General features: G+C 62.4%; 105 protein-coding genes (2 of these 105 running past the window's edge). 55 read left to right on the top strand and 50 right to left on the bottom strand.

Features of this window, described 5'->3' with window-relative positions:
• The 5 genes in view from HD883_RS15200 to HD883_RS15180 are tightly spaced (at most 41 nt apart) and all read right to left on the bottom strand, a layout consistent with a single transcriptional unit that may run on beyond the window.
• A protein-coding gene (locus HD883_RS15200) for an ABC transporter ATP-binding protein (RefSeq protein ID WP_179583972.1) crosses the window boundary here: on the bottom strand, positions 1–616 show its 5' portion. It extends 95 nt beyond the left edge of the window; 616 of the gene's 711 nt are visible here — the first part of the coding sequence; the start codon lies at positions 614–616; the stop codon falls past the left edge of the window.
• On the bottom strand, positions 613–1374 hold the full coding sequence (locus tag HD883_RS15195; protein WP_179583974.1) for an ABC transporter ATP-binding protein: 762 nt from the start codon (positions 1372–1374) through the stop codon (positions 613–615). The genes HD883_RS15200 and HD883_RS15195 overlap by 4 nt, the downstream gene beginning before the upstream one ends.
• Positions 1371–2378: a branched-chain amino acid ABC transporter permease gene (locus HD883_RS15190; protein ID WP_179583976.1), complete on the bottom strand. Its 1008-nt coding sequence runs from the start codon at positions 2376–2378 to the stop codon at positions 1371–1373. Before HD883_RS15190 ends, HD883_RS15195 begins: the two co-directional genes overlap by 4 nt.
• A 41-nt stretch (positions 2379–2419) precedes the next feature.
• On the bottom strand, positions 2420–3334 hold the full coding sequence (locus HD883_RS15185; RefSeq protein ID WP_179583978.1) for a branched-chain amino acid ABC transporter permease: 915 nt from the start codon (positions 3332–3334) through the stop codon (positions 2420–2422).
• Entirely contained in the window at positions 3331–4527 is a 1197-nt protein-coding gene (locus tag HD883_RS15180; RefSeq protein ID WP_179583980.1) for an ABC transporter substrate-binding protein, read from the bottom strand. Before HD883_RS15180 ends, HD883_RS15185 begins: the two co-directional genes overlap by 4 nt.
• A gap of 260 nt (positions 4528–4787) precedes the next feature.
• Between HD883_RS15180 and HD883_RS15175 the strand changes: the two genes are divergently transcribed.
• From HD883_RS15175 to HD883_RS15155, 5 genes are read left to right on the top strand one after another with little or no spacing between them, the layout of a single operon-like run.
• Positions 4788–5747: a PDR/VanB family oxidoreductase gene (locus HD883_RS15175; protein ID WP_373563373.1), complete on the top strand. Its 960-nt coding sequence runs from the start codon at positions 4788–4790 to the stop codon at positions 5745–5747.
• 14 nt (positions 5748–5761) lie between these two features.
• Positions 5762–7072, top strand: coding sequence for an aromatic ring-hydroxylating dioxygenase subunit alpha (locus tag HD883_RS15170; RefSeq protein ID WP_179583990.1), 1311 nt, complete (start codon positions 5762–5764; stop codon positions 7070–7072).
• A gap of 28 nt (positions 7073–7100) precedes the next feature.
• Complete coding sequence (locus tag HD883_RS15165; RefSeq protein ID WP_373563372.1) at positions 7101–7634, top strand: aromatic-ring-hydroxylating dioxygenase subunit beta; 534 nt, start codon at positions 7101–7103, stop codon at positions 7632–7634.
• A gap of 11 nt (positions 7635–7645) precedes the next feature.
• On the top strand, positions 7646–8251 hold the full coding sequence (locus HD883_RS15160; RefSeq protein ID WP_373563371.1) for a cysteine hydrolase family protein: 606 nt from the start codon (positions 7646–7648) through the stop codon (positions 8249–8251).
• A 17-nt stretch (positions 8252–8268) separates the two neighbouring features.
• A complete protein-coding gene (locus HD883_RS15155) occupies positions 8269–9075 on the top strand; it encodes an SDR family oxidoreductase (protein WP_179588543.1) in 807 nt (268 codons plus the stop codon).
• A 67-nt stretch (positions 9076–9142) separates the two neighbouring features.
• On the opposite strand, the gene HD883_RS15150 is transcribed toward HD883_RS15155, so the two are convergent.
• From HD883_RS15150 to HD883_RS15125, 6 genes are all read right to left on the bottom strand, one after another.
• The gene (locus HD883_RS15150; RefSeq protein WP_179583996.1) at positions 9143–11326 is read right to left on the bottom strand and encodes a xanthine dehydrogenase family protein molybdopterin-binding subunit; all 2184 of its coding nucleotides are present in this window, start codon (positions 11324–11326) and stop codon (positions 9143–9145) included.
• A complete protein-coding gene (locus HD883_RS15145; protein ID WP_179583998.1) occupies positions 11316–11795 on the bottom strand; it encodes a (2Fe-2S)-binding protein in 480 nt (159 codons plus the stop codon). The genes HD883_RS15150 and HD883_RS15145 overlap by 11 nt, the downstream gene beginning before the upstream one ends.
• Before the next feature lie 48 nt (positions 11796–11843).
• Positions 11844–12917: an ABC transporter substrate-binding protein gene (locus HD883_RS15140; RefSeq protein ID WP_179584000.1), complete on the bottom strand. Its 1074-nt coding sequence runs from the start codon at positions 12915–12917 to the stop codon at positions 11844–11846.
• Between the two features lie 72 nt (positions 12918–12989).
• A complete protein-coding gene (locus tag HD883_RS15135; protein WP_179584002.1) occupies positions 12990–13769 on the bottom strand; it encodes a cyclase family protein in 780 nt (259 codons plus the stop codon).
• Between the two features lie 35 nt (positions 13770–13804).
• Entirely contained in the window at positions 13805–15400 is a 1596-nt protein-coding gene (locus HD883_RS15130) for a phytoene desaturase family protein (protein WP_179584004.1), read from the bottom strand.
• A 75-nt stretch (positions 15401–15475) separates the two neighbouring features.
• Positions 15476–16501: an AraC family transcriptional regulator gene (locus HD883_RS15125; protein WP_218863133.1), complete on the bottom strand. Its 1026-nt coding sequence runs from the start codon at positions 16499–16501 to the stop codon at positions 15476–15478.
• A gap of 366 nt (positions 16502–16867) precedes the next feature.
• Between HD883_RS15125 and HD883_RS15120 the strand changes: the two genes are divergently transcribed.
• The 7 genes from HD883_RS15120 (at position 16868) to HD883_RS15090 (ending at position 26588) form a co-directional block, all read left to right on the top strand.
• Positions 16868–19054, top strand: a complete 2187-nt coding sequence (locus HD883_RS15120) for a thiamine pyrophosphate-dependent enzyme (RefSeq protein WP_179584006.1) — start codon at positions 16868–16870, stop codon at positions 19052–19054.
• Between the two features lie 78 nt (positions 19055–19132).
• A complete protein-coding gene (locus HD883_RS15115) occupies positions 19133–20596 on the top strand; it encodes an indolepyruvate oxidoreductase subunit beta family protein (RefSeq protein WP_179588545.1) in 1464 nt (487 codons plus the stop codon).
• 42 nt (positions 20597–20638) lie between these two features.
• Positions 20639–21052, top strand: coding sequence for an acyl-CoA thioesterase (locus tag HD883_RS15110; protein ID WP_179584008.1), 414 nt, complete (start codon positions 20639–20641; stop codon positions 21050–21052).
• 37 nt (positions 21053–21089) lie between these two features.
• A complete protein-coding gene (locus HD883_RS15105; protein ID WP_179584010.1) occupies positions 21090–23417 on the top strand; it encodes a bifunctional salicylyl-CoA 5-hydroxylase/oxidoreductase in 2328 nt (775 codons plus the stop codon).
• A gap of 47 nt (positions 23418–23464) precedes the next feature.
• Complete coding sequence (locus tag HD883_RS15100; protein ID WP_179584012.1) at positions 23465–24592, top strand: cupin domain-containing protein; 1128 nt, start codon at positions 23465–23467, stop codon at positions 24590–24592.
• Positions 24593–24653: 61 nt separating this feature from the next.
• The gene (locus HD883_RS15095) at positions 24654–25562 is read left to right on the top strand and encodes a fumarylacetoacetate hydrolase family protein (RefSeq protein ID WP_179584014.1); all 909 of its coding nucleotides are present in this window, start codon (positions 24654–24656) and stop codon (positions 25560–25562) included.
• A gap of 15 nt (positions 25563–25577) precedes the next feature.
• The gene (locus tag HD883_RS15090) at positions 25578–26588 is read left to right on the top strand and encodes a carbon-nitrogen hydrolase family protein (protein ID WP_179584016.1); all 1011 of its coding nucleotides are present in this window, start codon (positions 25578–25580) and stop codon (positions 26586–26588) included.
• Positions 26589–26638: 50 nt separating this feature from the next.
• On the opposite strand, the gene HD883_RS15085 is transcribed toward HD883_RS15090, so the two are convergent.
• The 3 genes from HD883_RS15085 to HD883_RS15075 form a co-directional block, all read right to left on the bottom strand.
• On the bottom strand, positions 26639–27172 hold the full coding sequence (locus HD883_RS15085; protein WP_373563433.1) for a cupin domain-containing protein: 534 nt from the start codon (positions 27170–27172) through the stop codon (positions 26639–26641).
• Positions 27173–27177: 5 nt separating this feature from the next.
• Complete coding sequence (locus HD883_RS15080) at positions 27178–28146, bottom strand: Bug family tripartite tricarboxylate transporter substrate binding protein (RefSeq protein WP_179584020.1); 969 nt, start codon at positions 28144–28146, stop codon at positions 27178–27180.
• 71 nt (positions 28147–28217) lie between these two features.
• Positions 28218–29303 carry an ornithine cyclodeaminase family protein gene (locus HD883_RS15075; RefSeq protein ID WP_179584022.1) on the bottom strand — a complete coding sequence of 362 codons (1086 nt, stop codon included), beginning with the start codon at positions 29301–29303 and terminating at the stop codon, positions 28218–28220.
• 314 nt (positions 29304–29617) lie between these two features.
• Here HD883_RS15075 and HD883_RS15070 point away from each other — a divergent pair, with 314 nt between their 5' ends.
• The 3 genes from HD883_RS15070 to HD883_RS15060 are packed head-to-tail and all read left to right on the top strand — an operon-like array spanning position 29618 to position 32116.
• On the top strand, positions 29618–30793 hold the full coding sequence (locus HD883_RS15070) for an FAD-dependent oxidoreductase (RefSeq protein WP_179584024.1): 1176 nt from the start codon (positions 29618–29620) through the stop codon (positions 30791–30793).
• Between the two features lie 30 nt (positions 30794–30823).
• On the top strand, positions 30824–31129 hold the full coding sequence (locus HD883_RS15065) for a monooxygenase (protein ID WP_179584026.1): 306 nt from the start codon (positions 30824–30826) through the stop codon (positions 31127–31129).
• A 21-nt stretch (positions 31130–31150) separates the two neighbouring features.
• Positions 31151–32116: a Bug family tripartite tricarboxylate transporter substrate binding protein gene (locus HD883_RS15060; RefSeq protein WP_179584028.1), complete on the top strand. Its 966-nt coding sequence runs from the start codon at positions 31151–31153 to the stop codon at positions 32114–32116.
• A gap of 14 nt (positions 32117–32130) precedes the next feature.
• Here HD883_RS15060 and HD883_RS15055 read toward each other — a convergent pair whose 3' ends face one another.
• On the bottom strand, positions 32131–33132 hold the full coding sequence (locus HD883_RS15055) for a LysR family transcriptional regulator (RefSeq protein WP_179584030.1): 1002 nt from the start codon (positions 33130–33132) through the stop codon (positions 32131–32133).
• Between the two features lie 64 nt (positions 33133–33196).
• Here HD883_RS15055 and HD883_RS15050 point away from each other — a divergent pair, with 64 nt between their 5' ends.
• The 3 genes from HD883_RS15050 (at position 33197) to HD883_RS15040 (ending at position 36578) form a co-directional block, all read left to right on the top strand.
• A complete protein-coding gene (locus HD883_RS15050; RefSeq protein WP_179584032.1) occupies positions 33197–33697 on the top strand; it encodes a flavin reductase family protein in 501 nt (166 codons plus the stop codon).
• A gap of 90 nt (positions 33698–33787) precedes the next feature.
• Positions 33788–35155, top strand: coding sequence for an LLM class flavin-dependent oxidoreductase (locus tag HD883_RS15045; protein ID WP_179584034.1), 1368 nt, complete (start codon positions 33788–33790; stop codon positions 35153–35155).
• 79 nt (positions 35156–35234) lie between these two features.
• Positions 35235–36578: an MFS transporter gene (locus HD883_RS15040; RefSeq protein ID WP_257022221.1), complete on the top strand. Its 1344-nt coding sequence runs from the start codon at positions 35235–35237 to the stop codon at positions 36576–36578.
• Between the two features lie 6 nt (positions 36579–36584).
• Here HD883_RS15040 and HD883_RS15035 read toward each other — a convergent pair whose 3' ends face one another.
• Positions 36585–37466 carry a LysR family transcriptional regulator gene (locus tag HD883_RS15035; protein WP_179584036.1) on the bottom strand — a complete coding sequence of 294 codons (882 nt, stop codon included), beginning with the start codon at positions 37464–37466 and terminating at the stop codon, positions 36585–36587.
• Between the two features lie 133 nt (positions 37467–37599).
• On the opposite strand from HD883_RS15035, the gene HD883_RS15030 reads away from it, so the two are divergent.
• Positions 37600–38808 (top strand): MFS transporter, encoded by a 1209-nt coding sequence (locus HD883_RS15030; protein WP_179584037.1) that lies wholly within the window; start codon positions 37600–37602, stop codon positions 38806–38808.
• Positions 38809–38834: 26 nt separating this feature from the next.
• On the opposite strand, the gene HD883_RS15025 is transcribed toward HD883_RS15030, so the two are convergent.
• Positions 38835–39797, bottom strand: coding sequence for a GlxA family transcriptional regulator (locus HD883_RS15025; protein ID WP_179584039.1), 963 nt, complete (start codon positions 39795–39797; stop codon positions 38835–38837).
• 129 nt (positions 39798–39926) lie between these two features.
• Between HD883_RS15025 and HD883_RS15020 the strand changes: the two genes are divergently transcribed.
• Positions 39927–40826 carry an MBL fold metallo-hydrolase gene (locus HD883_RS15020; protein ID WP_179584041.1) on the top strand — a complete coding sequence of 300 codons (900 nt, stop codon included), beginning with the start codon at positions 39927–39929 and terminating at the stop codon, positions 40824–40826.
• Here HD883_RS15020 and HD883_RS15015 read toward each other — a convergent pair.
• Positions 40756–41814, bottom strand: a complete 1059-nt coding sequence (locus HD883_RS15015) for a GlxA family transcriptional regulator (RefSeq protein ID WP_179584043.1) — start codon at positions 41812–41814, stop codon at positions 40756–40758. The genes HD883_RS15020 and HD883_RS15015 overlap by 71 nt on opposite strands.
• A gap of 141 nt (positions 41815–41955) precedes the next feature.
• On the opposite strand from HD883_RS15015, the gene HD883_RS15010 reads away from it, so the two are divergent.
• Positions 41956–42363: a DUF3817 domain-containing protein gene (locus tag HD883_RS15010; RefSeq protein ID WP_179584045.1), complete on the top strand. Its 408-nt coding sequence runs from the start codon at positions 41956–41958 to the stop codon at positions 42361–42363.
• Positions 42360–42776 (top strand): CopD family protein, encoded by a 417-nt coding sequence (locus HD883_RS15005; protein WP_179584047.1) that lies wholly within the window; start codon positions 42360–42362, stop codon positions 42774–42776. The genes HD883_RS15010 and HD883_RS15005 overlap by 4 nt, the downstream gene beginning before the upstream one ends.
• 11 nt (positions 42777–42787) lie before the next feature.
• Here HD883_RS15005 and HD883_RS15000 read toward each other — a convergent pair whose 3' ends face one another.
• Positions 42788–43933 (bottom strand): YbfB/YjiJ family MFS transporter, encoded by a 1146-nt coding sequence (locus HD883_RS15000; protein WP_179584049.1) that lies wholly within the window; start codon positions 43931–43933, stop codon positions 42788–42790.
• A 301-nt stretch (positions 43934–44234) separates the two neighbouring features.
• On the opposite strand from HD883_RS15000, the gene HD883_RS14995 reads away from it, so the two are divergent.
• Positions 44235–45071, top strand: coding sequence for a Bug family tripartite tricarboxylate transporter substrate binding protein (locus HD883_RS14995; protein WP_373563432.1), 837 nt, complete (start codon positions 44235–44237; stop codon positions 45069–45071).
• A 55-nt stretch (positions 45072–45126) separates the two neighbouring features.
• A complete protein-coding gene (locus HD883_RS27715; RefSeq protein WP_257022219.1) occupies positions 45127–45348 on the top strand; it encodes a tripartite tricarboxylate transporter substrate-binding protein in 222 nt (73 codons plus the stop codon).
• A gap of 199 nt (positions 45349–45547) precedes the next feature.
• Here HD883_RS27715 and cydX read toward each other — a convergent pair whose 3' ends face one another.
• The 7 genes from cydX to HD883_RS14955 form a co-directional block, all read right to left on the bottom strand.
• Entirely contained in the window at positions 45548–45646 is a 99-nt protein-coding gene (gene cydX, locus HD883_RS14985; RefSeq protein ID WP_179584055.1) for a cytochrome bd-I oxidase subunit CydX, read from the bottom strand.
• 24 nt (positions 45647–45670) lie between these two features.
• Positions 45671–46825, bottom strand: coding sequence for a cytochrome d ubiquinol oxidase subunit II (gene cydB / locus HD883_RS14980; protein WP_179584058.1), 1155 nt, complete (start codon positions 46823–46825; stop codon positions 45671–45673).
• A gap of 4 nt (positions 46826–46829) precedes the next feature.
• Positions 46830–48440, bottom strand: a complete 1611-nt coding sequence (locus HD883_RS14975) for a cytochrome ubiquinol oxidase subunit I (RefSeq protein ID WP_179584060.1) — start codon at positions 48438–48440, stop codon at positions 46830–46832.
• Positions 48441–48469: 29 nt separating this feature from the next.
• Positions 48470–50161 carry an amino acid ABC transporter ATP-binding/permease protein gene (locus tag HD883_RS14970; RefSeq protein ID WP_179584068.1) on the bottom strand — a complete coding sequence of 564 codons (1692 nt, stop codon included), beginning with the start codon at positions 50159–50161 and terminating at the stop codon, positions 48470–48472.
• Positions 50158–51828 (bottom strand): thiol reductant ABC exporter subunit CydD, encoded by a 1671-nt coding sequence (gene cydD, locus HD883_RS14965; RefSeq protein WP_179584070.1) that lies wholly within the window; start codon positions 51826–51828, stop codon positions 50158–50160. The genes HD883_RS14970 and cydD overlap by 4 nt, the downstream gene beginning before the upstream one ends.
• Positions 51829–51909: 81 nt before the next feature.
• Entirely contained in the window at positions 51910–52464 is a 555-nt protein-coding gene (locus HD883_RS14960) for a GbsR/MarR family transcriptional regulator (RefSeq protein WP_179584072.1), read from the bottom strand.
• Positions 52465–52539: 75 nt separating this feature from the next.
• On the bottom strand, positions 52540–53670 hold the full coding sequence (locus HD883_RS14955; RefSeq protein WP_179584075.1) for a hypothetical protein: 1131 nt from the start codon (positions 53668–53670) through the stop codon (positions 52540–52542).
• 218 nt (positions 53671–53888) lie between these two features.
• Between HD883_RS14955 and HD883_RS14950 the strand changes: the two genes are divergently transcribed.
• Complete coding sequence (locus HD883_RS14950; RefSeq protein ID WP_179584077.1) at positions 53889–54170, top strand: DUF3297 family protein; 282 nt, start codon at positions 53889–53891, stop codon at positions 54168–54170.
• Here HD883_RS14950 and HD883_RS14945 read toward each other — a convergent pair.
• Positions 54167–55090 (bottom strand): LysR family transcriptional regulator, encoded by a 924-nt coding sequence (locus HD883_RS14945; RefSeq protein WP_179584079.1) that lies wholly within the window; start codon positions 55088–55090, stop codon positions 54167–54169. The two genes, HD883_RS14950 and HD883_RS14945, sit on opposite strands and share 4 nt — an antisense overlap.
• Positions 55091–55304: 214 nt before the next feature.
• Between HD883_RS14945 and HD883_RS14940 the strand changes: the two genes are divergently transcribed.
• The 6 genes from HD883_RS14940 (at position 55305) to HD883_RS14915 (ending at position 61684) form a co-directional block, all read left to right on the top strand.
• Complete coding sequence (locus HD883_RS14940) at positions 55305–56330, top strand: TauD/TfdA family dioxygenase (RefSeq protein WP_179584081.1); 1026 nt, start codon at positions 55305–55307, stop codon at positions 56328–56330.
• Between the two features lie 114 nt (positions 56331–56444).
• On the top strand, positions 56445–57419 hold the full coding sequence (locus tag HD883_RS14935) for a Bug family tripartite tricarboxylate transporter substrate binding protein (RefSeq protein ID WP_179584083.1): 975 nt from the start codon (positions 56445–56447) through the stop codon (positions 57417–57419).
• A 167-nt stretch (positions 57420–57586) separates the two neighbouring features.
• The gene (locus HD883_RS14930) at positions 57587–58594 is read left to right on the top strand and encodes a LysR family transcriptional regulator (RefSeq protein ID WP_179584085.1); all 1008 of its coding nucleotides are present in this window, start codon (positions 57587–57589) and stop codon (positions 58592–58594) included.
• A 102-nt stretch (positions 58595–58696) separates the two neighbouring features.
• Positions 58697–60094, top strand: coding sequence for an aromatic ring-hydroxylating oxygenase subunit alpha (locus HD883_RS14925; RefSeq protein WP_179584096.1), 1398 nt, complete (start codon positions 58697–58699; stop codon positions 60092–60094).
• Positions 60091–60591: an aromatic-ring-hydroxylating dioxygenase subunit beta gene (locus HD883_RS14920; RefSeq protein WP_179584098.1), complete on the top strand. Its 501-nt coding sequence runs from the start codon at positions 60091–60093 to the stop codon at positions 60589–60591. Before HD883_RS14925 ends, HD883_RS14920 begins: the two co-directional genes overlap by 4 nt.
• Positions 60592–60703: 112 nt before the next feature.
• Entirely contained in the window at positions 60704–61684 is a 981-nt protein-coding gene (locus tag HD883_RS14915) for a Bug family tripartite tricarboxylate transporter substrate binding protein (RefSeq protein WP_179584100.1), read from the top strand.
• Positions 61685–61731: 47 nt separating this feature from the next.
• On the opposite strand, the gene HD883_RS14910 is transcribed toward HD883_RS14915, so the two are convergent.
• From HD883_RS14910 to HD883_RS14860, 11 genes are all read right to left on the bottom strand, one after another.
• On the bottom strand, positions 61732–62730 hold the full coding sequence (locus tag HD883_RS14910) for a Bug family tripartite tricarboxylate transporter substrate binding protein (RefSeq protein ID WP_179584102.1): 999 nt from the start codon (positions 62728–62730) through the stop codon (positions 61732–61734).
• 322 nt (positions 62731–63052) lie between these two features.
• The gene (locus tag HD883_RS14905) at positions 63053–63772 is read right to left on the bottom strand and encodes a class II aldolase/adducin family protein (protein ID WP_179584104.1); all 720 of its coding nucleotides are present in this window, start codon (positions 63770–63772) and stop codon (positions 63053–63055) included.
• Positions 63773–63774: 2 nt separating this feature from the next.
• Positions 63775–64689: a helix-turn-helix domain-containing protein gene (locus HD883_RS14900; RefSeq protein WP_179584106.1), complete on the bottom strand. Its 915-nt coding sequence runs from the start codon at positions 64687–64689 to the stop codon at positions 63775–63777.
• Positions 64690–64761: 72 nt separating this feature from the next.
• On the bottom strand, positions 64762–65766 hold the full coding sequence (locus tag HD883_RS14895; protein ID WP_179584108.1) for an NADPH:quinone oxidoreductase family protein: 1005 nt from the start codon (positions 65764–65766) through the stop codon (positions 64762–64764).
• 4 nt (positions 65767–65770) lie between these two features.
• Positions 65771–66295 (bottom strand): PaaI family thioesterase, encoded by a 525-nt coding sequence (locus HD883_RS14890; protein ID WP_179584110.1) that lies wholly within the window; start codon positions 66293–66295, stop codon positions 65771–65773.
• Positions 66292–67953 (bottom strand): class I adenylate-forming enzyme family protein, encoded by a 1662-nt coding sequence (locus tag HD883_RS14885; RefSeq protein ID WP_257022218.1) that lies wholly within the window; start codon positions 67951–67953, stop codon positions 66292–66294. The genes HD883_RS14890 and HD883_RS14885 overlap by 4 nt, the downstream gene beginning before the upstream one ends.
• A 40-nt stretch (positions 67954–67993) precedes the next feature.
• On the bottom strand, positions 67994–68626 hold the full coding sequence (locus HD883_RS14880) for an SRPBCC family protein (RefSeq protein ID WP_179584112.1): 633 nt from the start codon (positions 68624–68626) through the stop codon (positions 67994–67996).
• A gap of 36 nt (positions 68627–68662) precedes the next feature.
• Positions 68663–69973 carry an amidase gene (locus HD883_RS14875; protein ID WP_179584114.1) on the bottom strand — a complete coding sequence of 437 codons (1311 nt, stop codon included), beginning with the start codon at positions 69971–69973 and terminating at the stop codon, positions 68663–68665.
• 20 nt (positions 69974–69993) lie between these two features.
• Positions 69994–72345 carry a xanthine dehydrogenase family protein molybdopterin-binding subunit gene (locus HD883_RS14870; RefSeq protein ID WP_179584116.1) on the bottom strand — a complete coding sequence of 784 codons (2352 nt, stop codon included), beginning with the start codon at positions 72343–72345 and terminating at the stop codon, positions 69994–69996.
• Positions 72342–72827 (bottom strand): (2Fe-2S)-binding protein, encoded by a 486-nt coding sequence (locus tag HD883_RS14865; protein WP_179584118.1) that lies wholly within the window; start codon positions 72825–72827, stop codon positions 72342–72344. The genes HD883_RS14870 and HD883_RS14865 overlap by 4 nt, the downstream gene beginning before the upstream one ends.
• Positions 72828–72843: 16 nt before the next feature.
• Positions 72844–73710, bottom strand: coding sequence for an FAD binding domain-containing protein (locus HD883_RS14860; RefSeq protein WP_179584120.1), 867 nt, complete (start codon positions 73708–73710; stop codon positions 72844–72846).
• A 129-nt stretch (positions 73711–73839) separates the two neighbouring features.
• Here HD883_RS14860 and HD883_RS14855 point away from each other — a divergent pair, with 129 nt between their 5' ends.
• The 6 genes from HD883_RS14855 (at position 73840) to HD883_RS14830 (ending at position 83073) form a co-directional block, all read left to right on the top strand.
• Positions 73840–74751 carry a polysaccharide deacetylase family protein gene (locus HD883_RS14855; protein ID WP_179584122.1) on the top strand — a complete coding sequence of 304 codons (912 nt, stop codon included), beginning with the start codon at positions 73840–73842 and terminating at the stop codon, positions 74749–74751.
• A 22-nt stretch (positions 74752–74773) separates the two neighbouring features.
• Complete coding sequence (locus HD883_RS14850) at positions 74774–77080, top strand: xanthine dehydrogenase family protein molybdopterin-binding subunit (protein ID WP_179584124.1); 2307 nt, start codon at positions 74774–74776, stop codon at positions 77078–77080.
• Positions 77081–77090: 10 nt separating this feature from the next.
• Positions 77091–77576 carry a (2Fe-2S)-binding protein gene (locus HD883_RS14845; RefSeq protein WP_179584126.1) on the top strand — a complete coding sequence of 162 codons (486 nt, stop codon included), beginning with the start codon at positions 77091–77093 and terminating at the stop codon, positions 77574–77576.
• 65 nt (positions 77577–77641) lie between these two features.
• Positions 77642–80584, top strand: coding sequence for a cytochrome c (locus tag HD883_RS14840; RefSeq protein WP_179584128.1), 2943 nt, complete (start codon positions 77642–77644; stop codon positions 80582–80584).
• A 66-nt stretch (positions 80585–80650) separates the two neighbouring features.
• Complete coding sequence (locus HD883_RS14835; RefSeq protein WP_179584130.1) at positions 80651–81619, top strand: Bug family tripartite tricarboxylate transporter substrate binding protein; 969 nt, start codon at positions 80651–80653, stop codon at positions 81617–81619.
• Positions 81620–81624: 5 nt separating this feature from the next.
• On the top strand, positions 81625–83073 hold the full coding sequence (locus HD883_RS14830; protein WP_179584132.1) for a lyase family protein: 1449 nt from the start codon (positions 81625–81627) through the stop codon (positions 83071–83073).
• Positions 83074–83088: 15 nt separating this feature from the next.
• Here the strand turns inward: HD883_RS14830 and HD883_RS14825 are convergent, their stop codons facing one another.
• Positions 83089–84243 (bottom strand): iron-containing alcohol dehydrogenase, encoded by a 1155-nt coding sequence (locus tag HD883_RS14825; RefSeq protein WP_179584134.1) that lies wholly within the window; start codon positions 84241–84243, stop codon positions 83089–83091.
• A 171-nt stretch (positions 84244–84414) separates the two neighbouring features.
• The gene (locus tag HD883_RS14820) at positions 84415–84744 is read right to left on the bottom strand and encodes a nuclear transport factor 2 family protein (protein WP_179584136.1); all 330 of its coding nucleotides are present in this window, start codon (positions 84742–84744) and stop codon (positions 84415–84417) included.
• Between the two features lie 99 nt (positions 84745–84843).
• On the opposite strand from HD883_RS14820, the gene HD883_RS14815 reads away from it, so the two are divergent.
• The 4 genes from HD883_RS14815 to HD883_RS14800 all read left to right on the top strand — a co-directional run bounded on the left by HD883_RS14815 (position 84844) and on the right by HD883_RS14800 (position 89246).
• The gene (locus HD883_RS14815) at positions 84844–85770 is read left to right on the top strand and encodes a LysR family transcriptional regulator (RefSeq protein ID WP_179584138.1); all 927 of its coding nucleotides are present in this window, start codon (positions 84844–84846) and stop codon (positions 85768–85770) included.
• Between the two features lie 960 nt (positions 85771–86730).
• Positions 86731–87342 carry a glutathione S-transferase family protein gene (locus HD883_RS14810; RefSeq protein WP_179584140.1) on the top strand — a complete coding sequence of 204 codons (612 nt, stop codon included), beginning with the start codon at positions 86731–86733 and terminating at the stop codon, positions 87340–87342.
• A 128-nt stretch (positions 87343–87470) separates the two neighbouring features.
• Entirely contained in the window at positions 87471–88316 is an 846-nt protein-coding gene (locus tag HD883_RS14805) for a pyridoxamine 5'-phosphate oxidase family protein (RefSeq protein WP_373563370.1), read from the top strand.
• Positions 88317–88367: 51 nt separating this feature from the next.
• Complete coding sequence (locus HD883_RS14800; RefSeq protein WP_179584144.1) at positions 88368–89246, top strand: LysR family transcriptional regulator; 879 nt, start codon at positions 88368–88370, stop codon at positions 89244–89246.
• Here the strand turns inward: HD883_RS14800 and HD883_RS14795 are convergent.
• Positions 89200–90207, bottom strand: a complete 1008-nt coding sequence (locus tag HD883_RS14795) for a LysR family transcriptional regulator (RefSeq protein WP_218863135.1) — start codon at positions 90205–90207, stop codon at positions 89200–89202. The genes HD883_RS14800 and HD883_RS14795 overlap by 47 nt on opposite strands.
• Positions 90208–90323: 116 nt before the next feature.
• Between HD883_RS14795 and HD883_RS14790 the strand changes: the two genes are divergently transcribed.
• Entirely contained in the window at positions 90324–91241 is a 918-nt protein-coding gene (locus HD883_RS14790; RefSeq protein ID WP_179584146.1) for an alpha/beta fold hydrolase, read from the top strand.
• A gap of 25 nt (positions 91242–91266) precedes the next feature.
• On the opposite strand, the gene HD883_RS14785 is transcribed toward HD883_RS14790, so the two are convergent.
• Positions 91267–93048, bottom strand: a complete 1782-nt coding sequence (locus HD883_RS14785; protein ID WP_179584148.1) for a DUF4153 domain-containing protein — start codon at positions 93046–93048, stop codon at positions 91267–91269.
• Positions 93049–93272: 224 nt separating this feature from the next.
• On the opposite strand from HD883_RS14785, the gene HD883_RS14780 reads away from it, so the two are divergent.
• The 5 genes from HD883_RS14780 to paoC all read left to right on the top strand — a co-directional run bounded on the left by HD883_RS14780 (position 93273) and on the right by paoC (position 98315).
• Positions 93273–94403, top strand: coding sequence for a Kelch repeat-containing protein (locus HD883_RS14780; protein WP_179584150.1), 1131 nt, complete (start codon positions 93273–93275; stop codon positions 94401–94403).
• Between the two features lie 41 nt (positions 94404–94444).
• Positions 94445–95212 carry a substrate-binding domain-containing protein gene (locus HD883_RS14775; protein WP_179584152.1) on the top strand — a complete coding sequence of 256 codons (768 nt, stop codon included), beginning with the start codon at positions 94445–94447 and terminating at the stop codon, positions 95210–95212.
• A gap of 111 nt (positions 95213–95323) precedes the next feature.
• The gene (locus tag HD883_RS14770) at positions 95324–95599 is read left to right on the top strand and encodes a YlcI/YnfO family protein (protein ID WP_179584155.1); all 276 of its coding nucleotides are present in this window, start codon (positions 95324–95326) and stop codon (positions 95597–95599) included.
• Positions 95596–95907 carry a type II toxin-antitoxin system RelE/ParE family toxin gene (locus HD883_RS14765; RefSeq protein WP_179584157.1) on the top strand — a complete coding sequence of 104 codons (312 nt, stop codon included), beginning with the start codon at positions 95596–95598 and terminating at the stop codon, positions 95905–95907. Before HD883_RS14770 ends, HD883_RS14765 begins: the two co-directional genes overlap by 4 nt.
• Before the next feature lie 200 nt (positions 95908–96107).
• Positions 96108–98315 (top strand): aldehyde oxidoreductase molybdenum-binding subunit PaoC, encoded by a 2208-nt coding sequence (gene paoC, locus HD883_RS14760; RefSeq protein ID WP_179584159.1) that lies wholly within the window; start codon positions 96108–96110, stop codon positions 98313–98315.
• Between the two features lie 55 nt (positions 98316–98370).
• Here the strand turns inward: paoC and HD883_RS14755 are convergent, their stop codons facing one another.
• From HD883_RS14755 to HD883_RS14735, 5 genes are all read right to left on the bottom strand, one after another.
• On the bottom strand, positions 98371–100005 hold the full coding sequence (locus HD883_RS14755; RefSeq protein ID WP_179584161.1) for a tannase/feruloyl esterase family alpha/beta hydrolase: 1635 nt from the start codon (positions 100003–100005) through the stop codon (positions 98371–98373).
• A gap of 26 nt (positions 100006–100031) precedes the next feature.
• A complete protein-coding gene (locus tag HD883_RS14750) occupies positions 100032–101084 on the bottom strand; it encodes a porin (RefSeq protein WP_179584163.1) in 1053 nt (350 codons plus the stop codon).
• A 261-nt stretch (positions 101085–101345) separates the two neighbouring features.
• Entirely contained in the window at positions 101346–102254 is a 909-nt protein-coding gene (locus HD883_RS14745; RefSeq protein ID WP_179584165.1) for a hypothetical protein, read from the bottom strand.
• 123 nt (positions 102255–102377) lie between these two features.
• Positions 102378–102848 carry a DUF6644 family protein gene (locus HD883_RS14740; RefSeq protein WP_179584167.1) on the bottom strand — a complete coding sequence of 157 codons (471 nt, stop codon included), beginning with the start codon at positions 102846–102848 and terminating at the stop codon, positions 102378–102380.
• Entirely contained in the window at positions 102845–103723 is an 879-nt protein-coding gene (locus HD883_RS14735; protein ID WP_179584169.1) for a LysR substrate-binding domain-containing protein, read from the bottom strand. The genes HD883_RS14740 and HD883_RS14735 overlap by 4 nt, the downstream gene beginning before the upstream one ends.
• 132 nt (positions 103724–103855) lie before the next feature.
• Between HD883_RS14735 and phnA the strand changes: the two genes are divergently transcribed.
• From phnA to nikE, 6 genes are all read left to right on the top strand, one after another.
• Positions 103856–105118, top strand: a complete 1263-nt coding sequence (phnA, locus tag HD883_RS14730) for a phosphonoacetate hydrolase (RefSeq protein WP_179584171.1) — start codon at positions 103856–103858, stop codon at positions 105116–105118.
• A 69-nt stretch (positions 105119–105187) separates the two neighbouring features.
• Positions 105188–106618, top strand: coding sequence for an alkaline phosphatase family protein (locus tag HD883_RS14725; RefSeq protein ID WP_257022215.1), 1431 nt, complete (start codon positions 105188–105190; stop codon positions 106616–106618).
• Between the two features lie 24 nt (positions 106619–106642).
• Positions 106643–108172 carry an ABC transporter substrate-binding protein gene (locus HD883_RS14720; protein ID WP_257022213.1) on the top strand — a complete coding sequence of 510 codons (1530 nt, stop codon included), beginning with the start codon at positions 106643–106645 and terminating at the stop codon, positions 108170–108172.
• Positions 108157–109050 (top strand): ABC transporter permease, encoded by an 894-nt coding sequence (locus HD883_RS14715; protein ID WP_257022212.1) that lies wholly within the window; start codon positions 108157–108159, stop codon positions 109048–109050. Before HD883_RS14720 ends, HD883_RS14715 begins: the two co-directional genes overlap by 16 nt.
• Positions 109051–109066: 16 nt before the next feature.
• Entirely contained in the window at positions 109067–109981 is a 915-nt protein-coding gene (locus HD883_RS14710) for an ABC transporter permease (RefSeq protein WP_179588551.1), read from the top strand.
• A 4-nt stretch (positions 109982–109985) separates the two neighbouring features.
• The gene (gene nikE / locus HD883_RS14705; RefSeq protein WP_179584175.1) at positions 109986–111575 is read left to right on the top strand and encodes a nickel ABC transporter ATP-binding protein NikE; all 1590 of its coding nucleotides are present in this window, start codon (positions 109986–109988) and stop codon (positions 111573–111575) included.
• Positions 111576–111577: 2 nt separating this feature from the next.
• Here the strand turns inward: nikE and HD883_RS14700 are convergent, their stop codons facing one another.
• Positions 111578–111988 (bottom strand): DUF6152 family protein, encoded by a 411-nt coding sequence (locus HD883_RS14700; RefSeq protein WP_257022210.1) that lies wholly within the window; start codon positions 111986–111988, stop codon positions 111578–111580.
• Positions 111989–112048: 60 nt separating this feature from the next.
• On the bottom strand, positions 112049–112870 hold the full coding sequence (locus HD883_RS14695) for a metal-dependent hydrolase (RefSeq protein WP_179584177.1): 822 nt from the start codon (positions 112868–112870) through the stop codon (positions 112049–112051).
• Positions 112871–112989: 119 nt separating this feature from the next.
• Here HD883_RS14695 and HD883_RS14690 point away from each other — a divergent pair, with 119 nt between their 5' ends.
• Both HD883_RS14690 and HD883_RS14685 read left to right on the top strand, forming a co-directional pair.
• Entirely contained in the window at positions 112990–113613 is a 624-nt protein-coding gene (locus HD883_RS14690) for a TetR/AcrR family transcriptional regulator (RefSeq protein WP_179584179.1), read from the top strand.
• A gap of 75 nt (positions 113614–113688) precedes the next feature.
• Entirely contained in the window at positions 113689–114126 is a 438-nt protein-coding gene (locus tag HD883_RS14685) for a cupin domain-containing protein (protein ID WP_179584181.1), read from the top strand.
• A gap of 21 nt (positions 114127–114147) precedes the next feature.
• Here the strand turns inward: HD883_RS14685 and mqo are convergent, their stop codons facing one another.
• Positions 114148–115343, bottom strand: partial view of a malate dehydrogenase (quinone) gene (gene mqo / locus HD883_RS14680; protein WP_179584183.1) — the 3' portion only. It continues 451 nt past the right edge of the window; 1196 of the gene's 1647 nt are visible here — the last part of the coding sequence; its start codon lies off the right edge, out of view; the stop codon is at positions 114148–114150.

Genomic DNA, 115343 nt, shown 5'->3' with positions numbered 1-115343 from the left:
GGCAATCGGCTATGGTGACGAGCCGGTCCACGTATTTGTCTACCACCAGAATGGTCTGGCCTTGTGCGCGCAACTTGCTAAGACACGCCCAGATTTCCTCTCGGATAAGGGGAGCGAGTCCTTCTGTTGCCTCGTCCAGAATCAGCAAGTAGGGATTCGTCATCAGTGCGCGACCGATCGCCAGCATTTGCTGTTCGCCTCCCGATAGCTGATTGCCCATGTTTCTTCGACGCTGCTTCAGGCGTGGAAACAGGTCGTAGATGCCGTCGAGTGTCCAGGGTTCCCGTGTGCTGTTCCGGTTCGCACTGAAGGCAACAAGATTCTCTTCGACCGACAGATTGGCAAAGATGCGTCGTCCTTCGGGCACCACTGCCATGCCCATACGAGCGATCTTATCTGCCGATAGTCGCTCGATGGCATGGCCGCGAAACCGGATCGAGCCAGACTGAGCCTGGGTCAGGCCCAGCACTGATCGAATCGTGGTGGTCTTGCCCATGCCGTTTCTGCCAAGCAATGTCGCGACCTGACCTTCAGCAATGGTCAGGCCGACGTCAGCAAGAATCTTGCTGCTTCCATACGACGTGTGGACGCCTGCCACGTCAAGCAATGCACTCATGCCGCCACCTCTTCAAATTCGTCGCCCAGGTAAGCCTTGCGCACTTCGGGATGGCGTCGGATCTCGTCCGGCGTACCCGTGGCGATGACCCGACCGAACACCAGGGTCGAGATACGATCCGCCACCTTAAACACCGCGTCCATGTCGTGTTCGACAAGCAGGATCGTCACGGAGCGCTTAAGTCCCAAAAGCAATTCGACAAGTTGCCCGGATTCTTCATGACCCATTCCCGCCATCGGCTCGTCAAGCAGAAGCATTTTTGGACGCATTGCCAAGGCAAGCCCGACTTCAAGTTGACGTTGCTCTCCGTGCGACAGCATGGCAGCCGACTGCCCCAGCTTGCTTCCAAGCCCGACGCGGATGGCCAATTGTTCCGCCTCTTCGAGACGAGTCTGAACGTACGATGCGCGTCGCCACATTCCTAGCGTTTCGCGCGTGCGACCCTGGATCGCAATCGTCAGGTTTTGATGGACAGAGAAAGGCTTGAAAATGCTGGTGATCTGATAGGACCGAACCAGGCCTTGCCTCGCCCGCTTGTCGATCGACGAGCCGGTCACGTTTTCGCCCTGGAAGAAAATGTGGCCGCTGGTGGGTACCAAGGCGCCGGACAACTGGTGGATCAGGGTCGTCTTGCCTGCACCGTTCGGTCCGATCAGCGCATGAATGTCGCCTTCCGATACGTCCAGGCAGGCCTTGTCTGTTGCCAGCACGCCGCCGAAGCGCTTGACCAGATTGTCGATGCGTAAGACCGTGCTCATTTGGGCGTCCTCTTCAGAATCAACCGCGATATTCCCTGGGGGGCTACCAGCACGGCCACGAGCAAAACGACGCCCAGGGCCAACTGCCAATGTTCGGTGTACCCAGACAGGCTTTCTTCCAGCACACCATAGATGATTGCGCCGATGATGCCCCCGTAAAGGTGGCCGGCACCCCCCAGAATGACCATGACCATCAGAACGCCCGATTGCGTCCAATGCATGAGTGAAGGGCTGACGAAGCCTGATTGATGAGCGAGCAGGGCGCCGCTTACCCCCGCCAGTGCGCCGGCAACCATGAACGCAATGAGCTTATGCCTGAACGTGTTCACGCCAAGGGATGCGACCCGCGTTTCGTTGATGCGTATTGCTTCCAGAACGTGTCCGAAGTTGGCGTTGACCAATCGCTGGATGAAGACCACGACGCTGGCGAGCATCAGCACCGCAACGTAGTACAGGGCGGTGTCGTCAAGGGGTTCCAGAACCGGCCACATTGATCCTCTGGCGCTCAATGACAGTCCGTCCTCGCCACCGAGAAACTTCAGCGAGATCGCCACGTAGTACAGCATCTGAGCAAAGGCCAACGTGATCATGATGAAGTACACGCCGTGCGCACGCAGGCTGATGAGCCCGATGACTGCCGAGACGACAGCGCCCAGTCCCATGGCAACCGGAAGCGCAATCCACAGCGAGGTGACCTGGTTCATCATCAGCGCCGCTGCAGCGTAGGCGCCTACGCCCATGAATGCGGCATGGCCAAAGCTGACCATGCCGCCAAAACCCAGGATCAAATTCAAACTGGATGCGGCCACGGCGTAGATAAGCACGCGTGTGACAGGTGACAGGAAATACTCCTGCCCATAGAAATGCGCCGCAATGGGAAGTAACAGAAGGCCCAGGAGTATGGGCAGGGTGACGGCAGCACTCAACGAGTGGGACGTCGCCCCCGACACCGAACGCAAGGGCGTCGCCGTCGGTGTCGCGGCTAAGATTGAAGCTGCTTGCATGGTGATGTTCTCGGTAATGTCACAACGTCGGGTCACAACGTCTAGGCCCCGACGGGGAAGAGACCCTTGGGTTTCCAGAACAGGATCGCTGCCATTAGCAGATAGATAAGAATGGCTGCCAGAGCGGGCGCAACGCTGGATGCAACCTCGGGGCCAAAACCACTGAACAGCGAAGGAATGACTGCGCGGCCCAACGTGTCGATCATGCCGACCAGAAGCGATCCGACGAAAGCGCCGCGCACCGAGCCGATCCCACCAATGACAACGACCACGAAGGCCAGGATCAGGATGCTTTCGCCCATACCGACCTGCACCGCGAGCAGGGGTCCAAGCATGCCGCCCGCCAGCGCGCATAGCGCCGCGCCGCAGGCGAACAGTCCGCTGAACATCCAGGAAACCTTGGCGCCCATGGCCTCAGCCATTTCGCGGTCTGCCGCGCCGGCACGGACCTTCATGCCAATGCGGGTCTTGGAGATCAGCACATACAACGCTGCGGCCACCAGGGCGCCTACCGCCATGATGGCAAGGCGGTAGGCGGGATATTCGAACCCAGGAAAAAGTTCAACCGGACCGGCAAGCGACGCAGGCGGGTTGAAGGTAAGGGGCTGCGGTCCCCACAAAATGCGCACCGACTCGTTCGCAATCAGGATGATGGCGAACGTGCCAAGCACTTGCGAGAGATGATCCCGCTTGTACAGTTGCCGCAGGATTGTCATCTCCAGCAGTACGCCTACACAAGCCGTCACACCGATACCCAACAGCATGCCGAGCCAGAAGGAATCGAGCGCCTGTGTGAACGTGGCAATCAGGTAGGCCCCGATCATGTAAAGCGATCCATGAGAAAGGTTGACGAGGTCCATGATGCCAAAGACTAGCGTAAGGCCAGCAGCAAGCAGAAACAGCATCAATCCGAACTGAATGCCGTTCAGCGTCTGCTCAAGAATGACTGTGTTCATTTCATCTTGCATTCGGCTGCGAACGCATCCTTGTGATTGGCGAGCGCGGTGCCGATCAACCGGTTGCCTAGCTTGCCGTCTGGAAGCGCCTGGACCTGGCGCATGTAGATGTTCTGAATCGGGAACTGGTTGGTGTTGAATGCGAACTGACCGCGTACCGAGGCAAAGTCGGCGCTTTTCAGTGCGACCCGGAACGCTTCCTTGTCGGTGACCTTGCCGCCTGTCTTCTTTGCAGCGCTATCGATGAGGCGGGCCACATCGTACGCTTGCGAGGCATACAGCGTCGGCATGCGCCCGTATGTCGTGTTGAAGTCTTTCACGAACCGTTTGTTGGCCTCGTTATCAAGGTCGGATGCCCATTGCGAAGCATTGAACAGTCCGGTCATCGGCGCACCTACCGATTTGATGACATCCTCATCAGCGGAAAATCCTGTTGTCAATATGGCCATCTGCTTGTCGAGCCCGGCTGCATTCAACTGTTTGATGAAGTTGACGCCCAGGCCGCCTGGCAGGAAATAGAACACGGCGTCCGGCTTGACGGACCTCAGTCTGGCAAGCTCTGCCGAGTAATCGAGCTGGTCCAGCTTGGTATAGATTTCGTCGGTGACGGTGCCCGTGTACAGACTCTTGAATCCATTGAGCGACTCGCGGCCGCCGGGATATGCAGGCGCAACGATGGCTACCTTCTTGTAGCCCTTTTCGTTGGCAAATTTGCCCATTGCAGCAGGCAAGTCCTCGGTCTGCCAAGCGGCGGCAAAGAACCTCGGGTCACATTTCTCGCCCGCGTAATCCTGAGGTCCGGTATTGGGAGAAATGTAGATCGTGCCGCTCTGCAGTATCTGCGGAAGCACCGGCAACAGTACGTTCGAGAACGCCATGCCTGTGATCAGGTCGACCTTGTCTCGCTTGATGAGGCGGTCCACCGTTTTGCGCGCCGCTTGCGGATCCTGGTGATCGTCAACGATGGTCATGTCGACATCCATGCCGCCCAGTTTTCCGCCGGAGTGCTTGAGGCCCAGATTGAAGCCGTCTCGAATCTCATTACCGATCACGCTACCGGGGCCGGACAGCGTGGTGAGAAACCCGATCTTGAGGGTGTCGGCGTTAGCCGCAAACGATGCACCGCAAAGCACACCTGCAGTCAGAAGGGCGGCCGGCAAGCAAGTCAGGCGGCGGAAAGGCGTTGATGTCATGTCAGTGTTCCGAAGATGCGGGTTGATCCTTGCGACCTATTTGAAGGACGGCCCATTCTGGCGAAGGTGTTGCTGCAGGGCTATCCGGATCTTGCAAATTGAGGTGGCGACCTATCCGCCATGTGCCGACCAAACGAATCAACGGCCATGCGAGGACAAATGCCAGCGATCATCGGATATTGCGTCCCGAGGGGCAGCGGGATAATTCATCACCGCCTGGCGCTGAGCGCTGCAGGCGTCATATGAAACGTGGAGGCAACGTGGGCAGCACGATCGTTTTAGGCATAGAGCGGGCAGAGGCGATCACATCAAGAGTGCGTCGGCTGGTGCTGGTGCCAACAGATGGGGCCCCGCTCGCGTCGTTTGCGCCCGGTTCACATATCGAGCTTCATGTGCCGGCGTCGGGAACACGTCCGGTGATGCACCGTGCCTACTCGCTGGTACGCCCGTATGTCGATGGGGACTCTTACGAGATCGCCGTTCAGCTTGAAGAACAGGGCACGGGTGGGTCCAGGTGGGTACACGAGTTGGCGGTGGGTCAGACCATTACTGCCTCATTTCCCAGAAATGACTTTCCCATGAAAGGCGCGGACTCGAGACCCCTTCTGATCGCGGCAGGGATCGGCATCACGCCGATCCTTTGCATGGCACTTGGCCTGTTTCACGAAGGCAAGGCATTCGACCTGCATTACGTTGCCCGAGACGCCAGCGATGCGGCATTTGCCGACGAGGTCGGATCATTGCCCAATGCACATTGTTGGTTCGATGGAGGCGATCCATCCAAGGGCATCCCGCTGCTTGAGGTAATCGGGGCGCCGCAGGCCGGACGACATTTGCACGTCTGTGGGCCCAAGGGATTCATAGGCGCGACGCTTGCAGCGGGGCGCGAGCTCGGATGGCCGGAAGAGCAGTTGCATTGCGAACTATTTGCCGGGAGCTTGCCTGTTGGCGGTGACCGCAGCTTTGCCGTTGAACTCAGGCAGACCGGCGTGACGGTCGGTGTGGTCGCAGGGCAATCCATCATGGAAGCTATGGAAGCCGCGGGAATCGAGACGATGTTCGATTGCCGACGCGGTGACTGCGGTATCTGTACGGCCCAAATTATCGAAGGGCAGGCCGATCATCGGGACTCCTGCCTGAGCAGCAGGGAGCGCGAAGCAGGAAGCATCTGCATCTGCGTCTCGCGATCGATGTCGGAAAAATTGGTATTGGACCTCTAATCAGGAGAACGCAAATGACGCTTACCAACGAAGCGCTGGCTGGACTCGTACGAGAAGATAGCGTGCACAAGAGCGTGTACACAGACCCGGATATCTTCGCGTTGGAGATGCAGCGGATCTACGGCAAGGCCTGGATCTACGTCGGCCACGACAGCCAGGTGCCCAAGACAGGCGATTACCTGGCGACACGTATCGGGGACCAGGATGTCGTCATGGTTCGTTCGCAGAGCGGGGCGGTCAATGTGGTCTACAACCGCTGTCCGCACAAGGGCGCGAAGCTGGTCGGTGAAGGGTGTGGCAACACCGGAAAGTTCTTCCGCTGTCCGTACCACGCATGGACCTTCAAGCTGGATGGCAGCCACTTTTCGCTGCCCTTGCGCAACGGTCTTGAAGGCACCAATTACGATCCCGAAAACCCTGACTTCTCGATGAAGAAGCTTGCCCGGGTCGATACCTACCGCGGCTTCGTCTTCGCAAACCAATCGGAAGATGGGCCGGACCTCAAGACATTTCTGGGCGGCGTCGCGTCCTCGATCGATAACCTGTGCGACCGCTCGCCGGTCGGAGAGGTAGAAGTGGCGGGGGGCGTCTTTCGTGTGCTCCAGTTCTCCAACTGGAAGGTTTTCTACGAAAACCTGCACGACACGATGCACGCTCGGGTCACCCATGAATCGTCGTTCGTTGCTGCGCGTGAGCAGGCTGCCGAAATTGGCGAAATGCCGTTTGAACTGTTGATTATGGACGGCAACGGTGAACCCTACGACTTTTGGGAGAAGCTGGAACTGCGCGCGTTCGAGAATGGACATGGCTACATGGAAGGAATTTTTGACCCTACGGCCGCAACACGGGACCCGGTGACGCGCGAGCATTTCCAAACGTTGGTCACCGCCTATGGTGAAGAGCGCGCGAAGGAAATCTTCGGAATGAATCGCCACAACACCGTCATTTACGGTAGCGGCGCGCCCCACAACGTGTTCCAGCAATTCCGCGTCATCCGGCCCATGGCAGTGGATCGCACGATGGTCGAAATCCAGACGTTCCGGCTTAAGGGCGCACCCACGGCGGTCTTCGATCGGGCACTGACCTACGCGAACCTGATCAATTCGCCATCTTCGAATGTCATGCCGGACGACGTTGAGGTCTATCGACGTTGTCAGGAAGGCAACAACACCAACGGTGGCGATTGGGTCAGCCACCATCGCTATGTCGGTACCGACAAGCAGCTTCCTGATGGAATGGCTTCGATCAACGGCACCAGCGAGCTGCCCATGCGCAATCAGTTCCGCGCCTGGCGCGAATTCATGGTCGACGATTCAACCGTCTGACGCACCGGCAAACAGGAGAACCATCGTGGTGTTGCTTGATCGCAGTTTTGACGTATCGATAGTGCCGCATGCCAAGGTCACGCTTGTCGGTGAACCGCTGGATGTGCTTTCGCAGTTCATTTTCAACGAAGCGAGCTTGCTCGACGACGGGGACTTCGAGTCCTGGTTGCAGCTCTGGGATGAAGACGGCCGGTATTGGGTGCCGCGTTTTCACAGGCAGGTCGATCCATTCGAAGAAGTTTCCCTGTTCTGGGAAGACAAGATGTTGCGTGAATTGCGGGTGCGCCGGATCTCCAATCCCCGCAACTGGTCGCAGCAGCCGCCCACGCGTACCAATCACTTGGTGGGCGGCGTCAGTGCCCTGGGCCTGGATGCCGCGGGTCGACTCATCGTACGGTCCAGCCTGAACTTTACCGAGTGGCGGCTTGAGCAAAGGGTGTTGGCCGCCACCGTGCATCACAAACTAATCCCGACCGAATCGGGCGGGTGGCGCATCTACATGAAGCGTGTGGACCTCATCAACTGTGATGCCACGTTTGCAAGCCTTGAGGTGTTCATTTGACTGGAAGCTCGGTGGCGTTGCTTGCGCTGCACTTCCAGAACGACGTGTTGCACGTGGACGGCAAGATCCGGGTCGGTATCGATGACGAGGCTCATCGCTCCAAGCTCATCGACCACGCCCGCCGTCTGCTGGCCGACGCCAGAAATCTGGGCTGGCTGATCGTGCACGTGCGGGTGGCTTTTCGCCCCGACTACGCCGACCTTCCGCGGAACATGCCCATCTTCGGGCGTGTCGCCGACATCGGCGCGGTGCAGGACGGCTCCTGGGGAGCCGACTTTTTCGATACCCTCGCGCCGCTGTCCAGCGACAGGGAATTTGTGGTCACCCACAAAAGCATCAGCGCTTTTCGAGGCACGCATCTGGACAGCCTGCTCCGACAGCATCGCATTGCCCGGGTCGTCGCCGCAGGCGTGGCAACCCATTCCGTCGTCGAAAGCACGGTGCGGGATGCGGCGGAACATGGCTATGACGTCAGCGTCGTGGCCGATGCCTGCACGGCAGCATCGCGCACGGCGCACGATGCTGCCCTAGCTTCCATGGCCCTCATGGCGGATGTCACGACATTCGGGTCCGACGCGTGGCGCGTGCTGACTCAACCGATTCATCCAACTCAGTAGGGGCTTGCATGACAGACATGGTCAACAAACTTGCCGGCAAGGTCGCGCTGGTAACGGGCGCGACAAGCGGGCTTGGCTCCGATATTGCCAAGGAACTTGCCGCCGCGGGCGCCGACGCAGTTTTTGTGGCGGGTCGGGACCGCGCGGCGGGGCAGGTCATCGTTGATGCCATCGGACCGTCCGCATTCCTGATGGTGTTGGACATTACCGATGACGATGCCTTGGACCGATGCGTGGAACATATCGTCGCGCAAAGCGGTCGCATCGACATCCTGATTAACTGTGCTGCGATCTACGAAGATGCAGGGCTCGCGTCAACGCGTGCGCAATGGCACAGCACGCTGAATGTGAACCTGGTATCGGCTGCGGTGTTGACCTGCAAGGTGGCGCCACACATGCCGCCAGGCGGCGCTGTCGTCAATCTGTCGAGTATCGGCGGCAAGTTCGGTGCAGCAGGGCGCGCGGTGTACCCGGCGTCAAAGGCCGCCCTTCTGCAGATCACGAAGAATTTTGCGGTGGAACTGGCTCCAGCAGGCATCCGGGTCGTATCGGTGTCGCCGGCGTGGACGTGGTCGCCGATGCTGGCGAAGGTCAGCGGGGGATCGATAGACGTTGCCGACCGGGTGGGCGGCGCGTTGCATCCGCTTGGCCGAGTCGGGCGTGGCGAAGAGATTGCCAAGGCGGTTGTCTTTGCGGTCAGCCCTGACGCGTCCTGGATTACCGGCACTGATCTCGCTGTCGACGGCGGCTTTGCTTGCCTGGGCCCTGACCAGGGAATGTCCGCATCTCGCTGGTTCGACAAGCTGTCGCAACCGTCAACGTAGTTCGTCGTCAAGGGTCGACGAAATATGGTTACAGGGGCCTCTGCCCCTGTTTTTTTGCCTTGGGTTTTTACACGGTGGCGGGGAAGGGAAGGGTATGGATCCGACGGCCGGTCAACTGCGCAATAGCATTTGCCACAGCGGGTGCGAGGGGCGGCAGTCCGACTTCTCCGATCCCTTCTGGCGGATTGTCGGTCGGAATGACTTCGACATTGACCAGCGGCGTGCCCGATGATCGAAGGATTGGATAGCCATGCAAATTCTGCTGCTGCACCTGTCCCGCCTTGTAATCCAGCTTTTCTCCCAGAGCCGCCGACAGTCCGTACAACGCCGATCCTTCGATCTGCGTCTTGATGTTGGCCGGGCTGATGGCATGGCCGCAGTCGACCGCAGCCCACACTTCATGCACGACGATTTTCCCTTCGACGATCGATACATCGACGATCATGGCGATGAAGCTTTCATAGGCGTCTGAGAAAGCAAGCCCCAACGCACGTCCGGCGCCCCGGCTGACCGGGTAGTTCGCCATCGCTGCCGTTCTGCGCAAGACGGCTTGGGCGCGAGGCGATGCGCTCAACATGTCGAGTCGATACTGCAGGGGATCCTTTTTCAATTGAACTGCGATGTCATCGACCAGGGTCTCAGCGGCGAATTTGGTGTAGCTTGGGCCCACCCCACGCCAATAGCCGACATCGATCCCGCGCTTTTCGGGCAAGTGTTCCGCCAGTTGATTCGGGATGTCGTAGACGTTCTCGCTGCCTTTCATGACCGTCGGGTCCTTGCCTCCGGTAGCGTCATACAGCGCCCGCGCCAGACGGATGGTCGCCCCTTCGCTCGTGATGCGGTGTCGCCATCCGACAATGCGCCCGTCGGCATCCAGCCCGGCGGTCAAATGCTGTGCAGTCATGGGCCGTGGCTTCGAGCGCTGGAAGTCATCTTCGCGCGTCCAGATGACCTGGACGGGAATGTCGGGCATCTGCTTGGCAATGAGTACGGCGTCGATAGCGAAGTCGACTTCGGCCCGTCGTCCGTAGCCGCCACCCAGCAATGTGATGTTGACCTTCACGTTCTCGGCGCGGAAACCCGACTGCACGGCTACCCCGAGGACACCGCTTGGAATCTGTGACGGCGCCCAGATCTCGATTCGGTCGCCCTGTACCCAGGCAGTGCAATTCATGGGTTCAAGCGTGACTTGCGCCACATGCGCTGACAGGTAGGTCGCGCTCATGGTGCGCGCTGCCCCGTCAATGGCGCTTTGCGCATCGCCGCGCTTGCTCCACGCTGTTCCGGCTTCCGTCAGGTGCTTTGCACGGGTAACGTATTCGGTCATGGCCCGATCGCTGTCATAGGACCGGCCAGGCGCTTCCTGGGTCCAGGTCACTGCCAGCAGGTCTCGGGCTGTTCGTGCCGTCACGAATGAATCGGCAACGACGGCGACGCCGTAGGGCAACGTGATGATTTTCCTGACGCCACTCACGGCCTCTGCCTTTGTGACGTCGACGCTCAATGGTTTTTCACCTTGAACCTCGGCGTACTTCACGGCAGCCCACAGCATTCCTGGCAGCCTCACGTCGATGCCAAAAATGGCGCTTCCATCGGACTTGGAGGGAACGTCGACCCGCGGCACATCCTTGCCGATGATCGTAAATGCGGACATCGGCTTGAGCATGCTCTTATCCACGACAGGCAGTGTCGCGGGGGCTGTGGCGACCTTCGCCAGCTCGCCGTAGGTCATGCGGCGATTGCTTGACGCATGAGTCAGCACGCTCTTTTCGGCAAGGATTTCCGTAGGCGGAACGCCCCAGATGTCAGCGGCGGCCTGCACCAGGACCAATTTGGCCTGGAGTCCTGCGAGCCGCAACGGCAGGTAATACCCTCGAACGGTTCGGGACGAACCCGTGACCATGGCGCCACCAAAGCCAGGGTTGCCGAACGCGCCGGGATTCACGGGCGATTGTTCGACCCTGACAGTGTTCCAGTCGACTTCCAATTCCTCTGCCAGCACTCTGGGCAGGGACGTCATGGTGCCCTGGCCCATCTCAGCCGCAGGCGAATAGATCGTGACGGTGTTGTCCGAAGCGATACTGACCCAGGCAATTGGGTTGAACACGGAAATCGGCTCGGCGGCGAGCACGCCAGTCGACGCTTGGGCCCGCTCTTCGCCCATCCATTTCCAGGCACCAAAGGCCACGCCAACTGCTGCGACGCCAGATCCCGCAATGAACATGCGGCGGGTCACTGTGTTATCTGGCATTGTTCGCTCCCGAAGCGGTGGTGCCAGCACTGATGACAGCCGAAGCGATCTGGTTGTACGTGGCGCATCGGCATAGGTTGCCTTGCATCTTCTCGAGCACGTCAGCACGGAGCAGCGGCGCGGTGGCAGATGAAATCACATTCGCGGCGGTCATGAGTTGACCTGACTGGCAATAGCCACATTGCGGGACCTGGTGGTCGACCCAGGCATCGTATAGGCGTCTTCCAACGTCCGTCTTGACCAATCCTTCGATAGTTGTGATGTCAGCGCCGGCGACAGCCGACACAGGCAGCACACAGGACCGCGTCGGTTGACCATTCAGGTGCACCGTACACGCCCCGCATTGCGCGACGCCGCACCCGAACTTGGTGCCGGTCAGCTTCAATTCCTCGCGAAGCACCCAGAGCAGCGGCTTATCCGCGGGAGCCTGGACGGAAACTTTTTGACCATTCAATGAAAAATCAACCATCCGTGTCCTTTGTGTGTGGGATAACGCGAAGAAGCTGCCCAGATAAAGCTAAGTCGATGTGTGAGAGGACTGCGACTGCTCGATCAACCTTTTTGCCTCAGCGAGCGGCTCGGGCTTGATCCAGTCGGAAATGGAAAAGTCTTTTTGAATGAAGCCATGCTTCAGCATGAAGTCTTTACGCACCTCCAGCGCCTGCACCAGTTCTGCGTCGAGAGTCGGCGCCAGGCAGGTGTGAACGTCGTCGTCAAAAGCGTAGGGCATCCATTCGTCGGCGACCGATACCTCGCGGGCAATGATGGCTTGGGCTTCCTGCTTGTGCTCGCTGGCCCATTCCGCGGCGCGCAGCAGTTGGGCCAGGTAGCGAGCGACGAGGTCAGGGCGCTCGCGCAACAGTTCGCCGCTGACCGTCAGGACATTGGGCGTGCCGTTGTTGATGGCAACGCGCCGGTCGGGGTGTTTGTTCAAATCAGCCACCACGGTCGCGCCCAGAAATTCCTGCAGCGCCGGGCCTGCGGACCCGTAGTTGTAGAGTGCGTCGACTTCTCCACGAATCAGTGCAAAGGTCTCTGCTCTTGCCGAGCTGGCGTATTGCCTGGCATCAAACAGCGCGCCCGTGTCGGATGTGGTCAGTTCGCCGATATATGGCTCTTCGATAGGTAGATCGACAAGCTCGACGTCTTTCTCTGACAGGCCGACCGTGGCCAACGCTTGTAGGAACCCTTGCAGTGCGGAGGCCCGCCAGAAATCCATTTTTTCGTTCACGCGCCTCGGAAGCGCCAGCCGTTTTCCCTTCAGATCTGCAATGTTGCGGATACCACTGGTCGGCAGACTAAGAATCGACTGATATTGCGGCAGCCAGGTCAGCCCGATCACAACGACATCCTGGCCCTGTGAGCGGGACCAGATCGGAGGCGCATTTCCCCCATGGCGAAACGAATTGGCCTGCTTGTGACTGAAGTGCGATTCACGGACGGAACGGTCGGCCGACGCACGCAGGGATTTCACGGCGATCGAGTCAGTCGCGAATTCCTCGTCCAGCCAGCCGTTGGTGATGGCGATGGCCGACGCGGTCGGCACCGGGCAGCGGGTGTACCAGATGGTGTCAATGCTAGTGTTGGTCATAGGAGAAGCTTTCTCTATCAATCTGTCATGGATGAATGAAAACCAGCGTCCATGTTACTGAGCGGTGCCTTTTCAAGGAACAAGCGCCAGCACGCGCAGCGGCGATCCCGATCCGCGTTGGATCTTCAGTGGGGCCGCGATGATCATCGCGCCGGTCGCTGGCAATGCGTCCAGATTCGTCAGGCACTGCAGCCCCAGCTTGTTCGCGCCGTGCATCAAGGTGTGGCAAGGATAGGGAACCGGCCAGGCGTATGCCTGGCCGGCGTCGGTGTTGATGGTTTCCACACCGAAGCCGCGCACGTTGCGCTCCTTGATCAGCCATTCCACTGCTTCCTGGGTCGGGCCCGGAGTGTGGGCGCCGTCTGCTTGCATGTTCATGAACGCAGCGGCATCCGGAAGCCGCTTGTGCCAATCCGTGCGGAACAGCACCCAGGTGTCTGGCTCGATCTTGCCGTGCTGTGCTTCCCAGGTACGAAGGAATTCGACCGTCAGGTTCCAGTCCGGATCGGCATCGACTTCCTTGCTTGCATCGATGACGACAGCCGGGCCGATGAATCGCTCCACGTCGATCGTGTCCACCGTATTGCGCGGGTGGTCCTTGCCACTGACCCAATGCGCTGGCGCATCCAGGTGCGTTCCCGTGTGCTCACCACAGCTGAAATTGTTCCAGTACCAGGCAGGACCGGCGTCGTCGTACTGTGACACCTGTTCGATCTTGAATGCGCCTACCTGTCCGAAATGCTCTGGTAGTTGCAGCGTCGGGAATTCGGGCGACAACGTGTGCGTCAGGTCGACGATCTTTACGGTACCGCTGCTGAGTTCGCGAACCAGCTGTCCAATGATCTCGCTCATGTGACTAGGCCTCCTTGCCCGATGTCAACGTCATGTCATGTCGCTCCCAGTTCCGTTGCCACGTGGAACCCCGAGGTTCCTCCGAGTCCCGGACCGGGATGGGTCGAGGCACCGATGTGCCAAAGATGTTTGATGGGCGTGGTGTGGTTGCGCGTCGCGCGCATCGGACGCCATAGAAATGACTGGTCCAGGCTGCAATCGCCGCCATAGGGATCGCCACCGACAAGATTCATGTTCAGCTTTTCTAGATCCGGCGGTGCCAACACTGCGCGGCCAAGAATGGTCGACTGCAGATTTGGAATGTGTCTGCCTATCCTTTCGATGACGCGGTCAGCGTAAGCTTCCCGCAGCGCAGGGGTCCATCCACCCTGCGCTGATACTTCAAGGACTCCTGAAGCATCGCCTGTCGGATGCCGCGGGCATTCCGGCAGCTGAATCCAAAGGATGTGGCGGCCTTCCGGCGCGCGGGTAGGGTCAAGGACAGTGGGCTGCGCGATGCAGATGGTTGGCTCCGCCGGCAACAGTCCGCGCTCTGCCTCATTGATCGCCCGCGACAGTGCGTCAACGCCGCCTGTCAGGTGGACGTAGCCCACCCGGCCCATTTCCGGGGCATGCCATTGCGGGGCTTCCGACAGCGCCAGGTGGATCTGCATGTTGCCTTTGCCATATCTCCACGCAGCGGCCTGGTCTTTGACGACACCCGGCAAGGGCGTACCCTCGGTCAGCCGGCCATACAGCTGGGTGGGTGTGACGTTGCAGATGACATGTTCTGCGTAGAAGTTGCGGCCGTCCGCAAGCGTTACGCCACACGCCTTGCCACCCTGGACCAGGACACGCGCAACGTCTGCAGAGGTCTCGAAGCTGCCACCCGCTTCTGCAATGATGCGTTCGAAAGCCTTGACGGTGTTGGCGTTGCCGCCCTTGACCATGGGAATGCCCACGCCTTCCAGCGTCATGGCAATCACTTCAAGCATGAGGCCGGACAGCGGCGCATCGGGCCCGAGCCCACAATGCAGCACCCATGGTGCAAGCAGTGCAGCGGTGAGATCCGAACCGAATGTCCCGTCCAGCCAAGCACGGGCGGGGGTCAATGAGGTACCGACAAAACTGGTGAACGCTCCTGGGCCAAGTTGCCAGGCGCTCTTGGCCACTGTTCGAAGCGTCGACAACTTCCAGAGTTCGCTGCCAAGCAGACCAAATACCAGCGGGCCCTGTGCCGCCAGCCGGTCCAGCCCCGCGGCATAGGCCGTGCCGTCGCCGTCGTGAAGGGCATTAAAGGCCGCCACGTTGTCCGACCGCGACGTCGTCAAGGCAAGATGCCGGCCATCCGGAAGAACGACACCGGTTGGAAGGGCCGTATTGCAGTATTCCAGCCCGGCCGCGTGAAGCGCCTTTCCCAGCGCGGCATAGGCCGGACCGACCACGAATAGGGGATGGGCGGTCGACAGCGTGTCGTGATGAAAGCCGGGAAGCGTCAGCTCGTCGGTGCGTATGCAGCCGCCTAACCGCGACTCGCGTTCCAGCACTTTGACGCGGCGCCCGCTTCGGGAAAGCATGGCTGCACACACCAGTGAGTTGATTCCGCTGCCAACGACGATGGCATCGAACTTCTGATTGGATGATCGGTTCATGACCAGATCATCGCGCGCCCTCGGACTATGCCGCTATCCCATAAACGCCAGGAACCATCCGCATTTTGCTCGCGTTCAGTTGTGCGCCTTGGCCTCTTTGAGTCCCCGGCTCGTATTGCGGGGCAGCTCGCCGAATCTTTCGCGGTAATACAAGGAAAAGCGTCCCAGGTGGCCGAATCCGTAGTATGTGGCGATCTCAGTGACGCTGACTGGAAGTCCGGAAAGCAGACGCTGATGGACCGCGTCCAGTCGCAGGTTGCGCACCAGAGTCATGGGCGTCACGCCGCGATGACGATGGCACAGCGCGTTGAGTGTCCGGGTGGGCACGCCGGCCGCTTTCGCCAGATCTTCGAGCATGAGGGGAGCGAACAGATGGGTCCGCACGTACTCTTCCAGACGGTCGAGTTCCGGGCTGTGGCCGGGTTTCGGCGTGTGCGACTCCGGTCCGGCGTTTGACCGCGTGTCCATGGACGGCTGATGGGCGTAAAAGAAGCTGGCAAGTGTCTGCTCGAACTGGTCAAGCCAGGCAGGGTGAAGACAATTGGTGTCTCCGGTCGGAATGAGCGCGAGCGTCTGCTGCAGCAGCGACATGCATTGCGACGAGATATCGGGTCGAAGCTTGAACGCTGACCCGCGCCATTCCTGTACGCCTCCAGGCGTCGTCCTACAGGAATGCGCCGATGGTTCCAGGCCGACGTTCAACAGGCTGTCCGGAAGCCGAAGGATCAGCTGCTCACAACCGGGTTCCCAGTTCAATCGCACCGTACGCCGAGGTGGAATGACAGCGATCTCCCATGGCGACACCTTCAGGTTCACGCCTTCGCATTCGATTTCGGCAGCGCCTTTCAAGGGGATCTGCACCAATGCAAAGTCATCGAACTGGAGCGGTGTGACCTCCACCTCCGCACCATACTGCAGCACCATGACGCTCACCTTGCTGAGTTCGCGGCGGTGCAGCGATGCGGAGATTTCGCCGGGACGCCAGCGCAGTTCGTGGTCGATCAACTGGCGGCTCAATTCGTACTGCGCGTCTCGTGCGGATCGGGTCCGGAAGACGGGTGAACGATAGACTTTCGAGAGATCCAGACTCGTCGTTGCCATGATGTATCAACCCCAGTTCGAGTGTCGTGTCAGCGGTGCCATGCTGATCCGGTTAGCCCGACTATATCCACAATCATAGGTTTATGTCTAAATTATGTTGGTAGATCGCTTGTTACCGCTAGCTCCTGCCTGTCGCGCCCGGCCTTGGACGTACGCATGGTTGATGCGGGTCAACGCTAATTGAGTACGTCCATGTGCTCGTCTCTCTACATACCCACTTTGCCTTCGGCCTGCCATTTATCCGTAATTTGCCAAACGCCGTCCATTTGATAAATATTACTTTGGATATATTTAGGCCTAAACTAATATTTGCGAACTGGGAGGCGCCACGTTTGCATGCGCTCTCCGTTCTCGAAGAGGGTGGTCATGGCCGAGCGTTCGTTTGTAGAAGAAGTCGAGAAATTACGTCTGGATGAAGGCGAGGTCTTCAGTGGCGAAGGCATCCTTGCAGTTACCAAAGCGCTGCTCGAATCAGGCGTTGCTTACATAGCGGGTTATCAAGGCGCCCCAATCTCACATCTGATGGATGTGCTTGCCGATGCAAAAGACATCCTGACAGATCACGGCATCCGATTTGAAAACAGCGCCAGCGAAGCAACGGCGGCGGCATCCCTGGCCGCGTCCGTCAATTACCCGCTGCGTGGCGCGGTCACGTTCAAGGCGACGGTGGGCACCAACGTCGCGTCCGACGCGCTGGCGAACCTTGCATCTGGCGGCGTGACCGGTGGTGCGCTGATCATCGTTGGCGAAGACTACGGCGAAGGCTCTTCCATCATGCAGGAACGCAGCCACGCTTTTGCCATGAAGTCGCAGATGTGGATGCTGGATCCCCGACCGAATCTGCCGTGCATTGTGCAGGCGGTCAAAGACGGATTCGACTTGTCCGAGGCGTCCAATACGCCAGTCATGCTTCAGCTCAGGATCCGGTCGTGCCATGTGCATGGCCAATTCGTCACCTCGCGCAATCGCCGCAGCGCCATGTCTATCGAAGACGCGCTGAACAACCCGGTACGAGATGTCGAGCGGATCGTTCTGCCGCCCGCCAGCTTCCTGCATGAACATGAAAAGATCGCGCGTCGTTGGCCTGCTGCGGTGGAGTTCATCGAAAAACGTGAGCTCAACGAATTTTTCGATGGCGACATGCAGGACATCGGTCTCGTCGTGCAGGGGGGTGGCTACAACACGCTGATTCGCGCACTTGAACTGCTGGGATTGGCAGATGTGTTCGGGGAGTCCCGCATTCCCCTGTATGTCATGAACGTGGCCTATCCGCTGATCGATTCCGAATGGCAGCGGTTCTGCTCAGACAAGCGGGCCGTTCTGATCCTGGAGGAAGGGCAGCCCAACTTCGTCGAGCAGAATGCGGCAAACATCCTGCGTCAAGCCGGTAGTACGGTATCGCTGCACGGCAAGGACATGCTGCCGTTGGCAGGCGAGTACAACACAGTCACGCTGTTGAAGGGCCTTCGCCGTTTCCTTGAGCAGTACAGCAAGATCGCAGCCGAGCCCGTGGTGCCTTCGGTGCGAAAAGTCATTCCCCTGATGCAGGTCAACGAGCTACAGCGACCCGCGCCGCCTGCCGTCGTGGAAACTGTCATCGAAGACAGTGTTCACGCGCGGCCTCCCGGCTTTTGCACGGGCTGCCCGGAGCGTCCGATTTTTACCGCGATGAAGCTGCTGGAGCGAGAAATTGGCGAACACCACGTCAGTGCCGACATCGGCTGTCACCTGTTTTCTATCCTGCCTCCCTTCAACCTTGGAAATACGACCATGGGCTACGGCCTGGGCGGAGCCAGCGCATCGGCTTTGAACTCGGCTACAGGCAAGCGCGCAATATCCGTGATGGGCGATGGCGGCTTCTGGCATAACGGCTTGACGAGCGGCATCGCCAACGGCGTGTTCAACAAGAGCGACAACCTGACCATTGTGGTGGACAACAGCTACACGTCTGCAACGGGTGGGCAGGACATCCTGTCGTCCACCGCACACAACGCGATGCGGAGCACCAATCACGCGATTGAGGACGCCGTTCGAGGCGTTGGCGTCAAGTGGGTGAAGACGGTCAAGCACACCTATGACCTGAAAGCCATGAAGAACGCGTTGAAGGAAGCACTAACGACCGTCACGAAAGGCCCGAAGGTCGTCATCGCCCAGAGTGAATGCATGCTGAACCTGCAGCGCCGCGAGAAACAGAAAGTCAGGAAAGCACTGGCGGACGGGAAACGCGTGGTGCGTGAACGCTTCGGCATCGACTCCGACACGTGCACCGGGGACCATTCATGCATCCGACTATCGGGATGTCCATCACTGACCATCAAGCCGAATCCCGACCCGCTCCGTCTCGACCCCGTCGCAGCGGTGCTCGACAGCTGTGTCGGCTGCGGCCTGTGCGGTGAAGTGTCCCACGCAGCAGTGCTGTGCCCCTCCTTCTACCGCGCCGACATCATTTCCAACCCAAATCGAATGGACAAGTTCCGCCAGGGACTGCGCCGCTCCGTGATCGGTTTCCTGCAGCGCCGCGATGCAGCGCGCCGTAACCGCCTGGCATTTTGAACTCGAACTGGAAGAGGTGAGATCTTGAATTTTCTGAATGCAGGTCCTTCACGGACGATAAAGATCGCCATCCTGGCCATGGGCGGGGAAGGCGGCGGCGTGCTCGCGGACTGGATTGTCGGCCTTGGCGAGCACAACGGCTACATCGCTCAGACCACGTCGGTACCGGGCGTTGCCCAGCGAACCGGCGCCACGATTTATTACGTGGAGCTATTTCCGGAAGAGCTTGCGAGCCAGGCTTCGAAACGACCCATCCTGGCTTTGATGCCCACCCCCGGCGACGTTGACATCGTGCTTGCATCCGAACTCATGGAAGCAGGGCGTGCCGTGCAACGCGGCTTTGTCACACCAGACCGCACTACGCTGATTTCATCAACTCACCGGGTCTATTCGATCGCCGAAAAGTCGGCCATGGGAGATGGGCGAGTGGACAGCAATGAACTTATCGCTCATGCAGGCAAGGCGGCCAAGCGGTATGTGAAGTTCGATATGGCGCTTGCCGCCGAGGCAAATGGAAGTGTGATTAGTGCAGTGCTTTTCGGAGCATTGGCGGGCACCGGCGTATTGCCTTTCGGGCGTGCCGCGTTCGAAGCAACGATCGAGCGTGGCGGCGTTGGAGTGAAACCAAGCCTGCGTGCCTTTGGAGCGTCGTATGCCACCACCCAGGCTACGGAAGAGCCTGTCGAATCGACTCCAGGTGTTCGCCCGGTGCAGTGGACCGTCCAGGAGCCGAAGCTCATGCATCTGCTGGAGCGCGTGCGCCTGGAGCACCCGGCCGACCTCCATGGCACTGTCGTCGAGGGCGTTCGCCGCATGATCGACTACCAGGACGTCACTTATGCGCGTCTGTACCTGGACCGATTGCAGGCGCTGACTGCCAGCGTCGGCAAAACCGAGTTGGCTCTGCTCCGCGAAACCGCCCGATACCTGGCCCTGTGGATGTCTTACGAGGACACCATCCGCGTCGCAGACCTCAAAACTCGGAGCAGTCGTTTCGAGCGGGTCCGGGACGAGGTGCGCGCTACGGACAAGCAGCAGCTGGCGATCAAGGAATTCATGCATCCCCGCATCGAAGAAATTTGCGAAACCTTGCCCGCGCCTATCGGCCGCTGGCTTATGAAGCCGCACGCCGTGCACCGTCTGATCCGCCGTTTCACCACGTCGGGGCGCGTCATCACCACCAGCTCCCTGCGTGGCTTCCTGCTGCTCTGGTCGGTGTCCCGCATGCGTGGAATGCGACGCACCACCTTGCGTTTCAAGCTGGAAGATGCGCGGATCAAGGAGTGGCTTGATGAAGTCCAACGCGCGGCAGCCCACAACCCGCTGCTTGCGCTTGAACTCGCGCAATGTCAGCGGCTGGTGAAGGGATACAGCGATACCCATGCGCGTGGCCTTGCCAACTACCGACGCGTAATGAACGCCGTCAAGGCAGAAGGGGCACGCATGGCGCCAGCCACCTTGCGTGATCTGCGCGACGCAGCACTGGCGGACGAACATGGCAAGGCGCTGGACAAGGCGCTTGCACGACACGCGCTGGTCTAGTTGCGGCTAGCCCATTTCACGACTTTCCGAGCACAGTCCGTCATGAGCAAACATACCTTCACGCGCCGGCACAAGATCCATTTCTCCGAATGCGATCCTGCCGGCATTGTCTTCTATCCCCAGTACTTCATTCTTTTCAACGACCTGACCGAAAGCTGGATCGACAGCCTGTTGCCCGAAGGCTACCAGGGACTGATTCTGGGCCGACGAATCGGTATGCCAACGGTCCGCCTGGACGCCTCTTTCACGGCAATCAGCCGTTTTGGCGACGACGTCGATCTGGAACTTGACGTCGATCATGTCGGCAATCGCTCGATGTCGTTGGAACTCCGATGCGTCGGACATGACGGTGTGCTTCGTATGGCCGCCAAACAGACCATCGTCACCACGTCTCTCGACACGCACCAGGCCGTGCCGATCCCCGAAGACCTCAAGGCCGCTATCGAGCGGCGCTAACGCCATTCGGGTGCCGAGCACAACAAAGGAAGCAGTCATGAAAATCGTATGCATAGGTGGTGGGCCGGCCGGCCTGTATTTCAGCCTGCTGATGAAGCTCCAGGACGACCGCAACGAAGTCGTTGTTGTCGAGCGCAACAAGCCCTACGACACCTTCGGTTGGGGCGTGGTGTTTTCGGATGCCACCGTCAGCAACCTGCATGAAGCCGATCCTGTTTCGGCAGCGACGATCGCGGACGCGTTCAATCGCTGGGACGATGTCGAGGTCCACTTCAAGGGCCAGGCGATGCGAAGCAGTGGCCATGGATTCATCGGAATCGGCCGCAAGCGCCTGTTGAATATCTTGCAGGCGCGATGCGAAGAAGTCGGTGTCAACCTGGTGTTCGACACCACCGTAGACGATGACCAGGCAGTGGCGCGGCGGTACGGCGCCGATCTGGTCATCGCATCCGATGGCCTCAACAGCGCGGTGCGCAAGCGGTATGCCGACACCTTTCGCCCGGACATCGACGTTCGCAAATGCCGCTTCGTCTGGCTGGGCACCAAAAAAGTCTTTGACGCGTTCAACTTTATTTTTGTGAACACCGAACACGGGTGGTTCCAGGCGCACGCCTATCGATTCGAAGATGGCACTTCCACCTTCATTGTCGAAACTCAGGAAGACACCTGGAAGGCAGCGGGCATCGACCAGATGAGCCAGGAAGAGGGGATCGCCTATTGCGAGTCGCTCTTCTCCGATTATCTGGATGGCAACCCATTGATCAGCAATGCGGGTCATTTGCGTGGCTCGGCCATCTGGATCCAGTTCCCCCGTGTTATTTGCGAGAAATGGGTGCACTGGACCGATCTCGAAAACTCGGATGGCTCGACTCGGCGGGTGCCGGTCGTACTGATGGGCGACGCTGCCCACACCGCGCATTTTTCCATCGGGTCTGGCACCAAGCTGGCGCTGGAAGACGCGATCGAACTGGCCCGGACCATCAAACTTCACCCAGGGGCGATGGAAGACGTCATGGCGAAGTATGAAAGTGTGCGGTCGGTCGAGGTCCTCAAGATCCAGAACGCGGCACGCAATTCGACCGAATGGTTTGAAAACATCAAGCGTTATGAAGCGCTGGACCCAGAACAATTCGCCTACTCGCTATTGACCCGGTCGCAGCGCATTTCGCATGAAAACCTGCGCTTGCGTGACAAGGCGTGGCTGGAGCGTTACGAGGCGTGGCTCGCCGGCCGCGCGGGTGGAAGCACGGCTGCCGTCCCGCCCATCATGACTCCCTATTCGGCGCGTGGCATAACCCTCAAGAATCGCCTGGTGGTCTCGCCAACAGCTCTGTATTCCTGCGAGGATGGGGTTCCCGGAAGCTTCCATCTGGTCCACTTGGGCAGCAGGGCATTGGGGGGTGCCGGACTGGTCATGGTCGAGATGACCGCGACCTCGCCAGACGCTCGTGCCACGCCGGGTTGTCCAGGCTTGTGGAACGAAACACAGGTGGCGGCATTCAAGGGCATCGTCGACTTTGTCCATGCGAATACGGATAGCCACATCGGCGTCCAACTGGGTCACGCGGGTCGGCGCGGTTCCACACAGCTTGGCTGGGAAAATTCCGACCATCCTCTGAAGGAGGGCAACTGGCCGCTCGTTGCAGCATCCACGCTTCCTTATCTTCCTGGCGTGTCGCAAATGCCAAAAGCCATGACGCGCGATGACATGGATGCCGTGCTTGAAGAGTTTGTTGCGGCGGCGCGACGCGCGGATGAAGCTGGGTTCGATTGGCTGGAACTGCAGGCTGGCCACGGCTACCTGCTGTCCAACTTCATTTCGCCGCTGACAAACACTCGGGACGATGCCTACGGCGGCGACCTGGAAAGCCGCATGCGCTTTCCTCGCGAAGTGTTCCGCGCCGTTCGTGAAGTATGGCCCGCTGACAAACCTATTTCGGTCCGGATCTCGGCGACCGATTGGGCCGAAGGTGGAAGCACTGTCGACGATGCCGTCCAGATGGCAGCCATGTTCAAGGCAGATGGCGCGGACATCATCGACTGCTCTTCGGGCGAAGTGGTGCCGGACCAGAAGCCCGTGTATGGCCGGATGTTCCAGACGCCCTTTGCGGATCGCGTGCGCAACGAAGCCCACGTTCCCACCATGGCCGTTGGCGCAATCACCGAAGCTGACCAGGTCAATGGAATCATCGCTTCAGGCCGTGCTGACCTGTGTGCGATTTCCCGGCCGCATCTGGCCGACCCTTCCTGGCTGTTACAGCAGATGGCCAGGCTTGGCTACGAGCAGTTGGACTGGCCCAAGCCTTACATGGTGGCCAAAGACCAGCTTGAGCGCAGCGCCAAGCGCGCAACAACGGGCAAGTGACGGATGGGTTGCTTACGCAATGCAGGGCTCCACAACAAGGAATGATCATGAGCACCAGTTCATATGACGAATTTCGTGAGAACGTCAGGGGCCGCGCCGATGTCGAGGACACTCCCGAGCGCGTTGCCTTTTACAGGGAACTTGAGCACCTGCAGGCCGGGGCGCTCTGGACAGTCGCGAACAAGATCGAACCCTGGCAACCCAAGTCCGGATCGGTGCCAGTACTGTGGCGCTACCAGGATCTGCGAGAGTATGTCCTGCGCTCGGTCAGCCTGGTAACGCCGGAGCAGGCTGGGCGCCGAGTGATCTATCTGAACAATCCCGGGCGACAGGATGTCGCCGCAGCGGTGGGTTGGCTGTATTCGGGCCTGCAAGTCATGCACCCCGGAGAAGCCGCATCCGCTCACGCGCACTCCGCTTCGGCACTGCGTTTCATCATGGAAGGCAAGGGCGCCTACACGATTGTTGACGGCCACAAGATGACCTTGGGAGCGAACGACTTCGTGCTGACGCCTAATGGCACATGGCATGAACACGGCGTGTCCGAGGACGGTTCGGTGTGCATCTGGCAGGACGGTCTGGATATCCCCTTGGTCAATGCGCTCGAGGCAGGCTTCTACGTGGTCCACCCCGATCTTCAGCAGGCGGTGACGCATGCAGTTGACGATATGCCAGCGCTTTGGGGCGGACGGGGGCTGAGGCCCCAGGGGGCTGGGTGGTCCAAGCCGTACTCCCCGTTGTTCAAGTACGAATGGGACGCGACGTACGAAGCGCTGTTGAAGCATGCCAAGGTGTCCGACGGAAGCCCGTTCGACGGCATTTTGATGCACTACATCAATCCTGTTACCGGGGGGCCGGTCATGCCGACCATTGGCGCCAGCATGCAACTGTTGCGGCCGGGCGAAGCGACGAAAGCGCACCGGCATACCGGCAGCGTCATTTACCAGGTTGCCAAGGGCAAGGGTTACTCGATCATCAACGGCAAACGATTCGACTGGGCAGAGCGCGACATCTTCTGCGTGCCGTCGTGGATGTTCCATGAACACGCCAACCTGTCTTCGACCGATGACGCCGTGCTTTTCAGCTTCAACGACTTTCCCGTCATGCATTCGCTTTCCTTGTATCGCGAAGAAGCGCTTGCGGAGAATGGCGGTCACCAACCTGTGACCGGCTGAAGCGCCGCCGACTTTCACCAAGGAAACCGCCTCTTCAGGCGGCATCAATCAGGAGTTCACCATGCGTCTCGTCACCTATCGCGCCGGACAATCCGAAGCCCGCCTGGGCGCCATTGCAGATGGCAACGTCATCGATCTTGCACGTTTCGGCGCCAAGGTCGGCGTCGACCTTCCGTCGACCATGCTTGAGTTCATCGACCTCGGCCCGGATGCCGTGGTAAGCGTGTCCCGGCTTATCGCGCACTGCAAAGGCCAGTTTCCGCTGGGCTCGGTTCTGCCTTTGACCAACGTCAAGCTGCTCGCCCCGATCCCCCGGCCCCGCAAGAACATCTGGGGAATCGGCTTGAACTACGTGGAGCACGTCGCCGAGTCGAGCCGAACCCTGGACACGTCATCGAACCTGCCCAAAGAGCCCGTCATTTTTTCCAAGCCGCCGTCGACCATCATCGGTCCGGGCGATGCGATCGAACACAATGCCGACATCACCCAGCAGATGGATTGGGAGGTCGAGCTGGCTGTGGTGATCGGCACGCGCGGCAAACGTATCGCCGAAGCAGATGCCTTGAAGTATGTGTTCGGGTACAGCGTGATGATCGACGTTTCCGCCCGTGACTGCCGCCGTGCAGGACAGTGGATCTATTCGAAAGGGCAGGACACGTATGGTCCCTTTGGCCCTGTGATCGTCACTGCGGACGAGATCCCTGATCCGCATGCCCTGAATCTGTCGCTGACGGTGAATGGCGTGACCAAGCAAAGCTCGAACACCGCGCACATGCTTTTCAAGATTCCTACGTTGATTGCCGACATCAGCAAGGGCATGACGCTCGATCCAGGTGACATCATTGCTACCGGTACGCCTGAAGGCGTCGGCGCCGGGCGCAATCCACAAGAGTGGATGTGGCCAGGCGACATCGTGGTGGCAACCGTCGAGGGCATTGGCGAATTGCGCCACCCTGTTGTTGCAGTCTAAGAGCAAGGTAACCCCATGTTGAATCTTCCCAAGTTCAAGGCGGCCGCGGTACAGGCAGCCCCGGTCTTTCTTGACGTTGACGCCACGGTCGACAAGGTGTGCACCCTCATCTCCGAAGCCGCGCGCAATGGTGCGACGCTGGTGGCCTTCCCGGAAGTTTTCATCGCCGCCTATCCCTACTGGAGCTGGCTTGCCAATCCGATCGAAGCCAGTCCGTGGTTCGAAAAAATGGTCAAGGCGTCGATAGAAATTCCTGGGCCGGAAATCCGCAAGGTGGCCCAGGCAGCAGCGTCGCACCATGTAACGGTCGTCATCGGTGTCAACGAGCGAAGCCAGACCGGCATCGGCACCATTTACAACACCCTGCTCACCATCAGCGATGAAGGCCGCATTCTGGGCCGGCATCGCAAGCTGGTGCCAACGTGGGCAGAAAAGCTGACCTGGACCAACGGCGATGCGTCAGCCCTTCGCGTGCACAAGACCCCTGTCGGACCCCTTGGATCGCTGGCGTGCGGCGAGAACACCAATACGCTTGCGCGATTCGCCCTTCTGTCGCAAGGCGAGCTCATGCACGTTGCCAGCTACATCGCACTGCCGGTGGCGCCGGCGGATTACGACATGGCCGAGGCGATCAAGGTCAGGGCTGCGGCCCATTGCTTTGAAGGCAAGGTGTTTACCGCGGTGTCATGCTCAACCGTGTCGGACGAAATTATCGAGGCCATGGCGCCGCTGCACCCCAAGGCCCGGGAGCTCATGTCGCGTCCCAACAGCGCCTTCACGGGCTTTCTCGGACCCGACGGCCGCGTGATCGGCGAGCCGCTCATCGACGTCGAAGGTATCGTCTACGCGGATATCGATCTGTCGCGATGCATTCAGCCGCGGCAGATGCATGACATCACTGGCCACTACAACCGCTTCGATGTGTTCGACCTTCGCGTCGACCGCAAAACCTTGCAGCCGGCGCAATTCCAGGATTCAGGTCCCGTGGAAGGTCTCGATCTCGATTTGCTCGACACTGAGGGCTGACTGGTAGCTCCAACCGTCGCAAGGCAAACTCCGATTTGCCTTGCGACGCATTATGATCGGCTCGGAGATTCAGGTAGGGCGTCCAGCAGGCCGTCGGTGTAGTTGTGCCGTTGGTGCACGAGCAGATGTGCAATCAACAGGTCTTCCAGTGTGTAGTGGCCGAACGACGGGGTGGTAGGATTGCGCATGGCATCTTCGCCCCTCGCGTAATCAACAAGAAGACGCCACGCGCGACCCCCCGGCGTCTGGAGGTTCATTTCGGGTTCGAAGACAATCGGCGCCCGGTAATTGCCGCCGACGATACCCCGCCCCACTTTTTCCAGGCGTTCGCCTGCAATCCTCACGATCAGCTGTTCGCAGTCGCGGTCCCAGACGACCCGGCAGGGTGAGCCCGGGGAGATGACACCGGCCAACTCCGCGTTCAACGCTCGTTCGCCCTCTGGGCACAACAGGCGAGCACCACCGCACAGAGGCATGTGGACATGAACGAAGTGTTCGGCCAAGTGCGCTTCAATGGCGGTTTCCTGGCCCAGCTCGCCGCAAAGTTCGCCGGTGTCCTGTTCGCCTGAATGCATGACCAGCACGAACGTCAATCGGTACGCAGACCAGCCGCTTCGACCAGACGGCCCCACTTGGTGTTTTCAGCTGCGACGTAATCCTTGAATTGTTGAGGAGGCATGTACGAAGACTCGGCGCCCATTTCCTTGAGCTTCTCAGAGAATTCCGGAGATTCGACAATGGTTTTGGCTGTCTGCGCAATTTTGTCGACGATGGGCTGGGGCGTTTTGGCCGGCACGAACAGGCCGAACCAGGCCGACAGATCAAAGCCGGGCAGACCTGATTCCGCCATCGTCGGAACGTCGGGCGCCGCCGCCAGTCGCTGTTTGCTGGTCACTGCGATCGCGTGCAACTTGCCGCTTCGAACGTGGGGCAACACGCCGACAGAAGTGCTGAACATGAAGGGAATCTGATTCGACAGGATACCCAACTGCGCGGCGCCGCCGCCCTGGTAAGGTACCGTCACAAACGGTGCCTTGGTATCCAGCGCGAACATCGCCAGCGAAAGTTGCGGCGTGGTGCCGCTTCCCGCGTGTCCCGCCGGCGTACTTGGATTCTGTTTCAGGTGCGCTACCAGCTCCTTCACATTGTTCACCTTGAACGAAGGATGAACCACGAGCAGGTCGGGCGCGTTTGCAATGAGCGAAACCGGTGTCAGCTGATTCAGTTCGAACTGGCGCTTTTTCTGGAAATGAGGATTCACGGTCAGTGCGATGTGACCGAGCAGGACGGTATATCCGTCGGCTTCGGCACGGACGACGCTATCTGCGCCAATGTCGCCCCCCGCACCTGCCTTGTTGATGACAACGACGGATTGTCCCCAGACCTGAGTCAGCCGCTGGGCAACGAGCCGAGCCAAGACGTCAGGGGTACTGCCGGGCGTCGATGGCGCCACCAAGGTCACAGTTCTGGTCGGGTAGGTCTGGGCCTGCGCGCCTGTCGTTGAAAAGGCCGCGAACGTGGCGGCTACTGCGAGAGAAAGGTAACGAATCGGCTGCATGATTGGATCCTGGGCAAGGGGCGACGAGTCGCGAATGGTTGGAGGCGTGCAATGTCTGGCGCACTTTGGCCTCATGGTGCAGATGCATCGTCTCCGCGGCGGGTCATGAACAGGTCGACCGGCAATTCGGTTCCCAGTCCCCGCTCTCTTGCTATGTCGATTACACGGCGACAGATTGCCGCGAATTGAATTCCCATCCCGCAGTTGTTGTTGTGATAAGTAATCTGCTGGGGGGAGGTGCGGGCCGGAATGCGACCCGCGCACAGATCACCGAGTTCCTGGATGTGCGATTCACTGATCCATCGCTTGCGCAACGGTTCGGTAAGCTCGGTCTGATCATCAAGATTGACCTGCTCTTTTGAGTTCACGACGATGATGTCCGCGATCCTGGCGCACTCGTCGTCGAGTTCCCGGCGGGGATCTTTCCGCTCCGGCGACAGCATCCCGACGACGTGGCAACCCGGGCTTAGCCAATCACCGAAAAGGATTGGACCGTCGGCATTCGATGCGGCGATCGCAACACACGCGCCGCGAATCGCTTCTTCCGCTGTATCAACTGCGCGTGCATCGATGCCATGCTTCTTGCTCATTTTCTGCGCGAATGCTTCGCGGTTGGCGGGCGTCGGTGAGTACACCCGCAGTGTCCGGATGCTGGGTCGCACGGCACAGATTGCTTCGATCTGCGCAGCAGCCTGGTTGCCGGAGCCAAGAATGCCGATGGTGTGCGCATCCTCTCTGGCCAGGAACTTTGCCGCCACGCCAGTTGTGGCGCCGACGCGTAATGCCGACACGGCGTGGTCGTGCACGATTCCAATCAGCTCGCGACTGATCATGTCCCAGATCAGTACGAAGCCCGAGTAGTCACCGCGGAACTCCATGCGACGCTGGCCATTGGTCTCCGGCTTGGCGATATGGGCGACGTCGAGACGCACGGCGACGGTCTCGTTGCAAGGCAATACTCCAGTGATGACATTCAGCCAGGACCAAAGCTGTTCTCCTGGGCCGTCCAGGGGTGTATGCAGTCGTCGGCGCGGCATCACCTGTGCGGCGCCTGATCCCAGATCAGCGAAGGCCCCGGTAATCAGGTCGACCGCCTCGGCCATGGAAACAAGGCCCATGGCCTGTTCGGTGTTCAGAACTAGTGTGGTGTTCGCCATCATTGCTCCTGGAAGATATCGACGTAGTCTGGGCATTGGGCGGCTGACCGTCTATCCAAAGGTGGCGCTGTTTCGTCCAGTTCTGGCGGCGAAGAAACCGGCTTGGCGCGGCGTTCCGACACGGCAGAAATGCTTGCGCGAACGAAGTCATAACGCATCGTTAGGGGGTGAGCGAACGATCGTCGCCTGGAGGTGACGTCCTTGCACGGACGTTGACGAGCGAATGCCCTAACCGAATGGAAGGGCTGCGCGCTTGCCCCGCATGGGACTGCCTGCCTAGACTGCGATCAGCTTTTCAAATCAAGGCAGGTGTCATGATGAAGGGACATGCAGAAATTGCCGGCGGCGGCTTTGGTGGATTGACCGCTGCCATTGCCTTGGCGACGCGTGGATGGACAGTTCGGGTGCACGAGCGCCACGAATCCTTGCGCACTGAAGGCTTTGCGATCTCGGTTCATCTCAATGGTCTGAGGGTGCTGGACGCGCTAGGCATTTCCTCGGAAGTCATCGCTTGTTCGACTCGTGTTCTCGAACAGCGCCGGTATGGCTACCAAGGCGTTGCAGCGGGTATCTTTCCCCTCAAGGCCACTTATCGGGTTCCGCGGCAATCGCTGATTTCGATCATGGAAGCACGCGCCCGCTCGTTGGGCATCGACATCCAGTACGGATCTCAAGTCCTCTCGGCAAGTCCGGATGGCCAATGCCAATTCGCAAAAGGCGCGAGAGCGCAAGCGGACTTGGTTGTTGCGGCCGATGGCTACAACTCGGCTATCCGGGACGGCCTGCGCCTCATCAAGGAACGCCGGCAGCTTCCGGATGGAGCAATGCGTATCCTGGGGCCTGATCCGATTGCCGGCTCGAATGCCGCTTCGCTGCCAAGCAGTGCGTCGAGCGAATACTGGTCGGGATCGCGCAGAGTCCTGTGTGGCCGGTGCAACGGCGGTCTGCTATACACCGCGCTCACGTGCCTTACTTCCGACGTTGAAGGGCGATCAACGCCTTTGGAGGTCGATAGTTGGTCATCGGCATTTCCTTATCTGGGCTCGCTCTTTTCGCACCTGGGTCAGACAGCGGATTGGTCCCGTATTCGATTCGTCCCGTTCGAAGTGATACGGCTTCATGCATGGCACGCAGGGAAAATTGCATTGGTTGGAGATGCTGCCCATGCCATGCCACCCAATCTGGGGCAAGGCGGCGGCATCGCCATGATGAATGCCTTGGCCTTGGCCAAGCATGTGTCCGAAGCGCGTGATCTCGAACAAGGGCTGACTGTCTGGGAGCGGGCCGAGCGCCCCTTGACCGAGCACACGCAGAACTGGGCGCTGGCATATTCCGCCGTCACTCGGTGGCCGCCAACGTTGCGTTCCGGTCTTTTCAAAGCCATTCAGAAATCAAGCTGGTTGCGAGCCAGTTTTCAACGAGCGGCCAATACGCCCCCCGCAGGATGGAATCCGGAGCATTCGCTGCTGGATATCGGGCGCGCGTCCTGACCCACCAATTTTTACCGACTGGAAAAATCCATGACTCTCGCTCTTCTGCAAGTTGATTTCCCTTTTGCTGGCCCATGGGGTGAAGGCCTCGAAGCCCTGTCTCGAGACCTTGCCGCGGATATCGCCGCCGAAGCCGGGTTGCGGTGGAAAGTCTGGACCGAAAACGAGGACGCGGGGGTTGCAGGCGGCGTGTACCTTTTCGAGAGTCATGCGCTGGCGGAAAAGTATCTGCACAAGCACAGCAAACGGCTTGCCGAATTTGGTGTGCAAGACCTGCGAGCCATCATTTTCGATGTTAACGGCGCGTTGACAGCGCAGACCCGCGGCCCAATCTGACGTACGCATCAGGAGATCGGCATGACTCGGCGCCAACTGCTATCTGCATTAATTTTCATTGCCTGGTGTGCGGCTCCACACGCGCAACAGACGCCAACTTTTCCTTCGAGATCTGTGACCTTGGTGGCGCCATCAAGTCCCGGAAGTGCGCCCGATGTGCTAGCCCGCCAATTGGCACTTCGTCTTTCCAAAAAATGGAATGCGACGGTCTTTGTGGTGAATCGGCCGGGCGCTGGGGGAGACATCGGCTCTGAATCCGTTGCACGAGCGGAACCGGACGGCTACACCCTTCTCTTGGGGAGCATTGCCAACGCGGTGAATCCGCATTTGGTAGCCAAGGTCAGGTCGGACGCCCGAGCGCTGGTTCCTGTTTCCATGATTGCTACCGCACCGGACATCCTGCTTGTGCACCCTGCTGACGGCATCAACAGCGTTGCCGAGTTCACGTCCTGGCTTAAAAGCCATCCCTCGACGCCAGCAGGGCACCCGGGCATCGGTACCACGCCGCATCTGTCCCTGTCCACCTTGGCGCTGCAGTCTCAATTGCCCTTCATCGCCATTCCCTACCAGGGCGGCGGTGCAGCCCAACATGGTTTCGTGGCTAATCAGGTCAAATTCATGTTCGGGACGTCGATGGGCGTTCTGGGTCAGATCAAAGGCGGCCGCGCCCGGCCGCTTGCTGTCACGGGTTCCACCCGGATTGCCGCACTACCGCATACGCCGACTATGGTTGAAGCCGGCTATCCGGACTTCGTGATCGAAGCCTGGTTCGGCGTATTTGCGCCGGGCGGCACCCCTCAACCCATTGTCGATGGGATCGCCGGCGCGGTCCGGGAAGTCGTGACCGATCAGGACTTTGAGGACCGACTCAACACATTGGGCGCACGGATGACCTTCATGCCACCCGTTTTATTCGCCAAACACGTCTCGGCTGAGCATGAAAGATGGGGGAGGTTGGTGAAGGCTGCGAATATTCGCATTGACTGAGTGGTGACGCGGCTTTAGACACGAAGGTATGCCGGGCTGTCCTGCACGGCTAACCGTAGTTGCTGCACCAACGCCGACCCAAGCCTGGAAAGAGGCCGTCGCAACGGGTACAGCACCTGCACCGGACGGCGCCAGACCAGGTCTTCGTGCTCGAGCTTCTTCAACGACCCATTGGCCAGTTCCTGAGTCACGAGGCTTTCTGGAATGAAGGCGAGCAGATCCGTCAATAACAGCAGTGACTTGATCGTCGGGACGGATGTGGTCAGATAGACCGGCTCGGGCGGAGTCACGCCAGCCTTTGAAAACAGGTTGCTCAGTTGGCCGCGCAAGCTGTCGTCTGTGTTGCCAAGAACCCAGCTGGCACGCGCCATCGACTCGAGCGCAAGCGGACGGTTGGCAAACAGCAGGTGGGCCGGACGCGCAACCACGACCACACGATCGTAGGCAATCAGTTCAGAGGCCAGTTCGCGGTCCCACGCATTTGCAAACAGCGCACCGACCAGCACATCGACGGTACCTTGCTTGAGTGCGTTCAACAATGTCTCGGACGATCCAACCGTAATCGAAAACGTGGCATTCGGCCGACTTGCACGCAACGCCAGTACCGCGGCAGGAACAATGGTGGAGCCATGGCTGCTGCCACACCCGACGCTGAGCGTTCCCTTCCCGGATCCGCGTAGCACGTCGAAGCTTTCGCGGATAAGTCGCGACTCATTCGAAATGAACTGTGCGCGTTCCACGAGAGCCAAACCAAACTCGGTCAATACCATCCCTCGTGGAGTGCGATCAAACAGACGCGCGTGAAGCGTCGCTTCGAGTCGCCCGATGCTTTTCGAGATGGCCGGCTGACTGACGCTCAATTGCTTGGCCGCCCGGCCCAAGGTTCCGAACTGGGCCACGGCCAGGAAGTACTGCAGGTGTTTGACGTCCATGGCGACTTCCTTGGGAATGATGGATCTGAGCATTCTAAAAAAGCATGCCGCTATCAATCGAAAAAAACGATCGATGAACGTCATTTATTTTCGTTTGTTCCGATCTCAACAACTGTCCAAAATGGGTCCAGGCTTAATGGAGACAAGCATGGACACCCTACAAAACGACAACCAAGTCGACCTTCGTCGATTCGCCGGCCAATTCCCGACCGGCGTCGCAGTTATCACCACAGCCGATAACGACAACAAGCTTCATGGCCTCACGATGAGTGCCGTAACGTCGCTGTCGTTGACGCCGCCGCTTTTCCTTATCTGCCTTAACAACACGTCGAACACGTTGACCGCAATCAAGCAGAGCGGACATTTCGGCATCAATTTTCTATCATCGGACCAAGCAAATATTTGCAAGATATTTGCCTCCAAGGCCGAAGACAAGTTCGGGACCGTCGCTCACACCTTCGGACCGGCAGGAAGTCCTCTAATTGACGGCGCGCTGGCACATGGTGAATGCCTCGTGCAATCAACGATCGGAGAGGGCGATCACACCATCGTTGTCGCCCGACTTGTTCATACCGAAGTCAGGGATGTTGCGCCGCTGGTTTACCACGCCGGCAAGCTGACTGCACTCGCTGAAGCCGTTCCCGCCTAACCAATCCTATCAAGCAAAGAAGTCGCATCACCCGCGTTTTTCGTACCGGTGATGCGACGCCGCACGTCTGTCGACTTCGAAGGAATACACATGCCAAAGCAGATCCGCATCAACGCGTTCGACATGAACACAGGAGTTCATCAGTCTCAAGGGCTGTGGCGTCACCCACGGGACCGTTCATCGGAATACACCACGATTGCCTATTGGCAAAACCTTGCAAAGACATTGGAAAAGGGAAAATTCGACGGCATTTTCCTTGCCGACGTGACGGGTGTCTATGACGTGTTCGGTGGCAACCGCGACGCGGCGCTGCGCAACGGGGTCCAAGTTCCAAACAATGACCCGTTCCTACTCGTACCCGCCATGGCAGCAGTGACGGAGCACCTTGGCTTCGGCATTACGGGCTCATTGACTTACGAACCTCCGTACACCTTCGCAAGAAAGATGAGCACGCTCGATCACCTGACGAATGGCCGCGTAGGCTGGAACATCGTCACGGGATACCTCGACAGTGCTGCAAAAGCTTCTGGTGCAACGAAGCAGACAAGTCATGACACGCGATATGACATCGCCGAAGAATACATGCAACTCATGTACAAACTTTGGGAAGGAAGCTGGGAGGACGGCGCGGTCCAACGGTCTGCGGATAGAGGTATCTACGTTGATCCGACCAGAGTGCATGCCGTGGAGCATGACGGGGAGTACTTTCGGCTGAACGGAATTCACCTGTCCGAGCCATCGCCCCAGCGGACGCCCGTGTTGTATCAGGCAGGCACCTCACCTAAGGGCCAGGCATTCGCAGGCAAGCATGCGGAATGCATTTTTATCAGTAGCCCGACCAAACATGTGATGAAGCAGTCGGTCAAAAAGCTCCGGGCTGCGGTGCAGGAGCAGGGGCGCCCGGCTGATGCAGTCGTCGTCTTTGCAATGATGAACGTCATCGTGGGACGAACCGAAGAGGAAGCTCAGGAAAAGCTGCGCGACTATCGGAAGTACGCAAGCTATGAGGGCGCGCTGACCTTGATGTCGGGGTGGACCGGAATTGATTTCTCCTCGTGCGACCCGAAGGATACGGTTAAACATATGCGCAACGACAGCATGCATACGGCCATCGACCGTTTCACCATCTCGGATCCGGACCGGGTGTGGACGGTTGGCGAGGTTGCCGAGCACTTGGCAGTGGGTGGATCCGGGCCTGTGATTGTCGGCTCTGTGACGCAGGTAGCAGACGAACTGCAGCAGTGGATGGAAGAAACTGACGTGGACGGGTTCAATCTGGCCTACACCGTCGCTCCGGAAAGCATCCAGGAGTTTGTCGATCTTGTGGTGCCGGAACTGCAGGCGCGTGGCGTCTACAAGACCGAATATGCTCAGGGAACCTTGCGCGAAAAGCTTTTCGACGGTGCTCCCCGACTCTTGTCCCCCCATCCGGCCGCCACGTATCGGCGGTCACGCTAAGGCTTACCCGCAGGCAGCTACGTGGGGTAGGCGGACACGTCGCGCCCCCGCTCAAAAATTACATCTAAAAGAGAATGCGATGGAGACAACCGTGGGCAATCGTATGCCGGTCGATCATCATGTCGACCCAGTGCATCTGGCATCAGGAGGAGCAAGCGCCGCCGACCGAAAACGTTCGCTGAAAGCTGCGGCCGTGGGGAACATCCTCGAATGGTACGACTGGACGATTTACAGCACATTTTCGATCTATCTGGCGGGTGCTTTCTTCTCGAAATCCGATCCGACTTCCGCTTTCCTGTCGACATTAGCGATCTTTGCAGGCGGTTTCCTTGCCCGTCCAATCGGCGGCTATATCTTCGGTCGCATGGCCGACGGAAAAGGCCGCAAGATGGCCCTGGTCACCACGATGATCATGTTGGCAATGACCAGTCTGGGCATTGCTTTGCTTCCGAGCTACGCCGAGATCGGGTCATGGGCGTCGTTGGCACTATTCTTGATGCGGATTCTGCAGGGCTTCGCGCACGGTGGCGAGTCTGGCGTGTCGTACGTATACGTTGCCGAAATCGCGCCGCGTGAACGACGAGGCCTGTGGGCAAGTTCCGTGTACATCAGCGTCATCCTCGGGGTGATGCTCGCGACAGGTGTTGCCGCCGCGCTAAGCGCGCTCCTAACCAAGGAAGACATGGGCGAATGGGGTTGGCGGGTAGGCTTCGCCCTTGGGGCGGTGCTGGGAATCTATGCGCTGTTCATGCGCCGCAAAGCCGTCGAGACAGAAGCATTCGTAGCGCTCAAGACCGAAGACAAGCTCAAGGCGGTCAGCCAGAAACTGTCCAAGCGGACGATTCTGAAATTCAGCCTGCTGGTGATTGCCCTGAACGCGGCGATGAATGTCTGGTATTACATCTGGGTAGCCTTCGCTCCAGCAATGGCAATCTCCGCATACAACATGGACCCGAAAGGTGCCTACACCTCAAGCCTCATTGCACAGGCGATCGCGCTGGTATTCATCCCCATATTCGGGCACATGTCCGACCGGATCGGCCGTCGCAAAACCGTGATGACTTTCGCACTCCTGGTTGGCGTGATGGCTATTCCCATTCAGATGATGTTGTCGGAGCAGCCGTGGTCCTTGCTGCTTGCTCAGGGTCTTGGTCTGGTGATCTGGTCAATCGGTGTGGGGCAGTATCCGGCCCTGATGGCGGAGCTTGTGCCAGCGCGCGTGCGGGGCGTGGGCGTCGGCGTATTGACGTCGGTAGCCATTGGCCTCTTCGGCGGAACCGCGCCCTACCTCAACACCTGGTTACGGTCGATCAATGCAAGTTGGGCATTCCAGGCGTACATCATCGTGCTTGCAGTGATCGCTCTTGTTGCGGCTTTCAGCATGAAAGAAACCGCGGGCATGGACCTCAAGGAATCGACTTGAGCCGAGTCAGGAAAAGGTGCTTGATTGCTCGCACAGATCCACGATGTCCTCGACTAGGCGAGATGATGTCTGTTTGGTGAACACTGCAGTGAATGGCATCTCAAGCCCGGCGGGTTCAGTGCGAATAGGGATCAGTTCCTTGCGATGCACCGCGTCTTCGAAGATGCCGTGAGGGAGCAGGCTGACGCCCACACCTGCAACGGTCAGCGACTTGACAGCCGCAAGGCTATTGCAGGAGGTTCCAAGGTGCTTTTTGGAAGCGCGGATGCCGAGCCAGGTGTTCGTTGCTTCTGTCGTATAGGAGTCGGTGCCTTGATAGACGATCGGCCAACGTCGAAGGTCACGTGCAGTCATGAGCTCATTCGTTGGATAGAGATCTGGACTGCACATCCATGAAAACAGGACAGTGCCGAGCGGACGAGCGACGAACGTCGTGTCGGTCGAAGGCCCCGCAATGATGGCAATGTCGAAATCACCTTTTTTAACTCCTGCGAGCAGTGCCGGGTTCAGTCCGACTTCGAACTCCAATATAACGTTCGGAAATTTCTTGCTCACCGCTCTTGTAAAGCTCGGCAGCCATGTCAGTGCAACCAGTTCGGCGACACCTATGCGTACGATCCCGCCGATCGCAGTGTCGGAGCCAAGCTGCTCTTTGATCTCGCGAAAAATGTGCGTCACCTGCTCCGCGTAGGCCACAAGTTGTCTCCCTTTGTTCGTCAGATGTACCTGGCGCTGTGATCTGTCGAACAGACTAATTCCCAGGTCATCTTCCAGCTCCTGAATGCGTGCCGAAACAGTGGATTGGGTGACGTGCAGTCGCTCGGCAGCAGCAGCAAAGCTGCCAAGCTGGACGATGGCAAGAAAGCTTTCAAGCTGTCGGTTATTCATTCCAGGTTCCAGGCTTCAGGCATTCACGCTCGTATTCGTAAGGTACAAAAATGCGATTCCCACAAGGCGGCAAGGTCATGGTTAATTGCGACAACCATAGCGGTAGCGAAGGTGACCATATCATGGCCGCCAAATGATGCGCATCCGTCGATACCCGCTTGCTCTGATCGTTGTCGCCCAGTTGTGCGGGACGTCTTTGTGGTTCAGCCCGAACAGCGCCGCGGAAAGTCTGGCCAGCGCATGGAACCTGTCTGGCGCCCAACTTGGGCAACTGACAGGTTCAACGCAGATGGGCTTTATAGCAGGCACGTTGCTCCTTGCCGCCAGCGGTGCGGCGGATCGTTATTCCGCAACTCGTCTGTTCACAAGCGCATGTCTTGTCGGGGCGATGCTAAATGCAGCATTCGCATTGCTTGCAACAAACTTCCAACAAGGCATGGTGATCCGCTTTGCAGTAGGTGTGTGTCTTGCGGGTATTTACCCGCTTGGCATGAAGATGGTCATCGGCTGGACACGGGAAAGGACCGGTGCTGCGCTGGGCTTGCTCGTAGGTATGCTGACCCTTGGATCAGCGTTGCCGCACGCCGTGCGTGCAGCAGGAGGTGGGCTGTCCTGGGAGGCTGTCGTGCTGACGTCCAGCTTGCTAGCTATTGGCGGCGCTTGCTTGGTTCGGGTATTGGGCGATGGTCCATACTTGCCACCTGCGACCGCGAAGAAGGGGCAGTGGGGCGCTGCGCTGACTGCCTTCAAGGGGGCAAAGTTTCGCGCTATCGCAATGGGCTACTTCGGACACATGTGGGAGCTTTACGCGTTCTGGACACTGGTGCCCTTCTTTGTGAAGGATCTTGTGTCAGTTGCGGACGTGGATACCGACAAGACGGCGATCTGGGTAGCGGTGCTTTCCTTTGCGATCATCGGCGTAGGCGCGTTGGGAAGCAGTTTGGGTGGTTGGCTGAGTAAACGGGTGGATAGCGCTGCCGTAGCAGCGACAGCTCTGGCTATATCGGGTTTGATGTGCCTCGTGTACCCGCTCGTGCGTCCGCTAGGATTGGCGTTCTGCGTTCCAGCGCTGCTGTTGTGGGGACTGACAGTGATCATGGACTCCGCCCAATTTTCAGCACTCTCGGCCAACGCATGCCCGCCCGAACTTGTCGGAGGTGCTTTGGCCATACAGAACAGCATCGGGTTCCTCATAACCGTGGCCTCCATCACTTGGGTCACCCGCGACTTTGCTGACATGGGGGTCTACGTCGCCTGGTACCTTTTGCCAGGACCCTTGCTAGGCCTGCTTTTCTTCATGCCTATAGTGCTGCGCGCCCGCAGAGGACGCTTAGTGACCTGATAGCAACGATGTGTCATCACGCCGACCTATTGCGCCCGTTCCCGAAAGGCTCGCCTGAAGCTCGACGGCGACGTGCGCACCAGCTTCGCAAAGTGTTGACGCAAGGAAAGCGCCGTTCCGAACCCCACCTTGGTCGCGATCTGTTCGATCGTCAGGTCGGACGACTCAAGCAGGTGCTGCGCGCGGGCGACTCGTTCAGCGGTAAGCCATTGAACGACTGTTCCACCCGTCGCATCCTTGAAACGCCGCGTGAACGTACGGCGGCTCATGCTGGCCTGGTCGGCAAGCGTATTTACCGACAACGTGTCGGACAGATGCGCGCGCGCCCATTCAAGAACGCCGGGCAGCCGGCTTTCGCCGGGTCGCTCGGGCAAGGGCCGTTCGATGTATTGCGCCTGCCCTCCCTGCCGATGCGGTGGCGTCACCAGCAGGCGCGCCACATGGTTTGCGACGTCTGTTCCGTGACGTTGACGGAGCAGATTGAGACAGCAGTCGATGGCTGCTACGGTGCCAGCCGATGTCACGATCTGGTCGTCGTCCACATAAAGCACGTCAGGATGGAATTCCGCTAGCGGAAAGCGCTGCACAAACAGGTCCCGGCAGGCCCAATGTGTTGTTGCTTTGCGGCCATCGAGCAGGCCGGCATCCCCCAGAACGAAGGCGCCCAGGCACAGGCCGACGACCTGTGCGCCCCGAGCGTGCGCTGTTCGCAGCGCCTTGGTCAATGCGGCAGGCGCACGCGTTTCCGGATGGTCCCATGCCGGGACGATGACAATGTCCGCAGACGCCATGGCCCGCAGACCCCTCGGCACGTCGATCGTCATGCCCTGGTCGCACCGGATCGCGCCTCGCTTCGGGGCGCAATAGCTGATCTCGTAAGGCGGCAGATTTTCCAGCGTCGACGTGGCGCCAAACACCATGCCGGGCACCGACAAATGGAAAAGGCTAGCGCCTTCGAAGACAACAACGGCGACTCGAACAGGTTGCATTGCGTGCGGATCCAAAACATCAGAAAATTGGCCCGATTTTATCGGTCAATGTCTTTCAGGCCAATGGTCGGATCTTGGGCCGGGCCGGATAATGGATGCCTGTCGATATTCCATCCTTGAAGGCAAGTCATGAAAACCGCTCACGTTCTTTTCTCCGCAGCCCTAATGACAGGCTTTTGCTCGCTGTCGGCACAGGCTGCCACAGAGGCCACTGCACAAGCCACTATGCAGAGCACCGCCCGGACCACGCAGCACGTCACCTTCCAGCAGATTCGCAACGCTACGATCAAGCTGACTTACGCAGGCACCACCTTCCTGATCGACCCAATGTTGGCGAAGCGTGGCGCATACCCGGGCTTCGCTGGCAGCTATCGCAGCGAACTTCGCAACCCGCTGGTCGAACTGCCCATGCCAGTGGCCGATGTCATTAAGGCCGACGCCGTTATCGTGACCCACACCCATCTGGATCACTGGGATGAGGCCGCGAAGAAAACGCTGCCCAAGACCGTGCCTCTGATCGCCCAGGACGATACCGACGCACAAGCGATTCGCAAGGACGGCTTCAAGGATGTCCGTGTATTGCGTGACACTATTGAGTTGAAAGGGACGCGCATCAGCCGAGCCGAGGGTCAACACGGGAGTGCCGAAGCCATCCACGCCGTGCCAATGTTGAACCCTGTGATGGGCATCGTTTTTCAGCGACCTGGCTACAGGACCGTGTATGTGGCCGGCGATACGATCTGGAACGGTCAGGTCGAAGCGGCAATCAAGCAGTTTCAGCCTGACGTGATCATCCTGAACACAGGTTATGCCCGCATCAAAGGCCTGGACGGTTCGATCATCATGGGCAAAGCCGATCTGCAACGTGCGTACGAGTTGGCCCCCAAGGCCACGATTATTGGCAGCCACATGGATGCCGTGAATCACGGTATGCAAACCCGCGCAGAGCTGCGGGCTTTCATTCACGCAACCGGCATGGACTTTTCGCGGGTGCTGGTGCCCGATGATGGTCAGTCGTACCAGTTTTGATCCGCAATCTGTTTGCCGCCCTGGTTGACGCCTGACTAGGACTGCCTTCTTGCGGCGAACTGAACCGCCGACGATACGCGGTCGGCGTCAGGCCTACCACTCGTTGAAACCTTGCACGGAAGGTAACTGACGACTCGAATCCGGCGGCCGCAGCAACGTCATCAATCGATATGGCCGTCGTCTCCAACAGTTCTTGGGCCATCCGAATCCGGTGGGTCAGCAGCCACTGGATCGGCGTGGTGCCCGTCTGATCCTTGAACTTGCGAGCGAAAGTGCGCGGTGTCATGTGAGCTCGTTCGGCCAGGGCTCGGACGTCGATCGGGTTTCGCAGGTTGTGGTGCATCCACTCCAGGAGTGCGGCAAAGGTCGTGGAAGCAACCAGCGGTTGCTGCCGTATGAAGGGCGCCTGGCCGCCATCGCGCCGAAGCGGCGCAACGGCCAGCTTCGCCGCTTGCGCTGCAATGGCCTGGCCATGTTGGCGCGCGATCAGGTGCAGACACATATCCAGGCCTGCCGATGAACCCGCCGACGTCACTACGTCTCCGTGGTCCACGAATAATGCGTCTGCGTCCACCATGACTTGGGGATAGCGCCGAGCCAAGTCCTCTGCCGCCGCCCAGTGGGTGGCCGCCCGGCGTCGATCGAGCAAACCTGCCGCTGCCAGAACGAATGCTCCTGTACAGATCGAGGCAACCAGGGCGCCACGCGCGTGGGCTGCTCGAATGGCACGCACCACGGCCGCCGAGGGGGCGGCACTGATGTCTTGCACGCCTGGCACCACAACGATGTCCGCCTGCGTCAACCTGCCAAGCCGATAAGGCGCGCTAAGCGAAAACAGGCCAGTATCGACTTTGTTCGCCTCGCTACACACTTCGACGGTGTAGGCATCATCACCGTTCCTGTTCCGCACGTACCTGAAGACATCGCATGCGATTCCGAGGTCGGATGGAATCACGCCAGGTAAGGCCAACACCGCTATTCTCTGCATGAGGCGATTTACGTCGTTGAAAGTCGTGAAACAAAGAATAGAACAAGATGGCAGAAAGTGATCATTCTTTGTCGGTCCTGCCACTCACGGTGCGTTGCGGCTTACCGCTATAAATAGGCGGTCACTCAATGAGACCGCCGTATGTCACCTTCCCTCAAGCCGCTACGAAACGACAATGCCGGGCCCTTTTCGGCGCCCGGTGACGACTTCGATCACGTGAACGTACGTGATGAGCTGGCACAGCTGCGCCGCCTCAGGATTGCCTCGTTTCTGGAGGGTGCGATGTTGCTGGTGCTCTTGCTGATCGCGGTTCCGCTCAAGCATGTGTTTGACTGGTCAATCGGCGTCAAGTTGATGGGTCCGGCACATGGCGTTGCGGTGCTGGCTTATCTCTGGCTGATCTTGCAAACAACGGCGTCGGCGCCCTACTTCAACCGGCGGGAAACTGCGCAACTGATCATTCTCGCGCTCATTCCGATGGGCGTTTTTTTCAACGGCTTGCTACTGGCACGAAAAAACGCCAGCTTGCGCAAAAGGGAGGTGGCATGACCCTGGCCAGCAGCTACGTATGGTTAAAGGCGTTTCACGTGGCCAGCGCTCTAGTCTTTGTAGGAGGGCTTGTCGGGACCAGCGTCTTCATCCGGTCGGTCCTTTTCACTTCTGAAGCCGCCAGTGCGATGGCCGAGACCGTCCGGCGCTGGGACAGAAGGGTGACACTGCCTGCCATGCTGCTTGCGTGGGGCTTCGGCATCGCGCTTGCCTTTCTTGGTGGGTGGACCGGGACGCTATGGCTGCCGGCCAAAGCTGCTCTGGTTGTTGTTCTGTCGGCAGTGCACGGCATTCAGGCGGGGCAGCTTCGCCGCATCGTCAATCGCATTCCGGGCCGAGCCGGGCGTACCGGGCCACTGATTGTGTGCGCGCTCATTGCGATCGCGATTCTGGCGGTCGTCAAGCCTTCCTGAAGGTCATGTCTTCAGGTGTCATGAGCCAGCAGGCGATGGGCTGGCCGCCAGAATGCGCCAAGGGCAATCACTGACGCGGCGCCGAGCAAGGCAGGCGTGACACCCGCGTGATCCCACACAAAGCCGTACGCCGGCGCGCCAACGGTCTGCCCGACCGCCATGGTGAGGAAGGGGATGCCAAGACCAATGTCAGGGCGGCTCGGGTAGAGAGCGATGCCCCATAGCAAGAATGCGCCTGTTGAAACAATGTATGCGGCTCCGAACACGGCCATGCCGGCAAAAGCCAGTGCAGTCGGAAGGCCATAAAACGCCAGTGCACACAAAGTGAGTGCCATGGCCAGAAGCGAAGCACGGTGAACGAACGCGACCCCGAACCGGTTGGTCAAGAGGCCGGTGGACGCGCCCAGCGTCGCGGCAGTACCAAGCCCAATCCAGGCGTATGCGACTTCCTGACTGTTGAATTCAAAGCGTTGCTGCAGTAGAGCCGCGCCGAAGGTCCACACGGCTGTGCTTCCTGCGCCCATCAGGAACGCGCTGGCACAGAGGCCATCTACGCCTGCGCGTCCCAAGGACTTGAAGGTGAAAGGCCTTGCCGCTACGGCGTGCCGAGAGGAGGGCAAGGCGAGAACTGCCCAAACGGAGACCGCAACGCCAATTCCAGCGAATAACGTGTAAAGGGTGCGCCAACTGCTGTCCACAATGACGACGAAGATTCCCGACAACGCGATTCCGCCCGCCGTGCCTGCGTTGATCACACCATTGGATATCGAGTGCGCCTGCGCGTCGATGTGATGCGATACCGCGGCGGCAAGCGGTGGCGATGTCAGTCCGGTGCCGAAACCGGCAAGCGCAATGCCCGTTCCGAGAACCCAGGCCGACGATGCAGTCGCGATCAAGATAAGTCCAACTGTGGCCGTGATGCCCGCCAGCGCAGCAACGCCGCGATCGCCAAGCCGGGTCAGCGTGATGAAGGCGATCAGCACGCCGATGCAGTACGCCGCGAAGGAGCTTCCACCGATCCACCCTGCGCTTGAGACCGTCAACGCAAGATCGTTGCGAATCTCGGGCAGCAGCAATCCGTAGGCAAATCGGCCTAAGCCATAGGTCAACGCGGTCAGGGCAAAGCCAGCGCTGACAAGGTTGATGTCACGCTTCATTAACGAACTCGACATTGAATTGAGACTGCGTAAACGGACAGTGACTGGCGCAAATCGGATAGTCGGATGCGGGGGATCCCTCCATGATGCAGTACCTATCCATTTCTTGCTTCACAGGGCGCGTATGACCTTTGGATTTTATCGTGTGTATCACTTGCTCAAATCGTGTGGCACCCGAGCCGCTGCGGCTGGTCTGCTATCTGCCATGATGGTCCCGGTGGTCCAGGCACAGACTCCAGAAGTCTGGCCAACCCGACCGATAAGGCTGATCGTCGCGTTGGCGCCAGGCGGTTTGGCCGATGTGTTGACGCGTGCCGTATCGGGCCCATTAGGTGAGGCGCTCGGTCAGACGGTTGTCGTCGAAAACAGGCCGGGTGCGGGTGGCAATGTCGCGGGAGCCGAAGTTGCCAGGAACGGTCGCGACGACCACACGTTCCTCATCGCACCCACGACTACCCAGTCGGTGAATCCATTTATCTACACCAATATTCCATTTACCTTTGACAAGGACCTGCAACCTGTCGGATTACTGGCCAACAGCAAGCTGTTTCTGCTGGCCCGCCCAGGGTTGGAGCCGAAGGATCTGGCTTCTTTCATCGCTTACATCAAAGCGAATCCCAAAGCACTCAGCTTCGGTTCGGCAGGGAACGGAACAACGCCCCATCTGGCCGGAGAGCTGTTGAACGTCGGCCTTGGGGCGGCAGAGACCCATGTGCCATACCGGGGGGCTGCACCCGCTATCCAGGACCTGATGGCTGGCCAGATCGACTACGCGTTCGGGCCGGCGAACTTCCTGCCCATGGTCAAGGCCGGCAAACTCAGGCTGTTGGGTGTCGCGAGCCGCCAGCGAGCACAAGGGTACGCTGATGTACCCACCTTTGCCGAGATGGGTGTCGACAGGATCTTTGCCGATTCGATGTTCGGCATCTACGCTCCGGCCTCCATGTCTGCCGATAGGGTTCGCCGCTTTAACGTCGAACTTAACCGGATACTGAGCACGTCAAGAATTGGCGCTCAGTTTGCAGAATATGGAGCAGAGGCAGTCGCCAAAACGCCGGCGGAATTCCAGGAGCTTGTGCGGGCCGAAAAGGCGGTTTTTGTACCTGTCGTCAAAGCATTGTCGATCAAGGCCGAATAGGATCAGTCCTGCAGATCAGGGCCTAGCGCCATGCGTTGTAGACACAGGAGACAAGATGATTCATCGCATCGTCACGATGGAGTTGCTTGTCGGCTCCGTCGTGGTGTCGAAAGGACCGGCCGACGGGCACACGCTGCTGATGGGCGCGACTGGACCTATTTCCATCAATCCCGCGACATATCGGAACGTTTCGTACGCTCCGCAGAAAGATTTTGTTCCGATATCGCTCGTTGCGTCGTTTCCGTTGGTCGTCTCAACCAACGCGATTCGAAGATGACGTCGATCGCCGACCCAGTCACCCATGCCAAGGCAAGTCCGAAGACCGCGAACTATGCAGCCAGCGCGACAGCTTTCCAGTTGGCGAGCGAACTGCTCAAGGACCGCACGGGAATCCGGCAGAGCACATTCCCTACATGGGCAGTGCCGAATCGATGTTGTCTGTGGCCTCGAACTAACGACGCGACAACGCTGCCGCGCTACTTTGCCGGGTCATCCATCAACTCGTACCACATGGCATTGAGCACCGCAAAAATCGCCGCAAGTGGCAACCCTAGAATCCATGCGAAGTACCACATCGTCATTCTCCCGATTAATTCGATTCAGTAGGCATGGCCGCGGCCATCTCGGATGTCGCTGGCGGTGACCTTGCCCCACAGCACGCGGTAGACCCAGGTGGTGTAGGCAACGATCAGCGGCAGAAAGATGCAGGTGCCGATCAGCATGATGAACAGCGTCAGGTGGCTGGACGACGCGTCCCACACCGTCAGGCTGGCCGAGGGCTGGATAGATGAAGGCAGGATGAAAGGAAACATGGATGCCCCGACACTCAGCACGATGCCGGCAATCGACGCGCTGCTGGCCACAAGCGTGACGCGCTCCCACCGTAAGCACAGCCCCAGCACGGCCAGCATGGCGCCAACCAAGCCCGAGACGGGCGCAGCCATCGTCCAGGGGTGGGCCAGATAGTTGCCGAACCAGGCCCCTGTCTGCGAGACGGCAGTCTTGAACAGCGGATTCGACGGCCCGTCGGTCACGATGGAACTGGTAACGCGATAGCCTTCGATCCCTGTCCATAACGCCACGCCGGCCAGCCCGTACAGGACCAGAACGGCCACGGCGGCTACGAGGCCGTAACGTCGGGCCCTGACCGCCACGTCGTCGTCGGTCTTCAGCACCAGCCACGCCGCCCCGTGCATCAGCATCATGGCGAGCGAGACCAAGCCGCACAGCAAGGCGAAGGGGTTCAACAGATCAAGGAATGCGCCGTCGTAGAAAATGCGCATGTCGGGGGCGAGCCGGAACGGCACGCCTTGAAGCACGTTCCCCATAGCCACGCCGAACACGACGGCTGGGATGATGCCGCCTATGACCAGGCTCCAGTCCCATGCCGACCGCCACCGGCGTGATTCATGTTTGCTCCGGAATTTGAACGCCACGGGCCGGATGATCAGGGCAAGCAGGATCGCAAACATGGCGAAGTAGAAGCCCGAGAACGACACGGCATACAGTTGCGGCCAGGCGGCAAAGATGGCCCCACCCCCCAGGATCAGCCATACCTGGTTGCCTTCCCATACCGGTCCGACCGTGTTGATCACCACACGCCTTTCAAGGTCGGTGCGGCCAACTGCCGTCAGCAGTGCGCCGGTCCCAAGGTCGAAGCCATCGGTCACTGCAAAGCCGACCAGCAGGGCGCCCAGCAGCGCCCACCAGATGACACGCAAGGTGTCGTAGTCCATCAGTTCGTACAGGATCACGATGTCATTCCTCAGAAATCATGGGAGCGGTGCGCAGCATGCCGCTGTGGCCAAGAATGGGAACCGCGCCTCCGGGGGACCGCACGTGCTCATGCTCAGGCCCCTTGCGGATCGCTTTGAGCATCAGCTTCATTTCGATCACCAGAAGCCCCGTGTACAGGGCGGCAAAGCCGATTAGCGTGGTGAGCACCGTGGTCACGCCCAGGTTGGAGACCGCGACTGCCGTGGGGAGCACGCCTTCGATACTCCATGGCTGGCGTCCCAGCTCGGCGACGATCCAGCCGCATTCCGCAGCGATCCAGGGAAGTGGGATGGCAGCGACCGCGACTTTCAACAGCCAGGGATGTGCGTCCAGACGGCGCCGCGCAGACAGCACGAAGAAGGTAGCGGTCAGCACGATGAAGAACATGCCAAGGACAACCATCACGCGGAACGACCAGAACAGGGGGGCTACCTGGGGCACGGTGTCCCACGCAGCCTGATCGATCTGTGCGTCGGTGGCCTTGCGCGGATCGTCGACATACCGCTTCAGCAGCAGGGCATAGCCAAGCAGATGACCATCGGCCTCGAAGCGTTCGGCAAGGGGAGGTGAGATGGCCTTGACGCTGTTCTCGGCAAGAATCTGTTCCAGCGCGTCATACGCACGAATACCCTGCCGGATTCGGACTTTAGCCAGGTCGACCAGGTCGTGGATGCCGGGAATTTCCGTGGTCAACGACCGTGTGCCGATCAGCCCCATGACCCAGGGGATGTGAATGGCGTAGTGGGTCTCGCGCGCGTCCTGGTCGGGCAGGCCGAACAGCGTGAACGCGGCGGGCGCCGGTTCCGTGTGCCACATGGCTTCCACCGCGGCCAGCTTCATTTTCTGGTGTTCGGTCGACAAATACCCGCTTTCATCGCCTAGGACTACGACAGACAGCGACGCGGCCAGACCGAATGACGCAGCCACCGTCATGGACCGTTTCGCGAGTTCGCCATGACGGCCCTTGAGCAGGTACCAGGCCGATACGCCCAGCACGAATATCGACGCGACAACATAGCCGGCTGACACGGTGTGAACGAACTTGGCTTGGGCCACCGGATTGAAGATCACCGCCGCAAAGTCATGGATTTCCATGCGCATGGTTTGCGGATTGAAAGTTGCGCCGACGGGGTTTTGCATCCACCCGTTTGCAATCAGGATCCACAAGGCTGAAAAGTTGGTGGCGATCGCCACCAACCATGTGACTGCCAGATGAGACACCTTGGACAGTCGGTCCCAGCCGAAAAAGAACAGGCCGACAAAAGTCGCTTCCATGAAGAACGCCATGAGGCCTTCCAGGGCCAACGGCGCACCAAAAATGTCACCGACGTAGTGGCTGTAGTAGCTCCAGTTCATGCCGAACTGGAACTCCATCACGATGCCTGTCGCCACGCCCATCGCAAAGTTGATGCCAAACAACGTGCCCCAGAATTTGGTCATTTGCCGCCAGATAGGCCGGCTGCTCATCACATACACCGTCTCCATGATCGCAACCAGCACCGACAGCCCGAGTGTCAGGGGTACGAATAGAAAGTGGTAAAGCGCCGTCATCGCAAACTGCAGGCGCGACAGGCCGACGATATCGAGTTCCATGGAAGTCCTTGCTCTAGCGAGTCTACAGGTCAATCTGGACGTAGCGCCGACAGCGCTGCGTCAAATTCGGGGGTGCCTCGGCGGACATCTTGTTCCACCGCGCCAGCGCGCATCAGCAGCAGGCGGTCCGCCAGCGCGGCTTCGCGGTGCAGGTGCGTGGCGATGACGACGGTGCGGTGATCCGCACGCTGGGCCAGCACGGTCAGAACGTCTCGCGCTGTCGAGGCATCCAGCGCTTCAGTCGGCTCGTCCAACAGCCAGACACTGCTGTCGTGCAGCAGCAAGCGGGCCAGCGCCAGACGCCGGGACTGTCCGCCCGACAAGCCAATCCCGCCTTCACCCAGCGGCGTGTCCAGTCCTGCGCCGTTGCCAATCAGGTCCTGGGCCAAGCCGGCATCGGCCAGGGCGTGCCAAAGTCGCGTGTCATCAGCTGCTGGGTTGGCCAGGCGCAGGTTGTCCCTGAGCGTGTCCTGGAACAGTTCGGTGCGCTGCGTAAACATCGTGGCGGGCAGTCCGGCCGCCTTGCCCTGGTTGGGCGTCACGTCGCCTGCAATCACCGACAGCAACGTGGACTTGCCGGCACCGCTCGGGCCGATCAACGCCACGCGGTCTCCCTTCGCGATCGAGACCGTGAAGCCACTGACTGCCGCACGGTGCTCACAGGAATACCGGACGAACACGTCGACCAGGTGGCAGGCCACATTGGCGCCTGGCGCCCGGATCTTGGGCAATGCCTCGTTTTCTGCGCGCAGCCGGGGTGCGATGCGGCGGGCGGCGAGCCACGTGCGTCCTGCTTCCAGCGCGCCGCGCCTGAGGGCGCCGAAAGGTTCGATAGAAGCCTGTGCACCCAGCACTGCCAAGGCCATCATCGGGACGGTCGCCACGCCGGTCGCGGCACATTCCGCCGCAGCCAGCAGCACGGCAGCCACGAACACCGCACCGACAACACCCTGTATCCAGGCAGCAATGACGTCGACCTGATTCAGAGCAAGATCGGTGTGTGCAAGGCGCCGGTCGCTGCCCCATAGCCGCGCCTTCTGTGCATCCAGTTGCCCGGCCATGATCCATTCCGTCTGTCCTGCAACCAGATCAATGGTTTGCGATCGCACACGTTCGAGGGCTTTGGCGCGTCGCACTGCGTGGGGCCACGCCTGGCGCATGACCATTGCCGATCCGCCAAGCCCGAGCGTGCAAAGCGCAAGAAAGGCCGCCGCACCCAGCCGCGGATCCACGCTGGCCAGCAACAGGCCCGCGAGCGCGGCAGCGCCGATGGCAGCTGCGCAAGGCGCGGCAAGACGCAGGTAGACGGACTCGAGCGCGTCCAGGTCCGCCGTCAACCGGAACAGCCATCGTGATGGACGGGCCGCCAGGTCGCGAGCTGCTGCGGGTTGCGACCAGCCCAGGAACAGCCGTTCGCGCAACTGCGCCAGGACGCCGAACGTGGCGTCGTGTGTGACCACCCGCTCGGCGTATCGGGATACGGTTCGCCCCAGCGCAAGCAGGCGTATCGACGCCGAGGGCATGAAGACGTCGAATGCGATGGCCGATGTCAACGACATGCCGGCCAACGCCGTAGCGGTAATGAACCAGCCGGACACCCCAAGCAAGGCGATTCCCATCGCCACCGTGGCCGCCGTCAGGATGATCCCAAGCAGAAGGGAGCGGCCAGAGGCACTAAGGTAGAAACGCGCAATCGCTGCCATGTCGTTGGGCTTGCTCATGGCAAGACCTCGGCATCGACGTTGACGACCCTGTCCATGTGCCGGGCAAGCCGGGGGTCATGCGTGGCGACCACCAGCGTGCGGCCGATGGCCATCTGCTGCAAGGCGGCGATCACGCGTTGCGCGGTGTCGTTGTCAAGGTGGGCAGTTGGTTCGTCGATCAGCAGGATGTCGGCGCCGGGCCGGACGGCCGCGCGCGCCAGGGCCAGCCGGATGACTTCCCCGCCTGACAGCCCCAGACCGCCTTCGCCAACGCTGCGGGACACGCCATGCTGCACGGCGTCCATGAGGCCGACAGCCTGCAAGGCGTGTTGGACCTGTTCGGGCGATACATCAGGCTGACCCAGCGAGACGTTGCTGCTGACCGACGCAGCAAAGACATGCGGCTTTTGTCCCATCCACGCCATGCACTGCCGTAATGCGCCTGCGGTGTCGTCGCGTAGCATCGCACCGCCGATGGTCACGGTGCCGCTTCCTGCCTTCACCAGACCGGCCATCAGCGACAGCAATAGCGTCTTGCCACTGCCGCTGGATCCCCACAACGCGACATGCTGTCCTGCGTGAATGTCGATGTCCGCAAAGTGCAGCGGCGGTGCGTCGCCGTATTGATTTACGGTCACGTTGCGCAGGGAGATCGCTGGCGTCCTGCCGCGTGCGTAAGTGTCAGCAGGCGTATTGCAAAGGGCGGATGGGCCGGTGTGCCCGCCGCCCACCAAGCCAGCATCGCCGCCGATCAGCTGGGTTATCGCGTCCCTTGCGGCTTCACCGGCAGCGCGATCGTGCCAGGCCGCCGACAGGTCTCGCAAGGGCTCGAAAAACGCCGGCGCGAGCAGCAGAATGAACAACCCTTCACTCAGCGTCAACGTGTCGCCCCACGCACCGAACGTCAGCTCGCCAAGCAGATGGAAGCCGACATAGACGGCGGTCAGGGCGATGCCCAATGCGGCAAACAGTTCAAGCACGGCTGACGACAGAAACGCAATGCGCAAGACCTGCATGGTTCCGACCCTGAGAGACTCGGCGTGGTTGCGTACGCGCTGTGCCGTGGAGGGCACCGCGCCCAGAGCGCGCAGGGTCGTCAGTCCGCGCAACCGGTCCAGCAGCAACCCGTTCATGCGACCGAGTTCACCCAGCTGCGCTTCGCTGGCAGCCTTCGCGCGCCAACCGATCAATGCCATGAACACAGGGATAAGCGGCGCGGCCGCTATCAGGATCAGGGCCGCTGCCCAGGTATGTACGCCGACTGCCACCGCGATGACCGGAGGCACCAGCATCACGCGCCACCGAGCCGGGCTGTAGCGGGTCAGCCACGGAACCAGGGCTTCCGCCTGTTCCCCGATCACGCTTGCCGCCTGGCCAGAGGCCGGACGCGACACATCGAGGGGGGAACGGGAGGCGAGGGCGGCGGCCGCACGCTCCCGCAACGCGGAAACCGCAACGCGTGCATCGCGGAACAGACGCCGCGTAGCCCAGGCGTCCAGGGTGGAACGCAGTACGCCCAATGCGACAAATCCCAGGGCATGCAGCACGATGGCGCTAGCGCCATTGCCAAGGGCAACCTGGTACACCGCCGCCGCGATCAGGCTTGCCTGAGGAATCCATAACAGGGCCCCCAGCGCTGACATGACGCTGCCGACTTTAAGTCCTGAGGGCCCTGAGTTTTCCATATTTCAGTAACTAGTGAAAATTTAAGTCGTAGTTAGGCGTTGAGTTCGCGCCTTACGATCGGGGTTTGTGCTGAAAAGGCTTCAGCGGGGCTTTTTTCTAAGCGGCGCGGTGGCCCGGTCCTTCACAGCGAGCAGCTTCTGGACTTTGCGGCCCAGGCTCATTAGCTGCAGCAGGGATTCCGGTGAAAGGTCCTGCAGTTCTTCGAACCAGTTGTTCGACATCTCGGCCAGGTCGTACATCTCGCGCATGCGCTCGAGGGCGTAGCGGTCGGCCGCGTTCGCGCCCGGATCGAGCAGCGACTGCCGCAACATGGTTAGCGTCGGCTCGACTTCTCGGCGGCGCCTCTCGGCAGCAACCGCCTTGAAGATGTCCCATACGCTACCAAGCGTGCTGTAGTATTCGCGCCGGTCCCCTGGGGTGCGCGTCAACCGGACCAGTTGCCACGCTTCCAGTTCCTTGATGCTGATGCTGGTGTTGGAGCGGGATATTCCCAGCGTCTCGCCAATCTCGTCGGCATTCAAGGGCTGCGGGGACACGAATAGCAGTGCGTACACCTGACCGACAGTGCGGTTGATGCCCCATCGGCTGCCCATCTCCCCAAAATGCGCCACGAAGGATTCGACGACGGGTGACATTTTTTTCCAAATTTCAGTATTTCATGAATATTAGCAGGAATATTGTTGAGTTGGTCGGCCTGCTGCTGGTGCACATCAATAAGAAAAGGGTCCCGGTCCCGCCGTAGCGCTGGGCGCAGATAGCGCAAACGCGCAGTCAAAGTATTTTTCTGCTTCGGTCCAGGGGGCATTGTCTTGCCACAACGTCAGGAAGGCGCGGCTTGCGTCCACAACACTGGGGCTGACCTGCAGCGTCTGCAGGCCCAGTGCATCGAAGGTATCTTCATGATCGTGCAACGTGCCCACTTGCCCCGCGTAGCTGTAGAACTGGCGGATCCTGCCGGGCTGTGCAAATCGAGGAATCGTGGCGCACGACGCACCGCTTTCTGGCTCGCGACCAGCATGCGCCTGCGAGAAGCTGTCTTGCAGCATGTGCAGCAGTGCCCCTAGCGCAACCTTATCCAGATCCTTTCGCACTTCGATGATGCCGGTGGCGAACAGGTTCATCGCTGTCATGTCGCCGGGGAAATAGAACTCCAGTTGGTCCACGCCAAGGTCGCGGATAAAGTCAGTGCTCGGAACAGTCTTGATCGCGATGCCCCAAAGAAATTGGGCCCACATCTTCATTCGCCGCTGCGTCGCCGCAGCCAATTCGCCGTCATACGCCGCCATGGAATGAAAGAATTGCAGGTCACCAAAATGCGAGCGATACAGCAGGTAATCGCCGGGACCAAACGCCGGCTCACCAGGTTGACTTGCCGTGCGCGCTTTGGCGGTCCGCTCGGCGTCAGAGAACAGTGCCTTCCAGCACTTAGGCTGCGCGGTGGAGCGCAAGGTCACCGCTGGATTGCAGTCAGCAATACGGGGAGGAGATGCGCGGTTCAGCGCGAACGGCGGATCGTCCGGCCACCGCACACCGTATAGCAAGATCTGGTTGGCGCGTATTGCGGATTCCGTCAGGCATAACGATTCCGATCCCGGTTGCACCACGCAATCGAGCGCGTTCAACGTGATCGCTTCGTGGACTGGACTTTTGATCATGGGAAGCGCGTTGCCTACGATCCATTGACCAATGCCATCCACCAGGCGGTTCCCGCCCAGGCCTGTCAGCCTGCGGTCCACGTCGCTCAGACGAGGCAGAACCTGGAATGCGGATGCGGCCGATGGGAGCAGGGCGATGGTGATCGACACAACGGCAAGGCAGTACTTCAGTCCGGAAATGGTCATAAGCAGAATCCTTCAGTCCCTTCGGCACGCCAATGTGCGCGACGAAATCTCGATGCAACCAATCGTAACCGAGGGGAGGGGTACGTTGCCTCGAATCCGAGTGCTGATCTGCCTCTCTCGGCGAACCATCGGCCATGGGCTCCCGCGCCATCATCATCCGCCGCGCCGCCAGCCGGTAAACTGGCGCTCGCTTCTTTCTTCGCATCGACATGAGTGACATGACCGACACTACCGACACTACCCCCAACGCCGCCCCCAACACCGACACGCTGCCCCCGTTGCCTGATCACCTTTCGATCGACCCGCGCAGCCCGCATCACGTGGCCGCCGCGTTCGAACGCGACATCGGCATTCGTTTCAACGACGTGGAACGTACCGACGTCGAGGAGTACTGCATCAGCGAACGCTGGATCCGCGTGCGATCGCCCAAGGCCAAGGACCGTCGGGGCCAGCCGCTGCTGATCAAGCTGAAGGGCAAGGTCGAAGCGTTCTACCGCTAAGCCCGCGTGGGGCGCTTGCGTTTTCCCGCCACCGCCTCCCGCGCCATATCCTCAAAGACCTTCACCAACGGCGAGTCATTGCCTGACGCCTTGGCCAGGGCCAGCGGGTAGCGCAGCGGCTTGCGGGCTTCGGACACCACGTCCAGAAACGTGACGCCCGCGACCTGGAGGTGACGCACCGGCCGCGGTACCAGGGCCACGCTGACCCCCGCACTGACCAGCACAAGGTTTGCCAAGGTTCGCGAATCGCCTGGTGCGATGCGCGGATAGATCTTGGCGTCGTGAAAAGCCTGGAGCAACGCGACCGAATAGCCTGGTCCGGATGAAAACGGATACAGCGACACGAACTGATCATCGGCCAGTTCGGACAGTCGGACGGTGCGCCGGTGACTGAGCCGATGGTGAGCCGCAACCGCCAGGCAAAAGCGTTCTTCTGTCAGCGCCGTGATCGTGAGTCCGCCGGCCGGATTCGCCGACGGAACGATGATCGCCACGTCCAGCGTCCCTTTGTGCAGGGCTGCAATCGCGTTTTCGGTGGATGCCATCTGCAACGAGATTTGCGCGGAAGGAAACGCTGCGCAGAAGGTCTGCAGGATGCCGGGCAGCAACTCGAACGCGACACTGTCGACGGCGGCAATCCCTAGTGCATCGGTCACGCCTTGCTCGGCGGATCGCGCCGTGGCAACCGCGGCCTCTGCCTGCGCAAGCAACTGGCGAACTTCACGAAGAAAGGCCGTGCCTGCGGCGGTCAGGCGCACCTTGCTGCGATCGCGATCAAATAGCAGGACCCCCACACTTTCCTCAAGGCGCTGAATGGCGGCGCTGAGCGGCGGCTGCGTCATGTGCAGGCGAGTCGCCGCGCGGCGAAAGTTGAGCTCTTCGGCCAATACCGTGAACTGCTTCAATTGCCGTAAGTCCATGCTGTCGTCCGTCCTGACCAGAGTTGCGTCGATGGTATCAGGGCATGCCGAAAATAGTATTGGATAGATCAGGCTGCGCCTTCCAAAATCATTCCGTCATCCACATCGATCCCTGACGGCAATGTCCAACCTATCGCTTCCTTCGCACACTCCTGTCGGTGGTCCCGCTGCGTGGCGCAGCCATTCGGTCGACTGGAAGACGGAGTGCCTTCACGTGCTGTCGCCGCCGGAACTTGATGAGATTGATCGCGCCTTGACCCATCTGAAGGCGCTGGGTGACCTGGACCTGACAGACATCACGCGCAGCAGTTTTCCATTGACCGTTACGGCCGACCTGCTTGCGCGCGTCAAGGACAACCTGAGATCGGGGCGCGGCTTCGTCATGCTCCGAGGGCTTCCGCGGCACCGTTATTCGGCGGACGATATGGCGCGGATCTATTTCGGGTTGGGGGCCTATCTCGGGCGGTCGATGGTGCAGTCCTACCAGGGGGAGCGTCTGGGCCATGTGATCGATCAGACCGACTTGCAGGACAAGTCGCGCGGGTATCACACCGGAGGCCACATGGGGATGCACACCGATTCCTGCGACGTGGTGGGCCTGATGTGTTTACGCAGGGCAAGGTCGGGCGGCGCCAGCCGGATCGCCAGTGCGGTGGCCTTGCACGACGCCTTGCTCGCGACGCGCCCCGACGTGCTGGACACGCTCTACCGAGGGTTCTTCTATCGGCGCATGGATCTGGATGCGCAGTTCGGCTCCGGGCGCGTCCTTAGCCGGCAACGGGTGCCGGTGTTTACCCGGCAGGGGCACGCAGCAGCCTCCGTGGCCTGTTATTTCCTTGGCGGCTATGCCCGGAGCGCCGCGGCACGAGGGGACGCCACCTTGACGGATGACGAGCTGGAAGCGATCACGTGCGTCGAACGGCTGGCCGAGTCCCCGGATTTTTATGTGGACATGGATTTCGCAGAAGGGGACATCCAGTTCCTGAACAATCGGCTGGTGCTGCATGGGCGCACGGATTATGAGGATGCCGACGAGGTGGCCGAGCGCCGCCATTTGCTACGCCTATGGCTGGCAGTGCCAGAGTGGCCGCCCTTGCCCGAAGCGCAGGTGTTCCACACGGCCGAAGACCACGAAAAGTGGGGACAACGGCGTCAGCCCGGCATGGAGTTGCCATCGACGTACATGCAGCGATTGCAGGCGCTGGCGATCCAGCGACGCGGTCAAACGTCAGCCGCATGATCCATGGCGCACGGCCCAAGGGGGCTGACGCGTAACCATGCCCCATGCCCCATGCCCCATGCCGGGTTCGCCATTCCGACTTCCGTCATTTCCCACTCTTTTCAAGGCTGCCTCATGACGCATCACGCTCACCGTCGCCACTTCTGTCTGGCGCTCGCCGCACTGGCCGCGTCGGGGCCGCTCCGCGCGCAAAGCCTCTTCACCCGGCCGATCGAACTGGTGGTTCCGTTTGCGCCCGGCGGGCTGGTTGACGTGATCGGCCGCCTGTCCGCCGATACGCTGAGCAAGGAGCTCGGACAAAGCGTGGTCGTCAAGAATGTGCCCGGCGCGGGCGGCAACATCGGCTATTCCCGTCTGGCCAAGGCGCCTGCCGATGGCTATACGCTGGGCCTTGTCGGTGGCGGTCTGTTCATCAACACCGTGATCCGCCCCAGCGGTTTTGACGCCGTCAAAAGCTTTCGCCCGATCGGGCATCTTGGGTCACAGGCCTTCGTGCTGTTCGTGAATCCCACGCGAATTGCCGCCACCACACTTGCCGACGTCAGGTCGCTCATTTCCAAGGAGCCGGAGCGGTACACCTATAGTTCTGGCGGGATCGGCGCGTCGTCGCATGTGTTGATGGAATACCTGAAGGCGACGCAGAACCTGCAGATTGTGCACGTGCCTTACAACGGGCAGGGCCCCGCCATCAATGCCGTGTTTTCGGGCGAAGTGGACATGACGCTGCAGACCGTGACCGGGGCCGAAGACCTGCTGCGGACCGGTCGCTTGAAGCCGCTTGCAGTGACAGGCACGACTCGAATGAAACTATTTCCCGACGTTCCAACCTTCGGCGAACTCGGCGTGCAAGACATGGAGGTCGTCGGATGGTCGGGGCTGGTCGCGCCTGCCGGCCTGCCGGAGCCGCAAACGGCCAAGCTGGTGGATGCCTGGAACCGTTCCATCAGCCATCCGGAACTGCAACGCGCGCTGGAGACTCGGTCTGTCGAGGTCAAGCTGATGACGCAGCAGGAGTTCGCGCGCAGCATGCAAAAGGACAAGGGTTTTTGGGAAAGGGCATTGGCCAAAACGGGCATCAAGGCCGTGTGACCGAGCGTGTATGCGAGCGCCGTGACGTCCAGGCCATTTTTTTTCTGTGTCGATGGCATCCCGCTACGTAGAATGGTCCAGCGCGATACCGGATCCCGGTGTCGCGCCTTGGACTGCGGTCCTTGCAGTGTTCGGTTTTCGATCAGACAACGCAGGAACCCGCCGCCATGGACGCTCGCACGCCGCCGCTCAATGCGCTCAAAGTGTTCGAAGCCGCTGCCCGCCTCAGGAGCTTCAAGAAGGCGGCGGAGGAACTGCATGTGACGCCCACGGCCGTCAGCCATCGGGTCACGCAACTGGAAGATGTGCTGGGCATGTCGCTGTTCGTGCGCGACGCGCATGGTGTCGAGCTGACGCCGGCGGCGCGGGCCTGCCTGCCGACCTTGCAGCGCGGCCTGGATAACGTGCGCGACTTTGTGGAGCAGCTGAAGCTGCATCCGCAAAGCGAGGTGATTACCGTCCGGACGTCGCCGTCGTTTTCGATGCGCTGGCTGATGCCGCGGCTGCACCGCTTCATTGTTGGCCACCCCGGGGTGGATGTGTATGTCGATACGTATGCCCGGCTGTTCATGGAATTGCGCCCGGGTGATGCGCGGTCCGGACTGCCCGACGCGGGCGGCGACCAGGCCGATATCACCCTGATCTACGGCGCGGGCAACGTGCCGGGGTTGCTGACCGAGCGGCTGCTGGATGCGGCGGTGACGCCGCTGTGCAGTCCGGCCTTGCTGGCGCGCCATCCGCCGCTGACGTCGCCGGACCAGCTCGATGCCTTCACGCCCCTGCATTGCGATCGCGACGCCATTTATGGCGAACGTTCGCTGTGGCAGTTGTGGCTGGATGCCGCGGGCGCGGGGCATATCCGCACGGATCACGGGCTGCGGTTTACGCAGGCGTCGTTGGCCATCGAGGCCGCTGTGGACAACATGGGCATCGTGATGTGCTTTCCGGTGCTGGCCGCAGCGGAACTGGAGGCGGGCAAGCTGGTGGCGCCGTTCGATCTGACGATTCCCCTGGCGTCGGGTTATCAGTTGATCAGCAGCAAGGCCGCGAACCGCCGGCCGGCGGTCATGGCGTTCAAGCGATGGTTGCATGCGGAAGCGGACGCGACGCGGTTGGCTGATCGGACCCGGTGGGCAACACGGGCTCCCGCCCCGGCCACCACGCGGGCGACATAGCGGACCACACCCCTCATCCAGTCATGTGGCGAATGAGTTTTTCTCATTCGCCTGGCGCGCAGTGCGACGCTACGATTTGCGTTGACCCGTCTGGAGCGCGCGATGATTTCGGCAGACACCTACGAGCGGTTGAAGCGCTGTATCGATGACCGGCCCGACGACGCCGTGTTCCGTGTGCATCGTGACGTGTACACCGACCCCGAAATCTTCGAACTGGAACAGCGGTATATCTTCGAGCGCACCTGGTCGTTCATCGGGCTGGCGTCGCAACTGCCGGCAAGGAACGCGTTCCTGACGACGCAGATCGGGCGGGTGCCCGTCATCATCACCCGCGGTGAAGACGGCCAGCTGCACGGCTTTCTGAACGCCTGTCGGCACAAGGGCGCAAAGATCGTCGTGCAGGAGCAGGGCCGCCAGAAGTACCTGACCTGTCCGTATCACGGCTGGGCCTACGACTGCCAGGGCAAGAACTTCCACATCAAGGATGAAGCTGCCGGAAATTACGGCCCTGCCTTCGACGCCACCAACCATGACCTGTTGCCGATCGCGCGGCTGGAGTCGTACAAGGGCCTGATCTTTGCCTGTCTGATCAAGGACGTGCCGCCGCTCGACGCTTTTCTGGGCGACATGAAATTCTTCATTGATTGCTACATGGACCAGGGACCCGAGGGTATGGAGTTCGTGCCGGGGCGGGCGGTGTATTCGTACCGGGGCAACTGGAAATTGCAGATGGACAACGGGATGGACAACTACCACCTGACGTCGACGCATTCCAGCTTTCTGGATGTGCAGGCCAAGCGGCGCGACGGCGGGGGCAATCAGGATGCCAAACAATTCGATTGGGAAAAGCGTAATGCCCAGCAGGGCGGCACCTTCCTGTTTGCGCATGGGCACTCGCTGAACTGGCTGAATCAGCCGGAAAAGGAAAAGCGGCCGATCTGGCCGGTGATCGACGAGATTCGCGAACGCGTGGGCGAGACCAAGGCGCACTGGATGCTGAACCTGAAGAACTGCGTGATCTTCCCGAACATGCAGATCGCCGATTCGACGTCGCTGTTGATCCGCACGTTCCGCCCCTTGTCGGCCAACGAAACCGAGATGCGCGTCTATTGCCTCGCGCCCATTGGCGAGTCGCCCGAGCGGCGCGCGTGGCGCCTGCGTCAGTTTGAAGACTTCTTCAATCCGTCCGGTTTCGCGACCCCTGACGACACGGTGATCTACGAGGACTGCCAGGACGGATATCAGGCGGGCGGCAGTGGCGCCACGCCTGGCCTGTTCGATTACACCCAGGGCAACGAGCGCGGACGCGGGCTGTTCCAGCGCGGCGCAAACCCCACGGCTGAGACGCTGGGTATCACTCCGGACTTCAGCGTGGAGAGCAACTTTGTTGTCCAGCAAGAGATGTGCTATCTGGCGTCGTACCGGGCGTGGCACCGCCTGATGATGGCGGGCGCACGCAGTGCGGGTGTGGCCTTGAGCGCTGAAGGCGTCACGCCATGAGCGACCGCAGCGATGGCCAGGCAGCCATTGACGTGATCCGCCGCGAAGCCATGTATCTGGACGAGCATCGGTGGACCGAGTGGCTGGACCTGTACACCGACAACTGCGAGTACTGGATGCCGATGTGGCGCACCGAAGAAACATTAAACGCCGATCCGCAAGACGGGCTGTCGCACATCTATTACGCCAGTCGTGCCGGACTGGATGATCGTATTGCGCGGATCACGTCGCGCAAGTCACCGGCATCGCGGCCCTTGCCCCGGACCTGCCATGTGCTGGGCACGGAACTGGTGGTCGACCGGGCGGAGGATTCGATTGCGATCCGGTCCTCCTGGAGCTGCCACGTGGTGTTCCCGCGGCACCGCGATGCACACGCGTTCTTCGGTTCCTATCGGCATGAGCTGGAACGATCGGAGCAGGGCTGGCGCATCCGCAAGAAGCACATTGTGCTGATGAACGACTACATCCCGACCCTGCTGGATATCTACTGCGTGTGACCTGACGATCGACGATCGGTCGCCATGCGGTCGCGTTCTACCCCCTACTGCGCGCATCAGAAGACGCACCCGAGACGATTTCTTCATTCGATGTCCCTACCGGAGGTTTGCTATGTTCGCGTCTCGCTTCGTTCGGCCGCTGGCCTGTGTCGGCCTGCTGTGTAGTGTGTCTTTGGGTGCCGTGCAGGCACAGTCCTATCCCAACAAACCGGTGCGTTTCATCGTTCCCTTTTCGGCGGGCGGCGGGAATGATTTCTTGGCGCGCGATATCAGCGCGTTCATGAACGAACGTGTCAAACAGCCGTTCGTGGTCGAGAACAAGGCCGGGGGCGGGGGCATCATCGGGTCCGATCTGGTGGCCAAGGCCGCGCCTGACGGCTACAGCCTGCTGATGGGCGCCAACACGGCAACGATCGTTGATGCGACCCGCGAGACGTCTCCCTTCAGCCTGACCAAAGACCTCACGGGTCTGGGTATCGTGGCCGACATGCCGATCATTCTGGTGGTCAATCCCAGCCTGGGTGTGCGCAACGTCCAGGAACTGATTGCGCTGTCCAAGAGCCGGCCGGGCAGCTTGAACTATGCGAGTTCAGGACCGGGAACGGTGCAGCACATGGCAGGCGCCTTGTTCGATTCTTTGGCCGGCACGCAGATGGTGCACATCCCGTTCAAGGGGGCGGCGCAGATGATTCCCGAACTGCTGGCGAGCCGGGTGCAGGTCATTTTCAGCGCGGCCAACACGGCCTTGCCGCATATCAAATCCGGTGCCCTGCGCGCGCTTGCCGTGACGGGTGACAAGCGGTGGTCCGAGATGCCGGATTTGCCCACGGTGGCGGAGCAGGGGGTTGCGGGCTATCGCGTGGACCTTTGGTACGCCGTGTTCGCGCCCAAGAACACACCCAGGCCGATCGTTGATTTTCTCAACAAAGAGCTGCACGCCTATGTTGATGATCCGAAGACGCACGAGCGGTTCAAGGGGCAAGCCCTGTCACCCGTAAAGACGACACCCGACGAGATGGACCAGCGCGTGGCGGCGGACGTCAGTCAATGGAAAGATGTGGCGGCCAAGATCCAGTTCAAGTTGGCGCAATAGCGGGGAGTGCGGGGGCCAGACAATCCGCGATCCGGCCCCCGGTAGCATCATTCCGGCCGAATGTTCGCCTCTTTGACCAGGCTGTTCCAGCGGCGCAGTTCATCGTCAACAAAGCCGCCGACCTTCTCGGTAGGCAGATAGGTGGCGGTGTCACCCGACCGTTCAATGGTTGCCTTGGTTTCGGGATCCGCCAGTGCATTGCGCACTGCCGTATTCATGGCGTCGATGATGGCGGGCGGGGTCTTGGCGGGCGCGAACAGGGCGGTCCAGAACAGCACTTGGTACCCGGGGATGGTTTCGGCAATGGCGGGCACGTCGGGGAATTCGGCGCTGCGGGTCGGGCCGGTCGTGGCGATGGCCTTGATCATCTTTTGCTGGATGAAGGGCTTGGCCGCTGCGATTGTCGAAAACGAAAAGTCCAGCTGTCCAGCGACCAGATTGCTCATGGCCGGCCCGCTGCCTTTGTAGGGGATGTGCGTGAACGGCGCCTTGGTGGCGAAGCGCAGCATTTCGCCCGCCATGTGCGGCGTGGTGCCGATGCCGGCCGACGAATAGCTCAAGCCGCCCGGCTTGGTGCGGGCCAGTTCGTCTAGCGCCGCGATGTCCTTGACCGGCAGGGCCGGGTGCACCGACAGCACCAGCGGCGACATCGTCACGGTGGAGACAGGCGTGAAGTCGGTCTTCAGGTTGTAGCCAACGTTCGGCATCAGTCCGGTGTTGATGACAAAGGCCGGATCCGCGAACAGGAAGGTGTAGCCGTCGGGCGCGGCGCGTTGGACCTGACCGGCCCCGATCGTGCCCCCCGCGCCGGGCCGGTTTTCCACGATGATCGACTGCTTCAGTTGGGTCGACAACCCGCGTGCCAAGGCTCGCGCTGCTGTGTCGGTGCCGCCACCTGGCGCATAGGCGACCACGAACACGATGGGGCGATCCGGATAGGCCGCTTGCGCGCCCGGGGCAAGCGCGGTCGACAGCATGGCGACAGCCAGGGCGGGGGCGCAGCGGTACGCAGCGATTCGAAGAACTTCAGACTGGTGGGGGCGCATGACGGGGCTCCTGCTCCGAGGTGGATCACAAAGCGTCAATAAAGCAATTACCGTTCCAATTTTGGCCAATGTAAATAAATTAGTACTCGACAGGCGTGCGGAAGCCTTACTCAGGCGTAGTGCGGGCCTTGGTCGTGAAGCCGAACGCGGGGGCTGATATAGATAGGACGATCCCCGCAGCGATGTGGTGCTCGGCCTGCACAAGCTCGTGCCCAGGCAGGTTCAGCTCGCTCCGATATGGTGCTCCACTTCCCTCACGTCAGTAAACAAAAAGTACGACTTATTCCAATAATGGGATTCAAGCGCGGCGGGTCGTCTGCAATCAGGCCGCCGCAGGCAGGCGCGACTTCCAGTAATCGCAGGCGCGCAGCATGGCCGACGGCGCGATCAGTCCGGCCTTGGCGACTTCGCCGGGCGACAGTACATCCACTTTTCCAAGCAACTGCGACTGGTACTGGAAGCCCGCGTTCATGCAGCTCGTCACCGCGCGGAACACCAGTTCGGTCAGATTGACGGCGGCCACCGTGGCGCCATGACGGCGCATCAGCACGACCCAGTTCGGTCCCAGCGCACGCGCCAGCGAGGCGCCGTGATCCACATTGCTCAATAGCAGATTGGTATCGCCGAATTCGTCCTGGCTGTCCCAGAACGGTACGGTTCCACCCATGAAGGCGCCATGCTGATACACCGGCACCAGCGGCGTGCCACTGATGCAGAATGGCATGACCGCTGCGGCGTGGTGATGGCAGATGGCGTTCACATCAGGACGCGTGCGGTAGATCTCGCCGTGAATGAATCGTTCGATATATAGGGATCGCCCGTCCAGGGGAGTGACGGGCTGGGACATCTCGTCGTACTCAAGAATGTCGGCCGGGGCCACCAGTTCGGGCGCACGCGAACACGACAGCAGGAAATGCGACGGCCGGTCCGGATGCCGCACGCTGACATGACCGAAAGCATCAAGCACATTTTCATTGGCAAGCACGTGGTTGGCGGCAACCAGTTCGGCAATCAGTGCGTCGATGCTTTCGGAAGGGGGCATGATCAGGCTCTTTTTCGGGTGGACACGGGCGCCAGACTCGACAGCGTCTGGAGTTTCTTTTTCAGGAAGGCGGCAGCGGCCGGGCCTTTCATGGCGGTGCGCCAGGCATCGTTCACGATGTTCTGGTGCAGCGTCAGCGCTTCGGGCGCCGATGTCGCCATGGCCACGCCTACACGGATGTTGGGCTGTTCGCCCAGCCGGAAGGGACTCAGCGTCAGGGTGCTTCCCTGTGCGTTGCGGAAGATCTGGAAACCGTTGTGCGGCAGGGTGTCGCTGACCAGGCCGATCTGCACGCCGATCTCGTCACCTTCGATCAGGTTCACGAAATGTTCGACTTCCTGGCGGGCCATTTCGCGGCGTTGCGCGGCCACCGAGGCGGGCAGATTCTGCCGGCCTGCCATGCCGTTCTGCAGGAAGCGTTCGATCTGCGTGGTGGAGATCAGATTGACGATGCTGGGCCGGCGCTTGCGATAGCTTTCCTTGCGCTGGTGCAGGATGTCCATGATCTGGTTCACGTCGTCCAGGCTGCGTTGCCGGTTGGGTGCATCTTCCGGAATGCTTTCGCGCAGGACCGTATCGAGCATGCCTTCGAACTGGAAGGACGCCAGCAGGAAAGAGATCGGTCCGGCCAGCACCAGCAGATGTTCCGCGGTCTCTTCCAGCTGACGGGTCCGCTCGAAATAGGCCACGGCCGATGGCATGTATTCGATGCCGACACCCAGCAGGGTGGGCATCGACACGTTCAGCAATTCCGACAGTTTTTCCAGCGTTTCAATCTTGGCCAGCTCGCCCTTTTCGAAGCGATACAGGGCGGTCCGCGAGATGCCGATACGTTGGGCGATTTCGTCCGCGTTCATGCCCGAAGCCATGCGGAAGGCTTTGAGTCGTTTCCCAATTTCGTCGTAGCGTAAAGTCATCTCGGTCTCCAGTGCCAATTTGAGCAAAGGCCCCAGTTTGTCCACATTTTGGCTAGGTACCCTTTTTCTGGATTATAGCGAGGCGGTCTCGTTCATCGTCAGCACCAGGCGGCCTGACGCCTGCCGGGATTGCAGGGCAGTCAGCGCGCTTGCCACGTCTTCCAGCGGGTAGCGTGTGACCGCGGAGGGCCGCAGCGCGCCCGCTTCAACCAACCGGAAGATTTCGCGGATGCAGTGCGCCATTTCATCGGGCGTGCGCTTGCGGTAGTCGCTCACCTGCAGGCCGCTGACCTCGATGTTCTTGAGCATGACGTAATTGACCTTCAGCGTCGGGATGCGGCCGGTGGCAAAGCCCACCACGACCAGCCGGCCGCGCCAGGCAATCGCGCGGATGGCGGCGTCGAACACATCGCCGCCCAGGGTGTCGATCACGATGTCCACCCCCTTGCCGTCCGTCTGCGCGCGCACCTGGTCGCGCAGGCTGTCGATCAGATCGCCTTGCGACAAGTCGACAACACCGTGCGCGCCCGCGTCCAGCACTTGCTGCGCCTTGCCCGGTGCGGACACGGCGGCCAGCACGTGCAGGCCATACGCACGCGCCAACTGCACGGCGGCCAATCCCACGCCGCCGGTCGCGCCCAGCACCAGCACGGATTCGCCTGCCTTGGCTCGGCCGCGTTCGCACAACGCGAACCATGCCGTGTCATAGGCCAGCGACATGGCCGCGGCGTCGACGAACGACAGGCGGTCAGGCAGCACGTAGCAATCGTGGGCCGGCACGCGCACCTTTTCGGCGTACCCGCCCTGCTCGTGCAGCGTCAACACGCGGTCGCCCACCTTCAAGGTGGTGACGTCCGGGCCGACGGCGCTGACCACGCCGCACGGCAGTTTGCCCGGCGCGAAGGGCCGCGGCGGCAGGAACTGGTATTTGCCGGTAATGACGAGCAGGTCGACGAAGTTCACGGCGGTGGCGTGGATGTCGATGACCACGTGGCCGGCAGTGGCCTCGGGATCGGCGATCGTTTCCACCGTCAGTTGGTCGACGGGGCCAAATTCACGAACGAGAGCGGCGCGCATGCGGTCAATCCTTGGATGAATCAGGCTGGGACGAATCAGGCTGGGACGAATCAGGCTTGGACGAATCACCAACAGGCGAAGGCACAACGAAGGTGCTGAAGGTCCCACGCCCCACTGCGATCACGGGCCCGCCCGCGGCCGCCATGATCTCGACATCGGCACGGGCCAGGTTCCTGCCCACGCGCAAGGTCCGGGCGCGCGCGATCAGGTCAGCGGCCGGTGCGGCAAGCAGGTAGTCGATCCGCAGATCAACTGTCGGCGCCATGCGCCCGGTCTGCACGGCGACCGCGGCGTGCGCCGACAGGTCAATCAACGCCGCCAGCACGCCGCCATGCACGTTGCCCGAATCCGCCGCGCGGCCGAACACAGGCTGGTAAGGCAGCAGGATCGTGACCTGTCCGTCCAGACTCGCATTGATGGCCTCGGGCCGCAGCACCGAGTGGAAGGGGGGATGCGCCAACTCATGACGCAAACGCGCCATGGCGACGTGGTCCGTGCGGGCGGATGCCGCAGCCTTGTCGTCGTTCATGCGTTCTGCGGTGCGGGCTTGAAGCGCACTGGGGTAGGCGTCAGCTCCCCGGCATGCAAGGCGTCGATCAGCGCGCGTTTGTAGATCTTGCCGCTGGCCGTCAACGGAATGTTCGGTACTTCGATCAGGTATTCGGGCATGTCGTAACGCGACAGGCCGGCATCATCCAGGTGCTGCAGCAAAGCATCGGCATCCACCGTCTTGCCCGCCTGCAACGAGAACGCCAGGCAGACCTTTTCCCCCAGGCGGGGATCGGGGACCGGCACCACTGCGGCACGGGCAATCGCGCCATGCTGAAGGGCCAGGTTTTCGATACGGGCCGGGTAGATGTTGTGCCCGCCGCGGATGATCAGTTCCTTCTTGCGGCCGGTAATGTTCAGATAGCCGTCGGCATCCAGGCAGCCCACGTCGCCAGTCATGAACCAGCCTGCCTTGTTGAACGAACTTTCGGTTGCGGTCTGGTCGTCGAAGTAACCGAGCATCAGGCTCGCACCGCGTCCGCCGATCTGGCCGACGTCGCCTACCGTCAATTCCAGGTCGGGGTCTTCCAGCGAGAAGATACGAATTTCGTAACCGTCGCAGGCGCGGCCCGAGGTTTCAAGAATGCGTCGAGGGTCGTCATCGGGCAGGGTGTAGTGATGCGAACACGCTTCGGTCATGCCGTAGCCGCTTTGCGGTTTCACGCCCAGGCGCAGCAGTTCGGCCACCACTTCCTGCGGGGCCGAGGCGCCTGATATGCGAAAGCCGGTCAGGCGTCCCACGGACTCGGATTGGCGGACACGCAATTCGGCCAGCAGATCGATCGCGTGGGTCGGCACACCGAACAGAAAGCTGGTGCCAGTCTCAAGCAGCCGGTCAAGCAGGCTCGCACCGCGGGGCAGATCGTGGATCACGACTTCGCCGCCCGTGGCGAATGCCGACACCATCGCGCCGAATCCCAGGTTATGACTGAGCGGGCTCATCGTGTACAGCACCGATTCCGGCCCGAAGTGCCAGTCCTTGGCGATCGCGCGGGCATTGGCGAGCAGGGTGTTGTCACTGTGCATGACACCCTTGGGCTGACCAGTGGTGCCCGACGTGAAGGCCAGGTAGACCACGCGATTGGGGTCCTCGGACACGGGCGGGGCCGCGTGGCTGCCTGCTGGAAAATCGACCGCCGGCGTCGCTGCGTTGAGCGGTTCGATGCGGATCACCCGCTTCAAGGTGTCCAGCCCTTCCAGCAACGTGAACACATCCTTCCGGCCGGCATCGGCGCCATAGTTGGCTTCGCCGATAAACGCGGCCGCGCGCACCCGTGTCATCAGGCCGGCGATGTCAGCAGCCGTGTGGTCGCGATGCAGGGAAGGGCAGCAGGTGTAGGCGTTGCGCGAGCAGGCCAGCAGCGCCACCGCGGTTTCGACCCGGCTGGGCAACCAGACCCCGACGCGTTGACCCGGCTCCACGCCCGCCGCATGCAGATCGGCGGCCAGGGCGTCCACGGCATCGAGCAACTGCCGATAAGTCAGGCGCCGCTTGCCGTCCCGGATGGCGTACGCATCGGGATGGCTTTCCGCGTGCTTGCGAGCCGACAGATAGATGGTGTCGTCGGTCCAATGCCCCGCCGCGTAAAAGGCGCGAAGCTGCGGGGCGCTGAGCAGGGTGAGCGTGGTGTTCATCATGTCTGGCGGAGTCCTATGAGCGTGTTCAACGAAGTGCAAGTCATCTGGCGCCGAACCAACCTTTTGCCGTCGCCCTGAATGACGCCCACAGCAATGCGAAGCCGCTGATGGGCTTGGCCTGCACGGGGGCAGGCGCGGCAGGCGGTGTTGATGCGGCATGGACGGGCGCCACAGCGGCTGCCTGCGTCGAGCCCGGGGCGTCGAGTGCGCCGGCGCCGCGCAGCTGCTCGATCCGGGCTTCGAGGTTTTTTGAAAACTGCGAAATGATCTGTGTGGCAACGCTCTGAATGACGCCCGACCCCCGGCCGTATTGCGCGACCGCACCGCTCATCGCCAGGTCCGTCTGGACGTCAACCCGCGAGCCCTTTGCCGAGGGGGAAAGCGACAGTGCGATCGTTGCGTTTGCACCCCCGCGCCCTTTGGCGTCGGTGCCGCGCGAAACGATGCGTGCCCGATGCGCCGTGTCGTCCACGTCCTCAAACGCCGCCGTGCAGTTGAACGACAGTGCCACCGGCCCAAGCCGCACCGATACCTTGCCCTTGAAATGGCGATCGTCGATGACTTCGGTCAGCTCCGCGCCGGGCATGCAGGGCACGACGGAGGTCACGTCCATCAACACGGGCCAGGCCTGTTCCGGCGGAAGCGACACTTCGAAGGAGTTGGCAAATTGCATGGGGCAGGTCTCGTTGTGTCTCGTTGGATGTCGTCGTTATGGGCGGGGGGAAAATTGCAGGACCGTGCGCCAGATGGCGTCGCCCGCCTTCAGCAATTCGGCATCGCGATGCCGGGCGGTCACCAGCTGGATGCTGACCGGCATGCCGTTCGGACCCCGGTGCGTGGGCAGACCCAGGGCAGGGGTGTGCAACAGGGTCCACAGCGCCTGCAGCGACGGATCGCCGGCGTAGTGCAAGCCTTCGGGCGCCTCGCCATTCACGCAAGGCACAAGCAGCACATCCCAGTCGTCCATCAGGTCGTCGAAGTCGCGGCGGCGGTCTTCGGCATAGCGCTGCGCGGCAAGCAGGTCCGCATGCGGAATGCGCCAGCCGCGTTCGATCGATGCCGACAATTGCGGGCTGATGCGGTCACGGTGGTGCGTCCATTCGCTGGCCAGGCCGCGCGCCCGTTCATAGTCATTCAGCGTTTCTCGGACCACAGACAGGTGCCCGAATCGTTCGGGCAATGCCACAGGCGTCACGGTCACGCCGGCGGCTTCCAGTGCCTCGACGGCAGTCTGCAGCGCCTGCCGTGTTTCGGGCAGGGCCTTGGCGTCCCACAGATAGGTCTGGCAGACGCCGATCCGCAAAGTCGAGACGGGCGTGGCGGTCGATGCGGAAAGCGGTGCGTCATTGCCTGTCAGGGCCGCGTCGACCAGGGCGATGTCCTGCACGGACCGCGCCATCCAGCCGAGGGTGTCCAGGCTTTCGGCGGCGAATTTGGTGCCAGCGCGATTGATGCGGCCATAGCTGGGCTTGAAGCCGACCACCCCGCAGTACGAGGCCGGACGCAGCACCGACCCGCCGGTCTGCGTCCCCAGACTGATCGGCACCATCAGGTCGGCCACGGCGGCGGCCGACCCGCTGGACGATCCGCCCGGTGTCCGGTGCAGGGCCAGCGGATTGGTGGTGGGGGCGGGCGCCATGCCTGCGAACTCGGCCGTGACGGTCTTGCCCAGAATCACGGCGCCTGCCGCGCGCAGCAGGCTCACGATGGCGGCGTCGGCAGGGGGCTGGTGACCGGCGTAGATGGGCGACCCCATTTGCGTGGGCATGTCCCGGGTATCCAGCACATCTTTCACGCCGATCGGTATGCCGTGCAACAGGCCGGAAGACGGATTGGCGTCGCACGCGGCAGCCTGCGCCCGCACCTGATTCGGCGACACATGCGCCCAGGCCTTGCGTTCGGGTTCCCGTTCGGCGATGCGGGCGAGGCACGCCTCGGCCAGGTCGGACGCGGTCAGTCTGCCCTCGCGCATCAACGCGGCCGCGTCGGTGGCAGTCAGGTGGTTGGCGGGTGTCGGCATGGCGGCGCTCGTTGTCAGGGTCAGGTGCGTCGTGCCAGGGCACGGTGGATGGCGGCAGGAAGCACGGGCAGGCGTGTCACGAATCCGGGCTGGCCAAGCGCATCGTCAACGGCGGCGGCAATCGCCGCGCCGACTGCGTTGGTGCCGCCTTCGCCCGCGCCTTTCATGCCCATCGGATTCAAGGGGCTGGGCGCGTCTTCGGTAATCAGGACGTCAACCGATGCGGGCATTTCGTGCGCGGTCACCAGCAGGTAGTCCGCAAACGTCGTCGACAGCGGCTGACCGGTTTCGTCGTAGGTGAATTCCTCAAACAGCGCGCCGCCCAGTCCTTGCGCCAGGCCGCCGACGATCTGGCCATCGATCAACATGGGGTTGACGGCGCGGCCTACGTCATACGAGACCAGGTAGCGTTCCACCTCGACCTGCCCGCTGCCCGCGTCGATGCGGATCTGGGCGACGTGGATGCCGTAGGGATAGTTCATGTGATCGCTGTAGAACCAGCCTTCGGCAGTCAGGCCGGGGTCGCGGCGGCCGACCGTGCGGGACCCCGCGTGCACATGGCGCGCGATGTCCTGCAGGCCGATGCGGCGACCGGCCGCCACGCCCCGCGCATGGACGTGGCCATCGGTCATGTCCAGTTCTTCGGGTGTCAGGCCTAGCATCTCGGCCCCGATGTCGATGGCCTTGGCCCGCAATTTGGCCGCGGCGATTTGCGTTGCCGAGCCCGACATGACGGTGACGCGCGACGCGTGCGCACCATTGCCGAAGGCAATCTGGTCGGTGCGTCCATGCACCACCCGAACGCGCCGGTAGTCGATGCCGAGGCCGTCGGCACAGATCTGCGCCAAGGCCGTTTCCATGCCCTGGCCGACCGACGCCGCACCGGTGACCAGCTCCACATCACCCGCCGTGTCGACCGTGATGCGCACGCCATCGGACGGGCCCAGTCCGGACTTTTCCACGAACATGGCCAGGCCGATGCCGACCACTTCGCCCGCGGCCTTGCGCCTGGCGATGTCGGCTTGGGCTTCGGCCCAGCCGATACGGTCCAGGGTCTTGTCCAGCAGCAGCGCGTAGTTGCCGGAATCCAGGACGACATCGGTGCCAAGCGCGTCAAGCGGGCGGGCATAGGGCATTTCTTCGGGCCCGATCAGATTGCGCCGGCGGACTTCCAGGACGTCGATGCCCACCCGGTGCGCAATCGCATCCATCAGGCGTTCGCGCACAAAGGTCGTCTCGTAGCGGCCCGGTGATCGGTAGGTGCCGCAGGGGGTCTTGTTGGTCAGGCGGTAGTGGGCCTCGACCGCATAGGCTGGAACGCGATAGGGTCCGAGCAGCAGGCCGGCGGACATGTCCGCCACGCGTGGGCCGTGGGTGCGCACGTACCCGCCGTTGTCGTGAAAAAGGGTGTTGCGAATGCCAAGGATCCGGCCGTCGGCATCCACCGCGGCCTTGACCTGGTGGCGCTGCTGGCGCGAATGGTTGGTGGCCATCAGGTGTTCGCGGCGGTCTTCGATCCACTTGATCGCGCGGCGCAGTCGCAAGGCGGCAAGACACACCAGCACGTCTTCGGGATAGAGCTCGCCGCGCACGCCAAAGCCGCCGCCCACATGGTCGCCATGCAGATGGAATTTGGACGGGCTGCGGTTCAGCATCTTCGCCATTTCGTCGCGGTTCCAATGCGTCTTCTTGGCCGCGCCATACATCTCCAGCACGTCGCGCGCCGCATCGTAGCGGCCGATGGCGCCCCGGCATTCCAGCGGCACGCCCGAATGCCGGCCGATCGACAGGTCCAGTTCCACGACCGCGTGCGCCTGGGCAAAGGCGGCGTCCACGTCGCCATAGCCTTTGCGGATGATGGTGGGTTCCGTGCTGTACCCGGGCAGGAATTCGCCCACCTCGCCCGATGCATCCAGCACCACGGGCAGCGGGTCGATGTCCGGCCAGATCAGGTCGGCGGCGTCTTCGGCCAGATAGGCGTCCACTGCAAACACGGCGGCGACCGGCTCGCCCACATACCGCACGTAGTCCTGCGCCAGGATGGGCTGGCAGTAGGGCTCCAGTCCCTGAACCGTGGTGGCGCGAAACGGGATGGGCGGAATGTCGGCCACGTCCTTGCCGGTCCAGATCGCGATGACCCCCGGCATGGCGCGCGCGGCCTCGGTATCGATGTGCAGGATGCGGCCGTGCGCGACCTGGGCCCGCACGATGCGCATGTGCAGCTGATGCGGAAAGTTGATGTCACCGGCAAAGCGGGCCTGGCCCTGGACCAGTGGCGGGTCTTCCAGGCGCTGCACGGACTGGCCGACATGCCGTTCGCTGTCGGCGCGCAGCACGTCGGGCTGCACCTCGTGATAGGCATGGATGTTCATGGCTGGCTCGCTTGCAGGCTGGCGTCGCGGACCAGGGTGACCGCCGACACGATGTTCTTGTAGCCGGTGCATCGGCAGATGTTGGACGACAGCGCATCCAGCAGGACCTCATCACTGGCGGTGGGATCCTTTTCCAGCACGCTGGTCGCCAGCATCAGGAAACCGGCCGTACAGAAGCCGCACTGCAAGGCATGCTTTTCCATGAACGCGCGTTGCAGCGCGGACAGTTCGCCGTTCTGCGCCAGCCCTTCCACGGTGCGGACCTGGCTGCCCTGCGCTTGCGTCGCGAACATCAGGCAGGCGCGCACCGGCTGGTCATCCACCAACACCGTGCAGGCCCCGCAGACGCCATGCTCGCAGCCCGCATGCGTGCCCGTCTGGCCGCAGTCGTCGCGAAGGGCATCGAGCAGGGTGCGGCGCGGTTCGACAAAAATGGGAAACACCGTGCCGTTGATGTTCAGGGTGACTTCACGCTTGGACATGGATGCGCTCCGGTAATCAGCGGTTCAATCCGGCCGCCTGCGCCAGCGCGCGGGCAACGACGGTACGGGCCAGGGCGCGGCGGTAGTCACACGCCTCTTCCGAGGCATCGACAGGGTCGATCGCCGCGCCAGCCAGCTGGGCGGCATGGTCGAACAACGCCGGGTCGGGCGCCTGGCCCTCGCATGCGGCTTCGGCTTGCGCGGCACGCACGGTGGTGCCCGACACGCCGCCCACCCCGATACGCACGCGCCGCATCTTGCCGTCCTCAAGCTCGAACACCGCAAGACACATCGCCTGCGCAAAGTCGCCCGCGCGCCGCGCGATTTCGTCAAAGCCGAAGCGCGTCGCCGCGGGCAGGCGGGGCAGCAGGGCGGTTGTCAGGATTTCGTCCGCCTCGAGCGCGGTCGTCATATAGCCAAGAAAGAACGCGCTGGCCGGGATCTCGCGGCGGCCGCGGGTGCTGTGCGCCACCAGCACGGCGTCCAGCGTGTTGACGACCAGGCACCATTCCGACGCGCCGTCGGCATTGGCCAGGCTGCCGCAAAAGGTGCCGCGGGTGCGGATGGGCAGGTGGGCGATGTGTCGCACGACCTGGGACAGCAGCAGGCCAAGCGGGCCCGGTTCCACGGGGGTGGCGAGCGCAATGTGGCGCACGCAGGCGCCGATGTGCAGGACATCGCCATCGACTTCCAGGCGGCGCAGCGCGTCGATGCGGTTGATATCCACCAGGTGCGATGGACGAGCCAGCCGCAGCGCCATGGCGGGAACCAGCGTCTGCCCGCCCGCAAGGATGCGGCCATCATCGTCCGCCACGCTCGCCAGCAATTGCAGGGCGTCTTCCAGCGTTTCAGGCTCGTGGTACGCGAACGGACTGGGCTTCATACCGGCATCCTAAAATTTGTCTGTACAACTATTTATGGGATTATAATTATTTTTGGAACAGGCGCAACGTGCTTCGGTTGGAACGCGGCGCCGCACGCCAAGCCCGCGGCCACCTCATGGAGTCGTCTCATGCTTATCCCGCACCACAACCGATACGCGTACAGCCCGATCATTTCCCGGCCTGACTACACGTGGCCCGAAGGCAAGCGCCTGGCCTTTCACATCGGCCTGAATATCGAGCACTTTGCGTTTGGCACCGGGCTGACCCATACGCCCACCGTCCCCATTCCGGCACCCGACCAGCGCTCGTTCTGCTGGACCGACTATGGCAACCGGGTCGGCGTCTTCCGTCTGCTGGATCTGTTCGACAGTCTGGGGCTGCCTGCCTCGCATCTGGTCAACACCACCCTGTTCGAGTATGCGCCCGAAATCGTTGACAGTATCAACCGTCGGGGCGACGAGATCATCGGGCACGGCCGCACCAACGCCGAACGCCACGGCTATATGTGGGAGAAGGACGAGGCGCGATTCATTGCCGAGGTGCGCGACGAGATCTCGGAAAAAGCGGGTCAGCAAGTGCGCGGCTGGATGGCGCCCTGGATGTCGGTCAGCCAGGTCACGCCCGACCTGCTGCAAGAAGCCGGCTTCAAGTTCGTGATGGATTGGCCCGCCGACGATCAGCCCCTGTGGATGAAGACGCGCAGCGGCCGCATCATGTCCGTGCCGTATCCGCTGGAACTCAATGACTCGCCGCAGATGCTGGTCAGGCACGCGACGCCCAGCGACTTTGAACAGATGATGATCGACCAGTTCGAAGAACTGCTGGCGCAAAGCGACAAGCAGCCGCTGGTGTTCGGCCTTGCACTGCATGCCATGGTGGTTGGGCAGCCGTACCGGCTCAGGGCCCTGCGCCGCGCGCTTCAATACATCAGCAATCACCCGCAGCGCGACAAAGTCTGGTTCACCCGGCCCGGACAAATCTATGATCACTGCGCGGCCTTGCCCGATGGCGTGGTCACCGGGCACCCCGCGCCGCGTTGATCCTATCCCCGGGAGGCCCCGCATGTCGCGCACGCACCTGACTTTCCCGGTCGACGACTCGCCCGACGCGTCGGCGGCGGCTGCGCCCCCGCGCAACTTCTTTTTGCGGGTGCTGCTGGGCAGACGCACGGCGCCGGGGCCCGCCGACGTCCTCATCCAGCGCAACCCGCTGCCGGGGCCGGGCAAGCCGGCGCCGCTGGTTGGCATCAGTCTGGTGCCCGACAATCGTGTTGACGCATTCGTGTCGATCGACGCGCACGGCAAGGTGACGGCCTTCAATGGACATGTGGATCTGGGCACCGGGCTGCGCACCGCGCTGACCCAGATCGTTGCCGAAGAACTCGACGTGCTGCCTGCCGATGTCCAGATGGTGCTTGGCGACACGGACCGCACGCCGGACCAGGGCGGCACGACGGCCAGCGCATCGATCCAGATGGCCGCCGTCCCGCTGCGCCGGGCCGCTGCGCAGACCCGGGCAGTGCTGGTGGCGCGCGCGGCGGAAATGATCGGCTGCGGCATGGACGAACTCGATGTGGTTGCGGGACGCATCCTTCGCAAGGGCGAAGCGACGCCCTGGACCTACGGCCATCTGATTGAAGGGTGCCAGCTCGAGATCCCGCTCGACCAGAATGTGGTAGTGAAAGATCCGGCGCGCTATCGCCTTGTTGGTCAGGCGCATCCACGCGTGGACATTCCGCGCAAGGCGATGGGCCAGCTGACCTACGTGCACGACATGCGGTTGCCCGGCATGCTCCATGCGCGCGTGGTGCGCCCGCCCTATCGCGGCCGCGACATCGGGCCGCTGACCGGCAAGAGCCTGCTGGCCGTCGATACCGAGTCGGTGTCGCATCTGCCCGGCATCGTGCAGGTCGTGGTCAGGGGCGACTTTGTTGCCGTCGTTGCGGAACGCGAAGAAATCGCCATCAAGGCGGCGCGGGCGCTCAAGGTGTCGTGGCGGCCGTGGCCAGCCTTGCCCGACATGGCCGATCTGGCCGGCACGCTTCGCGCCAATCCGTCGCGCAACCGGCCGCTCAAGGACGTGGGCGATGTCGATGCCGCGGTCTATGACGACAAGGGTCCCTTGCGCACGGAATATGTGTGGCCGTACCAGATGCATGGGTCCATCGGCCCGTCGTGCGGCCTGGCCAGTTTTGAAAACGACAGGTTGACGGTGTGGAGCGGCACGCAGTTGCCGCATGTGCTGCATGCCGATATCGCGACCTTGCTGGACCTGCCAACCGACCGGATCCGTATCGTGCGGATGGAAGCCTCGGGATGTTATGGCCGCAATTGCGCGGACGACGCCGCAGCCGAAGCGGCGCTGCTTGCGCATGCCATCGGGCGGCCGGTGCGCGTGCAGCTGATGCGCGACGAAGAGCATGCGTGGGAGCCCAAAGGCACCGCCCAACTGCTCGAAGTGACGGGCGGCCTGGATCCGGATGGGGAACTGGTCTACGACTTTTCGGTGTCCTATCCGTCGAACAATGCGCCCATCCTTGCACTGGCCTACACCGGCCGCACGCCGCCGGAATCCCCGGTCGAACACAAAGGCGATCGCACGGCGGTGCCGCAATACCGTTGCGCGCGCATTCGTGTGGGCGTCCACGACATGCACACGATCGTCCGCGCGGCGTGGATGCGCGGCGTATCGGCCATGCCCAATGTGTTCGCGCACGAATCCTTCATTGACGAGCTGGCGGCGATGCATGACGCCGACCCGGTCGCATTCCGCCTGCGGTTCATGAACGATCCCCGGGCGATCGCGCTGACCCGGGCGGTGGCCGAACGCGCAGGGTGGACCGCACGCAGGCAGGCCCCCAAACAGGTCGCCCGCGACACGGGTGTGTATCGCGGACGTGGCTTTGCGCAGCACCAATACGTGCACGGGTCCTACCCGGGCCACGGCGCCGCCTGGTGCGCGTGGGTGTGTGATGTGGACGTTGATACGCGGACCGGTGTGGTGCGCGTTCGCAAGGTCTGGGTCGGTTATGACTGTGGCCTGGTGATCAACCCCGACGGCGTGCGTCATCAGATCCATGGCAACGTCATTCAGTCCTGTAGCCGGGTGCTGAAAGAACACGTGCTGTTCAACGACGTCGGCGTCAGCGCCACCGAATGGGGCGGCTATCCGATCCTGGGCTTTGCTGACGTCCCGGACATCGACGTGCTGACCATGCCCGCCAACGGCAATCCGCCCCTGGGTGCGGGCGAGTCGGGGTCGGTGCCCAGCGCCGCCGCTGTCGCCAACGCCATCCACGACGCCATCGGCGTCCGGCTGCGCCATGTGCCGTTCACGCCGGACAGGGTGTTGGCGGCAATGCGTTCATGAGGGAATCACGATGACCCCGGCTGCTGGCACAACGCCCGTGCGCATCACGGTGAATGGGGCGGTTCACGACGTGGAAGGCGCTGCGCTGGACGCCCCGTTGTTGTACGTGCTGCGCAATGACCTGGAACTGAATGGTCCCAAGTATGGATGCGGCCTGGGCGAGTGCGGGGCCTGTACGGTACTGGTCGATGGTGTCGCGGCACGGTCCTGTGTCGTGCCGCTGGGGCATGTCCTGGAGCGCGACATCACGACCTTGGAAGGCTTGTGTCGCGGGGATCGGCCAGGGCCGGTGCAGCAGGCCTTCATTGACGAGCAGGCGGCGCAATGCGGCTATTGCCTGAACGGCATGGTGATGACGGTGGAAGCCTTGCTTCGAAGGGATCCGTGCCCTTCGGATGAAACGCTGCGGCGCGAACTGCACTACAACCTGTGCCGCTGCGGCACCCACCTGGAAATCCTTTGCGCCGCGCGGCTTGCTGCGCGACATCGACGATGAGCGCGATCGGCGAGGGGCCGGGGAACGGTGGGGTGATGCCGCAGGGTGGGATGCCGCAGGGTGGGATGCCGCAGGGTGTGATGCCGCAGGGTGTGATGGCCGGGGCCGTGCTGCGGCCGCCCGCGCTGACGTGGAACGGCACGGCCTATACCGGACCGATCATGGCGGGACTGGATGTCGTCGCAGCCGAACGCCTGCCTGGGGTTCTGCGCGTCGTCACGCTCGGCAATTTCGTTGGCGTGGTCGCGTTGACGTCTGTCCACGCCCAGGATGCGCTGGCGCGGCTGGCGCCGCAATGGCAGCCGCGGCCCATGCCCTTGGCGGGTGAAGGGGCCGTGTTGCGCGCCGGGTCCCGCACCTATTCCTGGCCGGTCCCTTCGGATGCGGACGCCACGTGGGCACTGGCGTGGGTCCGTGAAGGCAGGGTGGACGTGTGGACCGCAACGCCCGCACCGGCCGGCTTGGCCCTGGAGCTGGCGGACCTGCTGGCGCTGACTGTCGATGCGGTGCGGGTGCATGGGAACGGCAAGCTTTCCGATGACGTGAAGGGCGGCAGTAATGACTGCGACGACTTCCAGCGCGATGGCATGCGACACGACGGCTTGCGGTCCGACGGCATTCGCGGCGACAGCGTTCGCGGCAACGTCATGCGGGATCAGGGTACGCAACGCGGCCTTGGCGTCTGGGACGCCGCCGCCGATGCGGCCTTGCTGTCGCAGGCTGTCGGCCGGCCGGTCCGGGTTGCCTGTGCGGGTGGCGCACCTGCCGCGTCCACGCAGATCGCAGTCGGTGCGACCCTGCATCCGGCCGGGCCTAGCCGGCACGTCACGGTGGACACCGACCGCGTGCCGTGGCGCAGGCCATCCCTGGCCAGATTGCTGTCGCACGAATCTCCTGTCGTGCGTGTTGGGCCGGCCATCGACATGCCCTACCAGGTCGACGGTATAGCGATCTTCTCGCCCGGGCGCATCGACGTGCCGATACCGCAAATTTCCACGGACGACATCGTTCACGCCAACGTCTTCGCCGCCGAATCCTTCATCGATGAACTGGCGCGGGATCAGGGCGTAAGCCCGGTCGATTTCCGGTTGGCCCGCATCGATCACCCACGCAGCGTCCGCGTCATCCGCGACGTGGCGCGACGCGCGCAATGGGGCGCGAATCTTGACGCGTCAGACGACGTGAGGCGGGGACGCGGCTTTGCGTTTGTCAGCCAGCCGGACGCCGCGGGCGAGCCTGCGCAGTCCGTCGCAGCCTGGGTCGTCGATGTCGCGGTGGACCCTGACGGGGGCGTCAGCGTGACCCGTGTCGTTGCCGGACAAGAGTCCGCAACGATGTCGGCGCCGCCGCTGGAGGGGACGCCCGTTCACGCGTCTGACCGTACGCAGATCGGGACGCAGCTCGAGACCCGGGTCCGGCAGGCGGCCCAGCGAATGATCCAGACGCCTCCCACCTTCGATACCGATACGTCTCTTCCCGACGAGGCCGCGCACCTACCCATCGTGCCCATGGCGGTGGACGTGACGCAGTCAGGCCCCGCTTCGGCCAGCCCCGGCGACCTCGGCTGGCGTCCTGCCATCGACGCACCCGCCGCGGCGGCGATTGCCAACGCCATCTTCGACGCCACCGGCGTGCGCCTGCGTTCGCCGCCATTCCAGACCCTTGGCAACCGCCGGCTGCTCGCCACCCGGCCCGAAAACAAAGCACGTGCGTGGACGGCCGTCTTGGCAGGCGGCCTGGGCCTGGCGGCGGCAGGATTGCTTGCCGCGTCGCCGTGGCGCAGCGCGATCCCGCCGGCGGTATTCGATCCAGGCTTGTATTCCGAGCAGGCCATCGAACGCGGCCGGCGCGTCGCGGCCGCCGGCGATTGCGTGGTCTGCCACACCGCACCTGGCGGTGTGCCGAATGTGGGCGGGCTGGCGCTCGACACCCCCTTCGGCACCATCTACTCCACCAACATCACCCCGGACCGCAACACCGGCATCGGTGCGTGGTCACTGCCAGCGTTCGAACGCGCCATGCGCGAAGGCATCCACCGCGACGGTCGACATCTGTATCCCGCGTTCCCCTACACGTCGTTTGCAAAGATGAGCGATGGCGACATCCAGTCCTTGTACGCCTACCTCATGACGCGCGAGCCGGTGGCCTACACGCCACCCGCTACGGCGCTCGCGTTTCCCTACAACGTGCGCGGCGTGATGGCGGGCTGGAACACCCTGTTCCTTGACCGTGGCGTCTACCAGCCCGACCCGACGCAATCGCTGGCATGGAATCGCGGCGCGTATCTGGTGCAAGGGGCAGGTCATTGCGGCGCCTGTCACACCCCGCGCAACCCGCTGGGCGCCGAAAAACGCGGCATGGCGGATTTCCTTGCCGGGGGAACGGCCGAAGGGTGGGAAGCGCCCGCACTGAACGGCCGCTCCCGTTCGCCGTTGCCCTGGACCGAGACCGACTTCTTTCAGTATCTGCGCACCGGCTATTCGGCGCGGCACGGCGTCGCCGCGGGCCCCATGGCGCCCGTGGTCCAGAGCATGGCGGCACTGCCCGATGCGGATATCGCCGCCATGTCGACCTATCTGGTGTCGCTGCAAGCCGAGCCCGACGTCAAGCGGGAAGTGTTGACGGTGACGCAACTGGAGCAACGCGGCAACGACCGCGCCGACCTGCTCCATGGCCTGGGGGCTCGTCTCTATCAAGGTGCCTGTGCGGTCTGTCACGACCCCGGTCAAGGGCCCGCCTCGCAGGCCGCGCGCCCTTCGCTCGCGCTGGCCACCAGTCTGCACAGCGATTCGCCCGACAACCTGCTGCAAGTGATCTTGCAAGGCATTCAATCCCCCGCCCATCCCGACCTCGGCGTCATGCCCGGGTACGCGGACGTGCTCGACGACGTGCAGATCGAAGCGCTGGCGCTGTATTTGCAACAGCGGCACACCGACAGCGCGGCACCCTGGACGGGCGTGCGCGACCGGGCAAGAGAACTGCGCGCGGGACATGCGCCAGCACGATAGCGGGCCGGGCCTGGTACAGGGTCCGGGACATGCAACGTTTTTTTCACCTCACATTGGGTTGACACCATGATCCGCAGAACCTTGCTTGCCACGCTTCTCGTTGTCCTGCTGAGCCCCGTCTCGTTTGTTCATGCTCAGGCCTATCCGACCAAGCCCATTAAGCTGGTCGTCCCGTTTCCAGCCGGCGGCGGAGTGGACGCGCTGGGCCGCGCGCTGGCAGAACAGCTTGCCGTCACATTGGGTCAACCGGTCATTGTCGAGAACCGGCCAGGCGCAAGCGGGAACATCGGGGCCGAATTCGTGGCTCGCGCTGCGCCTGACGGCCATACCTTGTTCCTGGCAGGTGAAGGCCCGCTGGTCGTCAACAAATTGGTGCAGGCCCACCTCAGCTTCGATCCCGACAAGTTCGAGCCGATCTCCTTGCTGACCTACACGCCGATGATGATCGTGGTCAATCCCAAGGTGCCCGCGCGCACCCTGCAGGAATTGATCTCGTACGCCAAAGCGAATCCGGGAAAGATCAGCTATGCGTCGGCGGGCAAAGGGGGGCCTTCGCATCTGGCCGCTGAGTTGTTCCAGTCTGCGACGGGCACGCGTTTCCTGCATGTTCCGTACAAGGGCATCGCCCCGGCCTTCAATGACGTGCTGGCCGGACATGTCGACATGATGTTTGGCTTCGAGGCGTCCGTCGGCCCGTATATGCAGGCAGGCGACAAAGTGCGCGTGCTGGCAGTGACAGGTGCGAAGCGCCATCCGGCGCTGCCCGACGTGCCGACGGTCGCGGAGTTCATTCCCGGGTTCCTTACCGTCAGCTGGACTGCCCTGGTAGCGCCTGGGGGCACGCCGGCAAATGTCTTGAACAAGGTATCCACCGCGGCCATGGCGGCCATGCGGATGCCAGACGTGGTGGCCCGGATGCGCGAGCAGGGGTATGAAATCGAAGGGTCGACCAGTGCGTCGGCCAAGGCCTATATCAAACAGGCGACCGAACGCTCGCACCAGGCCGTTCGCACCGCGGGCATCACGCCGGAGTAAGCGCCGTGAATCAGGAGGCATCAGACCGGGTGGGCCCGCTTGACGACGAGTATCACTGGCTCAGCCAGATGAACAAGGCCGCCAATGTCGCGCTGCTTGAAGCCGGCATCATCGACATGGCAACGGCGCGGAACAACGCCAGGACCATTGCCGCCCTTGACCTGGCCATGCTGCGGCCCGGTGTTGTGCGCACCGGGGACTATCAGCAGATCGAACCCCAGTTGATCGCTATCGGGGGGATCGAGGTATCGACGCTGCATTGCGGTCGAAGCCGCGTCGATATCGTGGCGACGAGCCGGCGACTGTTGCTGCGTCCTGCCATTCTGGGCGCGTTGGATGTGCTGAACGCGGCGCGGCAGGCGTTGATGGACCTTGGCCAACGCCACAAGCGTTCACTGCTACCGGTCTACACGCAGGGCCGGCAATCGGCAGGCGTGCCTGTCGGGCATTACATCAGTGCCTACACTGCGGCGCTCGACGTTGAATTCGATAACCTCAAGCAGGCCTACGACACCGTCAATCAGTCGCCCCTTGGCGCGGGCGCGGTGGCGACGTCGAGCTTTCCGCTCAATCGGCAGCGACTGTCGGACCTGCTGGGCTTTGCGTGCGTCATTGAAAATTCACTGTTTGCCAATGAGTTGTCGATCATTGGCGCAGGGGCAAAGGTGGTCAGCGCCGCGACCTCGGCAGCGATCATCGTCGGAACCCTGGCGTCTGATCTGGAATCGCAGTACGCGCGTACCACGCCGTGGTTCACGATTGCCGAAGGCCCCGGATTGACGGGCACCAGCTCCAGCATGCCGCACAAGGTGAACCCGACCCTGCTGAACCATGTGCGCCAGCAGGCCAGCGTACTGATCGGAACGGCCATGACCTACACCCTGCGCTCGCACAACGTGCCGCACGGCATGCCGGACTCCAAACGAAGTGAGCCCAATCTTGCGATGGCGCAGTACACGCAATTGATGAATGACGTCGCTCGCCTGGTGCGGCATCTTGATTTTGATGAGGCGGTGGCGCGGCAGGAAGTGGACGCCGAATATTCCGCTACGCCGGAACTGGCCGATGTGCTGCAACAGTTGCACAACGTGCCCTTTCATGTGGGGCATCATTTTGCGTCGGCGCTCGTCCGATATGGCAAGGCAAACGGATGGCGTCCCGCCCATTTTCCGTATGACGTGGCACGAAGCCTGTATGCAGACAGTGCCCGTCAAGCGGGCATCTTGCCAGCCGTCCTGCCGCTTGATGAAGATGCCTTCAAGACATCGTTGTCGTCGGCCAACCTGGTGGCCAGGGCAGCCTGCCTGGGGGGACCTCAACCTGCGGAAGTCGATCGCATGATGACGGCGGGTCTGGCGCGTATCGCTGCCGACGCGGCATGGCTTACGAAGCAGCGTGACGCGTTGGCTGCCGCATCCGCCTTGCTTGATACCGCCTTTGCGTCGACGCAATAAACAGCGTGCGGGTTCTTACAGCGCCGCCGCGTACATCGCCCTGGCATCTTCCCGCTCCACCGGCCGCGGATTGTTCATCAACAATCGCGTCTGCAACATCGCGTCATCCGTCAGCATGTCCAGGTCGGTCTCGGCCACGCCCACGTCGCGCAACCGGGTCGCGATGCCGCACTTTGCAGCAAGGCCCTCGCTCCAGCGCACCAGCACATCGGCGCGCTCTTCCTGCGAGCCCTGCACATCGGGCGCAACAATCCCGGCCAGCTCCGCATAGGCCGACGCCGCCGCCGGCATGTTGAAGCGCAGCACATGCGGCAACACCAACACATTCGACAGCCCATGCGGCACATGAAAACGCCCGCCCAGCGGATAGGCCAGCGCATGCACGGCCGCCACCGGCGCGTTCGAAAACGCCTGCCCCGCCAGCATCGCGCCGAGCAGCATCGCCTCCCGCGCGTCGCGATCCTGGCCGTCGTCACAGGCGCGCAGCAAGTGCGTCGACAGCAATCCCAAGGCCTGGCGGGCCAGCGCGTCCGACAGCGGGTTCTTCTTGTGCGCCGACGTGTACGCCTCGATCGCATGCACCATCGCGTCGATGCCGGTCGCAGCGGTGATCGCGCGCGGCAGACCCAATGTCAGTTCGGCATCCAGCACGGCCAGGTCGGCATACAGCTGCGGCGCAACGACGCCCGACTTGGTCGTTGCGCCGGTGGTCACGATCGAGATGTTGGTCATCTCCGATCCCGTGCCGGCCGTGGTCGGCACCTGTATCAGTGGCAAGCGGTGGCCGGTGATGTTGCCGATGCCGTACATCTCGGTCAACGGTTGCGGAGACGCCAGCAACGCGGCAATAAGTTTGGCCACATCCATGGATGACCCGCCACCCACGCCTAAGACCACTTGCGTGCCATGCTCGGCCGCGCGGCGAGCGGCATCCATCACTACGTCTTCAGGCGGATCGGCCACCACATCGTCCACGACAAGCACCTGCCATCCGGTGGCGCGCAGGCTGTCCAGCATGGGGCCGAGCAATCCGCTTTCATGAAGAAAACGGTCGGTCACCAGGCACACGCGCGACGGGCTGAACCGGGTCCCCAGAATGTCGCTCAAGCGGCGGGCGGCCCCGTATTCAAGAACGATCTGCGGCACGGTCTGGAACGCGAAGGACCTCATGGGGCGTCTCCTGCGGCGTTGTCGAGGCGACCGGGAAGGCCGCCCATCGCTTGCTTTCCTGACCTTACCCGGTTCGCCTTCGCATGTCCCGCGCGATCTACACCGCGGGCACCGTGCCGCCATCGATCACATGCGCCTGGTCATCCCACACGCGCAGTGGCAGAGCGAATGTCATGACGCGATCTGCAACGACGCAATCAGATCGCCTTCCAGATGAAAGCGATAGCGGAGGTCGATGGGGCTGCCGGGAAAGTTGCCAGTGACCCGGCTGCGAACCAGATGCTGTCCGTCTTGCTGGGTGATGGACAACGGTTCCGTCGTGTAGGTGTACTTGGCGGACGCGTCGGCTTTCCAAGCCCGGATGGCATCCCGGCCGGTGTGGGTGTGGCCTTCGTCCTTCACGACTGCGTTCACGGCAAAGCAGCGGGCAACGGCCTCAGGGCTAAGGGTGTCGGCTGCGAAGTACGCAGCGATAGGTGCGGGAAACTTGAGCGTGCTCATGGTGATGGCTCCTTGTTGATGTCGCCATCAGAATGCGCCTTGGCTCTCATGTAGGGAATCACCTAGAATCCACAAACCCAATGAAGAGAACGCACCATAATGCGCGGATCCGAATTTGCCGAGCTGAAGGCATTTGCAGCGGTCGTCGAGCGAGCAAGCTTTGCCCGTGCCGCTGAATTCCTGGGCGTGTCCCCTTCGGCTTTGAGCCAGACCATCCGCCTGCTTGAAGCGCGCCTGGATACGCGACTGCTGAACCGCACCACCCGCAGCGTGGCGCCCACGACCAGCGGCGCGCAACTGTATGAGCGCATCGCCCCGCTGTTCCGGGACATGGACGCTGCCGTCGCCGAAGTCACCGCGGCAGCGGGCCAGACGCGCGGCACGCTTCGCATCAACACCCTGGGCATGGCCGCCAGGCAGGTCATCGCACCGCGCCTTGGCCGCTTCCATCGCGCCCACCCCGACGTCACACTCGACATCGTTGTCGATGACAACCTGAGCGACCTCATCGCCGGCCGGTTCGACGCCGGCATCCGTGTCGGCGGCCGGGTCGAACAGGACATGATCGCGGTGCGCCTGACGCCGGACGTCAGGATGGTCGCCGTCGCGTCACCGGCCTACCTTGCGCAGCACGGCGTGCCGCAGACCCCGGCTGATTTGCATGACCATGCGTGCATCAACTGGCGGCTGGGCATCGATGGCCGCGCGTATCGATGGGAATTCGCCAAACGCGGCAAACGCGTCGAGATCGCGGCCGAGGGTCCGCTGGTCACCAACGATTCGGACATCGGCGTGGCCGCGGCGGTGCAGGGCCTGGGCATTGCCTATGCGTTCGATCGGCAGCGCGTCGATGGACACCTGGCCGAGGGGGAGTTGGTCCAGGTGCTTGCCGATTGGTCGATCGTGCGGCCGGGGCTGTTTCTGTACTACCCGAGCAGACGGCATGTGCCGCGGGCGCTGCGGGCGTTCATTGATTGTTTGGTGGATCGGGATTTGGACGCTAAGTTGGAACATGGCGGGCGCTGAGTCCCACGGGCTTGCTTCCGCAGGCTTGCCATGAAGACTGGGTTTACTACCGTCGTCCCCTTCCAGACCCGGACGATGACCGCGTATGCGGACGAACGTACGTCCCGTCTTTCCGGTAATACCCTTTGACGGAGGTTGAGCCACATGTCGACAAAACGCAAGGCGCGCTGCTTCCACTTGGCTCGGTCTTGCTCTCGGTGAGAAGGTTGGTGTATGCGCCTCGTGCAGATGGCGCCGGTTGAATAAATCGACTGAAGGCTGGCGTGTCGGCCGGAAGCCTGATGACGTCCAAGGTTTCTTTGGACAGGTAAACCGTCGAGCTGCCCGGTGCCGGTGGCCTGTCCAACTCCCGCCCTAACGTTTCATATGTTGCTTGTGCCTCTTCGCGCGTGATTTCTCCAGCTGCCATCCTTGCGTCAAGGCTGCGTGCCGATACAGCCATAAAGTCGATTCGCGACTGCACGTCTTGCGGAGTAAATGGGTCTGATCGAAGCCTGCCTTGTACGCACTCGATATGTGCCACTGCGTTTGTAGCTAATTCCTTGCAAGTATCAACATGCTTTTGCGGTTCACTCGCGCAACCGGCCAGCACGACGGCCAGTCCAATTACGGCTGCCGCGATTAATTGTCTGACACGCATTTTCGCCCCTAACGAAACTATTCTTATGTCGGTTGACGACCGGCCGCCGTAGCTAGGAAAAAGGTCCTATCGCATTGATCGGAGCGGCGTTGCTCGGCCCTAGCTAATAACGGAATCAAAGCCAGCTTCTTTAGGAAAAAAGGGGATGGCAAAGCTGACTCGCGAGTTCATAAGTTCCAACATTCCCATCGCCTAGCGCGCCAATTATTCCTTTATCTGGAATTAACCACTCCAGATAAAGCGTATTCTATTTACCCGCCACCCTAAGTATCGTCTGGGTCATGGAACGGGGCCTCTCCCGATCCTTTCGGAGACGACCCATGAAGCTCTATCACTTCCCCCTGTCCGGCCATGCCCATCGCGCCGTCCTGTTCGCGTCGCTCATCGACATCCCCCACGAATTGATCGAAGTCGACCTGCCTAACGGCGCGCACAAGCAGCCCGCGTTCCTCGCCATGAACCCCTTCGGCCAGGTGCCCGTGCTGGATGACGACGGTGTCGTGATCTCGGACTCGACCGCCATCCTCGTTTACCTCGCCAAAAAGACAGGCCGCACCGACTGGCTGCCCGACGACGCGCGCGGTGCGGCGGCGGTGCAGCGCTGGCTGTCGGTTGCGGCCGGTGAGGTGGCATACGGGCCGGCAGCGGCGCGGCTCATTACGGTGTTCAACGCGAAGTTCCATGCGGACGAGGTCATCGCTCGCGCCCACGCGATCCTGTCCAAGATGGAGCAGCACCTGACGGATCGCGAGTGGCTGGTGGGCGAGGGGCCGACGATTGCCGATGTGGCCATCTATAGCTACGTCGCGCAGGCACCGGAGGGCAATGTGGATCTGTCGGGCTACCCGGCCGTGAATGCCTTGCTGCGCCGGGTCGAGGCGTTGCCGGGCTTCGTCCCTTTCAAGAAGACGCCAATCGGGCTGTCGGCCTGACGTATCCGGCCAACGGCTTCTGGCCAAGCACCTGTTGCACCCCTTCAAGGACGTTGATGATGACAACTACCCTGTCCACGCTGCCCACCTGGCATGCAGGTGAAAAGGCCCTTCAGGAGCAACTGGGGGTGGCCGACCGGATGGAGGCGATCGGTCCGCGCATCGTGCGCGATCACATGCTCGACCAGCATCGCGAGTTCTTCGCTCAGCTGCCGTTCGTAGTGGCGGGTAGTGTCGACGAGGAGGGGAACGCCTGGGCCACGATGCTTGCGGGCAAGCCGGGGTTCATGTCATCGCCGACGTCGACTGCGCTCGATATCGCAACAGTTACTGATGTCAACGATCCGGCGCAGGCAGGACTGCGGGCAGGCGACCCGATTGGTCTGCTGGGCATCGAAATGCATACGCGCCGCCGCAATCGGATGAACGGGGTGGTCGAGCCAACGGCTCAGGGGTGGCGGGTGCAGGTTGATCAGAGTTTCGGCAATTGCCCGCGGTATATCAAGGTGCGCGATGTCGCCCCGGTACGGGATCCGGCGCAGCCGTACACCGGCAGTGTCGAAAACCTTGACAGGCTGGATGCGCAAGCAGCCAACATGATCCGCGCGGCGGAAACGTTCTTTGTCGCGTCGTATGCCGACCTGGAATCCCGTCGTCAGGTCGATGTGTCGCACCGGGGTGGCCCGGTCGGTTTCGTGCATGTGGACGACAGCGGTTTGCTGACGATTCCGGATTTCAGCGGCAACCAGTTCTTTTCGACGCTAGGCAATCTTGTGTTGAACGGGCAGGCGGGCTTGCTGTTCGTTGATTTCGTCAACGGAAACATCCTGCAGATGACGGGCGATGCCAGGGTGATCCTGGACTCGCCGGACATGGCGGCCTTTGAAGGGGCGGAACGGCTGTGGACCTTTCGCCCGCGGCGTATCGTGCGACGGCCTGGGGCGCTCGCTCTGCGCAGCAGGGTCGCTGGGTGATCCGAGACCTTACGCGTAACATGCCGGAAACCGATAGCACAGGAAGGCAAAGTGGATCGTTGGCAGTCAATGCGGATCTTCGTGAAGGTCGCGGAAACCGAGAGCTTTTCCGAAGCCGCGCGGCAGTTGCACATGAGCCCGCCGGCGGTCACGCGCGCCGTTGCCGCGCTGGAAGACGCGATCGGCGCGCGGCTGCTGGTGCGCACGACACGATCGGTCAAGCTGACCGAGTCGGGCAGCCAATACCTGGACGACTGCCGCGGCATCCTGGCGCAGATCACCGAAGCCGAGGCCTCTGCCGCGGGTTCGTACGCGACGCCCTCGGGTACCTTGACCCTTACCGCCGCGGCGCTGTTCGGGCACATGCACGTCTTGCCGGTCGTTCATGAATTCCTGCGCGCCCATCCGGCCGTCAATGCACGAACCCTGTTCGTGGATCGGCCGGTCAATCTGGTGGAAGAGGGCATCGACGTGGCCGTGCGCATCGGCCACTTGCCGGACTCGGGCTACACGGCCATCAAGGTCGGCGAAGTCAGGCGCGTCGTCTGCGGCGCGCCCTCGTACTTCGCGGCCCATGGCACGCCCACGGTCCCGGCGGACCTGCGCAACCATCGTGTTGCCGCGTCCACGGGTGCCTGGGTGTCGCCGGAATGGCGCTTTGCCGGGGACCATAAAGTCACGGTGCAGACGTGGTTGCAGTCGAACACCAATGAGGCCGTCATTGCCACCGCGATCGCCGGGATGGCCGTGGCGCGGGTGCCGGAATACCAGATCGCATCCGCGTTGACAGACGGCCGGCTGGTGATCGTACTGGCCGATCATGAAGAGCCGCCGCTGCCCATTCATGTGGTGTATCCGGCAGGGCGCCACGCGCCGGCCAAGGTCAGGGCGTTCGTGGACCTCGCGGCCAAGCGGTTGTCGAGTCGGTAAGGTTCCCCGCGCCGGTAAGGTCCTGCGCGCCAGTAAGGTGCTGCGTCCCGTCATCGCCCGGCAAGCCGTCGCGATCCCAATACGGCGGATCGCCAAAGCTGCGTCGCAAGCTTTCCGTCAGGGCCAGCACCTTGGCCGAGGCGCGCCGATCGCCGGGGTAAGCAAGGTACAGCTCGGCCCCCTCTGCCGTGGCGCCCACGTCCACTGCCATCAAGGTTCCGGCTCGCAATTCGGCATCGATAAAAAAGGTGGGCAGCAAGCTCAGCCCCAGACCGGCCAGGGCCGCGTCGCGCATCACGATGCCATTGTTGACACGCAGCGCACGGCGCGGCCGGGCAACGGTCCAGGCCCCATCGATGTGAAAGCGCCAGTCGGCCTCGCGATTCGTGTAAAGAATGCCGGCGTGATCGCACAGTTCATCCACGCAGGTCGGCCGTCCATGCGCCGCAAGATAGGCGGGCGACGCCACCAGCCGTCGGCGCGTCGTCACCAGGCGCCGGGCGATCAGCCGGCTGTCGGCGACCGGGCCATGGCGAAGCACCGCGTCGAAGCCGTCGGCGGCAACCTCGACAAAACGATCGTCAAGATCCAGGGTCAGGTCGATGCCGGGATGATGTTGCAGGAAGGTGTAAAGGGCCGGGCCCAGGTGCAGAATGCCGAAGCTGACGGGCGCGGACAGGCGCAAGGATCCGACCAATGTTCCGCGCCGTTCGGCGATCTCGGCTTGTGCGTCGGCCACTTCGGTCAGAATGTGCCGCGCCCGCACCAAAAAGGCCTGCCCATCTTCGGTCAGCGTGAGCTTGCGGGTCGTGCGCTGCACCAGGTGAGCGTCGAGCGACCGCTCCAGCTCTGCCAGTCGTGCGCTGATGACCGATTTGGGCAGCGCCAGCCGGCGCGCGGCCTCGCTGATGGAACCGGCATCGGCCGTCGATACGAAAGCGGAGATGCCGTCGAGCTTCATGATCGTTCGTCGTTCCCGGAAACCAGAATCTGTTTTCGCCGCCTAGTCCGGACGTTCAACGCAGATCATCATGACGGGTCAGGGCGCGCTGGTGCGCCGTGGCCAGGAGATCAACGATGCGTCTTTCCTTCCTTGCAGGCGTGCTCGCAATGAGCGCTGCCGCGCCCGCCCTTGCGCAGCTTACGCCCTTCCCGCCGTCCTTTGTCGATCAACGCATCGCGACCAATGGCACGACGCTGCATGTTCGCGTGGGTGGCACGGGGCCGGCAGCGGTCGTGCTGCTGCATGGCTATGGCGAGACCGGCGACATGTGGGCGCCGCTGGCGGCCGCACTGGCCAGCACGCATCGCGTCATCGTGCCCGACTTGCGCGGGATGGGACTGTCCGACAAGCCGGCGGCAGGCTACGACAAGGCAACGCAGGGCAGGGACATTGCGGGCGTGCTCGACGCGTTGAAGGTCGGGCAAACCGCGGTCGTCGCCCATGACATCGGCAACATGGTGGGGTATGCCTTCGTTGCCGAACACCGGGATCGTGTATCGCGCTTCGTGTTGATGGACGCACCCTTGCCCGGCGTCGGCCCCTGGGAAACCATCCTCAAGAATCCACTGTTGTGGCATTTCCGTTTTGGCGGGCCCGACATGGAGCGGCTGGTTGCGGGTCGCGAACGCATCTATCTGGACAGGTTCTGGAATGAGTTCTCGGCATCCCCGGCACGCTTCAGCGAGGCGTCCCGCGCGCATTACGCGGCGCTGTATGCCCAGCCCGGCGCCATGCACGCAGGCTTTGCGCAGTTCGCGGCCTTTGACCAGGACGCGATCGACAACGCGCGGTTCGTTGCCCAAGGCAAACTGGCGATGCCCGTGCTTGCGATAGGTGGCGACAAATCCTTCGGCCCGATGATGGCAACGGTGATGCGTCATGCCGCCAGCGATGTGACCGAAGGCGTGATTGCGGACTCGGGCCATTGGCTGATGGAAGAGCAGCCGGACGCCACGGTGCGGATGGTGCAGGGATTCCTGAACGGCAAGTAGCGGGCATCGTTTGCGCGCCGGCGCATCAATACGGATAGACCTCCAGGACTTGATTGCCGACCTTCAAGTCGGGCCAGCGGCGCGGCACCCGCTGCACGTCACCGCGGTCGATCGCGGCCAGCCAGCCCGCCAGGTTCTGGCGGCCACCATAGCTGCCCAGGCGGCCCTGGCGCTGCCAGCCCGTGGCCGACCGGATATAAAGCAGTGCCTGCACGCTGCCCCGATCGTCCGACATCACGACCAGCTCGCGTTCGCCATCGTTGTCGATGTCCACCATCCAGAGGGCGCAGCGTTGCGGCTCGACCAGACAGATGCTGTTGAAGTCCTCTTCCTTGTAGGCCGGATCGGCAAGCCATCGGGCAGTGGTCTCGTCAAGCGTCTGCCCATCCGGTTTGACCGGAATCCGGCGCGTGGCGTCCAGGCGCGCATCCGCCAATTGCGGGGGCGGTTGCCGCACGGTGTCAGAGTCGGCCAAGGCCGCCGCGGCCAGGCGTTTGATGTCCTGCTGCCGGGTGTCGCCAGTGTCTTGCGCGGCAAGCCGGGTCAGCGCATCGCGGCCATACGGGCCCGTCTTCCTGGCGAGGTATTGCCAATCGAAGTCTTCGGGCGTGACCTTGCCGTGTTCAAGCCGGTCGACCTGATCGGCCGTCACCAGCCTGCGCGTATCGGCCACCGGGCTGATCAACGCAGCGGCCAGGACCACCCCGACGATCGCGACGGCAATGTTGGTGGAGGGCACCGTGTGCATCCACCGGCCCGGTCGCCACAACGACATGGCATACCCCACGCCGTACATGGCGAGCAGGACCCAGACCAGCCCGCCCCACAGCCGGTCGGTCGTCAGTCCATGTTGCAAGGTGCGTTCCAGAAGCGCCCATCCAGCCAGCGCCAGGAATACCGGGATCGTCAGCCAGAGCCATTGCAGCGCGCGCGCCAGTCCCGGACGATAGGCCGGTGCCTCGCCCTCGAACCGGTAGGCGACATTGACGAACTTGACCGCCAGCGCGCAGAACCATAGCAGATACATTGCAGCGCGCTTGGTCGCGAACAGCGGTTCGACCCCGGTAAAGACAAGCGCGGCCACCCACACGGCGGCGAACGCCAACGCCACTGGCAGCAGCCACACCGTCAATGCAAACCAGAAGCGCCGCAGCGTCGCATGCATCTCGGGCCGCGTCAGACCCAGGCCGATCGACAGGCCCAGCACCGCGCCGGTCACGGGATACTGGAAGGCATCGTGATTCACCACGCGCTGCACGATGGTCAGCCCGATGCTCTCCATCAATGACGCCGCGGACCAGAGCAGCAACCAGAACAGGCCCGTGATGGCGACGGCCACCGCCACCAGCATCGCGTTGCGCCAGGCGATCTCGAACAGACGGTCGTACACGATGCGCCGGCGTGGCACGTCCACGCCGCAGGCCAGGCACACCATCACAAAAGCCAGCAGTGCACTGACGAATGCAAATGACACCGGAAACACGTCATGGAGGGGATGGATCACGCGCGGCGCAGCATGCGCGCCCAGCGCGGCAAACAGCACGGCCATTGCCAGGGCAAAGCCGATACGTGTGCGCGCGTTCGCAAAGCCATCATGCGAAAAATGCCACGCCGATGGCGCGACCGCCGTGGCGTACATCAGGGCCACGAGCAAGGGACCATAAGGCAATGCCAGCGACGGGTCGGCCAGCTCGATCAGCCCCCACAGTCCGGCGCCTTGCGCAGCGCCAAGCGCGACGTGCAGCCACAAGCGCGGCGTGGTGTGGGGCAGGGGGGATACGGAAGACGTCGAAATACTGGGGCGCATAGCTGGATCGGTGTGGGTGCCTGCCTGGAGTGTCCGACAGTGTGCCTACGTCCCTCGCGGATGGCTACCGCAGGGGCGGCGCCGACATGCCTGCTTACCAGAGAGACGTTCCCCGGTCACAAAAAAGCGGGACCGTCAGCCGGCAGGTCGGGGCGCGTCAATTCCATTGCTTTTCCCCCTGATTTGACGGTAGCTTGGACGCCACCCGTTCCCTGGAGCGCTCCATGCATCGCCGCGCCTTCATCACGTCCGCCGCCTCCGTGATTACCCTGCCCGCCTGGGTCCACGCGCAGGCGCAGCCATCGCCCCTGGCCCCGCTCAAACCCGTCCCGCCGTCCGACCACGCGTATCACAGCATGTCGAAAGGCGGCGCGCCGCACCACCTGACGCCGTCCGAAGAAGCCCAGCGCGTCTTCGACAGCCCGGCGCCGGCAGGCCCCCTGGGCCGATGGGAAGCTCGCGCCGCCATGCCCATCCCGCGCAGCGAAATGGCCTGGGCGACCGCGTGGCAAGGACGCATGCATGTCGTGGGCGGCTACGGCGAAGGGCGGTTCGACCGCGCGTATCACACGGTGTATGACCCTTCAAAGAATGCCTGGTACGACGCCGCGCAGGTGCCCCGCGGCGCGAACCATATCGCCGTGGTGGCCGACGCCGGCCGGGTCTATGCATTGGGCGGCTTCATCGAACAGAACCGCCGCTGCGACACCAAGGCGTTCTTCTATGACGTGAAAGACGACCGCTGGTTCGACATGGCGCCCTTGCCCAGACCGCGCGGCGCAGCGGCCGCCGTGGTTATGAACTGCAAGGTGCACCTGATCGGCGGCGCCACCGATCCCGCGCCGGAACGCGCCAGCATTGCGTGGCACGAAGTCTACGATCCCGCCTCCGACAAGTGGGAACTGCACCGCCCCTTGCCCGCAGCCCGCGATCATGTCGGCTGTGTCGCCTTCGGCAACGCGATCCACGTGGTCGGCGGCCGCTTCAACAATTTCCAGTTCAACACCGACCTGCACCATGTCTACGATGTGCAGAAAGACACCTGGGACCTGCGCGCGCCCATGCCCACCGCGCGGTCCGGTCATGGCATGGTTGTCTATCGCAACCGGATTTTCTGTATGGGCGGCGAAGGCGGCATCCTGCAGAACGGCGTGCCCGTGGTGGCTGCCATCTACGGGCAACTGGAAAGCTACGACCCGGCAACCAACACCTGGCAACGCCACGCCCCCATGATCAGCCCCCGCCACGCCGTCGCCGCGACGGCGATCGGCGACTGGATCTATGTGGCGGGCGGGGGGCCGGTGCTTGGTGGTTCCTTGCAATCATCGGTACACGAAGCGTTTACCTTGGGCTGAGCACTCCGCTCGGCCAGTATGACAACCTGAAGGACACTGCAATGCGAGTTCTGCTCTCTACCCTTACCGGCGTCGCCCTCTGTCTGTCCGCGGCGGGTGCGCGTGCCGACGACATCAAGGTCCTGACGACCGGGGCGTTCCGGCAGGTGGTCGTCGCGATGGTCCCTGTGTTCGAGCAGCGCACCGGCCACAAGGTCACCGTCGAGAACGACACAGCCGGGGGCCTGGCCAAGAAGATCGACGCGGGCGCGATGTTCGATGTGGTGGTCCTGACGCCCAGCCTGATCAAGGACCTGGTCGCGAAGGACAAAGTGGCGGCCAACAGCGTGGCCAATCTGGCGCGCGTAGGGGTGGGCGTCATGGTGCCGGCGGGCGCGCCGATGCCGGCAATCGGCACGGTCGAAGAATTCAAGAAGACCCTGCTCGATGCCAAGAACGTCGCGTACATCGACCCGGCGTCGGGTGGGTCGAGCGGGATCTATCTGGCGCAGTTGTTCAAGGAATGGGGCATCGCCGACCAGATCGCACCCAAGGCGGTGCTGGTGTTTGGCGGCTATGTGGCGGATCGGCTGGTCAAGGGCGACGCCACGTTGGGCATCCACCAGATCAGCGAGATCGTTCCGGTCAAGGGGGTGACGCTGGTCGGCCCGCTGCCCGCATCGATCCAGAATTACACGACCTACACCGGCGCGGCGGCGAAGACCTCGCAGCACGCCGCGGCGGCGCAGGCGTTTCTGGATCTGTTGACGGGTCCGGAGACGGCGATGCTGATGAAGGAAAAGGGCATGGAGTCGGTCGGGAAGCATTGATCCCGAATCTGCGCGTCGTACTTTTCCGCGTGATGTCTTTGTCTCACTCCATGCCTTGAAGCGATCGATGCGAGTTACAATTGCATCGCAAAAGCATCGCATGGAGCTGATATGAAGACCGCTACGTTCCCACCGTTACGGGTTGACCCCCAACTTCGTGAGGCCGCCGAAGGTGTGCTTGGCGAAGGCGAAACGCTGTCCAAATTCGCCGAGCAGGCGATCCGTTATCAGGTCGAGCGGCGCCAGGCTGAGGCTGCCTTCGTCGCTCGCGGCTTGGCATCTCGGGATCGCGCAGCCAAGTCGGGCGACTATGTGTCGGCTGACTCAGTGTTGGAGAAATTGACGCTCGCACGGACCAAGGCTCGGGCTCGCAAGACCGCGACATGAACTACCAGGTCCGCTTCACGCAAGAAGCAGAGCGTGATCTGCTTCGGCTTTACGACTTCATTCTGGAGCGTGACGAGGGCAACGAGGTCATCGCAGATCGGGCGCTGGATGCCGTCAGGCACGGCATCGCACATCTTTCGTTAGCCCCCTTCAACTGTCGGAAAGCGTATCCAGGCAAGAATCCTTACCTGCGCGAACTGATCGTTCCTTTCGGGTCTTCCGGATACGTTGCGCTGTTTGAAATCGAGCCCCATGGCATCGTGACTGTTCTTGCCTTGCGGCATCAACGTGAGGACGATCTTTTCTAGGATGGTGTTCCCACTCCTGAGCCGCATTCATAACCCCAAGCAGTTCCCGCCACCCAATGCCCGCCCGTTCCGCCCGTATGATGGACCGGCGGGCACCGCTCGCGCAGCGCGGACCACGGCACTCGCACCCCCGTCCGCGCCGCCTTCTTCCGGCTTGACGGAGTGACCTTGCTCCTCGGCCTGTCACTCGCGAGGTCTCCATGAAATTCGATACACCCGCCGGGCCCAATGTCACGGATCGACAAGTCGTCATCGGCCAACCGGTGGACCGCGTTGACGGCGCATTGAAGACCACCGGCACGGCGCGGTACGCCTACGAAAACCAGGACGTGGGTGGGCCGCCCGCCTACGGCGTGATCGTGGGCGCAGCCATTGCCAAGGGGCGCATTGAATCGATGGACCTGACGGCCGCCGGAGCGTCATCGGGCGTGCTGGCCATCGTCACGGCCGACAACGCAGGCAAGCTCGGGGTGGGGGGCTTCTACGTCGACCGGGCGCTGGCCGGGCCGGACGTCGATCACTATCACCAGGCGGTCGCGGTGGTGGTGGCGGAAACGTTCGAGCAGGCGCGCGCCGCAGCCAATTTGGTCCAGGTGCGGTACGCGCCGGGGTCCGGCGCCTTCGACCTTGCCGCAGAGGCTGCGCGCGCAACCGCGCCTGACCCGGCAAAGGTGCGATCACCCGCGCATACCGAAGTGGGCGACTTTGCAGGGGCCTTTGCGGCGGCGCCGTTCAAGCTGGACGCGCATTACCGCACGCCCGATCAGGCCCACGCGATGATGGAGCCACATGCCACGATTGCGTCGTGGTCCGGAAACCAGTTGACCTGTTGGTGCACGGTGCAGCTGGTGGCCTGGGGCAAGCGCGACCTGGGCATGATCCTGGGCATTCCGCCCGACAGCATCCGGCTGATCACGCCTTATATCGGCGGAGGCTTTGGCGGCAAGGGGACGGCTGCATCCGATCTGGTGATGGCGTCGCTGGCGGCGCGCGCGGCGGGCCGTCCGGTCAAGGTGGCGTTGCAGCGGACCTTGATGTTCAACAACACCACGCACCGTCCGGCCACGATGCAGCGCATTCGGATCGGTGCGAGCGCCGACGGCAGGATCACCGCGATCGGTCATGAAAGCCTGTCGGGCAATCTGCCGGGTGGCAGCCTCGAGACCGCGACCGCAGCCACCAAGCTGCTGTACGCCGGCGCGAACCGGATGACGGACCTGAAGATTGCCGTGCTGGACTTGGCCGAAGGCAATGCCATGCGCGCGCCGGGAGAAGCCTCGGGCCTGATGGCGCTGGAGATTGCGATCGACGAGATGGCCGAGACAATCGGCATGGACCCGGTGCAGTTCCGCATCGTCAACGATACGCAGGTGGACCCGGCCAATCCTGACCGCCCGTTTTCCACCCGCAAGCTGATCGAATGCCTGACTACGGGTGCGGCGCAGTTCGGCTGGTCGCATCGGCAGGCCAAGCCGGCGCAGGTGCGTGAGGGGCGCTGGCGGATAGGCCTGGGCGTTGCCGCAGCCATTCGTGGCGCCCCGATCACCACGTCAGCCGCCCGCGTGCGCCTGGATGCGCAGGGGCACGTGACGGTGGAGACGGACATGACGGATATCGGCACCGGCAGCTACACCATCCTTGCGCAGACCGCTGCCGAAATGCTGGGCGTCGGCGTTGATCGCGTCACGGTGCGGCTGGGCGATTCGACCTTTCCCGTGTCGTCCGGGTCCGGGGGGCAGTGGGGCGCGGCGTCCGCCACGTCGGGTGTGTATGCCGCCTGCGTGACCCTGCGCGAACGCATCACCGCGGCGCTGGAATTCGATGCCGGCTCGGCGACCTTTGCCGACGGTACCGTCACTGATGGCGCCCGAAGCGCGCCGCTGCATGCGGCCGCACAAGGCGGTGAACTGGTTGCCGAAGAGGCGATGACCTATGGGGACCTGGCGCAGCGGTTCGCGCAGCAAACGTTCGGTGCGCACTTTGTCGAGGTGGCTGTGGACGCCGCGACGGGCGAAGTGCGCGTGCGCCGGATGCTGGCAGTCTGCCATGCCGGCCGCATCCTGAATCCCAAGCTGGCGCGCAGTCAGGTGATCGGGTCGATGACGATGGGTGTTGGCGCCGCGTTGATGGAAGACATGGTGGTCGATACCCGGCTGGGCTTTTTCGTGAATCACGACCTGGCCGGGTACGAAGTGCCCGTGCATGCCGACATTCCGCATCAGGACGTCATCTTCCTGGATGACGAAGATCCGACCATGTCGCCCATGAAAGCCATGGGCGTCGGCGAACTCGGGATCTGCGGCGTGGGCGCCGCGATTGCCAACGCCGTGTACAACGCGACCGGCGTCCGGGTGCGGGACTATCCGGTCACGTTGGACAAGATCCTGGAAGGGCTGCCGGCGGTGTGAATGCCGGCAGCCCGTGTCGGCCGCCCTTGCGGGCCAGCCGCCTTGCCATCAACGATCAGCCTGCCGGCGCGGTGCACCGGAAGCTGGCAGGGCTGTCGACGCTGCCGCTACCCACGTACCTGGCGATATTGGGATAGGCGCAGATCGGCCGTTCGCGCCCCGGGAATCTGGCGCCTTTCGCCAGCATCGATTCCGGCGCAATGCCCTTTTCGACCCACTGATGGATCGCAGTGACCGGATCGAATTCATCCAGCGACTTGCCGCCATCCGAATGGGCCATGCCCGGCACATTGAAGAAGCGCACGAACTGCTTGGTCGCGTCCATCCCGCCATTGGCGGCCACCAGTTCGCGATACCAGCGGTTGACCCCGCTCGGATTGTTCAGATAATCGGACATTCCGACATACACGATCTGCTTGCCTTTGCGCGCCTTGAAGCCGGTGTAATCGGTCGAGTTGGACGCGGTGATCGCGGCCGACGCAAGCATGGTGGCGGGATCGGTATCGAAGTTGAACTTCAGGTAGTCGAAGTCCGGCTTGGCGGGCGTCATGAACACGTACTTGATCGACTCGTTGGTGCTCTTGCGTGAGTTGGGAACCGGACCGGTTGCCGTGCCGATCTGATCGGACCGCCATTCGGGTTCGCCGATGCCCGTATCCCACGGCGGGGCAGGGTAGAGCTGCTTGCCCGACGAGTCCTTGGGTCCGCCCATCACCGCGGTGAATGCGCTGACCTGTTCCGGCGACAGGCAGGTATCCGCCTTCGCGCCATTGCATTGCAACGCTGCCACGTTGTAGGTGCAGGCAGGATAGTTTTCGATCAGACCATCAGCCACGCCGTCCAGCGCATCGCATTGGGCCACGACACCGTCCGCAATCAGCTTCAGGTCCGCGTCTGAAAACGACCGGCTCAGGATGGGGCGGCCGTTGGCGTCTTTCGGAGCAATGGCCGTGAACCGCTGCAGCATCTGCATCGAGCTGATCTGGTTGATGTGCTGTTCCAGGATGGGCGCGCCGGACACGATGCCGTCAAAGTACGTGGGAAAGCGTTGGGCCATGATCATGCCCTGGCGTCCCCCGCCCGAGCTGCCGATGTAATACGAGTAGGCCGGCGCCGTGCCGTAGAAGCGCGTGATCAGGTCCTTGGCCAGCACCGTGACCTTGTCCATCGACGCATAGCCCCAGTCGATACGCGCCTGCGGATCCAGGCCGAAGGTCGCGTCGCGGGTGCTGGTGCCGGTATGGCCCATGTCGCTGCTGACGACCGCCGCGCCCTGCGACAGCGCAGGCACGACGCCGGCCCTGAGGGTGCCCAGCGCCGGGCGCAGCACACCGTCCACGCCGCCGCCGCCCTGGAAGTGGAAGCGCTTGTTCCATTCGAGCGGCAGCCGCAGTTCAAAGTTGATGCCGTAGCGGACGTTGTTGACGCCGATACGCGGATTGATCTCGCCGGTGACGACGCAGTGAGCGGGCATGACCACGCCGTCCGACTGCACCGAGTTTGCGCTGACCATCAGACTGCTCTTGATGACGGTATTCGGCGTGACCACCCGCGCAAGCGCGGTGCAGTCGGGGGCCAGGGGCGCTGCGTTGGCAGCGGGTGGCGTGCCTGTCGAAGCGTCGTCATCGCCGCCGCCGCAGGCCATCAGGATCGGCATCGCAGCCGCCATCGTCAACATTGTGATCTTCATGTCTTCCTCCCGTACCTCGTTGTCGTTCAGAACAAATGCCGGATGCCCAGATCGAACCCGAACTGCCCGTAGCCCGGCGTGGTCGCGTTGATGATCTGGTACTGCGCGCCGTTGCGATTGTTGATCTTCGCAACCGAGCTATACAGATTGGTGCGCTTGGACAGCTGGTAGGTATAGCCAAGCGCAATATGCGTGGCCTTTGCGTCGGCGTTGGCGATCTTGCGTTGATCGTCGGCGTAGGTGACCGCGCTGTACACGGTGTGCTTGCCGATCGGCACGCGGGCGCCCAGGCTGTACAGGTTCACGTTGGTGTCCTGTTTGGTCACGCCGGGCACGCCGTTCAGGTCGGAACGCAGCCGCTGGATGTCGCCATACAGGATCACCGGGCCCAGGTCATAGTTCGCGCCGAGCATGGTGCCGTAGCTGCTGGCCGTGCCGGTGGCGTTGTTGGTGTTGTAGTGACCCAGCGATGCTTTCAATGCGCCGTTCTGGTAGAGCACGGCCGCCGCGTACGACCGGCCTGCCGACGTGCTGAGCGTGCTTTCGCCGGCGGCATACATGATCGATGCCGTCAGGCCCGCGAAGGTGGGCGTCTTGTAGATGGCGCTGTTGTTGCTGCGCGTAAAGCCGTTCTGCAGGTTGATGGCCGCGCCCGTCATGCCGACGCCAAAGGTGTCACTGGTCAGGAAGGTCATGGAATAGAACGGGGTGTACTGACGGCCCAGGCTCAAGGAACCCAGCTTGTTGTTCTCGATCCCCACGAAGGCCTGGCGGCCGAACAGCGCGCCCAGGGTGGACGTGCCGTCGTCGGCATTGATGCCCATCTCCAGGGTGTAGAACGCCTTGTTGCCACTGCCCAGGTCTTCGGTACCGCGCAGGCCGAGGCGCGAGCCCGACTGCCCGCCGCCAGTGATGCTTTTCTTGCTGCCGCTGCCCGTGACCGGATCGGATTGATATACGAACCCGGAGTCGACAATGCCGTACAACGTGACGTTGCTTTGCGCATGGGCGCTGGTGAACGCGGTGGTGGTCAGGGTGGCGCAGGCGAGCGCGAGCGTCGCGGTAACGCGAGAAGTCATGATGTCTCCGTCGACAAGAATGAGAGGGGCGAAGCGAGGCCCCACGCCAGCGTTCTAGGGACGCCGTGCGTGGATCGCCGTGACCACAACCACTTGTGATGGGAGCCGCGCTGTCTTTGTTTGGATGAATGATGCGCCAGCGCGGCGGTCACGACAGCCCGAACTGTACGCAGCGCCGGCACCCGTGCCTATGACGCTGCGTACAAGGCTGCATGACCGTGCGTGCATCAATGAAGGGTTATCCCTTCATCGTGTCTTTGGTCAGAACGGCATGGCCGTCGACGATGCCGCGGCGCCGGCAGGCGCCGGGCTGTTGCAGAACGAAGGGTTGTATTGATAGACCCAATTCGTTTTCGGGATAGCCGTCGGGGCCACCCACGAACTCATCTGCGTCATCGTCGTAAAGATGAGTTCGGACCGCTGCGTGACCTTGGTGGTGAAGTCGCCATTGCCTTCCTCGACCTTGAATGACGCTTCGGCGACGGCAGGTGTGGTCGCGCTGGCGTTCAGGTACCAGAGCGAGACCGAGAACTCGGCCGCCTGCTGGCCGATGTCGCTGGTCGCGCCGTCGTAGGTCTTCTCGTAGATCGTCAGCCCACTGACGATCGCCATCGTGGCATCGGCCGTCACGTTCAGGCCGGTCGCGGTCGGATACAGGTCCTTGATGTCCTTCATCTTGTTCAGGTTCTTGCCGGTCGAAAAGTCCTGCTTGGTCGACCGCGAATACGCAACCACCGACGCTGTCTTGTCCATCTCGAACTTGGACGACGCGTTGCTCTCGCTGCCCTTGATGGTCACGCCTGCGGCCGCTGACTGCGACGTCGACCGGAACTTGAGCGTCGATTCCCGCTTGCTGTCCACCCGTTCGCGAAACGAATAGGATTGCGCGCGCAGCTCGCAGCTGCCGGGGGAGTCATAGAAGCGCACCGTGCGTTCATCGTTCTTGGCAAACGTGCCGGTCACGGTGCGGTCAAAGCCCGCCGAGGCCAGCGCCGCTTTCAGGTCCGCCAGATAGGCGTTCGATGCGTTCTTTGGTTGATTCGCGAACAGCGACGGGCTGAGCAGCACCTTGTATTCGCGCGAGGTAGGCACGTCGGCGTGCGCCATGCCGGACATCGCCAGCGACCATCCCAGTACCGCCCCCACTACCCCAGTCTTGATCGACATCATGTTCTTCTCCCCGTGATTTGCGGCCATCCGCAAGGGGAAGAGCATGCGGATCGGATGTGGCGGGGGCGTGGCGAGTGTCTGACCAGTAGCTGAATGGGTGTGCCGCACGGCTGGCGCGTTGCTTCAAAGAAACCCGATCCACCGCCCCGCCACCAGCACGGCCACCCAACTCGCCGCGGATACCAGCGCCACACCGCGCACCACGCCGTGCACCGGTCCACCCGCCAACGCGTGCCGGTAATGCCGACTGCCATGCTGCACCGCGACGTTCAACAGCGCGAACGCGAGCAGGCCCATCTTGAACAGGAACGCGGTGTTGCCGACATACTCGGCAGGCTTGACCGAGAACAGCCACGCGCCCGTCAGCAATGCGAGCACCAGGCCACACGCCGCGGCGCGGGACAGGAAGGGCGCGAGCACCTGTACGGGAAACGAACGAAAAAGGCCGGCCAGCCGCAGGTCCAGCGGCAGGATCGCGCCAATCAGCAGGCCGATGCCAAAGATGTGCGCGGCGTTGACGAACAGATAGGCCGTACCCGATCGGGTCAGCCAGACGGCGCCGGGCCAGGCGGCGAGGGTGTCGAGCAGGTTCATGTCTTCTGCTCCAGCAGCCAGGCTTCGAACTGGCGATGCAGCACCGTCTTTTGGACGCTGTTGGGGGTCAGCGCGTAGTACGTCCGCGATGCGGTACGCAGGTCCGGAAACGGGGCGTGCAACCGTCCGGTATCGACATCGAGCGACAGCGTGGGCAGCGGGCCGATGCCGACCCCTAGTCCGTCGATCATGGCAAACAGCGTCACGTAGAAGTGGTCGAAGCGTTGGCTGTGCATGCGTTCCCGGCCGGTGAATCCCGCAGCCGTCAGCCACTGCTGCCAGTGCCCCGGCCGGGTTTCGGTTTCCAGCAGCAAGTGGTTCTGCAACTGATCAAGCGTATCGAGCGGTTGGCGTGCCAGCAGGGACGGCGCGGCGAGGAGGGTGTGCCATTCCTCGAAAAACGGCAGGGCGGAGTAATGCGCGGCGGGTGGCGCCGACCGGCGGATAGTCAGGTCGAAGCTTCCTGCCAGCGTCATCTGCTGGGTGGTGGCCGTGGTGACCTGGACGTGGCTGCCAGGATGGCGCGCATGAAACCGCGGCAGGCGCGGCAGCAGCCAGCGCATCGCAAAGGTCGCGGGCGCACTGACCCGCAATTGCGCCGTGGCGGTGCCGCGGCCGTAGCGGCGCGCCGCATCGTCGATGCGCTCCAGCGCTTCACCCATTTCGCGCGCGAAGGCTTGTGCGTGCGCGGTCGCCTGCATGCGCTGGCCCGCTTTTTCAAACAGGGGCTGACCCAGCCAGTCTTCGAGCACCTTGATCTGGCGGCTGATGGCGCCATGGGTCAGCGCCAGTTCATCCGCCGCGGCGGTATAGCTTCCCGTCCGGCAGGCGGCCAGAAAGGCGCGGATCGCGGGAAGCGGAGGAAGTGTCGTCATGGAGATCGCCTGCGAAGTAACGGAACGCGTGAGCAGAACTCACGGACATGCGAATTTTCATCACAACATGTGCGTGGCGCAGTGCCTATCATGCTAGCCACACTGCTCACTCGCTGCAAGGCGCTGCCCGACATGACTCCCTACATTGAACTGCATCAACGCCGTTATGCGTTGCCCACCCGCCCGACTGTCGTGATCTGCATCGATGGATGCGATCCGGAATACATCGAGCAGGGCATTCGTGATGGCGTGTGCCCCACGATCGCCTCTTTCGTGCGGAACGGTTTTGTCGGGACGGCAGATTGTGTGATGCCCTCGTTCACCAATCCGAACAACGTGTCGATCGTGACGGGCGCGCCCCCATCGGTGCACGGCATTTCGGGCAACTACTATCTGGAGCCCGACACCGGCCGCGAGATCATGGTGACCGACGCCACCTTGCTGCGCGGCCAGACGCTGCTGGCCTTGCTGTCGCAGTCCGGTGTGCCGACGGCTTCCATTACCGCCAAGGACAAGCTGCGCAAGATCCTTGGCCACGAGATGGAAGGGATCAGCTTCTCGACCCAGGAAGCTGCCGGGTGCACGCTGGAAGAGCACGGCATCGATGACGTGGAAGCGCTGGTCGGCCGCCCGGCCCCAGACATGTATTCCGGCGACCTGTCGTTGTATGTGCTCGATGCAGGACTGGCCCTGCTGCGCGCCGGCCGTGCGCAGTTGCTGTATCTGTCGCTGTCGGATTACATCCAGCACAAGCATGCACCGGGCGATCCCGAGTCGGACGCCTTCTTGCGCGCGGTCGATACGCGTATTCAAGCGTTCGTGGACCTGGGCGCGGTCGTGGGATGCGTGGCCGATCACGGCATGAGCCGGAAGACGGCCGACAGCGGGCAGGCCAACGTGATCTTCCTGCAGGATCGCCTGGAAGCGGAATTTGGCAAAGGCAGCGCCCGGGTCATCTGCCCGATCACCGATCCGTTCGTGCGTCACCATGGCGCGCTGGGATCCTTCGTGCGTGTGTACGCGCGGGACGCTGCCGACGTGCCCGCCATGATTGCGTTCAGCCAGGCACTGTCCGGCGTCAAGACCGTGCTGGCCAGACAGGAGGCCGCAGAGCAATTGGAATTGCCCGCCGATAGGGAAGGCGACTTTCTGGCGGTGTCGGAACACGACCACGTGATCGGCTCGCGCGCTGACGAACATGATCTGTCCAACCTTGGGCGGCACCCGCTGCGATCGCATGGCGGATTTTCGGAACAGGCGGTGCCGTTCCTGGTGTCGCATCCGCTGAACGGCACCTACGAGCAGCGCGCCGGCCACAGCAGGCTGCGCAACTTCGATATTTTTGATTATGTGTTGAACGGCATTTCAGTTAATGAGGACGTCAATCTACAGTAGATTTTATTATGTCGTTAATAGCGCTTGAACCGCACAATATCGGTTTCCGTTAGCCGATTCCACTGACGCTTGAATGCATTGATGCACGTGGGTCTGCTGCCTTTGAGGCAGGGCCTCGCGTGCATTTTTTTTATCCAGATTATTATAGAAAGAATAATAGCAATATTATTCCGCTGTAATCAAACGGACATGCGAAATATTTATTATGGTCGCATGAAAAAAGCATCCAAAGCGATATTGATCATCTGCGACAGCCTGCGTCGCGACCTGATCGATCCGAGCCTGGCCCCAAGGTTGTCTGCGCTGCTCGCAGAGGGCTGCGCATTCACCCAGGCACGGGGGGTATTCCCCTCCACGACCCGCACCAGTTCCGCCAGCATTGCCACAGGCTGCCTGCCCGCCCGGCACGGTCTGCTGGGCAATACGGTCGTCCTGCAGGAACCCGATGGCCTGCGGTGCAGATCGGTCGGCGATCCCGCCTTTCGATCCCACCTGGTCGCCGCAACGGGCGGCACACTCCGCATGCCGACGTTGGCTGAACGCATGGCCGGGCACGGCGGGGCGTGGATCATGTCCAACGTATCGCCCGGGGCAGCATACTTTTTCGACCCCGACGGCCATGGCGAAGTCCACCACCGCGCGGGCTCGTACGGGCCGGGCCGGCAGCCGCTCGACGACTCGGCGGCGCTGACCATTCGCAGCGGCGCGGCCGGCGACACCGTCATGACCGAACGCTTCTGCTCGCACCTGCGCGACGGCACGGCGCCTCGCCTGTCGGTGCTGTGGCTGTCCGAACCCGACCACAGCGGGCACGGCCATCCTCTTGGCTCTCCGGCGCACCGGCGCGGCATCGCCAACGCGGATGTTTGTGTGGCCCGTGTGCTGACCGAGGTCGACGCCCTGCGAGCCCAGGGCGACGATGTGCTGCTTGCCGTCGGCTCGGACCACGGCATGGAAACCGTGTGCGAGCACGTCCCCGTCACGCGATGGCTGGTCGAAGCCGGCCTGAAGCAATCGATGGACAGCCGGGACGTCGTGCTTGCGCCCAATGGCACGGCCTTCGTGCTGGGCGTGGCACCGGACGCGCAGGATCGCATTCCTGCCTTGGTCGACTGGCTGAGCGCGCAGCCCTGGTGTGGCGGCGTGCATCACGGGGCCGCGTTGTCAGCCCTGGGGCTTCCCGTCGGGGATCCCTGTTGCGCCATCGCTGTCGACATGGCCCATGACGATCGCACGAACGACTACGGCGTTGCAGGCTTCGCCTACGTTGTCGACGATCCGGACGAAGCCAAGAACTACCTTGGCCACGGCCAGCACGGCGGCCTGGGCCGCTACGAGCAGCGCCCGTTTCTTGTGTTCGACGGCGGTGGCTTCGCGGCGTCGCGCGCGTCGATGCATGCCGCCAGTCTTATCGATATTGCCCCGACACTGCTTCGCCATCTTGGCCTGCCGCATGACGGCATGGATGGATGCGCCTTGCCTCTTGATCCCACGACCTGATCCGCTCGACGAATGGAACCGACCATGCACCGCAGACATTTCCTGATCGCCATGGGTTGCACCGCCACGACCCTGGCGCTTCCCGCCTATGCCCAACCTGCTGCAGGCGGCGCCCCGCGCCGTGGCGGCACCCTCAAACTGGCCTTGCTGGGCCTGGATACCGCGGACCCGCATCGTCACTCCGGTTCGATCGCGGTGCAGCAGGTCTATGCCGAGACGCTGACCAGCATCGGGGACGATGGCACGGCCAAGCCTTTCCTGGCGGAACGCTACGACGTCTCTGAAGATGGCAAGACCTACACCTTCCATCTGCGCCGCAACGTCAAGTTCCACAACGGTCGCACGATGACGGCACGCGATGTGCAGGCCAACATGGAACGCGTCCGCGACAAGGTCAAGAGCGGCTGGCTGAGCGGAGCCATGAAGCTGGTGCAAACCATCACCACCCCCGACGACACCACCGTCGTGGTGGCCTTGTCGGAAAGCTATGCGCCCCTGCTGAACCTGCTGTCGGAACTGTGGATCGTGGCACCCGAGTCCGAAGGCTGGGACGCCACGATACGCAAGCCGATCGGCACGGGCCCGTTCACCTTCGGCCAGTGGCAGCCCAATGTGCGGTTCACCGCGCCGGCGTTCAAGCAGTATTGGCAGGCCGGACTGCCCTACCTGGATGCGGTGCAGTTCGACCTGCGCGGCGACCAGGACAACAGTCTTCTGTTGCGTTCGGGCGATCTCGATATCGGCTATGTGCGTCAGGACAAGGTCGCGTCACTGCGCAGCGATCGCATCGCGACGCAGCCGCTGGGTGACACGGCCTGGTACTTCATGTCGTTCAACAATCGCAAGCCGCGCGCGCTGATGCAGGATGCTCGCGTGCGCCAGGCGATCGCGATGTCGATGGACAAGCGCACCTTCATGAACTTCGTTGGCGGCAGCGATGCGCTGACCAGCAACCAGCCCGTGCGTCCCAAGACCTTCTATTGGGACGCGGGTGTCGAGCAACGCGATCCGTATGCGGCGCCTGACCTGGCGAAGGCGCGGGCCTTGCTGCAGACAGCCGGTGTCGTGCCGGGCGATCACACCCTCAAGATGGTGTCCTGGCAGAACGACTATTCGCAGGTGGCGGCCCAGATGGTGCGCCAGCTCGGGTTCAAGATCGATCACCAGGCGCTGGACGACATCGGCGCGCAACGCGCACTCGGCCAGTATGACTGGGACATCACGCCCATGAATTCCGGCCCGCGTTCCGACGTCTATCTGCGCTACGCGCGCTTCCTGTCGGATGGTCCCAGCCCGATGTTGTGGGGAGGCATCCAGGACAAGGAACTGGACCGGCTGATCGGCGTGGCCTCGGCGTCGTCCAGCAGTGCGCTCGCGCGATCCAACTATCTGGCCGCATGGCAGCGCGTCCTCGACAACCAGTACTTCGTCGGACTGGGCCACTCGGCCGACATGATTGGCGTCGGCACGCGCGTGCAGGGCTATCGCACCGGCTTTACCTGGAGCCAGAACCGCGTGGATGGTGGCCTGGCGCGGACATGGCTGACAACATGAGCGCGGTCATGCCCTCGGCCGACCTGTCGCGGTCACCCGCGGTGCAGCCGCGCAAGCGGCGCTGGCAATGGCACTGGCTGGCCTATGCCGTGGTGGCAGCCAGCGTCATGGTGGCGGTGTTCGGTCCGTCGCTGCTGACGCAGGATCCCTTCGCGCAGGACTTCCTGGCACGCAATCTTGGACCCAGCGCAGGGCATTGGCTGGGCACCGACAGCTTCGGCCGCGACACGGCGGCACGCCTGATATCGGGCACGCGGCTGACGTTGACGGTGTCGATTCTTGCGACCCTGCTGGCCTTGGCCGGCGGGGCCGGGATCGGCCTTATCGGCTGTGTGATCGGCGGCCGAACACGCGCCGTGGTGTACGCCGGGTTCGATATCGTGCGAACCATGCCAGCCATTCTGTTATCGCTCGCATTGATGGTCGCGTTGGGCATCGGTACCCGCTCGGTCATCGTGGCGGTAGGCGTTGCGTTCATGCCGCTGTTCGCCTATCTGGCGCGCGCCGTGTACGAACGGGAAATGGCATCGGGCTACGTCGCCGCCGCAAGGGTAATTGGCGCAGGCCCCTGGGCCATTGCGGTACGGCATGTGCTGCCCAACATGCTCGGGGCCTTGTTGACCCAGGTGGCGATCATCCTGCCACGCGCAGTGGTCACCGAATCGGTGTTGAGTTTTTTCGGCCTGGGCGCCGCCCCCGAAATCCCCACCTGGGGCCGGATCATTGCCAGTGCCGTCGAATTTGCCGAGGCCGCGCCGGCATCGCTCATGTGTCCCGTCATCGCGCTGGCCTCATTGAGCCTGGCGCTTGCGGTCACGGGCGATCGTTTGCGCAGGCGCTTCGATCCCCTGCGTGCCGAACGTTTGCTGGAGCATTGACATGATGGATCCCGCCATGAAACGGACCGCGGCGTTTGCGCTGCGCCAGGGCGCCAAGGTGCTGTGCATCGCCTTCGTCATCTTCCTGCTGGTGCGGGCAGTGCCGGGGGATGTGACCGATTTCTACGCAGCGCGAGGCGACTACGATGCCGCCCAGCTCGAAGCGATGCGTGTGTCGCTGGGCCTGGATGCATCCCTGCCGCAACAATTTGGCCGGTGGGCCTGGCATGCGCTGCACGGCGACATGGGCGAGTCCATGCGTTTCGGCGCGCCCGTGGGCGACATGATCGCCAACGCGCTGCCCACCTCGCTGGTGCTTTCCGGAGGGGGCCTGGCGCTGGGCCTTCTGCTGGGCGTCACGCTGGCGGTCGCCGGGCTGGCCTTTCCCCGGTCAAGGATAGGCCCGTGGATCGAGTCCCTGAACCTGTGGTCGATCGCCGTGCCGACTTTCTGTCTGGGCATCCTCTGCATCCTGGTGTTTTCGGTCTGGCTCAAATGGCTGCCGATCCGGGGCCAGATGTTCCTGCCCATCGTCATCATCGGCATCGACATTGCCGGGCAGATCGTCAAGCCCTTGTACGAGGAACTGAAAGAGACCGCGCAGGCCGCGTTCGTGCGCACCGCGCATGCCAAGGGACTGTCGCGCTGGCGTGTGGCCTGGCGCCACATGCTGCCAAATTCGTTGTCGGTGGTCGTGGCGCTTTCCGGTGTCATTCTGGGTGGCCTGATTGGCGGCACCTTGACGATGGAGGCCTTGTTCGGCCTGCCGGGGATCGGCAGCCTGACGCTCGACGCGATCCGCGGCCGCGACTACCCGGTCATCCAGGCCGCCGTCGTGACGCTCGCTGCATTCGTTGTGCTTATCAACCTGTTGACCGTCGCCATGCACCGCAAGATCGATCCGCGTCTTGCACGGGCGAACCCGGAGTAACGTCATGCCGCATTCCCCTTCATTGCAGACGCCCCTGCTGGACATCTCCGGGCTGTCGATCCGCTGCGGCACAAAGACGGTCGTCAACCACCTGTCCTTGCAGATCGCGCGTGGAGAATCGGTCGGTCTGATCGGTGAGTCCGGCAGCGGCAAGTCCATGACATCGCTGGCCATCCTTGGCCTGTTGCCAGCCGTGGCTAAGCTGTCGGGGTCGATTCGTTACGACGGACTCGAACTGGTCGGTGCGCCCGACGCCAGCCTGCGTGCGCTGCGGGGCCGACGCATCGCCATGGTGTTCCAGGACCCGATGAATTCGTTGAATCCGCTGATGACCGTGGGCGTGCAGATCATCGAAACCCTTCGCGCGCATCGGCCCGAGCTTCGCGTGGCCGACGCGCAGCGTCGTGCGCAGGCGCTGCTTGCCGAGGTGGGACTTTCCACGCCGGACCGTCAGTTGGCCCGCCATCCTTTCGAGCTGTCGGGTGGCCAGCAGCAGCGGGTCATGATCGCCATGGCGCTGGCGTCCGAGCCGGAATTGCTGATTGCCGATGAGCCCACCACCGCGCTCGACATCAGCACGCAGGTCCAGGTGCTGCAGCTGCTGCGGCGCATCCAGCGCACGCGGGGCATGGCGATGCTGTTCGTGACGCACGACCTGGATGCGGTCGGCGCGATGGCCGATCGTATCGCTGTGATGCGTCACGGCGAGGTGCTTGAATGTGCTGCCGTCGGCGAGGTGATGCGACGGCCTGTTCATCCGTATACGCGTGGCTTGCTGGCCGCCCGGCCACAACCGATGCCTGCGGCCGCACCTGCCTTGGCCGCGACGGCATGCGCTGTCGAACTGGACCGCGTCTGCATCGCCTACGGGTCCCGCCGCGTGGTGCACGACATCGACCTGAAGGTCGGCATGGGCGAGGCGATCGGAATTGTTGGCGAGTCGGGCTCGGGCAAGAGCACGCTGGCCCGCGCCATCATGGGCATGCTGCCGGTCGCTGCGGGCACGCTCCGGGTTATGGGACGCGACCCCGCCGATCGGGCGAATCGGCTGGCATTCGCGCGATCATGCCAGTTCGTGTTCCAGGACACGTCGGGCAGTCTGAATCCGCGCCGTACGGTCGGGCAGGCCCTGGCGGAACCCCAGACCATTCATCGGCTCGGCACGCCTGCGGATATCGTTCGGCGCAGCGCGGGGTTGCTTGCCGAGGTCGGCCTGGATGCGGGCCTGCTCAAGCGGTATCCGCACGAACTATCGGGTGGCCAGCGGCAGCGGGTGGTGATTGCACGGGCGTTGGCGACCGACCCGCGTCTGCTGATCTGCGATGAACCGGTGTCGGCGCTTGACGCCACGGTGCGTGCGCAGGTGCTGGCGCTGATCGACAGGTTGCGCAAGGAACGGCAGCTGACCCTGGTGTTCATCGGGCACGACCTGGCGGTGATGCAGAGCGTGGCCGAACGCACGCTGGTACTGCATCAGGGCCGCGTGGTGGAGCAGGGTGACACGCACGCCGTGTTCTCGGAGCCGCGCAACGCCTACACCCGGTCGCTGGTGGCGGCGGGCAAGTGGGCGCGCGAGATGTGCGAAGCGGCCTGATGCTACTTCGCCTGGATCCGCTCCGGATACATGTCGAAGTTGCGGCCATCGAGCGTGATGCGCACTGCCTTCATCACCATGTCCTTGGGATTTTGCGACCGGTTGCCGAGCACCTTGATGGTGTCACCGGCCTTGGCCGACTGACCCGTAAAGCCGGACCGTTCGGTCTGGTTCGGGTTGCCCAGGTCGATCTGCCAGACGACGCCATCGGTCGCCTTGACCTTCAAGGTGGGGTGCGGCGGCGCCATCGAAATCGTCTGGATCGTGCCCGACAGTTCGGTCTGCTCGCCCTCGGCCCACGACCACCCGTGGTGCGCGAAGGCTGGCAGGGTGGCGCAGGCGGTCAGGGCGGCGGCGGCCCAGTGGATCAGGTGGCGTCGTGCAGTCGTGCGGGGAGTCGGGATCGGTGTCATGAAGAGCTCCTGGGCAATGCGCTCGTCTGATCCAAGCGCGGTCCTGACCATGCTAGCAGGCTATCGCGCCCCGACCGGAACGTAGGCGTCCCGGTTGTCGCGCAGCCAGGCATGGGCCAGCCCGCTCTCGTGTTCCGACGGATGGAAGTCGCTGGAAAAATACCGTCGCCACGCTGTCAGATTCGCGCCGAACAACCCCTTGCGGCCGAGCAACAGGCGCGCGGCGCTGGCCCACGTCGACCGTTTCCACAATTGCTTTTCTTTGTTGAGATTCGCAACGGTTTGGCGCAGCAGGTCGCGCAGGAACATCGACGTGGTGACCGCAAACCAGCGCTTGCGGGCTTTTTCCGATCCGCCCGCCGCACGGTACAGATCGAACGCGGTGGTCTTGTGTTCGGACTCTTCGGCGGCGTGCCATAGCCACATCGTTTTCAGGCGCGGCTCGGCGCCATCCAGGACGTCGGGGTGGGCCAGCAGCCAGTCCGCGAACATGGCCGTGAAGTGTTCGTTGGCGGCAGTCACCGCAAGCGCATGGCGGGAGTCCATTCCTACAAGCCGCGTCGCGCGCTTGGCGGCGCGTGGCGTCCAGCCGTCCACCAGTCCCTGCTGTTCCAGGTGGGCGTTGAACAGGCTGTGGATGCGCCGGTGCGTGGCTTCCTGGCCGATGAAACCCTTGACCTCGGGCTGCCAGCGCGCATGCGCATCGGGGGGCAGGGTGGCCAGCACGCCGCGCAAGGCGTCGATAAAGAATTGCTCGCCGAACGGAAAGCTCATCGACAAGGCATTGAAGAAGGCGGTTGCGAACGCATCGCCGCCACACCAGGTGCGCGGAATGGGCGGCTGCAGGTCGATCAACAAACGGCGGACGACAAGATCGGTCATCGAAAGGCTCCTTCATGACGCGCGGCATGATGTCAGTGCGAATGGTACGATCGCGTACCAACATCATGCGACCGACTTCTGGTACTGTCAAGTACCAATCCACTCACGATGTTGCCCCAATGGCTTCTGCTGCGTCCCGCGTAAAGACTGACCCACCCGACGCTTCCCTGCCGGCTGCCGTGCCGCATGAGCACTACTTGCGCCTGCTGGGTGGCATGGCGCAGGCCCTCGCCGCGAAGGGCTATGCGGACACGAGCATCGCCGACATCGTGCGCGAGGCCGCCGTGTCGCGCCGGACGTTCTACGAGCATTTCGAGACCAAGGCGGACTGCCTGCTTGCGCTCTACGCAATGGCCAGCCAGCAGGCGCTGGCGGCGCTGCAGGGCGCCGTCGATCTGTCGCGCCCTTGGCAGGACCAGGTCGAGACGGCATTGACGGCCTACCTGGATTTCCTGGCGCAGGATCCGCGTCTGCTCAAGACCCTGTTCGTCGAGATCCTGGGCTGCGGCTTGCCGGGCCTGCAGGTGCGGCGGCAGGCCAATGCGCAGATCGCGGCCTTCGTGCAATCGGCCACGGTCAACGCGGACGGCCGCAGGCTGCCCGCCGACATGGCGATGGCGGTTGTTGGCGGCATCAACGAGTTGATCTTGCAAACGATCGAAGCCGATGCGTCGGCAGGCCTGCGCCACCTGGTCGGTCCGGCGACGCGGCTGGTGATTTCCGTGGCGGGCGGGCCGCGCTAGCGCCGCGCCTATACTTTCCAGGCGCGGTCGTTCCGCGCTTCGCACCCTGTCGTTTCCCTTCAGAAGGTCGACCCCATGTCATCGCCAGCCGCGCCGCAAGACGTTCCCGGACATACCCACATCGTTCGTCCTGCCGACATGCCGTGGCAGGCGACGCGCTTTCCGGGCTGTGAGATCAAGGTTCTGCTGTTCGATGCCGCATCGGGCCTGCTGACCTCGCTGATGCGCTTCGCGCCGGGCGCGACCCTGCCCGACCACGAGCATGTGCTGATCGAACAGACGTATCTGCTGGAAGGATCCCTGGTGGATCTGGAAGGCCCGGCCGAGGGCGTTGCCGTGGGCCCCGGCGAGTTCGTCTGGCGCGAACCCGGCAGCCGGCACTCCGCGTGGTCACCCGATGGCTGCGTGACCCTGGCGATGTTCCAGGTGCCCAACAAGTTCTACGAGAAAGACGGCCAGGTCGTGGACATGGCCGGCCGCGCCTGGGACGCGATCTGGGGGAAGCGGGGGTAGCCCCGTTTCCCCAATTTCACATCACAACGCCAGGTCGGCGTCGGTCTGCTCTTTCTTGCGCTGCGGCACGTTGCCGGTGGGCGGTGCGGGCGGCGGGGTCAGGTCGATGGTGGGCGGCGTCGTCAGTTGCAGGGTGGACGCGGTCGCGTTCCATTCCTGTTGCACGCGGGCCGGGCTGCCATTCAGCGTCGTGCCGTAGCTGGGCACCAGGTCACGCAGCTTGGCTTGCCAGTCGGGCGAGGCGACCTTGTCCTTGAAGACCTTGCCAACCAGGTCGAGCATGATCGGGGCGGCGGTCGACGCACCGGGCGAGGCGCCCAGCAGGCCGGCGATGCTGCCGTCGGCCGACGTCACGATCTCGGTGCCGAGCTTGAGCACGCCACCCTTTTCCTTGTCGCGCTTGATGACCTGCACACGCTGACCGGCTTGCCACAGGCGCCAGTCTTCCTTCTTCGCATTCGGGAAGTATTCCTTCAGGGCGTTGAAGCGGTCATCATCGGATTGCATGAGCTGACCGGCCAGGTATTCGACCAGCGGATACTGCGCCACGCCCACGCGCATCATGGGCCAGACGTTGTGCATCGTTGTGCTTGTCAACAAGTCCAGGTACGAGCCTTCCTTCAGGAACTTGGTCGAGAAGGTCGCGAAGGGGCCGAACAGGATCACGCGCTTGCCGTCGAGCACACGCGTATCCAGGTGGGGCACCGACATCGGGGGCGCACCCACGGCGGCCTTGCCGTAGGCCTTGGCCAGATGCTGCTGGGCCACGGTGGCGTTCTCGGTCACCAGGAACGAGCCGCCAACCGGGAAGCCGGCGTAGTCCTTGGCTTCCGGAATGCCGGACTTCTGCAGCAGGTGCAGCGCGCCGCCGCCCGCGCCGATGAACACGAACTTGGCGTCGGTCTGCGAGGTCTGGCCGTCTTTCAGGTTCTTGTATTCGACCCGCCACGTGCCGTCCTTGTTGCGCGTGATGTCCTTCACGTCGCTGGACGTCTTGAGCGAAAAGTTGGGCGTGCCTTCAAGGTGGCCAACGAATTGGCGGGTGATCTCGCCAAAGTTGACGTCGGTGCCGATGGGCGTCCAGGTCGCGGCGATCTTCTGCGCGGGGTCACGGCCTTCCATCATCAGCGGGACCCACTTCTTGATCTGCTCCGGGTCTTCGGAATATTGCATGCCCGCGAACAGGGGGCTGGCCTTCAGGGCCTCGTAGCGCTTGC

This window comes from Pigmentiphaga litoralis (assembly GCF_013408655.1).
GTDB classification, from domain to species: domain Bacteria; phylum Pseudomonadota; class Gammaproteobacteria; order Burkholderiales; family Burkholderiaceae_B; genus Pigmentiphaga; species Pigmentiphaga litoralis_A.
The sequence above is the reverse complement of the archived record's forward strand: the minus strand, read 5'-3'. Positions and strand labels throughout refer to the sequence as shown.

Excerpts from the sequence above, each read along its gene's own strand:
- HD883_RS15195 (WP_179583974.1), bottom strand. The coding sequence starts at position 1,374 with ATGAGCACGGTCTTACGCATCGACAATCTGGTCAAGCGCTTCGGCGGC.
- HD883_RS15190 (WP_179583976.1), bottom strand. The coding sequence starts at position 2,378 with ATGCAAGCAGCTTCAATCTTAGCCGCGACACCGACGGCGACGCCCTTG.
- HD883_RS15185 (WP_179583978.1), bottom strand. The coding sequence starts at position 3,334 with ATGAACACAGTCATTCTTGAGCAGACGCTGAACGGCATTCAGTTCGGA.
- HD883_RS15180 (WP_179583980.1), bottom strand. The coding sequence starts at position 4,527 with ATGACATCAACGCCTTTCCGCCGCCTGACTTGCTTGCCGGCCGCCCTT.
- HD883_RS15170 (WP_179583990.1), top strand. The coding sequence starts at position 5,762 with ATGACGCTTACCAACGAAGCGCTGGCTGGACTCGTACGAGAAGATAGC.
- HD883_RS15155 (WP_179588543.1), top strand. The coding sequence starts at position 8,269 with ATGGTCAACAAACTTGCCGGCAAGGTCGCGCTGGTAACGGGCGCGACA.
- HD883_RS15150 (WP_179583996.1), bottom strand. The coding sequence starts at position 11,326 with ATGCCAGATAACACAGTGACCCGCCGCATGTTCATTGCGGGATCTGGC.
- HD883_RS15145 (WP_179583998.1), bottom strand. The coding sequence starts at position 11,795 with ATGGTTGATTTTTCATTGAATGGTCAAAAAGTTTCCGTCCAGGCTCCC.
- HD883_RS15140 (WP_179584000.1), bottom strand. The coding sequence starts at position 12,917 with ATGACCAACACTAGCATTGACACCATCTGGTACACCCGCTGCCCGGTG.
- HD883_RS15135 (WP_179584002.1), bottom strand. The coding sequence starts at position 13,769 with ATGAGCGAGATCATTGGACAGCTGGTTCGCGAACTCAGCAGCGGTACC.
- HD883_RS15130 (WP_179584004.1), bottom strand. The coding sequence starts at position 15,400 with ATGAACCGATCATCCAATCAGAAGTTCGATGCCATCGTCGTTGGCAGC.
- HD883_RS15125 (WP_218863133.1), bottom strand. The coding sequence starts at position 16,501 with ATGGCAACGACGAGTCTGGATCTCTCGAAAGTCTATCGTTCACCCGTC.
- HD883_RS15120 (WP_179584006.1), top strand. The coding sequence starts at position 16,868 with ATGGCCGAGCGTTCGTTTGTAGAAGAAGTCGAGAAATTACGTCTGGAT.
- HD883_RS15115 (WP_179588545.1), top strand. The coding sequence starts at position 19,133 with ATGGGCGGGGAAGGCGGCGGCGTGCTCGCGGACTGGATTGTCGGCCTT.
- HD883_RS15110 (WP_179584008.1), top strand. The coding sequence starts at position 20,639 with ATGAGCAAACATACCTTCACGCGCCGGCACAAGATCCATTTCTCCGAA.
- HD883_RS15105 (WP_179584010.1), top strand. The coding sequence starts at position 21,090 with ATGAAAATCGTATGCATAGGTGGTGGGCCGGCCGGCCTGTATTTCAGC.
- HD883_RS15100 (WP_179584012.1), top strand. The coding sequence starts at position 23,465 with ATGAGCACCAGTTCATATGACGAATTTCGTGAGAACGTCAGGGGCCGC.
- HD883_RS15095 (WP_179584014.1), top strand. The coding sequence starts at position 24,654 with ATGCGTCTCGTCACCTATCGCGCCGGACAATCCGAAGCCCGCCTGGGC.
- HD883_RS15090 (WP_179584016.1), top strand. The coding sequence starts at position 25,578 with ATGTTGAATCTTCCCAAGTTCAAGGCGGCCGCGGTACAGGCAGCCCCG.
- HD883_RS15080 (WP_179584020.1), bottom strand. The coding sequence starts at position 28,146 with ATGCAGCCGATTCGTTACCTTTCTCTCGCAGTAGCCGCCACGTTCGCG.
- HD883_RS15075 (WP_179584022.1), bottom strand. The coding sequence starts at position 29,303 with ATGGCGAACACCACACTAGTTCTGAACACCGAACAGGCCATGGGCCTT.
- HD883_RS15070 (WP_179584024.1), top strand. The coding sequence starts at position 29,618 with ATGATGAAGGGACATGCAGAAATTGCCGGCGGCGGCTTTGGTGGATTG.
- HD883_RS15065 (WP_179584026.1), top strand. The coding sequence starts at position 30,824 with ATGACTCTCGCTCTTCTGCAAGTTGATTTCCCTTTTGCTGGCCCATGG.
- HD883_RS15060 (WP_179584028.1), top strand. The coding sequence starts at position 31,151 with ATGACTCGGCGCCAACTGCTATCTGCATTAATTTTCATTGCCTGGTGT.
- HD883_RS15055 (WP_179584030.1), bottom strand. The coding sequence starts at position 33,132 with ATGACGTTCATCGATCGTTTTTTTCGATTGATAGCGGCATGCTTTTTT.
- HD883_RS15050 (WP_179584032.1), top strand. The coding sequence starts at position 33,197 with ATGGACACCCTACAAAACGACAACCAAGTCGACCTTCGTCGATTCGCC.
- HD883_RS15045 (WP_179584034.1), top strand. The coding sequence starts at position 33,788 with ATGCCAAAGCAGATCCGCATCAACGCGTTCGACATGAACACAGGAGTT.
- HD883_RS15040 (WP_257022221.1), top strand. The coding sequence starts at position 35,235 with ATGGAGACAACCGTGGGCAATCGTATGCCGGTCGATCATCATGTCGAC.
- HD883_RS15035 (WP_179584036.1), bottom strand. The coding sequence starts at position 37,466 with ATGAATAACCGACAGCTTGAAAGCTTTCTTGCCATCGTCCAGCTTGGC.
- HD883_RS15030 (WP_179584037.1), top strand. The coding sequence starts at position 37,600 with ATGATGCGCATCCGTCGATACCCGCTTGCTCTGATCGTTGTCGCCCAG.
- HD883_RS15025 (WP_179584039.1), bottom strand. The coding sequence starts at position 39,797 with ATGCAACCTGTTCGAGTCGCCGTTGTTGTCTTCGAAGGCGCTAGCCTT.
- HD883_RS15020 (WP_179584041.1), top strand. The coding sequence starts at position 39,927 with ATGAAAACCGCTCACGTTCTTTTCTCCGCAGCCCTAATGACAGGCTTT.
- HD883_RS15015 (WP_179584043.1), bottom strand. The coding sequence starts at position 41,814 with ATGCAGAGAATAGCGGTGTTGGCCTTACCTGGCGTGATTCCATCCGAC.
- HD883_RS15010 (WP_179584045.1), top strand. The coding sequence starts at position 41,956 with ATGTCACCTTCCCTCAAGCCGCTACGAAACGACAATGCCGGGCCCTTT.
- HD883_RS15005 (WP_179584047.1), top strand. The coding sequence starts at position 42,360 with ATGACCCTGGCCAGCAGCTACGTATGGTTAAAGGCGTTTCACGTGGCC.
- HD883_RS15000 (WP_179584049.1), bottom strand. The coding sequence starts at position 43,933 with ATGAAGCGTGACATCAACCTTGTCAGCGCTGGCTTTGCCCTGACCGCG.
- HD883_RS27715 (WP_257022219.1), top strand. The coding sequence starts at position 45,127 with ATGATTCATCGCATCGTCACGATGGAGTTGCTTGTCGGCTCCGTCGTG.
- cydX (WP_179584055.1), bottom strand. The coding sequence starts at position 45,646 with ATGTGGTACTTCGCATGGATTCTAGGGTTGCCACTTGCGGCGATTTTT.
- HD883_RS14975 (WP_179584060.1), bottom strand. The coding sequence starts at position 48,440 with ATGGAACTCGATATCGTCGGCCTGTCGCGCCTGCAGTTTGCGATGACG.
- HD883_RS14970 (WP_179584068.1), bottom strand. The coding sequence starts at position 50,161 with ATGAGCAAGCCCAACGACATGGCAGCGATTGCGCGTTTCTACCTTAGT.
- cydD (WP_179584070.1), bottom strand. The coding sequence starts at position 51,828 with ATGGAAAACTCAGGGCCCTCAGGACTTAAAGTCGGCAGCGTCATGTCA.
- HD883_RS14960 (WP_179584072.1), bottom strand. The coding sequence starts at position 52,464 with ATGTCACCCGTCGTCGAATCCTTCGTGGCGCATTTTGGGGAGATGGGC.
- HD883_RS14955 (WP_179584075.1), bottom strand. The coding sequence starts at position 53,670 with ATGACCATTTCCGGACTGAAGTACTGCCTTGCCGTTGTGTCGATCACC.
- HD883_RS14950 (WP_179584077.1), top strand. The coding sequence starts at position 53,889 with ATGACCGACACTACCGACACTACCCCCAACGCCGCCCCCAACACCGAC.
- HD883_RS14945 (WP_179584079.1), bottom strand. The coding sequence starts at position 55,090 with ATGGACTTACGGCAATTGAAGCAGTTCACGGTATTGGCCGAAGAGCTC.
- HD883_RS14935 (WP_179584083.1), top strand. The coding sequence starts at position 56,445 with ATGACGCATCACGCTCACCGTCGCCACTTCTGTCTGGCGCTCGCCGCA.
- HD883_RS14930 (WP_179584085.1), top strand. The coding sequence starts at position 57,587 with ATGGACGCTCGCACGCCGCCGCTCAATGCGCTCAAAGTGTTCGAAGCC.
- HD883_RS14925 (WP_179584096.1), top strand. The coding sequence starts at position 58,697 with ATGATTTCGGCAGACACCTACGAGCGGTTGAAGCGCTGTATCGATGAC.
- HD883_RS14920 (WP_179584098.1), top strand. The coding sequence starts at position 60,091 with ATGAGCGACCGCAGCGATGGCCAGGCAGCCATTGACGTGATCCGCCGC.
- HD883_RS14915 (WP_179584100.1), top strand. The coding sequence starts at position 60,704 with ATGTTCGCGTCTCGCTTCGTTCGGCCGCTGGCCTGTGTCGGCCTGCTG.
- HD883_RS14910 (WP_179584102.1), bottom strand. The coding sequence starts at position 62,730 with ATGCGCCCCCACCAGTCTGAAGTTCTTCGAATCGCTGCGTACCGCTGC.
- HD883_RS14905 (WP_179584104.1), bottom strand. The coding sequence starts at position 63,772 with ATGCCCCCTTCCGAAAGCATCGACGCACTGATTGCCGAACTGGTTGCC.
- HD883_RS14900 (WP_179584106.1), bottom strand. The coding sequence starts at position 64,689 with ATGACTTTACGCTACGACGAAATTGGGAAACGACTCAAAGCCTTCCGC.
- HD883_RS14895 (WP_179584108.1), bottom strand. The coding sequence starts at position 65,766 with ATGCGCGCCGCTCTCGTTCGTGAATTTGGCCCCGTCGACCAACTGACG.
- HD883_RS14890 (WP_179584110.1), bottom strand. The coding sequence starts at position 66,295 with ATGAACGACGACAAGGCTGCGGCATCCGCCCGCACGGACCACGTCGCC.
- HD883_RS14885 (WP_257022218.1), bottom strand. The coding sequence starts at position 67,953 with ATGATGAACACCACGCTCACCCTGCTCAGCGCCCCGCAGCTTCGCGCC.
- HD883_RS14880 (WP_179584112.1), bottom strand. The coding sequence starts at position 68,626 with ATGCAATTTGCCAACTCCTTCGAAGTGTCGCTTCCGCCGGAACAGGCC.
- HD883_RS14875 (WP_179584114.1), bottom strand. The coding sequence starts at position 69,973 with ATGCCGACACCCGCCAACCACCTGACTGCCACCGACGCGGCCGCGTTG.
- HD883_RS14870 (WP_179584116.1), bottom strand. The coding sequence starts at position 72,345 with ATGAACATCCATGCCTATCACGAGGTGCAGCCCGACGTGCTGCGCGCC.
- HD883_RS14865 (WP_179584118.1), bottom strand. The coding sequence starts at position 72,827 with ATGTCCAAGCGTGAAGTCACCCTGAACATCAACGGCACGGTGTTTCCC.
- HD883_RS14860 (WP_179584120.1), bottom strand. The coding sequence starts at position 73,710 with ATGAAGCCCAGTCCGTTCGCGTACCACGAGCCTGAAACGCTGGAAGAC.
- HD883_RS14855 (WP_179584122.1), top strand. The coding sequence starts at position 73,840 with ATGCTTATCCCGCACCACAACCGATACGCGTACAGCCCGATCATTTCC.
- HD883_RS14850 (WP_179584124.1), top strand. The coding sequence starts at position 74,774 with ATGTCGCGCACGCACCTGACTTTCCCGGTCGACGACTCGCCCGACGCG.
- HD883_RS14845 (WP_179584126.1), top strand. The coding sequence starts at position 77,091 with ATGACCCCGGCTGCTGGCACAACGCCCGTGCGCATCACGGTGAATGGG.
- HD883_RS14840 (WP_179584128.1), top strand. The coding sequence starts at position 77,642 with ATGCCGCAGGGTGTGATGCCGCAGGGTGTGATGGCCGGGGCCGTGCTG.
- HD883_RS14835 (WP_179584130.1), top strand. The coding sequence starts at position 80,651 with ATGATCCGCAGAACCTTGCTTGCCACGCTTCTCGTTGTCCTGCTGAGC.
- HD883_RS14825 (WP_179584134.1), bottom strand. The coding sequence starts at position 84,243 with ATGAGGTCCTTCGCGTTCCAGACCGTGCCGCAGATCGTTCTTGAATAC.
- HD883_RS14820 (WP_179584136.1), bottom strand. The coding sequence starts at position 84,744 with ATGAGCACGCTCAAGTTTCCCGCACCTATCGCTGCGTACTTCGCAGCC.
- HD883_RS14815 (WP_179584138.1), top strand. The coding sequence starts at position 84,844 with ATGCGCGGATCCGAATTTGCCGAGCTGAAGGCATTTGCAGCGGTCGTC.
- HD883_RS14810 (WP_179584140.1), top strand. The coding sequence starts at position 86,731 with ATGAAGCTCTATCACTTCCCCCTGTCCGGCCATGCCCATCGCGCCGTC.
- HD883_RS14795 (WP_218863135.1), bottom strand. The coding sequence starts at position 90,207 with ATGAAGCTCGACGGCATCTCCGCTTTCGTATCGACGGCCGATGCCGGT.
- HD883_RS14790 (WP_179584146.1), top strand. The coding sequence starts at position 90,324 with ATGCGTCTTTCCTTCCTTGCAGGCGTGCTCGCAATGAGCGCTGCCGCG.
- HD883_RS14785 (WP_179584148.1), bottom strand. The coding sequence starts at position 93,048 with ATGCGCCCCAGTATTTCGACGTCTTCCGTATCCCCCCTGCCCCACACC.
- HD883_RS14780 (WP_179584150.1), top strand. The coding sequence starts at position 93,273 with ATGCATCGCCGCGCCTTCATCACGTCCGCCGCCTCCGTGATTACCCTG.
- HD883_RS14775 (WP_179584152.1), top strand. The coding sequence starts at position 94,445 with ATGCGAGTTCTGCTCTCTACCCTTACCGGCGTCGCCCTCTGTCTGTCC.
- HD883_RS14770 (WP_179584155.1), top strand. The coding sequence starts at position 95,324 with ATGAAGACCGCTACGTTCCCACCGTTACGGGTTGACCCCCAACTTCGT.
- HD883_RS14765 (WP_179584157.1), top strand. The coding sequence starts at position 95,596 with ATGAACTACCAGGTCCGCTTCACGCAAGAAGCAGAGCGTGATCTGCTT.
- paoC (WP_179584159.1), top strand. The coding sequence starts at position 96,108 with ATGAAATTCGATACACCCGCCGGGCCCAATGTCACGGATCGACAAGTC.
- HD883_RS14755 (WP_179584161.1), bottom strand. The coding sequence starts at position 100,005 with ATGAAGATCACAATGTTGACGATGGCGGCTGCGATGCCGATCCTGATG.
- HD883_RS14750 (WP_179584163.1), bottom strand. The coding sequence starts at position 101,084 with ATGACTTCTCGCGTTACCGCGACGCTCGCGCTCGCCTGCGCCACCCTG.
- HD883_RS14745 (WP_179584165.1), bottom strand. The coding sequence starts at position 102,254 with ATGATGTCGATCAAGACTGGGGTAGTGGGGGCGGTACTGGGATGGTCG.
- HD883_RS14740 (WP_179584167.1), bottom strand. The coding sequence starts at position 102,848 with ATGAACCTGCTCGACACCCTCGCCGCCTGGCCCGGCGCCGTCTGGCTG.
- HD883_RS14735 (WP_179584169.1), bottom strand. The coding sequence starts at position 103,723 with ATGACGACACTTCCTCCGCTTCCCGCGATCCGCGCCTTTCTGGCCGCC.
- phnA (WP_179584171.1), top strand. The coding sequence starts at position 103,856 with ATGACTCCCTACATTGAACTGCATCAACGCCGTTATGCGTTGCCCACC.
- HD883_RS14720 (WP_257022213.1), top strand. The coding sequence starts at position 106,643 with ATGCACCGCAGACATTTCCTGATCGCCATGGGTTGCACCGCCACGACC.
- HD883_RS14715 (WP_257022212.1), top strand. The coding sequence starts at position 108,157 with ATGGCTGACAACATGAGCGCGGTCATGCCCTCGGCCGACCTGTCGCGG.
- HD883_RS14710 (WP_179588551.1), top strand. The coding sequence starts at position 109,067 with ATGAAACGGACCGCGGCGTTTGCGCTGCGCCAGGGCGCCAAGGTGCTG.
- nikE (WP_179584175.1), top strand. The coding sequence starts at position 109,986 with ATGCCGCATTCCCCTTCATTGCAGACGCCCCTGCTGGACATCTCCGGG.
- HD883_RS14700 (WP_257022210.1), bottom strand. The coding sequence starts at position 111,988 with ATGACACCGATCCCGACTCCCCGCACGACTGCACGACGCCACCTGATC.
- HD883_RS14695 (WP_179584177.1), bottom strand. The coding sequence starts at position 112,870 with ATGACCGATCTTGTCGTCCGCCGTTTGTTGATCGACCTGCAGCCGCCC.
- HD883_RS14690 (WP_179584179.1), top strand. The coding sequence starts at position 112,990 with ATGGCTTCTGCTGCGTCCCGCGTAAAGACTGACCCACCCGACGCTTCC.
- HD883_RS14685 (WP_179584181.1), top strand. The coding sequence starts at position 113,689 with ATGTCATCGCCAGCCGCGCCGCAAGACGTTCCCGGACATACCCACATC.